The sequence below is a fragment of the Anoxybacillus sp. CHMUD genome, assembly GCF_013096965.1.
GTDB lineage: Bacteria > Bacillota > Bacilli > Bacillales > Anoxybacillaceae > Anoxybacillus > Anoxybacillus kestanbolensis_A.
Window position 1 is genome coordinate 114,652 of record NZ_SDLG01000003.1, and the last position, 100,349, is coordinate 215,000.

General features: G+C 41.3%; 108 protein-coding genes, 14 tRNA genes, 2 rRNA genes, 4 pseudogenes and 1 riboswitch (1 of these 129 running past the window's edge). Of the genes and pseudogenes, 30 read left to right on the plus strand and 98 right to left on the minus strand.

Features of this window, described 5'->3' with window-relative positions; genetic code table 11:
* From addB to ETB99_RS03010, 5 genes are all read right to left on the minus strand, one after another.
* On the minus strand, positions 1 to 2,609 hold the 5' portion of the coding sequence (addB, locus tag ETB99_RS02990; RefSeq protein WP_171699875.1) for a helicase-exonuclease AddAB subunit AddB. 856 nt of this gene lie to the left of the window's left edge; 2,609 of the gene's 3,465 nt are visible here — the first part of the coding sequence; the start codon lies at positions 2,607 to 2,609; its stop codon lies off the left edge, out of view.
* 16 nt (positions 2,610 to 2,625) lie between these two features.
* Complete coding sequence (locus tag ETB99_RS02995; protein WP_012575767.1) at positions 2,626 to 3,228, minus strand: TVP38/TMEM64 family protein; 603 nt, start codon at positions 3,226 to 3,228, stop codon at positions 2,626 to 2,628.
* Positions 3,229 to 3,293: 65 nt separating this feature from the next.
* The gene (locus tag ETB99_RS03000) at positions 3,294 to 3,812 is read right to left on the minus strand and encodes a competence protein ComK (protein ID WP_035019777.1); all 519 of its coding nucleotides are present in this window, start codon (positions 3,810 to 3,812) and stop codon (positions 3,294 to 3,296) included.
* Between the two features lie 99 nt (positions 3,813 to 3,911).
* On the minus strand, positions 3,912 to 5,192 hold the full coding sequence (aceA, locus tag ETB99_RS03005) for an isocitrate lyase (protein WP_077427734.1): 1,281 nt from the start codon (positions 5,190 to 5,192) through the stop codon (positions 3,912 to 3,914).
* A gap of 218 nt (positions 5,193 to 5,410) precedes the next feature.
* A complete protein-coding gene (locus tag ETB99_RS03010) occupies positions 5,411 to 6,658 on the minus strand; it encodes a M48 family metallopeptidase (protein WP_128999823.1) in 1,248 nt (415 codons plus the stop codon).
* Positions 6,659 to 6,801: 143 nt separating this feature from the next.
* Between ETB99_RS03010 and ETB99_RS03015 the strand changes: the two genes are divergently transcribed.
* The 3 genes and pseudogenes from ETB99_RS03015 to ETB99_RS14910 form a co-directional block, all read left to right on the plus strand.
* Positions 6,802 to 7,392, plus strand: a complete 591-nt coding sequence (locus ETB99_RS03015; protein WP_077427738.1) for an SCO family protein — start codon at positions 6,802 to 6,804, stop codon at positions 7,390 to 7,392.
* 131 nt (positions 7,393 to 7,523) lie between these two features.
* On the plus strand, positions 7,524 to 7,646 hold the full coding sequence (locus ETB99_RS15150; RefSeq protein WP_256368117.1) for a hypothetical protein: 123 nt from the start codon (positions 7,524 to 7,526) through the stop codon (positions 7,644 to 7,646).
* Positions 7,647 to 7,809: 163 nt separating this feature from the next.
* A pseudogene (locus ETB99_RS14910) lies at positions 7,810 to 8,346 on the plus strand (methyl-accepting chemotaxis protein); the annotation flags it as partial.
* Positions 8,347 to 8,379: 33 nt separating this feature from the next.
* On the opposite strand, the gene ETB99_RS03025 reads toward ETB99_RS14910, so the two are convergent.
* Positions 8,380 to 8,724, minus strand: coding sequence for a helix-turn-helix domain-containing protein (locus ETB99_RS03025; RefSeq protein WP_309138129.1), 345 nt, complete (start codon positions 8,722 to 8,724; stop codon positions 8,380 to 8,382).
* 477 nt (positions 8,725 to 9,201) lie between these two features.
* Between ETB99_RS03025 and ETB99_RS03030 the strand changes: the two genes are divergently transcribed.
* The 3 genes from ETB99_RS03030 (at position 9,202) to ETB99_RS03040 (ending at position 11,279) form a co-directional block, all read left to right on the plus strand.
* Positions 9,202 to 9,483: an HD-GYP domain-containing protein gene (locus tag ETB99_RS03030; RefSeq protein WP_216366055.1), complete on the plus strand. Its 282-nt coding sequence runs from the start codon at positions 9,202 to 9,204 to the stop codon at positions 9,481 to 9,483.
* A gap of 163 nt (positions 9,484 to 9,646) precedes the next feature.
* Positions 9,647 to 10,036, plus strand: a complete 390-nt coding sequence (locus ETB99_RS03035) for a response regulator transcription factor (RefSeq protein ID WP_253263528.1) — start codon at positions 9,647 to 9,649, stop codon at positions 10,034 to 10,036.
* A gap of 22 nt (positions 10,037 to 10,058) precedes the next feature.
* Entirely contained in the window at positions 10,059 to 11,279 is a 1,221-nt protein-coding gene (locus ETB99_RS03040; RefSeq protein ID WP_171699878.1) for an EAL and HDOD domain-containing protein, read from the plus strand.
* Between the two features lie 260 nt (positions 11,280 to 11,539).
* Here the strand turns inward: ETB99_RS03040 and ETB99_RS03045 are convergent, their stop codons facing one another.
* From ETB99_RS03045 to ETB99_RS03090, 10 genes are all read right to left on the minus strand, one after another.
* Positions 11,540 to 12,334 carry an ABC transporter ATP-binding protein gene (locus tag ETB99_RS03045; protein WP_035019732.1) on the minus strand — a complete coding sequence of 265 codons (795 nt, stop codon included), beginning with the start codon at positions 12,332 to 12,334 and terminating at the stop codon, positions 11,540 to 11,542.
* Positions 12,300 to 13,274 (minus strand): ABC transporter permease, encoded by a 975-nt coding sequence (locus tag ETB99_RS03050; RefSeq protein WP_171699879.1) that lies wholly within the window; start codon positions 13,272 to 13,274, stop codon positions 12,300 to 12,302. Before ETB99_RS03050 ends, ETB99_RS03045 begins: the two co-directional genes overlap by 35 nt.
* 14 nt (positions 13,275 to 13,288) lie before the next feature.
* Positions 13,289 to 14,275 carry an ABC transporter substrate-binding protein gene (locus ETB99_RS03055; RefSeq protein ID WP_077427750.1) on the minus strand — a complete coding sequence of 329 codons (987 nt, stop codon included), beginning with the start codon at positions 14,273 to 14,275 and terminating at the stop codon, positions 13,289 to 13,291.
* A 108-nt stretch (positions 14,276 to 14,383) separates the two neighbouring features.
* Positions 14,384 to 15,934 (minus strand): fatty acid--CoA ligase family protein, encoded by a 1,551-nt coding sequence (locus tag ETB99_RS03060; RefSeq protein ID WP_171699880.1) that lies wholly within the window; start codon positions 15,932 to 15,934, stop codon positions 14,384 to 14,386.
* A 167-nt stretch (positions 15,935 to 16,101) separates the two neighbouring features.
* Complete coding sequence (locus tag ETB99_RS03065; RefSeq protein WP_077427754.1) at positions 16,102 to 16,764, minus strand: 3'-5' exonuclease; 663 nt, start codon at positions 16,762 to 16,764, stop codon at positions 16,102 to 16,104.
* Between the two features lie 11 nt (positions 16,765 to 16,775).
* The gene (locus tag ETB99_RS03070; protein ID WP_077427756.1) at positions 16,776 to 18,611 is read right to left on the minus strand and encodes a DUF294 nucleotidyltransferase-like domain-containing protein; all 1,836 of its coding nucleotides are present in this window, start codon (positions 18,609 to 18,611) and stop codon (positions 16,776 to 16,778) included.
* A gap of 53 nt (positions 18,612 to 18,664) precedes the next feature.
* Positions 18,665 to 20,314 (minus strand): sodium:solute symporter family protein, encoded by a 1,650-nt coding sequence (locus tag ETB99_RS03075; protein WP_171699881.1) that lies wholly within the window; start codon positions 20,312 to 20,314, stop codon positions 18,665 to 18,667.
* A 26-nt stretch (positions 20,315 to 20,340) separates the two neighbouring features.
* Complete coding sequence (locus ETB99_RS03080) at positions 20,341 to 20,643, minus strand: DUF4212 domain-containing protein (RefSeq protein WP_077427760.1); 303 nt, start codon at positions 20,641 to 20,643, stop codon at positions 20,341 to 20,343.
* Positions 20,630 to 20,833: a hypothetical protein gene (locus ETB99_RS03085; RefSeq protein ID WP_171699882.1), complete on the minus strand. Its 204-nt coding sequence runs from the start codon at positions 20,831 to 20,833 to the stop codon at positions 20,630 to 20,632. The genes ETB99_RS03080 and ETB99_RS03085 overlap by 14 nt, the downstream gene beginning before the upstream one ends.
* Before the next feature lie 191 nt (positions 20,834 to 21,024).
* Positions 21,025 to 21,759 (minus strand): MBL fold metallo-hydrolase, encoded by a 735-nt coding sequence (locus ETB99_RS03090; protein WP_171699883.1) that lies wholly within the window; start codon positions 21,757 to 21,759, stop codon positions 21,025 to 21,027.
* Between the two features lie 153 nt (positions 21,760 to 21,912).
* Between ETB99_RS03090 and yhfH the strand changes: the two genes are divergently transcribed.
* The gene (gene yhfH / locus ETB99_RS03095; RefSeq protein WP_077427766.1) at positions 21,913 to 22,044 is read left to right on the plus strand and encodes a protein YhfH; all 132 of its coding nucleotides are present in this window, start codon (positions 21,913 to 21,915) and stop codon (positions 22,042 to 22,044) included.
* Between the two features lie 30 nt (positions 22,045 to 22,074).
* Here yhfH and ETB99_RS03100 read toward each other — a convergent pair whose 3' ends face one another.
* The 10 genes from ETB99_RS03100 to hemE all read right to left on the minus strand — a co-directional run bounded on the left by ETB99_RS03100 (position 22,075) and on the right by hemE (position 34,642).
* Positions 22,075 to 23,760, minus strand: a complete 1,686-nt coding sequence (locus ETB99_RS03100) for a glycoside hydrolase family 13 protein (protein WP_171699884.1) — start codon at positions 23,758 to 23,760, stop codon at positions 22,075 to 22,077.
* 17 nt (positions 23,761 to 23,777) lie between these two features.
* Complete coding sequence (locus tag ETB99_RS03105) at positions 23,778 to 24,605, minus strand: carbohydrate ABC transporter permease (RefSeq protein ID WP_171699885.1); 828 nt, start codon at positions 24,603 to 24,605, stop codon at positions 23,778 to 23,780.
* Positions 24,606 to 24,616: 11 nt separating this feature from the next.
* A complete protein-coding gene (locus ETB99_RS03110; RefSeq protein WP_171699886.1) occupies positions 24,617 to 25,912 on the minus strand; it encodes an ABC transporter permease subunit in 1,296 nt (431 codons plus the stop codon).
* Between the two features lie 69 nt (positions 25,913 to 25,981).
* A complete protein-coding gene (locus tag ETB99_RS03115) occupies positions 25,982 to 27,289 on the minus strand; it encodes an ABC transporter substrate-binding protein (RefSeq protein WP_171699887.1) in 1,308 nt (435 codons plus the stop codon).
* A gap of 35 nt (positions 27,290 to 27,324) precedes the next feature.
* Positions 27,325 to 28,344, minus strand: coding sequence for a LacI family DNA-binding transcriptional regulator (locus ETB99_RS03120; protein WP_171699888.1), 1,020 nt, complete (start codon positions 28,342 to 28,344; stop codon positions 27,325 to 27,327).
* A gap of 136 nt (positions 28,345 to 28,480) precedes the next feature.
* Positions 28,481 to 30,523: a YhgE/Pip domain-containing protein gene (locus ETB99_RS03125; protein WP_171699889.1), complete on the minus strand. Its 2,043-nt coding sequence runs from the start codon at positions 30,521 to 30,523 to the stop codon at positions 28,481 to 28,483.
* A gap of 32 nt (positions 30,524 to 30,555) precedes the next feature.
* Positions 30,556 to 31,125: a TetR/AcrR family transcriptional regulator gene (locus ETB99_RS03130; protein WP_171699890.1), complete on the minus strand. Its 570-nt coding sequence runs from the start codon at positions 31,123 to 31,125 to the stop codon at positions 30,556 to 30,558.
* 97 nt (positions 31,126 to 31,222) lie between these two features.
* Positions 31,223 to 32,641 carry a protoporphyrinogen oxidase gene (gene hemY, locus ETB99_RS03135; RefSeq protein WP_171699891.1) on the minus strand — a complete coding sequence of 473 codons (1,419 nt, stop codon included), beginning with the start codon at positions 32,639 to 32,641 and terminating at the stop codon, positions 31,223 to 31,225.
* Positions 32,638 to 33,585, minus strand: coding sequence for a ferrochelatase (gene hemH, locus ETB99_RS03140; protein ID WP_171699892.1), 948 nt, complete (start codon positions 33,583 to 33,585; stop codon positions 32,638 to 32,640). Before hemH ends, hemY begins: the two co-directional genes overlap by 4 nt.
* Before the next feature lie 7 nt (positions 33,586 to 33,592).
* Entirely contained in the window at positions 33,593 to 34,642 is a 1,050-nt protein-coding gene (gene hemE, locus ETB99_RS03145) for a uroporphyrinogen decarboxylase (RefSeq protein WP_128999807.1), read from the minus strand.
* Between the two features lie 180 nt (positions 34,643 to 34,822).
* On the opposite strand from hemE, the gene ETB99_RS03150 reads away from it, so the two are divergent.
* Positions 34,823 to 35,329 (plus strand): antibiotic biosynthesis monooxygenase family protein, encoded by a 507-nt coding sequence (locus ETB99_RS03150; protein ID WP_077427786.1) that lies wholly within the window; start codon positions 34,823 to 34,825, stop codon positions 35,327 to 35,329.
* 13 nt (positions 35,330 to 35,342) lie between these two features.
* Here ETB99_RS03150 and ETB99_RS03155 read toward each other — a convergent pair whose 3' ends face one another.
* Entirely contained in the window at positions 35,343 to 35,711 is a 369-nt protein-coding gene (locus tag ETB99_RS03155) for a rhodanese-like domain-containing protein (RefSeq protein ID WP_077427788.1), read from the minus strand.
* A gap of 96 nt (positions 35,712 to 35,807) precedes the next feature.
* Here ETB99_RS03155 and ETB99_RS03160 point away from each other — a divergent pair, with 96 nt between their 5' ends.
* Positions 35,808 to 36,983, plus strand: coding sequence for a M20 family metallopeptidase (locus ETB99_RS03160; protein ID WP_275531839.1), 1,176 nt, complete (start codon positions 35,808 to 35,810; stop codon positions 36,981 to 36,983).
* 10 nt (positions 36,984 to 36,993) lie between these two features.
* On the opposite strand, the gene ETB99_RS03165 is transcribed toward ETB99_RS03160, so the two are convergent.
* Both ETB99_RS03165 and ETB99_RS03170 read right to left on the minus strand, forming a co-directional pair.
* Complete coding sequence (locus ETB99_RS03165; RefSeq protein ID WP_171699893.1) at positions 36,994 to 38,178, minus strand: ABC transporter permease; 1,185 nt, start codon at positions 38,176 to 38,178, stop codon at positions 36,994 to 36,996.
* Complete coding sequence (locus tag ETB99_RS03170) at positions 38,171 to 38,917, minus strand: ABC transporter ATP-binding protein (RefSeq protein WP_171699894.1); 747 nt, start codon at positions 38,915 to 38,917, stop codon at positions 38,171 to 38,173. Before ETB99_RS03170 ends, ETB99_RS03165 begins: the two co-directional genes overlap by 8 nt.
* A 402-nt stretch (positions 38,918 to 39,319) precedes the next feature.
* On the opposite strand from ETB99_RS03170, the gene ETB99_RS03175 reads away from it, so the two are divergent.
* A complete protein-coding gene (locus tag ETB99_RS03175; protein WP_077427794.1) occupies positions 39,320 to 39,739 on the plus strand; it encodes an HIT family protein in 420 nt (139 codons plus the stop codon).
* Positions 39,740 to 39,778: 39 nt separating this feature from the next.
* On the opposite strand, the gene ETB99_RS03180 is transcribed toward ETB99_RS03175, so the two are convergent.
* Positions 39,779 to 40,612, minus strand: coding sequence for a peptidylprolyl isomerase (locus tag ETB99_RS03180; RefSeq protein ID WP_171699895.1), 834 nt, complete (start codon positions 40,610 to 40,612; stop codon positions 39,779 to 39,781).
* A gap of 165 nt (positions 40,613 to 40,777) precedes the next feature.
* Here ETB99_RS03180 and ETB99_RS03185 point away from each other — a divergent pair, with 165 nt between their 5' ends.
* Entirely contained in the window at positions 40,778 to 40,870 is a 93-nt protein-coding gene (locus tag ETB99_RS03185) for a YjcZ family sporulation protein (protein ID WP_009362001.1), read from the plus strand.
* Between the two features lie 34 nt (positions 40,871 to 40,904).
* Here ETB99_RS03185 and ETB99_RS03190 read toward each other — a convergent pair whose 3' ends face one another.
* Positions 40,905 to 41,084 carry a hypothetical protein gene (locus ETB99_RS03190; protein ID WP_077427798.1) on the minus strand — a complete coding sequence of 60 codons (180 nt, stop codon included), beginning with the start codon at positions 41,082 to 41,084 and terminating at the stop codon, positions 40,905 to 40,907.
* A gap of 136 nt (positions 41,085 to 41,220) precedes the next feature.
* Between ETB99_RS03190 and ETB99_RS03195 the strand changes: the two genes are divergently transcribed.
* Positions 41,221 to 41,562: a YhaI family protein gene (locus ETB99_RS03195; protein WP_128999803.1), complete on the plus strand. Its 342-nt coding sequence runs from the start codon at positions 41,221 to 41,223 to the stop codon at positions 41,560 to 41,562.
* Here ETB99_RS03195 and ETB99_RS03200 read toward each other — a convergent pair.
* Positions 41,542 to 42,141, minus strand: a complete 600-nt coding sequence (locus ETB99_RS03200) for an HTH-type transcriptional regulator Hpr (protein ID WP_171699896.1) — start codon at positions 42,139 to 42,141, stop codon at positions 41,542 to 41,544. The two genes, ETB99_RS03195 and ETB99_RS03200, sit on opposite strands and share 21 nt — an antisense overlap.
* Positions 42,142 to 42,275: 134 nt before the next feature.
* Between ETB99_RS03200 and yhzF the strand changes: the two genes are divergently transcribed.
* Positions 42,276 to 42,458 carry a membrane protein YhzF gene (yhzF, locus tag ETB99_RS03205; protein WP_077427804.1) on the plus strand — a complete coding sequence of 61 codons (183 nt, stop codon included), beginning with the start codon at positions 42,276 to 42,278 and terminating at the stop codon, positions 42,456 to 42,458.
* Positions 42,459 to 42,505: 47 nt separating this feature from the next.
* On the opposite strand, the gene ETB99_RS03210 is transcribed toward yhzF, so the two are convergent.
* The 3 genes from ETB99_RS03210 to ETB99_RS03220 all read right to left on the minus strand — a co-directional run bounded on the left by ETB99_RS03210 (position 42,506) and on the right by ETB99_RS03220 (position 44,472).
* Entirely contained in the window at positions 42,506 to 43,027 is a 522-nt protein-coding gene (locus tag ETB99_RS03210; protein ID WP_171699897.1) for a tryptophan transporter, read from the minus strand.
* 98 nt (positions 43,028 to 43,125) lie between these two features.
* On the minus strand, positions 43,126 to 44,202 hold the full coding sequence (gene serC, locus ETB99_RS03215; protein WP_077427808.1) for a 3-phosphoserine/phosphohydroxythreonine transaminase: 1,077 nt from the start codon (positions 44,200 to 44,202) through the stop codon (positions 43,126 to 43,128).
* A gap of 102 nt (positions 44,203 to 44,304) precedes the next feature.
* The gene (locus ETB99_RS03220) at positions 44,305 to 44,472 is read right to left on the minus strand and encodes a sporulation YhaL family protein (protein ID WP_035019753.1); all 168 of its coding nucleotides are present in this window, start codon (positions 44,470 to 44,472) and stop codon (positions 44,305 to 44,307) included.
* A 120-nt stretch (positions 44,473 to 44,592) separates the two neighbouring features.
* On the opposite strand from ETB99_RS03220, the gene ETB99_RS03225 reads away from it, so the two are divergent.
* Positions 44,593 to 44,778 (plus strand): YhzD family protein, encoded by a 186-nt coding sequence (locus ETB99_RS03225; RefSeq protein ID WP_012575827.1) that lies wholly within the window; start codon positions 44,593 to 44,595, stop codon positions 44,776 to 44,778.
* Between the two features lie 19 nt (positions 44,779 to 44,797).
* On the opposite strand, the gene ETB99_RS03230 is transcribed toward ETB99_RS03225, so the two are convergent.
* The 5 genes from ETB99_RS03230 to ETB99_RS03250 form a co-directional block, all read right to left on the minus strand.
* Positions 44,798 to 46,297: a coproporphyrinogen III oxidase gene (locus ETB99_RS03230; protein ID WP_171699898.1), complete on the minus strand. Its 1,500-nt coding sequence runs from the start codon at positions 46,295 to 46,297 to the stop codon at positions 44,798 to 44,800.
* Positions 46,298 to 46,366: 69 nt separating this feature from the next.
* Complete coding sequence (locus tag ETB99_RS03235; protein WP_077427812.1) at positions 46,367 to 47,227, minus strand: Cof-type HAD-IIB family hydrolase; 861 nt, start codon at positions 47,225 to 47,227, stop codon at positions 46,367 to 46,369.
* 71 nt (positions 47,228 to 47,298) lie between these two features.
* On the minus strand, positions 47,299 to 47,643 hold the full coding sequence (locus ETB99_RS03240; RefSeq protein WP_077427814.1) for a YlbF/YmcA family competence regulator: 345 nt from the start codon (positions 47,641 to 47,643) through the stop codon (positions 47,299 to 47,301).
* A gap of 62 nt (positions 47,644 to 47,705) precedes the next feature.
* Positions 47,706 to 48,815, minus strand: coding sequence for a DUF445 domain-containing protein (locus ETB99_RS03245; RefSeq protein ID WP_077427816.1), 1,110 nt, complete (start codon positions 48,813 to 48,815; stop codon positions 47,706 to 47,708).
* 40 nt (positions 48,816 to 48,855) lie between these two features.
* Complete coding sequence (locus ETB99_RS03250; RefSeq protein WP_194947784.1) at positions 48,856 to 49,149, minus strand: hypothetical protein; 294 nt, start codon at positions 49,147 to 49,149, stop codon at positions 48,856 to 48,858.
* Positions 49,150 to 49,246: 97 nt separating this feature from the next.
* On the opposite strand from ETB99_RS03250, the gene ETB99_RS03255 reads away from it, so the two are divergent.
* The 3 genes from ETB99_RS03255 to ETB99_RS03265 all read left to right on the plus strand — a co-directional run bounded on the left by ETB99_RS03255 (position 49,247) and on the right by ETB99_RS03265 (position 51,570).
* Positions 49,247 to 49,396 (plus strand): hypothetical protein, encoded by a 150-nt coding sequence (locus tag ETB99_RS03255; RefSeq protein ID WP_162471116.1) that lies wholly within the window; start codon positions 49,247 to 49,249, stop codon positions 49,394 to 49,396.
* A gap of 68 nt (positions 49,397 to 49,464) precedes the next feature.
* A complete protein-coding gene (locus ETB99_RS03260; RefSeq protein WP_077427818.1) occupies positions 49,465 to 50,346 on the plus strand; it encodes a PucR family transcriptional regulator in 882 nt (293 codons plus the stop codon).
* Between the two features lie 111 nt (positions 50,347 to 50,457).
* Positions 50,458 to 51,570: an ABC transporter ATP-binding protein gene (locus ETB99_RS03265; RefSeq protein WP_006319106.1), complete on the plus strand. Its 1,113-nt coding sequence runs from the start codon at positions 50,458 to 50,460 to the stop codon at positions 51,568 to 51,570.
* Positions 51,571 to 51,599: 29 nt separating this feature from the next.
* Here the strand turns inward: ETB99_RS03265 and ETB99_RS03270 are convergent, their stop codons facing one another.
* Positions 51,600 to 51,842, minus strand: coding sequence for a hypothetical protein (locus ETB99_RS03270; protein WP_077427822.1), 243 nt, complete (start codon positions 51,840 to 51,842; stop codon positions 51,600 to 51,602).
* Positions 51,843 to 52,067: 225 nt separating this feature from the next.
* On the opposite strand from ETB99_RS03270, the gene ETB99_RS03275 reads away from it, so the two are divergent.
* Positions 52,068 to 52,268 carry an alpha/beta-type small acid-soluble spore protein gene (locus tag ETB99_RS03275; protein WP_003395655.1) on the plus strand — a complete coding sequence of 67 codons (201 nt, stop codon included), beginning with the start codon at positions 52,068 to 52,070 and terminating at the stop codon, positions 52,266 to 52,268.
* Between the two features lie 72 nt (positions 52,269 to 52,340).
* Here the strand turns inward: ETB99_RS03275 and ETB99_RS03280 are convergent.
* The 12 genes and pseudogenes from ETB99_RS03280 to tenA all read right to left on the minus strand — a co-directional run.
* A pseudogene (locus ETB99_RS03280) lies at positions 52,341 to 52,745 on the minus strand (transporter substrate-binding domain-containing protein); the annotation flags it as partial.
* 102 nt (positions 52,746 to 52,847) lie between these two features.
* The gene (locus ETB99_RS03285; RefSeq protein WP_077427830.1) at positions 52,848 to 54,113 is read right to left on the minus strand and encodes a hemolysin family protein; all 1,266 of its coding nucleotides are present in this window, start codon (positions 54,111 to 54,113) and stop codon (positions 52,848 to 52,850) included.
* Positions 54,114 to 54,391: 278 nt separating this feature from the next.
* Positions 54,392 to 55,180 carry a bifunctional hydroxymethylpyrimidine kinase/phosphomethylpyrimidine kinase gene (thiD, locus tag ETB99_RS03290; protein ID WP_171699899.1) on the minus strand — a complete coding sequence of 263 codons (789 nt, stop codon included), beginning with the start codon at positions 55,178 to 55,180 and terminating at the stop codon, positions 54,392 to 54,394.
* A 5-nt stretch (positions 55,181 to 55,185) separates the two neighbouring features.
* Complete coding sequence (locus ETB99_RS03295) at positions 55,186 to 56,205, minus strand: thiazole biosynthesis adenylyltransferase ThiF (protein ID WP_171699900.1); 1,020 nt, start codon at positions 56,203 to 56,205, stop codon at positions 55,186 to 55,188.
* Positions 56,205 to 56,972, minus strand: a complete 768-nt coding sequence (locus ETB99_RS03300) for a thiazole synthase (protein ID WP_077427836.1) — start codon at positions 56,970 to 56,972, stop codon at positions 56,205 to 56,207. The genes ETB99_RS03295 and ETB99_RS03300 overlap by 1 nt, the downstream gene beginning before the upstream one ends.
* Before the next feature lies 1 nt (position 56,973).
* Positions 56,974 to 57,177: a sulfur carrier protein ThiS gene (gene thiS / locus ETB99_RS03305; protein ID WP_077427838.1), complete on the minus strand. Its 204-nt coding sequence runs from the start codon at positions 57,175 to 57,177 to the stop codon at positions 56,974 to 56,976.
* Complete coding sequence (thiO, locus tag ETB99_RS03310) at positions 57,161 to 58,282, minus strand: glycine oxidase ThiO (RefSeq protein WP_171699901.1); 1,122 nt, start codon at positions 58,280 to 58,282, stop codon at positions 57,161 to 57,163. Before thiO ends, thiS begins: the two co-directional genes overlap by 17 nt.
* Complete coding sequence (tenI, locus tag ETB99_RS03315; RefSeq protein ID WP_077427842.1) at positions 58,270 to 58,884, minus strand: thiazole tautomerase TenI; 615 nt, start codon at positions 58,882 to 58,884, stop codon at positions 58,270 to 58,272. The genes thiO and tenI overlap by 13 nt, the downstream gene beginning before the upstream one ends.
* 2 nt (positions 58,885 to 58,886) lie before the next feature.
* Positions 58,887 to 59,681 carry an energy-coupling factor transporter transmembrane component T family protein gene (locus ETB99_RS03320; protein WP_077427844.1) on the minus strand — a complete coding sequence of 265 codons (795 nt, stop codon included), beginning with the start codon at positions 59,679 to 59,681 and terminating at the stop codon, positions 58,887 to 58,889.
* Positions 59,678 to 61,129, minus strand: coding sequence for an ABC transporter ATP-binding protein (locus ETB99_RS03325; RefSeq protein WP_077427846.1), 1,452 nt, complete (start codon positions 61,127 to 61,129; stop codon positions 59,678 to 59,680). The genes ETB99_RS03320 and ETB99_RS03325 overlap by 4 nt, the downstream gene beginning before the upstream one ends.
* Positions 61,130 to 61,132: 3 nt before the next feature.
* Positions 61,133 to 61,723: an ECF transporter S component gene (locus ETB99_RS03330; protein ID WP_012575849.1), complete on the minus strand. Its 591-nt coding sequence runs from the start codon at positions 61,721 to 61,723 to the stop codon at positions 61,133 to 61,135.
* Positions 61,698 to 62,393 carry a thiaminase II gene (gene tenA / locus ETB99_RS03335; protein WP_077427848.1) on the minus strand — a complete coding sequence of 232 codons (696 nt, stop codon included), beginning with the start codon at positions 62,391 to 62,393 and terminating at the stop codon, positions 61,698 to 61,700. Before tenA ends, ETB99_RS03330 begins: the two co-directional genes overlap by 26 nt.
* Positions 62,394 to 62,480: 87 nt before the next feature.
* Positions 62,481 to 62,588: riboswitch (TPP riboswitch) on the minus strand.
* A 132-nt stretch (positions 62,589 to 62,720) separates the two neighbouring features.
* Between tenA and ETB99_RS03340 the strand changes: the two genes are divergently transcribed.
* Entirely contained in the window at positions 62,721 to 63,905 is a 1,185-nt protein-coding gene (locus ETB99_RS03340) for a class I SAM-dependent rRNA methyltransferase (protein WP_077427850.1), read from the plus strand.
* A 42-nt stretch (positions 63,906 to 63,947) separates the two neighbouring features.
* Here the strand turns inward: ETB99_RS03340 and ETB99_RS03345 are convergent, their stop codons facing one another.
* The 3 genes from ETB99_RS03345 to ETB99_RS03355 all read right to left on the minus strand — a co-directional run bounded on the left by ETB99_RS03345 (position 63,948) and on the right by ETB99_RS03355 (position 67,886).
* Positions 63,948 to 65,612 (minus strand): glycoside hydrolase family 13 protein, encoded by a 1,665-nt coding sequence (locus ETB99_RS03345; RefSeq protein ID WP_077427854.1) that lies wholly within the window; start codon positions 65,610 to 65,612, stop codon positions 63,948 to 63,950.
* A 196-nt stretch (positions 65,613 to 65,808) separates the two neighbouring features.
* Positions 65,809 to 67,437 (minus strand): MDR family MFS transporter, encoded by a 1,629-nt coding sequence (locus tag ETB99_RS03350; protein ID WP_171699902.1) that lies wholly within the window; start codon positions 67,435 to 67,437, stop codon positions 65,809 to 65,811.
* A gap of 5 nt (positions 67,438 to 67,442) precedes the next feature.
* Positions 67,443 to 67,886 carry a MarR family winged helix-turn-helix transcriptional regulator gene (locus tag ETB99_RS03355; protein ID WP_171699903.1) on the minus strand — a complete coding sequence of 148 codons (444 nt, stop codon included), beginning with the start codon at positions 67,884 to 67,886 and terminating at the stop codon, positions 67,443 to 67,445.
* A gap of 135 nt (positions 67,887 to 68,021) precedes the next feature.
* Here ETB99_RS03355 and ETB99_RS03360 point away from each other — a divergent pair, with 135 nt between their 5' ends.
* From ETB99_RS03360 to hflC, 3 genes are all read left to right on the plus strand, one after another.
* Positions 68,022 to 69,440: a SpoVR family protein gene (locus ETB99_RS03360; protein WP_171699904.1), complete on the plus strand. Its 1,419-nt coding sequence runs from the start codon at positions 68,022 to 68,024 to the stop codon at positions 69,438 to 69,440.
* Between the two features lie 87 nt (positions 69,441 to 69,527).
* On the plus strand, positions 69,528 to 70,493 hold the full coding sequence (hflK, locus tag ETB99_RS03365) for an FtsH protease activity modulator HflK (protein ID WP_171699905.1): 966 nt from the start codon (positions 69,528 to 69,530) through the stop codon (positions 70,491 to 70,493).
* Positions 70,490 to 71,422, plus strand: coding sequence for a protease modulator HflC (hflC, locus tag ETB99_RS03370; protein ID WP_077427864.1), 933 nt, complete (start codon positions 70,490 to 70,492; stop codon positions 71,420 to 71,422). The genes hflK and hflC overlap by 4 nt, the downstream gene beginning before the upstream one ends.
* 4 nt (positions 71,423 to 71,426) lie before the next feature.
* Here hflC and ETB99_RS03375 read toward each other — a convergent pair whose 3' ends face one another.
* Positions 71,427 to 71,885 carry a methylated-DNA--[protein]-cysteine S-methyltransferase gene (locus tag ETB99_RS03375; protein ID WP_171699906.1) on the minus strand — a complete coding sequence of 153 codons (459 nt, stop codon included), beginning with the start codon at positions 71,883 to 71,885 and terminating at the stop codon, positions 71,427 to 71,429.
* 100 nt (positions 71,886 to 71,985) lie between these two features.
* On the opposite strand from ETB99_RS03375, the gene ETB99_RS03380 reads away from it, so the two are divergent.
* Positions 71,986 to 72,237, plus strand: coding sequence for a YhdB family protein (locus ETB99_RS03380; protein WP_004892205.1), 252 nt, complete (start codon positions 71,986 to 71,988; stop codon positions 72,235 to 72,237).
* A 28-nt stretch (positions 72,238 to 72,265) separates the two neighbouring features.
* On the opposite strand, the gene ETB99_RS03385 is transcribed toward ETB99_RS03380, so the two are convergent.
* The 3 genes from ETB99_RS03385 to ETB99_RS03395 all read right to left on the minus strand — a co-directional run bounded on the left by ETB99_RS03385 (position 72,266) and on the right by ETB99_RS03395 (position 75,325).
* The gene (locus ETB99_RS03385; RefSeq protein ID WP_077427868.1) at positions 72,266 to 72,973 is read right to left on the minus strand and encodes an SDR family oxidoreductase; all 708 of its coding nucleotides are present in this window, start codon (positions 72,971 to 72,973) and stop codon (positions 72,266 to 72,268) included.
* 72 nt (positions 72,974 to 73,045) lie between these two features.
* Positions 73,046 to 74,785, minus strand: a complete 1,740-nt coding sequence (locus tag ETB99_RS03390) for a phospho-sugar mutase (RefSeq protein WP_077427870.1) — start codon at positions 74,783 to 74,785, stop codon at positions 73,046 to 73,048.
* Positions 74,786 to 74,893: 108 nt separating this feature from the next.
* Positions 74,894 to 75,325, minus strand: coding sequence for a CBS domain-containing protein (locus tag ETB99_RS03395; RefSeq protein ID WP_006319170.1), 432 nt, complete (start codon positions 75,323 to 75,325; stop codon positions 74,894 to 74,896).
* Positions 75,326 to 75,452: 127 nt separating this feature from the next.
* Here ETB99_RS03395 and ETB99_RS03400 point away from each other — a divergent pair, with 127 nt between their 5' ends.
* A complete protein-coding gene (locus ETB99_RS03400; protein ID WP_077427874.1) occupies positions 75,453 to 75,881 on the plus strand; it encodes a disulfide formation protein C in 429 nt (142 codons plus the stop codon).
* Positions 75,878 to 76,342, plus strand: a complete 465-nt coding sequence (locus ETB99_RS03405) for a thioredoxin family protein (protein ID WP_006319172.1) — start codon at positions 75,878 to 75,880, stop codon at positions 76,340 to 76,342. Before ETB99_RS03400 ends, ETB99_RS03405 begins: the two co-directional genes overlap by 4 nt.
* Before the next feature lie 24 nt (positions 76,343 to 76,366).
* Here the strand turns inward: ETB99_RS03405 and ETB99_RS03410 are convergent, their stop codons facing one another.
* Positions 76,367 to 76,768: a YhcU family protein gene (locus tag ETB99_RS03410; RefSeq protein ID WP_012575867.1), complete on the minus strand. Its 402-nt coding sequence runs from the start codon at positions 76,766 to 76,768 to the stop codon at positions 76,367 to 76,369.
* Positions 76,769 to 76,864: 96 nt separating this feature from the next.
* On the opposite strand from ETB99_RS03410, the gene ETB99_RS03415 reads away from it, so the two are divergent.
* A complete protein-coding gene (locus ETB99_RS03415) occupies positions 76,865 to 77,776 on the plus strand; it encodes an RluA family pseudouridine synthase (RefSeq protein WP_171699907.1) in 912 nt (303 codons plus the stop codon).
* Here the strand turns inward: ETB99_RS03415 and ETB99_RS03420 are convergent.
* The 15 genes from ETB99_RS03420 to queG all read right to left on the minus strand — a co-directional run bounded on the left by ETB99_RS03420 (position 77,771) and on the right by queG (position 90,608).
* Positions 77,771 to 79,108, minus strand: a complete 1,338-nt coding sequence (locus ETB99_RS03420) for a hemolysin family protein (protein ID WP_171699908.1) — start codon at positions 79,106 to 79,108, stop codon at positions 77,771 to 77,773. The two genes, ETB99_RS03415 and ETB99_RS03420, sit on opposite strands and share 6 nt — an antisense overlap.
* Before the next feature lie 45 nt (positions 79,109 to 79,153).
* Positions 79,154 to 79,840 carry a zinc metallopeptidase gene (locus ETB99_RS03425; RefSeq protein ID WP_003398996.1) on the minus strand — a complete coding sequence of 229 codons (687 nt, stop codon included), beginning with the start codon at positions 79,838 to 79,840 and terminating at the stop codon, positions 79,154 to 79,156.
* Positions 79,841 to 79,977: 137 nt separating this feature from the next.
* Entirely contained in the window at positions 79,978 to 80,457 is a 480-nt protein-coding gene (locus tag ETB99_RS03430) for a DsrE/DsrF/DrsH-like family protein (RefSeq protein WP_003399194.1), read from the minus strand.
* A 58-nt stretch (positions 80,458 to 80,515) separates the two neighbouring features.
* The gene (locus tag ETB99_RS03435; RefSeq protein ID WP_171699909.1) at positions 80,516 to 81,649 is read right to left on the minus strand and encodes an MBL fold metallo-hydrolase; all 1,134 of its coding nucleotides are present in this window, start codon (positions 81,647 to 81,649) and stop codon (positions 80,516 to 80,518) included.
* Positions 81,650 to 81,702: 53 nt separating this feature from the next.
* The gene (locus ETB99_RS03440; RefSeq protein ID WP_003399184.1) at positions 81,703 to 81,936 is read right to left on the minus strand and encodes a glutaredoxin family protein; all 234 of its coding nucleotides are present in this window, start codon (positions 81,934 to 81,936) and stop codon (positions 81,703 to 81,705) included.
* Positions 81,937 to 82,018: 82 nt separating this feature from the next.
* Positions 82,019 to 82,795: a sulfite exporter TauE/SafE family protein gene (locus ETB99_RS03445; protein WP_171699910.1), complete on the minus strand. Its 777-nt coding sequence runs from the start codon at positions 82,793 to 82,795 to the stop codon at positions 82,019 to 82,021.
* A gap of 48 nt (positions 82,796 to 82,843) precedes the next feature.
* On the minus strand, positions 82,844 to 83,071 hold the full coding sequence (locus ETB99_RS03450; protein WP_003399180.1) for a sulfurtransferase TusA family protein: 228 nt from the start codon (positions 83,069 to 83,071) through the stop codon (positions 82,844 to 82,846).
* 12 nt (positions 83,072 to 83,083) lie between these two features.
* Positions 83,084 to 83,479, minus strand: coding sequence for a DsrE/DsrF/DrsH-like family protein (locus ETB99_RS03455; RefSeq protein ID WP_003399177.1), 396 nt, complete (start codon positions 83,477 to 83,479; stop codon positions 83,084 to 83,086).
* Entirely contained in the window at positions 83,479 to 84,057 is a 579-nt protein-coding gene (locus tag ETB99_RS03460; protein ID WP_171699911.1) for a sulfurtransferase TusA family protein, read from the minus strand. Before ETB99_RS03460 ends, ETB99_RS03455 begins: the two co-directional genes overlap by 1 nt.
* Positions 84,054 to 84,368 (minus strand): rhodanese-like domain-containing protein, encoded by a 315-nt coding sequence (locus ETB99_RS03465; RefSeq protein ID WP_003399172.1) that lies wholly within the window; start codon positions 84,366 to 84,368, stop codon positions 84,054 to 84,056. The genes ETB99_RS03460 and ETB99_RS03465 overlap by 4 nt, the downstream gene beginning before the upstream one ends.
* A 145-nt stretch (positions 84,369 to 84,513) precedes the next feature.
* Positions 84,514 to 85,674, minus strand: a complete 1,161-nt coding sequence (gene yhbH, locus ETB99_RS03470; RefSeq protein ID WP_171699912.1) for a sporulation protein YhbH — start codon at positions 85,672 to 85,674, stop codon at positions 84,514 to 84,516.
* Between the two features lie 220 nt (positions 85,675 to 85,894).
* Positions 85,895 to 87,790 (minus strand): PrkA family serine protein kinase, encoded by a 1,896-nt coding sequence (locus ETB99_RS03475; protein ID WP_077427888.1) that lies wholly within the window; start codon positions 87,788 to 87,790, stop codon positions 85,895 to 85,897.
* 281 nt (positions 87,791 to 88,071) lie between these two features.
* Positions 88,072 to 88,545 (minus strand): tRNA (uridine(34)/cytosine(34)/5-carboxymethylaminomethyluridine(34)-2'-O)-methyltransferase TrmL, encoded by a 474-nt coding sequence (gene trmL, locus ETB99_RS03480; RefSeq protein ID WP_041638913.1) that lies wholly within the window; start codon positions 88,543 to 88,545, stop codon positions 88,072 to 88,074.
* A gap of 11 nt (positions 88,546 to 88,556) precedes the next feature.
* The gene (locus ETB99_RS03485; protein WP_171699913.1) at positions 88,557 to 89,414 is read right to left on the minus strand and encodes an amidase domain-containing protein; all 858 of its coding nucleotides are present in this window, start codon (positions 89,412 to 89,414) and stop codon (positions 88,557 to 88,559) included.
* A 57-nt stretch (positions 89,415 to 89,471) separates the two neighbouring features.
* Entirely contained in the window at positions 89,472 to 90,608 is a 1,137-nt protein-coding gene (queG, locus tag ETB99_RS03490; RefSeq protein WP_171699914.1) for a tRNA epoxyqueuosine(34) reductase QueG, read from the minus strand.
* Between the two features lie 61 nt (positions 90,609 to 90,669).
* On the opposite strand from queG, the gene ETB99_RS03495 reads away from it, so the two are divergent.
* Entirely contained in the window at positions 90,670 to 91,332 is a 663-nt protein-coding gene (locus tag ETB99_RS03495) for a B3/B4 domain-containing protein (protein ID WP_164970086.1), read from the plus strand.
* Between the two features lie 81 nt (positions 91,333 to 91,413).
* Here the strand turns inward: ETB99_RS03495 and ETB99_RS03500 are convergent.
* The 3 genes and pseudogenes from ETB99_RS03500 to ETB99_RS14915 all read right to left on the minus strand — a co-directional run.
* Positions 91,414 to 91,487, minus strand: a tRNA-Gly gene (locus ETB99_RS03500).
* A gap of 1,145 nt (positions 91,488 to 92,632) precedes the next feature.
* The gene (locus ETB99_RS03505; protein WP_128999774.1) at positions 92,633 to 93,241 is read right to left on the minus strand and encodes a transglutaminase-like domain-containing protein; all 609 of its coding nucleotides are present in this window, start codon (positions 93,239 to 93,241) and stop codon (positions 92,633 to 92,635) included.
* 253 nt (positions 93,242 to 93,494) lie between these two features.
* A pseudogene (locus ETB99_RS14915) lies at positions 93,495 to 93,578 on the minus strand (MOSC domain-containing protein); the annotation flags it as partial.
* Positions 93,579 to 93,752: 174 nt separating this feature from the next.
* Between ETB99_RS14915 and ETB99_RS14920 the strand changes: the two are divergent.
* From ETB99_RS14920 to ETB99_RS03520, 3 genes and pseudogenes are all read left to right on the plus strand, one after another.
* On the plus strand, positions 93,753 to 93,986 hold the full coding sequence (locus ETB99_RS14920) for a sigma factor-like helix-turn-helix DNA-binding protein (protein ID WP_171699811.1): 234 nt from the start codon (positions 93,753 to 93,755) through the stop codon (positions 93,984 to 93,986).
* Positions 93,987 to 94,539: 553 nt separating this feature from the next.
* Entirely contained in the window at positions 94,540 to 95,256 is a 717-nt protein-coding gene (gene istB / locus ETB99_RS03515) for an IS21-like element helper ATPase IstB (protein ID WP_253263532.1), read from the plus strand.
* A 143-nt stretch (positions 95,257 to 95,399) separates the two neighbouring features.
* Positions 95,400 to 95,687, plus strand: a pseudogene (locus tag ETB99_RS03520) (transposase); the annotation flags it as partial.
* A 418-nt stretch (positions 95,688 to 96,105) separates the two neighbouring features.
* Here ETB99_RS03520 and ETB99_RS03525 read toward each other — a convergent pair.
* The 19 genes from ETB99_RS03525 to ETB99_RS03615 all read right to left on the minus strand — a co-directional run.
* Complete coding sequence (locus ETB99_RS03525; protein WP_035067856.1) at positions 96,106 to 96,441, minus strand: DUF3147 family protein; 336 nt, start codon at positions 96,439 to 96,441, stop codon at positions 96,106 to 96,108.
* Complete coding sequence (locus ETB99_RS03530) at positions 96,429 to 96,854, minus strand: MarR family winged helix-turn-helix transcriptional regulator (protein ID WP_064214044.1); 426 nt, start codon at positions 96,852 to 96,854, stop codon at positions 96,429 to 96,431. Before ETB99_RS03530 ends, ETB99_RS03525 begins: the two co-directional genes overlap by 13 nt.
* A gap of 270 nt (positions 96,855 to 97,124) precedes the next feature.
* Complete coding sequence (locus tag ETB99_RS03535) at positions 97,125 to 97,988, minus strand: aminoglycoside phosphotransferase family protein (protein ID WP_171699915.1); 864 nt, start codon at positions 97,986 to 97,988, stop codon at positions 97,125 to 97,127.
* Positions 97,989 to 98,276: 288 nt separating this feature from the next.
* Complete coding sequence (locus ETB99_RS03540; protein WP_375153706.1) at positions 98,277 to 98,606, minus strand: hypothetical protein; 330 nt, start codon at positions 98,604 to 98,606, stop codon at positions 98,277 to 98,279.
* A gap of 44 nt (positions 98,607 to 98,650) precedes the next feature.
* Positions 98,651 to 98,733, minus strand: a tRNA-Leu gene (locus tag ETB99_RS03545).
* Positions 98,734 to 98,791: 58 nt separating this feature from the next.
* Positions 98,792 to 98,877: transfer RNA gene (locus ETB99_RS03550), tRNA-Leu, on the minus strand.
* A gap of 11 nt (positions 98,878 to 98,888) precedes the next feature.
* A tRNA-Cys gene (locus ETB99_RS03555) sits at positions 98,889 to 98,962 on the minus strand.
* Positions 98,963 to 98,973: 11 nt separating this feature from the next.
* A tRNA-Gly gene (locus tag ETB99_RS03560) sits at positions 98,974 to 99,045 on the minus strand.
* A 5-nt stretch (positions 99,046 to 99,050) separates the two neighbouring features.
* Positions 99,051 to 99,125: transfer RNA gene (locus ETB99_RS03565), tRNA-Gln, on the minus strand.
* 17 nt (positions 99,126 to 99,142) lie between these two features.
* Positions 99,143 to 99,218, minus strand: a tRNA-His gene (locus tag ETB99_RS03570).
* Positions 99,219 to 99,226: 8 nt separating this feature from the next.
* Positions 99,227 to 99,300, minus strand: a tRNA-Trp gene (locus ETB99_RS03575).
* Between the two features lie 4 nt (positions 99,301 to 99,304).
* Positions 99,305 to 99,389, minus strand: a tRNA-Tyr gene (locus ETB99_RS03580).
* A gap of 5 nt (positions 99,390 to 99,394) precedes the next feature.
* Positions 99,395 to 99,470: transfer RNA gene (locus ETB99_RS03585), tRNA-Thr, on the minus strand.
* Between the two features lie 39 nt (positions 99,471 to 99,509).
* Positions 99,510 to 99,585 (minus strand) — tRNA-Phe (locus ETB99_RS03590).
* Between the two features lie 5 nt (positions 99,586 to 99,590).
* A tRNA-Asp gene (locus tag ETB99_RS03595) sits at positions 99,591 to 99,666 on the minus strand.
* Between the two features lie 5 nt (positions 99,667 to 99,671).
* Positions 99,672 to 99,748 (minus strand) — tRNA-Met (locus ETB99_RS03600).
* 28 nt (positions 99,749 to 99,776) lie between these two features.
* Positions 99,777 to 99,852: transfer RNA gene (locus tag ETB99_RS03605), tRNA-Val, on the minus strand.
* A 10-nt stretch (positions 99,853 to 99,862) separates the two neighbouring features.
* Positions 99,863 to 99,979, minus strand: a 5S ribosomal RNA gene (gene rrf / locus ETB99_RS03610).
* A 248-nt stretch (positions 99,980 to 100,227) separates the two neighbouring features.
* Positions 100,228 to 100,349 (minus strand): 23S ribosomal RNA (locus ETB99_RS03615); the annotation flags it as partial.

Here is a 100,349-nt window from a genome sequence, read left to right on the forward strand (position 1 = left end):
TGAATGTACGGAGCAATTTGCTCCACCGCCTCGTACGACAACTGTTCACATTGCTGTTTTGATAATTGACTCCACGGAAGTTGCTCTTGACGCAAACGATCGGCGATCACTTTTAACGCCTGATGAAACAACTGTCCCATGTCTGGCGCCTTCAATTGAAAGACCGTCCGTTCTTTTAACTTTAAGCCGTGCGCCGCAAAATGAGCGAACGGACAACGGTTAAACGTCTCCATACGCGAAATGCTCGCTTTCACTTTTTTTCCATATAACGCTTTCGCAAGCTGCTTATTTAAACGTTTCGCGCGATTTTCATAAAATAATGCACGTACAACGACCGCCATTCGTTCTTTCCATTGTTCATGTTGTACATAGGCATTGTATACATCCCACCACATCGGCTCAATGGCATATTGTCGCTTCCACGCTTCAAGTTGTTGCACGAGCGGACCGAGCGTTGCCACATCGTTTGTCACATACGATAGCTGTTGTTGTAGTGGGAGTAAAAACGGATCCGTCCCCCATTGCATTTTTGTCACGTTCGGGAACATATCGGTCAGCCGTTTTATGAACATCGATGGCAACAACGTTTTTTCTTGCTCGTCAGAAAGCGCATACGTCACATATAAACGTTCAGACGGACTAACAAGCGCTAAATAAAGCAAAAACGGCTCATCAAGCAACCGCTCACGGCTTGCCGGAGCAACATGTAAAGAATAATGATGCAACAATTCTCGATCCGTTTCCGACAACATGCCGTCATCATTTTTACGCATCGGAATGACGCCTTCATTTACCCCTACAAGAAACGTACAACGAATATTCGAAAGGCGCGAACGATCGAAATGCGCAATTAATACTTGATCCGTTGCCGGTGGCACGAGAGAAAACTGCAAACTTTCAAATCCCGTTTCGATAATCGTTAAAAATGTTTCAAGCGAAAGCGTTTCATCCCCTAATATTTCAACGTATTGATCGAGCAAGTCAATAAACGCTTGCCACACTTGTTCGTGGTGGCGGGCTGCGGACAGATCACCTCTTTCTTCCGCTTCATCGCGCAACCGTTCTAATTTTTGCGGAATTTGAAGCTGTTCTGCATATGCATATAGCGCTTCACATTGCTCGCGCCCCGTTTTCGCTTGTTTTAACCGCTTTTGTAAAACCAATAATGGCGAAATGACAAGTTTACGCCATTCGTTTAATTGTTGTTCATATCGTTTTTCTTCATCAGTTTGAGGTGCATGCACACCTTCTAGTCCTTTATATTTACGATACGTCCAATGCTCCGTCCACTTATCTCCTTGGATCCCAGAAGCAAGCACATAGTTTTCAAGTTGATCCATCGCCATGCGCATATCATGTACAGATTGGTCGAGGTGAAAAAAGAAATCTGTTTTCACTGCACGAAACACCGCTTCATAACGAAAATTTGTCCGCACTGCTTCCATACTTGCGCGCAACCATTCAATAAACGGATGATCGAGCATCGGTTCTTTTTCGTCAATAAAATACGGAATGCGATAGTCGGCAAACACCGTTTTTAACACGTTGCGATAATCTCCTACGTTACGAATCAATAAAGCGATGTCACGATAGCGATACTTTTCATCTCGTACAAGTCGAATGATTTCACGTGCAATGCCTTCCATTTCCGCTCGGCGTGTGGTCGCTTCCCCAATGATGATCGCTTCCGTTTGTTTTTCCCACTTACAGACAGGTCGATCATCGTAATGCGCTTCAAGATGACGGAGTTCTTCATGTTTATGGCGGACGTTGTGACGAAGTTGTTCTACTTTTTCAATCGGTACCCCATTTTGCAACGCGATGTCGCGCAATTGCGCATACGTCCGCCACGTATTGCGAAAGACATGCAAATCATCCGGCAGTTGCTCATACGGGGCATCTAACGTGAGTGCAACGGTCACATGCGGGCAATGAATAAATAATTGTTCGATGACCATATATTCTTGCGGCGTAAATTCATAAAAACCGTCCATGTAAATGTGCGCGCGTTTCATATAAGAAGAATGGCGAATTTTTTCGGCAAGCAACCGTAAATAATCTTCCGAATCGACGTAATGATGCGCCATCTGTTGTTCAAATTGCTCAAAAATCATCGCTGTATCTTTTAATTTATCGGCAAGCACGGTTTCATTTGCGGTCGCATGGCGGCGCAGCTGCTCTTCCGTTTGTTTTAACGTCGCTGGCGTCACGCAATACCGTTTATATTCTGTCAACATTTGTTCAAGTTGTTCAATAAAGCCACGTTTATCCGCCGCTTTCCGAAACAACGTTAACTGCTCTTTTTGCTGTTCAACAATTTTCCTTAGCAACATATGTACGCCTGTTTGCGTTAAATGATGGCGGCTCATGCCGCCTGTCTCTTGCAAAATACGCCAAGCAAGGCGCGTGAAACTAAATACTTGTGCTCGAATCATTCCTTTGAGGCTACCGTTTATTAACGCGTACTCCGATTGAAACGTCATTTGTTCAGGAACGAGGTAAATAATCGGATCGCCATCTGGTTTTTGTGCGAGTTGATCGATCATTTCTTTTAAACACATTGTCGTTTTTCCGCTTCCTGAGCGCCCGATGATGAAACGTACAGACATATTTGTCCATCCTTTCTTATTTTCCGTCGTGCAATGCAAAACGTTGCTCGACTTTTTTTCCGATGTACCATAAAAGAAAAATGACAACAGCGACAAACACCGTGCGCATCGGCTGACGAATAAGCGCTACAACGTCGTAACCGATAAAGCTAATCATAAATACCATCACCATTTTTCCAAACAATACCGCTAACATATATTGTTGCATCGCAATGCCGGATAACCCCGCCACAACATTGACTGCTGCCGATGGTGTAAACGGAAAACAAAGCAGTAAAAAGAGCGGACCAAAACCGCGGCGCTCCACCCAATGCATCATGCGGCGAATCGTCGGGTGGCGATGTAAAAAAGAAAAAAAGCGCTGCCTCCCGATTTTTCGAACAAGGAGGAACACGAGGAGTGAACCGACACTTGTCCCAATCCATGAAATAAGAAATCCTTTCCAAAGGCCAAACGCTGCCGCATTTGCCATGACAAATACGAAGAGCGGCAAAAACGGTAAAAATGCTTCCGCCATTGGCAAGACGATGCCAGGAATCACACCAAATGAACGATATTCCGCTAACATGTCAAGCATATGTTTTATCGTAAACCATTGTTTTAATTCCTCTAAACTCATACAGTAACCCCTTTGCTACGTGCTCATGATTATATTGTACAAGTTTAGAGGAAAAGAGAAAACTGTTACGACCATTCCTTTTCCCTTAAGTATAGTAAATACATCATTTTTCGTTCGCGCGCTTCGATGCGCTCGTTCATTTTTGTCCGTAGCTGTGCAGTGCGATGTAGCTGATTGATGAATGAATGATGTGAAATACATAGCTCGACGATCGTTCCGTTTGAAAACGTAATGCGTGTTTTTCCACCTTGAACATGCTCATGATGACGAATATGTAAATGCGATAGCCATACACATTGAGGATTCATTGGGGAGATCGTTGGAAAAAAGAAAATTTCGTTCGTTGGTTCAACTGCAATCGGTGCTTTATGCGAAGTGCCAATAATATGTCTCGCTCCATCTTTTCTTCCTCTTAAACTTGCGCCATAATACAAACAACTTTGCTCAATAATTTCCATCGGCTTTTGTTTGACGATAATTTCTCCATCTTCCTCTAACACTTTCGTCCACATTTGCTTATCGTGAAAAAACGGAAAAAGCCCCATCGTATAGCGCGTCAAATATAGATGCTCGACGATGAGCATACCGCTCCCTCCCTTATATACACATTTCGACAATATTATACCATAAATATACGAAATTTTCATGAAAAATCCCCTCGTTTTTTTCGAGGGGATGTTATTTTATGCACCTGTAAATTGTTCTTCTTCTGTCGAGCCTTTTAGCGCCACAGTTGATGCTTGACCGCCCGTAATGACAAGCGATACTTCGTCAAAGTAACCTGTTCCGACTTCACGTTGATGGCGTGTAGCTGTGTAGCCATATTTTTCTGCCTCAAACTCCGCTTGTTGCAATTCGGAGTAAGCCGCCATGCCGCGATCGCGATAGCCGTGCGCTAACATAAACATGCTGTAGTTGAGGGCGTGGAAACCAGCCAACGTAACGAATTGGAATTTGTAGCCCATTTTTCCGAGCTCCACTTGGAAGTTGGCGATCGTTTCGTCGTCCAACTTTTTCTTCCAGTTGAAGGAAGGCGAGCAGTTGTATGCAAGCAATTTGCCCGGGAATTTTTCATGAATCGCTTCCGCAAAACGACGCGCTTCTTCTAAGTTCGGTTCGCTCGTTTCGCACCAAATTAAATCAGCATACGGTGCATATGCCAATCCGCGCGCAATCGCTTGGTCTAAGCCGGCACGCGTACGGAAGAAGCCTTCTGGCGTACGCTCACCTGTAATAAACTGTTGATCACGCGGGTCGATGTCGCTTGTAATTAAATCAGCTGCATTCGCGTCTGTGCGCGCAATTAATACGGTTGGGACACCCATGACATCTGCCGCAAGTCGCGCCGCAATTAAGTTACGAATCGCTGTTTGCGTTGGAAGCAACACTTTTCCGCCTAAATGGCCGCATTTTTTCTCTGAAGACAATTGATCTTCAAAGTGGACGCCAGCTGCTCCTGCTTCAATCATCGCTTTCATCAGTTCGAAGACGTTCAATTGGCCGCCAAATCCTGCTTCCGCATCGGCAACGATCGGCAAGAAATAGTCGATATCTTCTTTTCCTTCCACATATTGAATTTGATCAGCCCGTTGAAGCGCTTGATTAATGCGCTTTACAACGTGCGGCACGCTGTTTGCTGGATATAAGCTTTGGTCCGGATACATATGACCGGCTAAGTTCGCATCTGCCGCCACTTGCCAACCGCTTAAATAAATCGCTTTTAAACCAGCCTTTGCTTGTTGCACCGCTTGATTTCCTGTTAACGCCCCAAGCGCATGTACGTAATCTTCCGTATTTAATAAGTTCCAAAGCTTTTCCGCTCCGCGACGCGCTAGCGTATATTCAATATCAAGCGAACCGCGCAACTTAATGACATCCTCTGCGCTATACGGGCGCGTAATGCCCTTCCACCGTTCATCCAATTGCCAACTTTCTTCTAATTGTTTCACACGTTCTTCAAACATGCTCTCTCCCCCTTAATTTTTTTATCGTAACCCCTCTGTTTCCGTACATATGACCCCCAAAAAAGTTGTGACGCTCTTTTCTCTATGTACGAGCTTTGATACATCTCCCACCCTTCTTGTTATAATACACATTTTCCTTTCGACGTTTTTATTATATAACACAATTTTCAGAAAAGAAAGTATTTTTATGAATTTTTTTCAAAAAAATTTCACCTTTCCTACTTTTGTTCTAAAAAAATAATGCGCTCTAAAATGGTCGGATGACTGTAACGAAACAGTTTGACAAGATAAGGTGGATGCACTTGGCTTAAACTAGAGCGAGTCAACTGTTGAAACGTCGAGATCGCTGCTTCTTTATTTTTCGTCAGTTCAATCGCATACTTGTCCGCCGCATGCTCTTCATAACGGGAAATAGCATTCATCGCAGGGCTTGCCGCAAAACTTAATAGCGAAATCAATAGTAAAAACATCGGTAAAGAAGCAAGGTCATTCCATTTTTCAATGCGGCAAAGTGTCCCAAATCGTTTCATCATACGCTTCATCCATCGATTCGTCAACAGCAATCCGACAAATGTCACAACAATATATAACCCAATTCCCCAATAAATATGTTTCATGACGTAATGCGCCATTTCATGCGCCATAATAAATAAAATTTCATCTTCGCTTAACCGCTCAAGCGTCGTGTCCCATAACACGATGCGCGAATTGCCGCCAATGCCCGTTACATAAGCATTTAACGCATTCGTTTTTTCCGACATGTTCACTTCAAATACGTGGTCGGCTGGAATGTTTGCCTTCTCAGCTAACGCTAAAATTTTTGCTTCTAACTGTTTATTTTTTAATGGATAAAAATCGTTATAAAGCGGATCGATAAAAACTGGCTGAATAAACGTTAAAAAAAGCGTAAACGGAATGGAACAAAGCCACGCATACACCCACCATCGCTTTTCGAATTTTTGCATAAGCGTATATAATACATACACAATGACAACCATGATCGCATAGTTCACCCAAAAATCAATCAGTTCATCACGCATCCAACTCGAAAACGTTTGGGTTGAAATATGATACATTTTCGCCATGTAGTAACTTGCATAGCTAAGCGGAAACGTCACGACTTGTACAAGAAGCGATAACCAAAAGACGTAAATCGCCGTTTGCATAAACCTCCGTTTCGTCGTCGCCTCCGCCCACTGTTGAAAACGGGCTGACAAACCAAACAACAACACAAAAATATAAATGACCCACTCATATGGAACAGATAAAAAAAATAAAAAGTTTTTTACTTCCGAAAACTGTTCAGCAAGCATTAATTCTTTCTTCGTTAAAAACGTCGCAGGATCAGCGCTCGTTCCTTTATATTGTGCTGGAATGGATGAGTCCGTCCATTGAAATAAATAAAACGCAAAAAAGAGCGCATACGTTGCGTAAAGGAACAACGTCCAAAAAGCGATTTTTCTCATTGCCCTTCCCCCTTGTCCATGATTACTATTAGTTTAGTTTTTCATTTGCCATTTAGAACAACGAAAAAATTCAAATAATTGTCACGTCCCATTCTCCTCATTGACACGTTGATTATGTATGATGAAAGTGGGAGGGATACACGTTGAGAAAACTATATATCGGCTTTTTTAGTTTACTTGCGATTTGTATTGGTATAGGCATCTTTTATTTTTCTTACTACCGCCAAGATCAAATGGAGTTTCCAAAAGACGTGACGATGGAAACCGCGTGGGGAAAACCGTATTCATTCAATAACATGGAACCGAAAGTACGTCTACTCGAGTTTGTGTACACAAACTGCCCAGACATTTGTCCAAGTACGTCATTTCAAATGAAACAATTAAAAGAACAGCTCGAAAAAGACGGTTTGTTTAAAACGAAAGTTGAATTTATTACGATTACGATCGATCCGAAACGCGACACCCAACAAGTGATGCAAACATATGCGAACATGTTCGGAGTAAAAAGCGATGACGAAGGATGGATTTTTTTACGTGGGAATGAAGAAGATACAAAAAAAGTAGCTGACGCGTTTAACTTCTTATACCGCGATCCCGGCAACGGCATGCTTATTCATACAACGCTCACATACTTTTTAGACGAAAACAACCGCGTCATTGACACATTCGGCATGGGCGAAAAAGGGTTTGATAAAGAGAAAGTGTATAAACGTATTCTCAAAGAGGCGAAATAGCCTCTTTTTTCGTTCCCTTTGTATGATGAATAAGAATGAGTCTTTTTTTCTAATTCAGAAGAAATGAGCAGTTATTAGGCATTTATACGCTATGGGAACCAAACGCACTCGATGGAAAAGATGAAAACTACGTGAACAAAGAAGCGCACGACGGGACAGGCCGCTTCGTTCCGTACGTCGTCCGCAGCGATGGAAAAATTATCGTTGAAGCGAGCCGTGACTACGATAAAGAAGGGAACGGAGATTATATTTAGTACCAAAACAAACGAAAAAGCCCATTTTATTTGAGCCATACACGTATGCAATTGACGGCAAAGACGTGCTGCTTACGCGCTCACCTTGCCGCTCATCGATCCGACAACAAATGAATTTTAGGGATCGTCGGCGTTGATTTTGAAGTAGCGTTTTTGCAACAGCTCGTCGCAAACGAATTTACTCGCATCAAATGCAGCGATTGAAGCAGCACGTACTGGAGAAGCAGGAAAAGGCTTTGCTGTTGTCGCCGAAGAAGTGTGAAAGTTAGCTGAACAAGCAGATGAAGCGACGAAACAAGTAAACGAGCTCATCGGGCATGTCCAACATCAAGTAAAAGAAGTGTCAGAAGTCACAAAACAAGGAGCGGAAGATATAAAAGAAGGCAGCGCAATCATTACGAACACTGCGCAAGCTTTCGAACGAATTGTCCAAAAAACAGATGTCGTATCGGAAGAAATTCAAGAAATATCAGCGGCAACAGAACAAATGTCAGCTGGCGTGGAACAAGTGACTGCTTCGCTTGAAAACATTGTTGAAACGGCTAAAGATGTACAAGCTGAAATCGTTCAGGCGACGCATTCAGTCGATGAACAAACGAATATTTCTAAACAGCTTGATGCATCCGCCAAACAGCTTGCTCGCATCGCTGTGCAGCTGCAACAATTAATCGAGCGCTTTACTTTGGAGTCCCAAAAATAACGGGACCCCTTTTCAACTATCCGCATCACTTTACTATTTTTTTTTATCATTTAGCAATACTAAAATATACAAAATAATAAAATAAGTACGTACTTTTTTCTTTTCATCCACTTGTCGCAACATATTTATAATTTCCTCTTCCATTTTCCCTCCATGTTCCACTTCCTTTTCATTTGCAACGAGCCAATCGATAGATACATCTAGCACTCTACTGATCGGAATAAGCAAATCTACACGCGGGGTTACCGTCCCATTCACAATTTTATTAATCGTGCTCTTAGACTGACCTGTTTGTTCTACTAAATCTTTTTGCTTTAAATTGAGTTGTTTTAAACGTTGCTTAATTCTCTCGCTAATGATCGCTTTTATATCATTCACATTCACCACTCCCTTCATGTTTTGTTTCTTTTTTGGATTTTTTTATTGAAAAGTTCCTAAAAAGAAACTATAATGGTAGTCAAATAAACCTTTCTTCGTTTTACGTAACCACAACAAGACGGTGGATTCGTGGACGTTTATGCTCGTGCAAAACGTACCATCAGCGCGCGGGTCATATGTTGTTATACGTCGATCATGTGCTTTTTAATATAAACAAATGTTTCTAAAACTTTTTACATCGTCATCTCTTGGCTGATCGTTATTCTTCTATTCCTTTCTGTATTCTTAAAATACACTAGGAAAATCGTGTCCTAATAAAAAGAAAAAAATGAGCATGACGTATATGACTTTTTATCATTAGGTATACCTATCTATATTTTATTAAAAAAAGAACCTTTATCTAAAGATGAATTTTAACAATATCCAAACATTAGCTACTTTATAGCCAAAACGACATTAAGAACGGAAAATGAAGAATTGTTAAACGCCATTCGATTTCATAAAGAACATGTAGACGGAACAGGATATCCTAACCGTTTGAAACAAGATGAGATCCCTTTGCTAGCAAAAATCATCTCAGCCGTAGATGCATTCGATGCTATGACCTCATCTAGACCGTATCGAAAAAGTAAAAGTAAAATGGAAGCAATTGAAACTTTATTAAAAGAAAGCGGGACAAAGTGGGATGCCAAAATTGTGAATGTGATGAATTTATTGTTAACAAAAAACAAATATGTTAATGTAGCGATAAGAAGCTAAACACTTCGGATCGCTTTTTTCTTATCTATATAGAAAGGAGACGCTCCATTGGACTGTACAAACTTATTTAAAACGACTCGTTCATTTTCTCGAGCTGCTCATCAGAAGATGTCAAATATTTTTTTATAAAAACGAATCTATGATTAAGCGGCATATTTTTAGTATGTCAGAGACGACTATAGTACATTACAATTCAACGTCATGGGTCGTTTATCCTATTCAAACAGGCACAAACGATAGTTCTGTTCGTTTGCTTATTTCCCATCCATACCATCCAGACAATCATATGTACGTCGAATGCTTAATTGAAATACTCACGCTTATCATTCAAAAAAAATATAGCGAGCAACAACTCTCCCAAGAAGTTGAACAACTATTAGAAAGGGAGAGGCAAATATTTTTCCTTTTACTAAAAGGGTACAGCAATCAAGAAATCGCGGACGAATTCGTTTTGAGCAAACATACGATTAAAAATCATATTAACCATGTGTTTCAAAAACTGGATGTCAAACGTCGTTCACAGTTAATTGCAAAGTTCAGTCATCTTTTATAATTTTATCATTCGGGGGAACATCATGGATATTTTTGTAGGAAGACAACCTATCTTTAACAAAAATTACGAGGTCGTTGCTTATGAATTGTTTTACCGAAGCGGAGAAAAAAACTTTTATGACGCGTTAGACGGAAATAAAGCGACAATGGACGTGCTAATCAATAGCTTTATGAACATTGGAATTGACAAACTAACGAACGGAACTCGGTGTTTCATTAACTTCACAGAAACGTTATTAAAAAAGCGAATCCCGTTTCATTTCCCAAAAAATTTAATCGTTGTTGAAATACTTGAAACGATTCCATATTCATATGAGCTCTTACAAATTTGCAAAGAGTTAAAGAAAGAAGGATATATGATTGCGTTAGATGATTTCATCTTTTTAGACCAATACATTCCTTTATTTCCTTATATCGATATTATTAAGATCGATTTTTCTCAACCCAATAATTATAAGCTATACGATTCTGTCATTAAATCTCACCATATTCATTTACTTGCAGAGAAAATTGAAACGAGCGAACAATTAGACGAGGCAATGCGAAACGGGTTCGTATATTTCCAAGGATATTTTTTTAGTAAGCCAATTGTCGTGAGAGAGAAATCTCTTCCAAAAATGTCGCACAATTCCTATTTCTCTTTGTTAAAACAATTAAATAAAAACGAATTAAATTTTGAAGAACTTGTTGAAACGATTGAACACGATCCTTCATTAACTTATCGTTTACTCAAAACAGTAAATTCTTTTTTCTTATCTTCTTCCCCAAAAATTAAATCGATTCGTCATGCGGCGATTTTGCTTGGAACAAATCATTTAAAAAGCTGGTTGACCGTTCTCGCATTTCAACAGCCGAACGAGCCGTTCAAAAATGAGGTCATTGTCAACAGCTTATTAAGAGCGAAAACACTTGAACAACTTGCTCATTTCATTGGTTTAAGTGATGAAAAAGAGATGCTGTTTTTTATGGGCATCTGTTCTTCTTTCCATCTACTATTGGATCGGTCTTTGCATGACGTATTGGAAGAGCTGCATGTCGATGAAATTATTCAACAAGCATTAGAGGGGCGTCATCCACTGTATTCCTCTTTATTTGAGCTCGTTCTCTCACTCGAAACAAACGATAACGAGCAAACGAAACAATTAGCGAAGGCACTAAACATCCCTACACCTGAAGCATTCGCCACTTATCAAAAAAGCATCGAATGGATCGTGCAAATCCAAAGTGGATGGGTAAACTTATAAGTATTGAAAAACCAACATCTTTCGACAATAATAGACATATATTCTATTTTTCTATATAAAAGGAGGAGCTCGAAGTGGAGAACCATCCGCCTACGTCACGAATCTACATTAAGCGCAATTTTTAATCGAAAAACAGTGCGAACAGCTACAAGGTTTTTACTTTAGCCGACCGATATCGCTTGAACAACTACCAAACACGATCGCATCATTACGACAAATCGTTCACACATTAAAATCCCCGATGTAACTCGGGGATTTTTTTATACAAGCACAGCGCGATCGCTCGCAAATTGGCTACCGCGAATGCGCTGAAACTCTTGGAGAAGCACTTCAACAGTCAACTTTTTCTTTTCTTCTCCACTTGCTTCAAAAATAATTTGCCCACCATCCATCATAATGAGCCGATTTCCTAATTGGACGGCTTGCTCCATATTATGCGTCACCATTAATGTCGTTAGGTGATTTGTTTCAACAATTTGTTTTGTTAAATCGGTAATTAATTGAGCACGTGCAGGGTCTAATGCTGCCGTATGCTCGTCAAGCAGGAGCACATGCGGTTGCGTAAACGTCGCCATTAAAAGTGATAACGCTTGCCGTTCTCCACCAGATAATAACCCCACTTTCGCATGCAGACGATTTTCTAGCCCAAGCTGAAGTGTTGCAAGCGCTTCTTTAAAAAATTCACGCCGCTTTTTCGTCACGCCGAAACGAAGCGTCCGCTTTGTTGTTCGGTTATAGGCTATCGCTAAATTTTCTTCAATCGTCATATTCGGTGCAGTTCCTGCCATCGGATCTTGAAAGACCCGACCGATGTAACGGGCGCGATCATGTTCGCTCATCGTCGTCACATCTTTCCCGTCAATCATCACTTCACCGGTATCAGGGACAAGTCTTCCTGAAATAATATTCATCAACGTCGATTTTCCTGCCCCATTGCTTCCGATGATGGTGACAAAATCGCCTGGCTGAAGCGAGAGATCAATATGTTTTAATGCCACTTTCTCATCGAGCGTTCCTTCGTTAAACACTTTCGTAATCTGCTTGAGTTGAAGCAACCGCTGCACCCCGCTTTCTCGCTTTTCGTTGTTTTTCAGCACGCGCCGCGATCATTTGCGGAACGACGAGCGCTAAAATGACGATGAAGGCAGTAATGAGCTTTACATCACCTGTTTCTAAAAATTGGACACGCAACGCAAGCGTAATGACTATGCGATATACGATCGCCCCTAAAATGACAGCAAGCGTCGCCCGTACAATCGTTTTCGCCCCAAATAGCGCTTCCCCAATAATGACCGACGCTAAACCGATGACGATCATGCCGATCCCCATGCCGATATCGCTAAAACCGCTATATTGTGCAATCAACGCCCCTGAAAATGCGACAAGTGCGTTTGACAAGCCAAGCCCGATGATAGTTAAACGATCGGTATTGCCTGAAAAACTAGCAATCATTTTTTTATTGTCACCAACTGCGCGAAGCGCCAAGCCGACTTCTGTTTTTAAAAATAAGTCAATAACAACTTTCACTATAACAACTAACAACATCCCAAAAACGACAATTCCCCACGTTTTCGGAACGAAAGGAATAACCGTTGCCAACGCTTGGTCGAAACGTTGAAACGCTTTCGTAATGATCGTCATGACCGTTTCTTGTTGCAAAAGCGGGACGTTCGGTTTATCCATAATGCGCAAATTAATCGAATATAAAGCGATCATCATTAAAATGCCTGACAATAACGGATTAATTTTCCCTTTCGTATGCAAAAGACCTGTCATACATCCTGCGAAAAAACCCACCCCAAGCGCTGCAAGCGAAGCAATAAACGGATTGACGCCAGCGACGATAAGGACGGAAGCAACGGCCGCTCCCGTCACAAAACTTCCGTCCACCGTCAAGTCAGGAAAATCTAAAATGCGAAACGATATATACACACCAAGCGCCATAAGCGCATATAACAATCCTGCTTCGACAGAACTAAACAATGCTGTAATCATACGATCCATCCTTTTTATTCAATAAATTCCGCCATGCTATCCCATTCACTACGCCACGTGATCCCCATCTCTTCTGCCGCTTTTTTATTAATGACAAGTTTTAATTTTTGTGGATATTGCACCGGAAGTTCCGATGGCTTTTTCTTCCCTTCTAAAATGTCAGCTGCCATCACACCCGCTTCGTAGCCAATATCATAATAGTCAAATCCGTATGCCGCAAAACCACCACGTTTGACCGAATCTAACTCCCCAACAAAAAGCGGGATGTCTTGATCGTTTGCAACTTGAATGACGGATTCAAGTGCAGAAACAACAGTATTGTCTGTAATAACATAAAAACAATCTACTTTGCCGACTAACGATTCCGCTGCTTGCTTCACTTCCGACGACGTCGACACCGACACAGGTACGATCGTTAAATCGGTTCCCTCCATCGCTTTTTTCACCGCATCCACTTGCGCGACGGAGTTTTGTTCACCAGCGTTATAAATCATCCCGACGCGATTCCCATCGACAAATTGATCAATAAATTGCACCGTTTTTGGAATCGCATCTGGATGTGTGTCTGTCGTTCCTGTCACGTTTCCGCCCGGCTGTTCCATCGACTGTACAAGTTTCGCGCCAACCGGATCCGTCACAGACGTAAAAACGATCGGAATATCTTTCGTTGCATTTAATGCACCAAGCGCACTCGGCGTTGAATTGGCGAAAATTAAATCGACGCCATCTGCCACAAAGTTGTTGGCGATCGTTTGGTTATTGTTCATATCTCCTTGCGCAATTTGCACATCGTATTCGACTTTTAATCCTTTCTCTTCAAGCGCCTTTTTAAATCCGTTAAACGCCGCATCAAGCGATGGATGTTCAACAATTTGCGTCACGCCGACTTTATATGTTTTTTCTTTTTCCCCACTCGTTTCTTTCGTCGTTTTCTCTCCAGCGCATCCTGCTAGCACACCACCGGCAAGCAGCAGCGCTCCACACGTTTTCAACCACTTCATTCGTATCCCCCTTACTTTTTTGCTGTTATGCTTTTATGCGTTAAATTATACAAATATATTTTCTAAATATCAAGTAAATTATAAAAAAATAAATAAAAAAAACGGTGCTTACATCGCACCGCTTTGAGAAATGACTTGCTCTTTTAACGCGCGTCTTAAAATTTTTCCTGTCGTATTTTTTGGTAACTCGTCTAAAAATTCGATTGAACTTGGCACTTTATATTTTGCCAAATGTTCGCTACAATAAGCAATCAGCTGTTGTTCTGTCAATTGTTTATTTTTACTTACGACATAACATTTTACCGCTTCACCAAAATTCGGATCAGGCACACCAATGACCGCAGCTTCAACAACGTCCGGATGGCTATACAGCACTTCTTCCACTTCGCGCGGATATACGTTGTATCCCCCAACAATAATCATATCTTTTTTTCGATCAACAATGTAAAAATATCCTTCTTCGTCCATTTTCGCTAAATCGCCTGTATACAGCCATCCATCTCGAATCGTATGCGCCGTTTCTTCCGGCATTTTATAATATCCTTTCATCACATTCGGACCGCGTACGATCAGTTCACCTACTTCGCCGACCGGCACTTCCTCTCCTAATTCGTTCACAATTTTATTTTCCACGTTCATAATGCTCGTCCCAATCGATCCCGGTTTACGCGGACGATCGAGCGGATTAAAACAAGTCACCGGTGATGCTTCCGATAAACCGTACCCTTCGGAAACGATGACATGAAATTTTTTCTCAAAGTTTTTCAATAATGCAACAGGCATTGACGCACCGCCTGAAATGCATAGACGCATATGTGCAAAGTCTTCCGCTTTTCCGTCTGGATACTGATATAAAAAGTTATACATCGTCGGTACGCCTGCAAACACCGTCGCTTTTTGTTCACGCGCTACTTTAAACACTTCCGCTGGGCTAAATTTCGGGAGAATCAGCACCGTTCCGCCGTTCATAAGCGGCGCATTGAGCGCAACCGTTAAACAAAATACATGAAACATTGGCAACGTTGCAATGACGCGATCATCTTCATTAATTTTTAAGTAGTCCGCGACATCTTGGGCATTACGGTATAAATTTTTATGCGTTAACATCGCTCCTTTTGGTTTTCCAGTCGTTCCTGATGTATATAAAATGACCGCCACATCATCATCGTGAAGCTCTGGCCCGAAGAACGGAACATCACCTATCGCCAGCACATTTGTAAACGATTTCATTTTTTCAGGCAAAACGATTCCATGTTCTTTTCCTTGCGGTGTTTCACAAATGATCATGTGCTCGACATTTGGCAAGCGTCCGTCAAGCTTCATAAGCGTCGGAATGACAAGATCAAGCGCAATGACAACTTTTACATCGCCGTTCGCTAAAATGTAATGAATTTCATCCGCCGTATAAATTGGGTTAATCGGAATGACTGTCGCCCCTGCACGCATGGCACCATACAAACTGACGATAAAATACGGTGAATTGCCTAGCAAAAGCGCCACATGATCCCCTTTGTTTACTCCAAGCTTTGCGAGCCCGCTCGCAAACTTCATAATCGCTCCGTTTAATTCACCGTACGTTGCAGACGTTTGCTCAAACATATACGCCTGCTTATTTGGCTTCTCCGTAGCAATTTGCTGTAACCGTGAAACTAAATTCATCTTCCCCACCCCTTTAGTGAATGAATGATCATTCATTTTAAAATTAAAAAAATTCTAAATGTATTATATTTTAAAATAAAAAAACAAGCAAGTAGGACATTGTCATGCAAACGATCACGTCTTGCCTCTCCTAGGTGGGTAAAAAAAGAAAACGGGGGCTCTCCCCGTTAAAATGACAACGACCGCATTTGGCTATCTGTGGCGCGCAACAGTTCTCCCCACGTTCGATAACCGCGCAGGCGAAATTGTTCTAATAGCTCCACAAATAAATACGCAGTCGTAAGCGCATCACCGATCGCCGAATGACGTTCATACATACGTGTGCCAAACGCTTGGGCATATCGCTCTAAATCGCGCATATCATATGACGGTGCAATAAAGCCGATTAAATCGAGCGTATCAATAAATGTCGGCTTGTGAAATTTCATTTTTTCACGGCGCAATTCGTGTTTCATCACAAATAAATCAAATGAAATGTAATGACCGACAAAGCATACACTTTGTTTTTGTTCAACAAACTGGAAAAATTGTTGCAATGCTTCAATTGCCATCGGCGCATGCTGAACTTTTTCCTTTGTAATATTCGTCAGTTCAACAATAACGGGTGGAATATCACGATTTGGGTTCACATACGTATGAAACGTCTCGTTCTCCAGCACGTTCGTTCCTTTTACTTGCACCGCACCGATTTCGATTAACCGATCCGTTGTCGCCACATGAAATCCCGTCGTTTCTGTATCAAAAACTGTAAAAACAACGTCATCAATTGGTGTCGATAACGGAATATTGTCGTTTAACTTATAATCAATCGCCTTGCGTAAAAAAAACATCATCATCCCCCTTAAAAATAAGAAAATAATTGCGCTTGTAGTTGCTTTAACGTTTTTAAACTTAAAATGAGTTCATCTTTTTCACGCGTCGTCATCGTCGTAAACGATAAAACAGACGAAGACGGTTGATTTGCTTTGTAGTGATTCCATTTATGGCGAATGTAAATGGCTAGCACGTTTTCTGCCGCTTTTTGCACATCTTTTGCAAACGATGGGGACAACACGTGTTTCTCCTTTAGCTTCTCAATTCGCTCAAACGGCGTGCCAGATACAATGCCATGAATTAATCCTAAAATTTGCACGCTATGGTGGTACGGAAATAGCACTTCTTTTTTCATATCAATCGTTTTCCGCTCAAGTCCAAAAATCGAACGAATCGGGCGGTCAAGCGTCGGAATTTCATTTTGCTTTTCCATCTCCACAAGCCGAAAAAAGAAAATTTTCGCTCGGTTTAACTGCTCGCGAATTTGTTGTTCAAACGTGCGATGCAAATCCATATCCCCATATACAAATCGATATGAAAAAAAGTTTTGTGCCAACAACAAATTGTCGTTTGTCGCATGAATCATCCATTCACGCAATCGGTCTTTCCACGTCTCTAATGAACCGCGCCATGCCTCTTCGCTCGCCATCATTTTTCCTTTGCATCGCTCATATCCCGCTTTCTCCATCATGTGCACAATCGCCTTGCCAAGGTTCGCAAAATACGAACGATGCTCCTCGCTTTCATACACGAGAAAATGATCTTGATCCGTCAGTAAAAACTGCTCTCCTCGGCCACTTGATCCCATTTGATAAAAAGCGAATCGGCATGGAGGCTCCCCTACTCTGTCCAACGCTAATGACAAACAACGCAATACGAGTCGATCATACAGTTTCGTAATCATATGTAAACATTGGGCAATCGGCACTTGATCGCGCAACATCGTTGCTAACAACTCGTAAATTGCCGTTTTCACTTTTGGCAACGTTTGTTCATCTGCATGATCGATTTGTTGAATGGTCCGCATCATGCTTTCGTTTTTCTTTCGCATTAAATCAGAAAACGTCACGATACCTTGCACTTTTCCGTCATCTACAACAGGCAAATGTTTCACCCCACGTTCAATCATTAGCGCAAGCGCATCGTAATAATACGCAAATCGCGAAATCGTCGCGACATCTTTTGTCATCACCCGTTCAACAACCGTATCGTACGGAAGCGATTGTCCTAGCACACGCTCGACAAGATCCGTTTCCGTTAAAATTCCACATAACGTTTGTTCATCTGTCACGACGATCGAACTAATATGAGCCGCCGCCATTTTTTTCGCCGCCTCTTGTACGGTTGCCGTCAACGGAAGGGTCACAACGTCGCGAATCATAACATCTTGCACAGGAACAACAAACGATGTAGCGTCCCCGAATTTACGCGCTTGCTTAATTTGCTCAGCAAGCGACACATATACATCTTTTAAACGAACACACACCTGCGCAAGTAAATAGTCATGTACGTTCGGATCATCCCATAACCGTGTTAACACGGAAAACGGCATGACAAGCACTTCACATCGTTCCGCCGCCCGTACCGCAACGAGCTCTTCTTTTCCATCGCTTTTCGATACACCTAAAAAATGGGCTAAGCTTGAAAATCCGATAATTCCTCCTTTTTGCACCACTTCAAGCACTTCGTCATATCCTTCATGCTCAACATATACTTCCGCCACCCCATCAAGCAACAACACAAGCCCTTTACGCTGCTCATTTTTCCCTAAAATCATCTCATCTTGTTCAAACGTTTTTCGTTCACATTCAGCGATAAGCTGTTCGATTTCGGATTGTGGCAATCCCTGAAATAATGGATGCATCAATATCCCCTCCCTTACAAAAACGGCATCTGTATATACAGATGCCGAACACATTATCTCATCCACACTTGACCGTCTTTGTATGTCATTTGCTCTGGATAACGAAGATCATACACTTCTTCTTGAACAGACTGTGAAGGTTCTTTCGTCATTAATGAAACAACGACATTCGCTAACATGGCCGCAACTGCTCCAAAAATTCCTGCCCCTGTATCAACAATTCCTGCAACTGAAAAGCCACCATACTTCGCTGCTAAAATGTAGCCTAGTGAAACGGCTAAACCGACAAGCATTCCTGCAATGGCACCAGCAGCGTTTGAACGTTTCCACCATACACCAAGGACAAGCGCCGGGAAGAACGTGCTTGCCGCAATGGCAAACGCCCATGCAACAATTTGTGTAATAACGCCCGGTGGATCTAATGCAACTAAACCTGCTAACACTGTCGCAGCAACAATTGAAATGCGCGCAACAAGTAACCGATTTTGCTCTGACGCATTCGGACGTAAAATACGATAGTAAATGTCATGGGCAAATGAAGACGAGATCGCAATCATTAGGCCGCCTGCTGTTGATAATGCTGCCGCCATCGCTCCAGCTGCGACTAAGCCGATAACAAACATGCCAAGATTTGCGATTTCTGGCGTCGCCATAACGACGATGTCGTTGCTAATGACCATCTCTTGCCATTGTAAAATACCGTCGCCATTTGCATCCGCAATTTGCAACTTCCCTGTGTTAATCCATTTTTCTGTCCATGCTGGCAATTCGCTAATCTTTTGACCGACGACATTTTTAATTAGGATGAAGCGTGAAAATGCGGCATACGCAGGCGCTGATAAGTAAAGCAACCCGATGAATAAAAGTGCCCATGCCCCTGACCAACGGGCTGCTTTCATCGTTGATACCGTATAGAAACGAACGATGACGTGCGGTAGACCCGCTGTTCCAGCCATTAATGTAAACATAAGAGCGAGAAACTGCCATTTGCTACCATTCAAAAATGGTTCTGCATACTGTGAAATGCCTAATTGCTGATCCAACTCTTGAAACTGACCGACAATTTTTCCGTAAGAAAGCCACGGAATCGGGTTTCCTGTCAATTGAAGCGACATGAAAACGACCGGAATTAAGTAAGCGATAATTAAAATGACGTATTGCGCTACTTGCGTCCATGTAATTCCTTTCATTCCGCCAAACGCCGCATAAAACGCAATTAATACAACACCGATCATCGTACCGACTTTTGCATCTACCTCAAGCAAACGTCCGATAACGACGCCCGAGCCGGATAGCTGACCGATCGAATAAACGAATGAAATAATGATCGTACAGAGCGCTGCAATTACGCGAGCCGTATGACTTTCAAAACGATCGCCGATAAACTCCGGTACCGTATAACGACCGTATTTGCGAAGTTGTGGGGCAAGTAAAAATGTCAATAATAAGTATCCACCTGTCCACCCCATAATGTATGCAAGACCGTCATAGCCTAACAACATAATCGTACCGGCCATACCGATAAAGGATGCCGCACTCATCCAGTCCGCCGCAATCGCCATACCGTTTGAAAATGGAGAAATACCGCGTCCTGCGACGTAGAAATCAGATGTTTCTTTCGCTTTATTGTAAATGGCAATCCCAATATATAACGCAAATGAAGCGATAATGATAGATAAAGACACGAGAAATTGTGTATCCATCGTGCTCCCCCTTCCCCTTTGTTCTCTTAATGATCAAGTGTTTTCCCTGCGCTTAATTGTTCGTTTTTCTCTTCGCTAATGCCGTACTTTTTATCAATGTTGTCACTTACTTTTGCGTTAATAAACAATAAGATGATAAACGTCGCAACGGCTCCTTGTGCTCCCATAAAGTAATGGAATGGGAAACCGTTAAACGTCATATTTTTAAATGACTCCGCGAACATAACGACGCCAAACGACACAATAAACCAAATAATCAAAAAAATAACAATTAACCACACACGCTCACGGAAGTACGCATCCGCCACTTTTTTGTCAATTTGTTTCAAACAAACACACCCCCAAGTTAAAAATAAATTTGACCGTTTCTAAAAATGGTGCTGGGAACGTTATGACTTCAAATAAAAAGTAAGCGAAGACTGACAAGAATGGAATGAGTAAAAAGAAAGGCTTTTGTTTACGAAAAGCAACGTACAAACTCGCAACTGTAATGGCTAAGATGAGGTAAAATGCAATCAAACAACTCCCCCCTATTTTGTAAGCGTTATCATTTTCTTTTAGCCCTCCCCACCTCCTAGTATGTACTGCTAAATTTTAAGAAAATTCTAACACAATCATATTATCTCCACTTTTCATTTCATCGTCAAGCATCTGTTCAAAAAATTTTCAAAATTTTTTATTCTGTATTATAACAAAAGGGTAGCCGATCGCTACCCCTCCCACGTCCATCTTGTTGTTGCTAGTTGTACATCGCCATGGAAAATCGTTTTTGCTTCGTCGACAAGTTGTTCAACGTTGCCGAAATGAGGTAAGTGCGTCAGTAGCAATGTTTTAACGCCAGCGTCGCGCGCGATCGTTGCCGCTTCCTCGCTCGTCATATGCCCTGCTTGTTTCGCATGTTGCCCGGCATAAAAGTTGCATTCGCAAATCAGTACGTCCGCATGTTTTGCAAAAGGAACAAACTCAGGCAAATAGCTTGAATCAGCAGTATACACGACCGTCTTTTCTCCTGCACAAATGCGCATCGCATAACAAACAGCTGGATGTTCTGTCGGCATAAACGTAATCGTAAACGGACCGATATGAAGCTCATCGTTCGGATCGTACGCGACCGCTTTTGTCACCCCTTTATGCGCAAGGCGTGCAAATCCATCACGATCGAGGGAATGACCGTAAATCGGTAACTCCGGCAAATCCACACCTAAATTTTTCTTAATAAGTCGAGCATATTGAAGCGGACCGATGTCTGCTACGTGATCATGATGGTAATGCGATACGATCACTGCATCAATTTGTTCAATGTCAATGACGTTTTGGAGCTGGGCTAACGCTCCGCTTCCGCAGTCAACTAACAGATGAAACCCGTCATGTTCAACTAAATAACATGACGTTGCTTCATTTTTTTTCGGAAATGCTCCCCAATAGCCGATCACTGTCACTTTCATATGTATTCACCTTCCTTGCAAAAATGTGTACAACTAAACGATACCAAATTTCTGAACAAATTTCACATACGCAAATGTTATAAAACAACTATTGACAAATATATATCTGTTATAATACAATAAAGTCAACAAAAGCGAAGGGGATGGGGAGTTATGTTAGAAAAAATGTCTGAATTTTATAAAAAGCTGCCACCGAAAACATGTTGCGAGTGCGGCGAAGAAATGGAAGAACAACATGAATGTTACGGCAACGTTTGCGTGCAATGTTTAAACGTTTCTTGTTAAAGTAAAAAGCAGCCACGTTTGGCTGCTTTTTTACTTTAATTTATAAACGCGTGCTTCATACGGTTTTAGCACGATCGTGTCAATCGATTCGTTTTCATCGACCGCATAGTTGCTAATGAGCAGTTGTTTTTCCGTAAACGTGATGTGGGACGGCAGCGTAAATGTTGGCTGCTCGCTGCTAAAGTTTGTGATGACAAGCAGCTGCTCATCGTTCAACTTGCGTACGTACGCATAAATTTGTTCATCATCTTCAAGCAACAGTTCATATGATCCGTATACGATAATTGGATGCTCTTTTCGGAGACGAATGAGTTTTTTATAATAATGGAACACCGAGTTTTCATCTTTCAACGCTTGTTCGACGTTAATGTCGCGATAATTCGGATTTACATTAATCCACGGAGTGCCTGTCGTAAAGCCTGCATGTTCTGTCGCATCCCATTGCATCGGTGTGCGCGCATTATCGCGACCGCGGTAATGAATCGCCTTTAATATTTTGTCTGGATCATACCCTTTGTTTACTACAACATCGTTCCATAAGTTAATCGTTTCCACGTCACGATAATATTCAATGGACGGGAAAGAAACGTTCGTCATACCGATTTCTTGTCCTTGATAAATGTATGGCGTTCCTTGCATCATATGTAGCCATGTCGCTAACATTTTTGCGCTTTCTACACGATACGTTTTGTCGTCACCAAAACGCGAAACAGAACGCGGTTGATCGTGATTTTCTAAATAAAGAGAGTTCCAACCTTTCCCGTGCAGTTCAACTTGCCATTTGCTCATAATTTTTTTCAAATCGGTTAATTTCCACGGTTGAATGTCCCACTTGCCGAGATGGCTACCCGGTTTCGAATCGACGTCCATATGCTCAAATTGAAACAACATATTCATTACGCCATCTTGCTCGTTCGTAAACCGAATGGCATCGTCTGTTGTGACCATTGGTGTTTCGCCGACTGTCATAATGTCGTATTTGCTTAATACTTTTTCTTTCATTTCACGCAAATAGTCCATTAATTTCGGACCGTTCACAAAATATTGACCGCCCCATTGATAACGATCGTTTGGATTTGTCACCGGCGCATCTGGCAAACCTTCTACTTTTGATAATAAGTTGATAACATCCATCCGGAATCCGTCAATGCCACGATCTAACCACCATGTCATCATGTTGAAAATTTCTTCGCGCACCTTTTCGTTTTCCCAGTTTAAATCTGGTTGTTTTTTCGAAAATAAATGTAAGTAATATTCCCCTGTCGCTTCATCATATTGCCAAGCTGAACCGCTGAAAAACGATTGCCAATTGTTCGGCTCTTTTCCGTCTTTCCCTGGTCGCCAAATGTAATAGTCGCGATACGGATTGTCTTTTGACTTGCGCGATTCAATAAACCAATGATGTTCATCTGACGTATGGTTGACGACTAAATCCATCACTAATTTCATGCCGCGTGCATGCATTTCGTGAAGCAGTTCGTCCCAGTCAGCGAGCGTACCAAACTCGTCCATAATGTCTTGATAGTCGCTAATGTCATAGCCGTTATCGTCGTTTGGCGACTTATATACAGGCGATAACCAAACGACATCGACGCCAAGCTCTTGTAAATAATCTAATTTTTCGATGATGCCGCGCAAATCGCCAATTCCGTCCCCATTTGAATCTTTAAAACTGCGCGGATAAATTTGATATACAACTGCTTCTTTCCACCACATGTTTATTCCTCTCCCCTCTATTCTTTTACAGAACCAGATGTTAAACCTGATACGATGCGACGTTGGAATAATAATACCATAATAACGAGCGGAATCGTAACGATAACTGTTGCAGCTGAAATTTCGCCCCATGGAATCGTATATTGCCCTTGGAACATTGCGATCCCAACCGGTACCGTTTTATAATTTTCTGCTGTGTTAATTGTTAACGCGAATAAAAATTCGTTCCATGCCGCAATAAACACGAGAATGGACGTTGTGAAAATGCCTGGTACAGCTAACGGCAAAATGACTTTAAAATACGTCTGCAACGGTGTTGCGCCGTCCATTTTCGCCGCTTCTTCTAAATCAAACGGAATTTTACGGAAAAACGTCACTAATAGCCAAATCGAAAGCGGCAACGCAAACGTCGTATATGGAATAATTAATCCTAAATAACTATTCGTTAGCCCAAACTTTTTCACAAACATGTAAATCGGTGAAATCGTCGCAATTTGTGGAAACATCGACACCGATAACACGATGCCAAGAATGACCGATTTTCCTTTGAAATCTAGGCGCGCAATCGCATACGCGGCAAACGCGGCAACAAACACAGTGTACACCGTTGTAATTGTCGCGATCACCGTACTGTTCCATAAATATTTTAAAAACGGATAATTGACAAAAACGGAAACGTAACTTTTTAACGTCGGATGGCTCGTAAACCAATTAAACGCTTCTTCTCCAAATAGTTCACTCAATGGCTTAATCGAACTTAATAAAATCCACAAAAATGGAAACATGACTAAAAAAACAAAAATAAATAAAAACACGTAAAACAATGGCCCGGCTTTCTTTTGCATCGTCGCACCTCCTATTTTCGATCAGAAATGAGGTCAGCACCTAAAATCTTAATGTAAATCGTCGAAATAATCGCTACGCAAATAAAGACGATTACCGCTAACGCTGAACCGCCACCGAAGTTTGTTTGTGAGAACATGACTTTATATGCTAAAATCGAAATCGTTTCTGTCGAGTTCGCTGGTCCGCCGCCTGTCAATACGAAAATTAAGTCAAATACACGAAACGCATCAAGCGTACGGAACAAGAGTGCAACAAGAATGCTTGACTTTAAAAGAGGTAGCGTAATTTTGACGAACTGTTGCCACTTTGTCGCTCCGTCAATCGATGCCGCCTCGTATAGTGAGCTTGGGATCGTCTGCAAACCTGCTAGCAGCAATAATGCCATGTATGGAGTCGTTTTCCACACGTCAGCGAAAATGACGGCAAACATTGCTCCTGTTCCTGTCGTGAGTAGCTCACTCATATCATTAATAATTCCGATATCCGCGAAGTATTTTGCAACAATTCCGTTTTGTCCATCATATAAAAATTTCCACATTAACGCGGATACGGCTGTCGGAATTGCCCACGGAATTAAAATCGTTGCTCTGACAAGTCCGCGTCCAAAAAACGCTTTATTAATCAACAGCGCGATCGCTAAACCGAGCACTAATTCAATGGATACAGAAATAACCGTAAATACAGTTGTATTCCAAAGCGCTTTCCATAAACGGGAGTCGCTCAAATAGTTTTTGTAATGTGCTAAACCGACAAAGTTCGGTTCAATAACCGCCCCGCTTAATCCGTTTGCAAGCCCTGTTAATTTGTCCCCTTGTTTTAATTGTCCGTTTTCGTTTAATGTCTTTAATGTTTGTTTAGCATCTTGCATCGTTTCCATTAAATCTTTTGCCGCTTGTTCATCGATTGGGACAATTTTTATTTCTTCACTCGGTACTTCAAAATTATTTAAAATTTCATCTACTTGTTCATATCGTTTTGCTACTTCTTTATCCGCGCGAATTTCCTCATCGACTTGTTGCAATTTTTCTTGCAACGATTCCAGCTGTTCTTTTTCCGCACCCGTTGCTTGGGCTATCTCTTGCTTTAATGCGCTCATTAAAAATGGATAATTTTCTAAATATCGCTCTAAGTTTAAGCTGTAATCAAGATGGAGAGAGGACTTCGCTGGGTTGTTGAGACGATAGTCAAATAAACTGAAATAAAATGACTGAATGACTGGCCAAATGGCGACAGCTAAAATAAGCAAAAGCGACGGAGCAACAAGAATATACGCTAAACGGCGCTCCGATTTTTTTTCGTTTTTCACTCGTTGTTCCCCCTTTATGCAAAGGATTTAGCCTTCAGCGCTCAAAAGAGGCTGAAGGCTAACGTGTCATTACTGCATAACAGCTTTAATTTCTTTTTCCATGTTCGCAACTGCTTCTTCAACTGTAATTTGTCCTGCAATCGCTTTTGATACGTTAATTTGAATAATTTCAGACACTTCTGGATAGTTCGGTACAACTGGACGTGGTACCGCTGCGTTTAATCCGTTAACAAATCCTTCTTCTGCGAAGAATGGATTCGCTTTTAACACTTCTTCATCTTTAAATAGTTCTGGAAGCGTTGGTGCTAAACCGCCGTAAATCGCAGAAATTTTTTGACCTTCTGGACCAGTCATAAATTTCACAAATTCCCAAGCTGCTTCTTTATTTTTCGAATATGCGTTAATTGCTGTCATCCATCCACCTAATGCAGCAGCTGACCCTTTATCACCAGCAGGAAGTGGCGCAACGCCGACTTTGTCAACGATTTTTGATTGTTCTGGATCGTTTGCTAACGCGTATTGATATGGCCAGTTGCGAATAAATGGAGATTGACCTTCAATAAACGCTGTATGAGATTCTGGTTCTGTAAATGTTGTAATGTTGCTTGGCACAACGTCAGATGTTGCAATCTCAACCATTTTCTTTAATCCTTTAATTGTTTCAGGGCTATTGACAACAACATTATTGTTTTCGTCTACAATTTTTCCACCGTATGCCGCAATAAATTCAATCGCGTTACATACTAACCCTTCATATTGTTTCGCCTGCATTAAGTAGCCGAATTGTGTACCACCTTGCCCTTTAAACTCACGTGCAGCTGTCAACAACTCATCCCAAGTTTTTGGTACTTTCTCCTCTGGTACGATATCTTTACGATAAAATAATAGTCCTGTGTCAATAAATTTCGGCATCGCCCATTGTTTTCCGTCGAAGTTTCCAGCTGCGAGTGCACCTTGGTTATATGCATTTAAATCAATGCCGTCTTTTTCGATGAAACGATCAAGCGGAAGAACGTATCCAGCTTGTGCAAACTCTGCTGGCCAAATAACGTCCAAATCCATGACGTCAATTTCAGACGATTTAGCGTTTAACATAGTGACGTATGCATCGTGCTGAGCCCCTGTGTCTGAAGGCATTTCGCGGAACTCTACTTTAATGTTTGGATATTTTGCTTCAAACGCTTTGACAATTTCTTCAGTTGCTTTTGTCGCATCTTTACCACGAGCATAAACGATTTTTACAACTTCTTCCGATTTTTTTGTATCATCGTTTTTGTCCGTTGTTTCTTTCGTCCCTGTGTCTTGACCGCTAGAGCATGCTGTCAATCCGAGCGTAAGTGCTAGCAATGCAGAAGAAAATTTCGTTACCTTCTTCATGAAAAATCCCCCTTATATTTAAATTGGAATGTATGTCAAGCTTCACGTTGATGAAGCTTGCTACCAAGCGTTGATGCGCGCACAATAAGCTGAAGTGGAAACTCGTAAATTTCCTTTGTTTCATATTTTTTTGTTTGAATTTTTTCAACGATCACATCCACTGCTTTTTGCGCCATTTGTTTCACCGGTTGATGCACCGTCGTAATTGTCGGATTCGTTAACTCTGTAATAGCTTGATTATCGAAACCGACGACTGCTAAGTCTTCAGGGATACGATAGCCGCATTTCACCGCTTCCGATATAATGCCAGCGGCCACTTCATCGCTTCCAGTAAATACGGCGGTCGGCCGCTCTGAAAGCGCCATCATTTTTTGGAATACACGCTTCCCGTCTGCGATATGAAACGCATCGCGAAAAGCATACTGCTCATGAAATGAAACTTTATACTCCGCCAGCGCTTTTTTAAAACCGATTTCCCGCGATTTTGCGACATTGCTTCGATAGCCACCAGAACAATAGGCGATTTTCGTATGACCTTGTTCGAGTAAATGTTTCGTTGCTATGTATCCCCCATATACTTGATCGAGCCGAACAGTTGGAACGTTTGCACAGTCATCAAACTCGTTACAAAGAACAATCGGCCCGTACTGTAAAAAGGGCTTTAGCTTTTTCCATTCATTTTGAATGGAAGCTAAAATGACTCCGTCGACTTGTTTTGTTTTTAATAAATTCATATAGTTTAATTCTTTTTCCGGCGAATAGCGCGTTTGACAAATAATGAGCTGATAGCCATGCTCCGCTGCCGCCATTTCTGTCGCTTCTACAAGTTCGCTGAAAAAAGGATTTGTAATGCGCGGAATAAATAGCGCTAAAATGCTCGTTTTTTGATTCCGCAAACTTCTCGCCGATGAATTAGGCACATATCCTAATTTCTCCATCGCTTCAAGCACGAGCTTTCGTTTCTCTTCTGACACGTACGGGTGATTGTTTATGACGCGCGAAATCGTCGTCCGTGAAAGCCCTGTTAGCTTGGCGACATCTTCAATCGTCGCCATCCTCCCATTCCCCCTTGCTTCAATCGAAAAGAAACGAATGAAATCGTTTTCATATCCATATTATACGCACATCATCTTGTATATGCAAGTTAATTTTTTAAAAATTTTTTCATAGAAAAAAAGCTTCTGAAGCCTATTACGCTTCAGAAGCTTGCTCAACGATCGTTGTAAATTGGCGACGATGTTGGATCGTAAAATACGTCATCGTTCCCGCCATCATAACGACGATAAACATAAGTAATTTGCCGACGTTTTCCCACATAAACGCAAAATCACCGCTTGAAATGACCGCTTTAAATCCGAAAACAGAATATGTCATCGGCAGCCATGCGTTAAAATGTTGCAATGCACGTGGAATTAACTCAAGCGGGAACGTACCTGCGCTTGTCGTTAATTGTAAAATTAAGATGACAATTCCGATAAATCGTCCTGGATCTCCAAAAACTGTCACGAGAAATTGAATGACTGATAAAAAGGTAATGCTTGTCACCACGCTAAACAAAAGGAACAACGGAACGCTTTTCACCTGTAAATCAAGCCCGAAAAGCAATACGCTGTCCGCAAGAAGCGCTTGTAACACCCCCACGCCAATGAGTACACCAAACTTCGCAAAAAACCATTGAAATGGTGAACGTGGCACTCCAGCCGGTTCGCGAAGTGGAAAAACGATCGAAAGTAAAAGCGCACCAACAAACAATCCTAACGACAAGAAATATGGTGTAAACCCTGTTCCGTAGTTTGGCACTTCATTGATTTTTTTATCTTTTACTTTCACCGGTTCGGCAAACATGTTATATACGTCTTCGTTTGCTTTGACGTTGCTTGCTTTTTCAGCACCTTCTTTCAATTTATCTGCTAGTTCTCCTGAGCCGTCCACAAGTTGATTCATTCCAGCTTGCAATGTTTCGGTTCCGTTTGTTAGTTCATTCATTCCGTTCGCTAATTGTTGTGCACCATCCGCTAACCGATGTGCACCATCTTGCAGTTGATTCATCCCCCCGACAAGTTGCTGTTGTCCAGCAAGCAGTTCGTTTACGCCGCTATCGAGAGCCACATGCCCCTCATGTAGTTGCTTTGCCCCTTCGCTTAAAGACGTCGCACCTACTTGTAACGCTTTAGCTCCATCGTTTAACTGTACAACGCCTGTTTCTACTTGTTTGCTCCCTAGTGATAATTGCTCAACATGTTGTTTTAATTGCTCGTATACCGCTTTTTGTACTGGATCTGACGCTTGCGCAACAAGCGTATTAAGTTGCGAAACGAGTTGCTCTAACCCGCTTGTCACTTGCGTGGCACCCGTTTGAACTTGCGTAGCTCCTTGTTGCCACTCGGCAAGCGATGTAACTAGTTGTTCCGTCCCACCACTTAATTGCTCTGAGCCTTGTAAAAGTAGTGGCATGCGAGCATCGAGCGCTTTCATTCCTTCCAGTAGATCACGTGCACCAGAGACAAGCTCCGAAGTTCCTTCTTCTGCTTGTTTAGTGCCCTCAAGCAACTGCTTCTGTCCATCAACGATGCGCGTCATCCCATCATATAGCCTGTTCGTTCCGTCTTTCGCCTCCACCAGTCCATCATGCAATTTGTTTGCCCCATCGCTCGCTTTTGTTAATCCGTCCGCCAACGTTTTTACGTTTTCAAACATGTTTTCGGCGTACGTTTCGGTTAATGTTTTTGCTACCTCTGTTTTAATTCTTTCTACTGCTGTTCCACCGATTTGGGCAGATAAAAAGTTAAACCCTTCATTTGGCTTGTAAATAAGTTGAAGCTTTTTCGGGTGATCATCTTGTAACGTCGTTGCGTTTTTAGAAAAATCTTCAGGAATTTCAATCAGCATATAATACCGTTGCTCTTTTAATCCTTTTTCCCCTTCACTTTGGCTTACAAAATGCCAATCAAACTGTTTCTTTTCTTTTAGCTTGTCGACGAGATCATCACCAATATGGAGCTCTTCTCCTTCAAATGTCGCGCCTTTGTCATTATTAACAACAGCGACAGGCAAATCGTCTAAATGATCATACGGATCCCAAAACGCCCATAAAAACATACCACTATATAAAAGCGGAATAAATAAAACAGCGATAATCGGAATAAGCACTTTCCGATTGGACGTGACCGCTTTTATTTCTTTTATAAACAATTTGCTCAACCCCCTTTTTAAAATATTGACCAATTTGTTCATTTAGTCATTTTACGCAAAAAAGAGAAGGATCATCATCGAGATAATCCTTTTAATAAATACGAATCAAACAGTTCGGCAATTTTTTGTTGCGACAACGGCTCATGCTCTTTTTCCCAATCAACATGTAACGCGATATACATCTTGAACATTAAAAACGCCGTTAGCTCTGCATCGCACAAACGAATTTCCCCTTTTGCCATCGCCTCTTCAATTTTCTCACGAATAAAAGCAATCATTTCGCGATCGAGCCGATTCATCACATCGCGCACAGCTGGTGTACCGATATCGCGCACTTCTTGTAACAGCTTAATCGTCAACTCATGTTCTTTGCGAAACGTAAAAATACGTTGCAAAGCACGTTGCACGTTTTCGTTAAACGATAAGCGTTGATCGATTGCCGCGTCTGCCTCATGCTTAATTTCAGAAATGATCGAAGAAACGATGTCTTCAAGCAGCTCTTCTTTACTTTTAAAAAACGTGTAAATCGTCCCTTTTCCGACATTCGCCATTTTCGCTACTTGGTCCATCGTCGTTGCTTTATAGCCAAAAAGCGAAAATGACTTCGCTGCCGCTTCAATAATTTGTTTTCTTTTATCTGACATAGGCGTTCATCCTTTATTTTGACTAAATGAACATTTTGGTCATTTTGTTTTATATCGTAACACATATGATCTGTAGTTGCAAGAAAAAAGGTGCCTTTTATAGCGACACCTTTTCTTTCGTATAAGCTAAATAATGCAATACTTTTTTAACTGCCTCTTCCCCTTGATCGATGCAATCCGGGAGCCCAAGCCCTTCATACGAACTTCCTGCCAAAAAGATGCCTGGAAGATGTTGTTGCATATGTTGTTTCACCCGTTCCATCCGTTCACGATGACCGACCGTATATTGCGGCATCGATTGTTTCCAACGTGTCACAATCGAAAACATCGGATTCATCGTAATGTTCATCACTTTATTTAAATCGTCCATCACGACTTGAACGATATCTTCGTCTGTTTGATCAACAATCGCCTCATCCCCAGGACGTCCGACATAACAACGCAACAAAACATAACCTTCTGGTGTCGTATGTGGCCATTTTTTATGCGTCCACGTACATGCGGTAATCGTATAATCGCTATCGCGCGAAACAACAAATCCCGTTCCATTCATATCCTTCGCGACCGCTTCTTTCGGAAACGCTAATGCGACCGTTGCAACAGACGTCGATGGCATCGTTTCAAAAGAAGAAAACGTTGTTTCATTCGGAAAAAGCGATGGCAATGATTGATGCGGAACAGCGACTACAACGCTATCCGCTTCTTTTTTCTCCCCGTTGCTTAACGTTAACACATATCGTTCCTCAACCTTCTCAATCCGCTCAACACGGACTCCTTTATGCACCGTTCCTTTTTCCAACCTTTGCTCAATCGCATCGACAAGCGAAGCCAACCCCGTTTTTAACGTTTGAAAAATGCCTTTGTCGCTTTTTTGTTTCGTTTTTTGTTTCGGCATCGACCGCTTCATGCCGAGCACGAGACTTCCGTGTTTTTGCTCTAAGTGGAAATATTGAGGAAACGTTGCCATTAAGCTAAGTTGGTCAATATCGCCTGCATAAATGCCTGATAATAAAGGTTCAATGAGGCGATCCACCACTTCATTTCCGAGACGACGGCGGAAAAATTGCCCGAGCGATACGTCCCCCTTCGTTTTTAACGGTGGCAAAACAAAGTCAGCTGCAGCTCGCAACTTTCCAAATGGCGAAAACAGTCGCGTTACAACAAACGGTGCAAGCTTCGTCGGAATGCCCATCACCGCTCCGCCTGGAATCGGATGAAGCGTTCGATTAACGAGAATGTACGATTGACCTGCCGTATTATGCACGAGCTCTTTCTCAAGCCCGACTTCGTGAATGAGGCGTGAGGCGCTCATTTTTCGTGCCAAAAAAGAATCCGGTCCGCGCTCAATGACAAAACCATCGCGATACACCGTTTGCACTTTTCCGCCAAGTCGATGACTCGCTTCAATTAATTCACACGAAATGGGCAACTGTTTTTCGCGCGCTTCTTTTTGCAAGTAATACGCTGCCGCAAGTCCCGTCATCCCACCGCCAATAATGACGACTTTCTTTTTCATGACACTTCCCCTTCTTTTCGCAAATGGTTTAACACAACAGTTGCAAGGGCGTCAATAAACTGCGGATGGGCGTTTGGCATCGGCGGGCGATAGTAACTGACGCCAAGTTCATCTGTTACTTGTTTACATTCAATGTCGTTATCGTACAACACTTCTAAATGATCGGACACAAATCCTGCTGGAACGTATACGAATGCCTCGTACCCTTTTTCTTCATATAGTTGTCGCGTTAAATCTTGCACATCAGGACCTAGCCAAGGCTCTGGCGTATTGCCTGCACTTTGCCAACCAATGACGTATTCCGAAACACCTGCTTCTTTCGCAATGAAATCGGCTGTTTCTTGTAGTTGTTTTGGATACGGATCTCCCATTGCAATAATTTTTTCAGGCAAGCTGTGGGCGGAAACGATCAACACCGCTTTTTCCCGCTCTCGTTCAAACATCGAAGCATACGTTTCTTTTACTCGTTCTGCCCAATATTGAATAAATTTCGGTTCAGTATACCAACTTTCCACACACGTCAACTTCGGTCCACCTAAACGGGCCGCTTCTTCTTTTGCTCGTTCGTTATATGATTTGACACTAAATGTCGAAAAATGCGGCGCTAATACGATCGAAACCGCTTCTTCTATTCCGTCTTCATGCATTTGCCGAACGGCATCTTCAACGAACGGCTCAATATGCTTTAATCCTAAATACATGCGAAATTCAATCTCATCTTGTACTTCATTAAGTCGCTCGGCAAGTTTTTCCGCCTGTTGTTTTGTAATAGCTGCAAGCGGTGAGATGCCTCCGATCGCTTCGTAACGCTCGCGAAGATCCGCTAGCATCTCTTCCGACGGTTTGCGACCATGACGAATGTGCGTGTAATATCGCTCTAAATCCTCTTCTTTATACGGCGTGCCGTACGCCATGACAAGCAATCCCATTACTTTTTTTGACATCGTTTATTCATCCTTTTCTTTTTGCTGAATAATCGTGGATAAACGCTGTAAGTCGTTTTAACGTTTCTGGCTTGATTTGTGGGAAAATGCCATGCCCTAAGTTAAATACGTACCCACCTTCATGCGCCATGCCTTCATCTAAAATTTGTTTGACGCGCGCTTCGATAACTTCCCATGGGGCAAGCAATACGGCTGGATCTAAATTGCCTTGTAACGCTTTTGTCAGCCCCATCTCGCGCGCTTCACGAATCGATAAGCGCCAATCTAAACCGACGACATCAAGCGGCAAATCGTGCCATTCTTTCGCTAAATGGCTTGCGCCAACCCCAAACATAATAAGCGGAACATGTTCGTCACGAAGCGCGGTAAAAATACGCTCCATCGTCGGTTTAATAAATTGACGATAATCAGAAACATTGACTGCACCAACCCAAGAATCGAAAATTTGAATGGCGCTTGCCCCGGCACGAATTTGCGCTTTCACGTAACGAATTGTCATATCCGCTAGCTTATCCATAAGGGCAAACCATGCTTTCGGTTCCGCATACATAAACGCTTTCGTTTTATTATAGTTTTTCGAAGGGCCACCTTCAATCATATAGCTCGCTAATGTAAACGGCGCACCAGCAAAACCGATGAGCGGAACAGTCAGTTGCTCTTTCGTCAATAGGCGAATCGTTTCAAGCACGTATGGCACGTCGTTTTCTGGATCAATTTCACCGAGACGTTCGACATCGGCAAGCGAACGAATCGGATTGTCGATAACTGGTCCGATACCCGCTTTAATATCGACATCGACACCGATCGATGGAAGCGGTGACATAATATCTTTATATAAGATGGCCGCATCGACGTTATATTGTTCAACAGGCAAACGCGTCACATAGGCGCATAGCTCTGGTTGGTGTGTAATTTCAAAAAGCGAATATTTTTCTTTCAACGCGCGGTATTCCGGTTGCGAACGCCCTGCTTGTCTCATATACCAAACAGGAACGTATTCCGTCGCTTCTCCGCGACAGGCACGTAAAAATGTATCGTTTTTAATCATCATGTCCATCCTTTCATGTTATGTAATCGCTTATATTATAGTGTAGCGAAATTGTTTATTTGTTTCCACTAACACAACTATACCGATTTTTTCACCGTCTGGGTAGTAATAATGTGCAACGTTCATGAAATCGCCAAGAAGAAAAGAAAGTGGTAAAATATGAGCAAGAAAAGGAAGGGGATGATATCGGTGTACGTATTTATGACAAATGGAACAATCGACTACTTAAAACGATTACGCGATCAGCATCCAAATGAGCGCATGTTGCTCGCATGTAATGAGGACAATGGTATGCTCATTCATGAGACAGAAGGAAACTCTTTATTTCATGAGCCTCGTCCATATGAAGTGCTAGATGCTGTTGGATTGCTCGGAGGGGAGTTTATCGTTTGTAATAACATTCCTGTCACAGATGAAGGTAGACCACTATTTGAACATCGCTTCAATCAGCGAGCGCGTTTAATTGAAAAAGAACCTGGCTTTGTCGCTATTCGCGTGTTACGTCCGTTAAAAAGCGATACATATGTCATTATGACGATGTGGGAAAATGAAAGTGCCTTTCGTCGTTGGCAACAGTCCAAAGCTTACGAAAAAGCGCACCAAAAACGTGGCACAGAAAAAGGAATCGATCAACAACGGTCCATTTTTCCGCGTCCATCCTATGTGACAACATATGCAGTTGTAAAAGAAGGCTGACACATCGTCAGCCTTATCCATTCCAAGCGTTCATGCCGCCGCGCACGTTCACGACGCGCTTAAATCCATTTTTCGCTAATATTTTTGTCGCTTGATTGCTACGCATACCACTTTGACAAATCACAATCGTCTCTTTCTCGCGATCGAGCTCATGTAGTTGATCAGCCAACTGATGAAGCGGGATATTTTTAAATTGACGAATGTTGCGCGCACGATATTCCGCAGGTGTGCGTACATCAATAAATTGGCGGTCTTTCGTTTGTTTTAATTTTTCTTTTAACTCATCTGGTGTAATATGCTCCACACCTTTTGTCGGCAACATTTTTGCCGCAACAAAATAAATAAGCAAAATGATGAGAACGACATTAATCCATGTACCCATATATGTCCCTCCTAAATACGTATATGGGTATATTAATCCGTTTTCGATCATTTGTCAACGATGGTATAATGGAAAAAAACAGAAGGAGCGGTTCACGTGAAAACATTACTATTTGCTAAGCTTCGTGAATATTACGACGAAATGGTTACGATTCGCCGTTATTTGCATCAACATCCCGAACTATCGTTTCAAGAGTATAAAACAGCCGCATATATTGCCAATTACTATAAACAACTTGGCATTCCTGTGCGAACAAATATTGGAGGAAACGGGATCGTCGCAACTATTCATGGCCAACAAGGCGGAAAAACAGTAGCGCTTCGGGCGGATTTTGACGCCCTTCCGATTCAAGATGAAAAAGATGTACCATATAAATCAACCGTTCCAGGTGTCATGCACGCATGTGGGCACGATGGGCATACGGCCACGCTTCTCGTTCTTGCCAAAGCGCTATATGAATTACGTGAACATTGGAGAGGTACGATTGTTTGCATCCATCAACATGCAGAGGAATACGCACCAGGCGGGGCAAAGGCGATGATTGAAGACGGCTGTTTAGAAGGAGTAGATGCCATTTTCGGCACACATATATGGGCGACAGCGCCAACAGGTGTCATTCAATATCGGACAGGACCGATTATGGCAGCGGCAGACCGATTCCAAGTCGTCATCCGAGGTTCTGGCGGTCACGGAGCAGAGCCGCACAAAACAAAAGATGCAATCGTTACCGCCTCGCAACTCGTACTACATTTGCAGCAAATCGTTAGCCGTCGCGTCAATCCGCTTGAACCTGCTGTCGTCTCTATCGGCTCTTTCGTTTCTGACAACGCATTTAACGTCATCGCCGATCGCGCCACATTAATCGGAACAGTGCGAACATTTTCTGAGCAGGTACGTGACGATATTGAACGAGAAATTGAGCAAATTGTTAAAGGTACATGCATCGCCAACGGTTGTACGTATGAATACACGTACACCCGCGGTTATCCGCCTGTTGTGAACCATGAAGAAGAAACGAAATTTCTCGCCTCTATCGCCCATGAAATAGATGAAGTCACCGACGTCGTCGAAATTCCTCCGCATATGGGCGGAGAAGATTTCGCCTATTATTTACAACGTGTAAAAGGAACGTTTTTCTTTACAGGGGCAAAAGCCGAAACAACAACAATCGCTTATCCGCATCATCATCCGAAATTTGACTTTGATGAACGCGCGATGCTTATTGCGGCGAAAACACTCGGTCTTGCAGCCATTCAATATACGGAAAAGTAAAAGAAGCGGTTCAAGCCGCTTCCCGTTTTTTTCTCATATAAACAATAATCGTACCGTAGCATATGAAAACAATAAAAAACGTCGATAACATAGTGAAAACGCCATGAGCGATATATGCAACCATACCAAAAATAAACGCTTGATTCACCCCAATAGTCAATAACACACTCATAAACGATCGATGCGCCTCAACAGACGAGATCGGATAAAGGGAGAGAAGCGGATGCCCGCGATGGTGCAAGCGAAGCGAAAGCAATTGTACCGCTGTTGCATACGAACATAAAAGAGCAAACCACTCCACACCGCGAGGCAATGTAAAAATAAAGACGCTACCGATCGCAGTCAAGCGAACGAACAAACCGAAATAATCGCCCGCACGGAAAAATGTACGTACATACAAATACGTATACGGGCGCATATGCAAACGAGCGAGCAAACGGAAAAGGAAACGAAGTGACGTCCGTTTTTTTACCGTATGTTTCATGTGAGGAACATCAACAAATGCATGCGCAATCCGATAAAACGCTTGCATTCGTCGCCGTTCATCAGCAAGCAATTGCTCCCATTGAAGCCCGCTTTTGCGTCCTTTTTGCTCCACATATCGCGCAAGGATAACCATAAACAGCAAAGGGACAAACATCCACACATATTGTTGGAGAAATAAAAAATAAAAAAACGTTGCATTCGTTAAAAAGCGAACAAACGTATGAAAATGATCTCGCCCAATTCTTGCCTCCTCTTGCCATTGAACGAACATATTCCATCCTGTTAAAAACACAATCGCCATCAAGACGATAAACAACGGCTGCGATGAAAATTGAAAATGCAAAGGCAAAAGGACGACAAATACAATAAACGAAACGTACAAATGCAGAAAGAAGCTGTACACCGCAGCACGCCAAAAATACGGACGAAGCCGTCGCTCGATCGGAAGAAAAAATACCGCATCTGCTTCTTTAACAAACGTCCGCACTCCACCTTGCGTCACCGCAAAAGCGAGCAAAAGCGAAGCAACAACAGCATAAGGAAAAGACACCAGTTCATCAACTGCTCGCTTATAAAATACCGCACTTGCCCCAATGCCGATAAATAAGACAAGCAACAAATGATCGTTGAACATATAACGACCGTACCGTCTCACCTCGGCGAGATGAGCAATCATCCGCTTTTTCCATAACTGTTGTCCATCAATCATCGTTCGTCTCTTCCTTCGTTAATTCGATATATATATCATCAAGTGTGGCATGAGGCATATGTAACTGCTCTTGAAGCATTGGCAATGATCCGCTTGCTTTCACTTGCCCATCATGTAAAATGATAAACGAATCACAATATCGCTCGGCTGTCGCTAAAATGTGCGTCGACAACAGCACACCCGCTCCCTCCTTTTTTCTTTCCTCAATAAGCTGAAGTAGCGCTTGAATGGCGAGCGGATCTAATCCAACAAATGGTTCATCAATAATATAAAGCGGCACATCGACTAAAAAAGCGCACATAATCATTACTTTTTGTTTCATTCCTTTTGAAAAAAATGCAGGAAACGAACTTAACTTTTTCTCAAGGCGAAACGCCTTCAACAACTGTGGCACGCGCTGTTCGTATGCTCGATCCGTCACACCATACGCCATGGCGGTGAGACGTAAATGTTCTTCAAGCGTCAATTCTTCGTATAGCGCAGGCATTTCCGGAATGTATGTAAATTGTGTGCGATATGCTTGTGGATCATCTTGAAACGTCATACCATTTATTGTAATTGTTCCTTTACGCGGTTGCATCAATCCGATAATATGTTTAATTGTCGTGCTTTTTCCTGCTCCATTTAACCCGATCAGCGCGACAACTTCCCCTTTTTGCACGGTAAACGATACGTCATCTAAAATATTTTGGTTCGTATAGCCACCGAATATATGCTGAACTTGTAATAGTGCCATCATCGCTTTCCTTTCTTCCGTCATTATTTTTTATTTTAACAAATGAATAATAAAAAGAAAAACGGGTTATGATAAGTAGCGAAGAGGGACAAACAAGTAGCAAGTCGCAGTGAGCAACAAAGCAAGTTCAAGAACATGATGAAATGAGGTGTCTACGGGCCGCACATTAGCTAGCCTGTAACAACGAAAACACTCCCTTGAAAAGGGGATGGTCATCTTGAACAATGTCGCACTCACAAACGCGTAACTGATTCTACTCGTAAATGAGGTGTTCCCAAAAGACACGTAATCATGAAGATCCCTCTTCAATGGGCAGGATGCGATACGCATCCTGCTCTTTCCGTTTTTCGAAACGACGATCGTGTGGTAAAATAAAGACAAAATGGAAAGAAAGGTGGCATCAACATGAGCGACTGTATTTTTTGTAAAATTATAAACGGAGACATTCCTGCCGCAAAAGTATTTGAAAATGAACATGTCATCGCCTTTTTAGACATTAGTCAAGTGACAAAGGGGCATACGCTCGTTGTACCGAAAATACATAAAGAAAACATTTACGAGCTAACACCTGAACTTGCGCAACGTGTATTTGAAGTTGTTCCTACAATCGCCAACGCGATTCGTGAACAGTTTTCCCCAGAAGGCATCAATATTTTAAACAACAACGGAGAAATTGCAGGCCAAACCGTTTTCCATTATCATATGCATATCATTCCGCGGTACGGTAAAGGAGACGGATTTGGAGCTGTGTGGAAATCCAATCAAAGCAACTATACGTTTGATGAGTTACAGCACATCGCTGCACAAATCAAACAAGCTTTATGAAAAGAAGGTGTCCCGCGCGGACACCTTCTTTCGTCATTATTACTCGCTTTTTAATGCGTCTTTTAACGATTTGTCTTTAATGTCGACATTTGCTTCTTTCATCAGCTCATCAAGCTTCGATTGTACTTTCGATGTATCGAGCTTGCTTTTTTTCACTTCGAATTCAATTTCTTCTTTCATTTCATCAAATGACTTTTTCTTTTCTTTATCCGTTACTTTAATGATATGGTAGCCAAATTGTGTTTTCACTGGATCACTAATTTCACCGACTTTTAACGCATACGCTGCCTTTTCAAACTCTTCCACCATTTTCCCAGGTCCAAACCAGCCTAAATCGCCGCCATTTTGTGCTGAACCTGTATCTTTTGAATATTCTTTTGCCAATTCCGCAAAGTCTTCACCTTTTTCTAACTTTGCTTTAATGTCTTTTGCTGTTTTTTCATCGTCGACTAAAATGTGACTTGCTTTCACTTTCGGCTTATATTCATTGTAGTATTTTTTCAATTCTTCATCGGTTACTTTCATGTCTTCCATCGCTGCTTTTTGGCGCAACAAATCAAGCTTTACCATATCGCGAATCGCTTCTTCGCCATTTTGTTGCACCGCTAAATCATATTGAACACCATACATTTCTTTTAAATTTTCGATTTCCTTATTTAGCTCTTCGTCCGTTACTTTAAACTTTTTACTTAACACTTTCTCATGTACGAGATCGCGTAACACGTCTTTGCCGTAACGTTCTTTCATTTCGTTGTACAATTCTTCTTTTGTAATGTTGCCTTCCTTCGTTTCGACAACAACATCCGATCCGTTATTGCAAGCCGAAAGCGCAAGCATCGCTGCCGCCGACATGGCAACTGTCCATTTTTTCATGTTCTCACAACTCCTATCTTTAAATATACACAAAACATACTATACCATATTTTTTCCGAAAGCTAAAATAAAGCAAAGCTGCGCCCATACCTTTTTGCTCCTTTTGACATACAATACATTGTCAAAGCGTCGCAACGCCTTCATATACGAAAGGAGGTGTCGTCTATGGGTGCAGGAGTAGGATATGCAAACGGATTTGCGTTAATCGTTGTGTTGTTTATTTTATTAATTATCGTTGGTGCCGCTTGGTTATACTAAATGAAAGAAGCTGACAGGGACACTGTCAGCTTTTTTACGTAAACAACACTCCGATGTAGGAAGAAATAAGTAAAATGGTAATAAGGACATTAATGGTACGAAATACTTTTGGTTGTTTCTCTTCTGGAATTTCTTTTTGAATACAAAGCGTATTTGTTAGCTGATTAATGATAAAAAGAATAACTGTCGCAAGGGGTATAAAATAAAGCGCCAAACGAGTCCCCTCCTGTTTTTATGTATTTACTCCCCTACTTTACAACGATTTTTTCGATAAATCAATAATAGCATTTCATTTATGCAACAAATCCTGTAAAATAATACACACAAGTAGAGAAAAGGAGTTTCGAAAGATGAGCATTGAACATCGCATTGAAAAATTAGAATATTATTGTTCGCTCATGCTAGACATGATCTCACCAGAAAAAAAGCCTTTTTATGCGCTCGTCATCCGCTATGGCTTAACGAAAAAAGAAGTCGAAGACACGCTGCGACTGTGCGAACAATTAACTGAACAATATAAACAACAAAAAGAGGAAGGATTCGTGATTTTCACCTCGCTCTTTACTGAATTTGCGAGTGCGCTTCATCCGAACCTTCCCCTTGCTGAGACGATTGATGCGTTAAAACAACAACAGCTATTCGTTCCGCTTATGACAGAGTTTCAACGTTTATTACATACGCTCAACAAATGAAGCGACTTCTTCTTTTGGCTCATCTTTCTTTTTCAACTTCCCGTTCTCTTCCACGAAATCCTGTTCAATATTTTGAAAAGAACGCTCAAAAATTTCCATAAAATCGTCCCCGTACACATTTCGGATCACACACATCATTTCTAACATTTCTGGAAATTTACCGTACAATTCATACAACGGCTGAATGCCTTGAAGCACAGACGTCCGTTTCGGATCGTACGACTCCATTAATTTTAATAAAACTTCTTCTCCTTTTTCCGTCAGTTCAATGTACGTATTTCGTTTGTCGTCTTCTTTTTTCGAAAACGACAACAATCCCCGCTCCTCTAATTTTTTCGAAAAGTTAAATGCGGTCGATACGTGCATAACACCAAACTTTGCAATTTCAGAAATGGAAGCCCCTTTCAAATGGTAGGCAATCCACAAAATATGATGCTCGTTAATGTTTAAATCAAACGGTTTGATCCATTGTTGCCAATCTTTTTCGATCGACTTCCATAGCGCTTTACTTAATTGGGCAACTCTTTGACTAAATAACATCGCCTCTTTGACAGAATAATGTCGTTCCGTGCTTTTCATCTCTCCACCCACTTTTTCGTATTTCCTTTGTTTTATCTTTTATTATGCCAGTAAAACAATAAATAATAAAGTATTAAATATTAGAATTTTTTAATAAATTTTAATATACACTTTTTGAACTAGGAGGAACAAGCATGGTCATCGCGACGGCGACAATTGGTCTCATCTTTTTGTATTTCACGATTGCTACGTTTTCTATATTGAATAAAGCGTGCATGTATCCCCCGAAAAAAGTATTAAAGCAACGCATAAGCGTATTCGGAACCCTCGCCCTTTTTTTTATCGCCCTCACTCTTTTACTCGTTCGTATGCAGTAAGAATGATATAAGGAAAACCCGACCAGAAACGATCGGGTTCTTTTTTATTACTGTTGTGAAACGGTATATGTTCGTCTCATAAGCGACTGAACGATCGGATAAATGACGATCATCGCAATCGTATTGACAAACGCCGTTGGAATGACGACAGCAACGAATAGACCACCAAACGTCGCTCCCCCTGGTAAGCCAACGATGGCTAATGCGACAGCTAAAAACGTCGCCCCAGAAATGAATGTGCCGACAGCAGTAAGCAATGCCGCCTTTACTGGCGTCGCTTTCGCCTTTAGTAACGTAAACAAGCCGAAAAAGATCGCAGCCGTCACCACTTTATCAACGATGTTCGGGATAAACCCTCCTGGGAAACTTGTCGTTACTCCAGAAATGATCCCTGTGGCAATAGCTAGTAAACTGACAGCCGTTTTGTTCGGAAAAAGCATAATGCCTAAAAACATCATCGTCAACATCATATCCGGCTTCATTCCGAAGAAAAAGCCTGGAATGACCGTGTGAAGCACAGCACCGATCCCAACAAAAAGCGATAACAACACTAACGTTCTCGTATTCATTTCTCATCTCTCCTCATCTCATTCTTTTCTCTTCTCAGCTTGTAAGCAACTTTAACAATATTATAGCACTTTAAAGTGTCGAGGTAAAATAAAAATTTTCAAAAAATATTTTTTCGGAATGTTTCCATAAACTGCACCAGCGCCTCGCACGCTTCTATATCAACAGCGTTATAAATAGATGCCCGGCATCCACCGACAGATCGATGACCAGCTAATCCAATGAATCCTCTTTCTTTTGCTTCCGATAAAAACTTCTTTGTAAGCTCCTCATTCGGCAACGTAAATGTGACATTCATATGCGAGCGGCTTTCTTTTTTTGCATGCCCTTTGTAAAAACCTTCACTTTCATCAATACAACGGTACAATATCGCAGCTTTTTCCGCATTTTTCTTTTCAATCGCTTGAACACCACCTTGTTCCTCTACCCATTCAAGAACGAGCGATAACATATAAATCGCAAACGTTGGTGGCGTGTTATATAACGAACGGCTTTCGCTATATGTGCGATAGTTTAACATTGTCGGCAAATGATCGTCTCCTTTTGCGAGCAAATCTTTCCGAATGATGACAACCGTCACGCCTGAAGGACCTAAATTTTTCTGCGCCCCCGCATAAATAAGAGCAAAACGACTCACATCAATATTGCGGCTTAAAATATCGCTCGACATATCCGCAATTAAATCGACAGCTACATTAGGAAATTCACGCCATTGTGTCCCTGCAATCGTGTTGTTTGATGTAATGTGCAAATACGCAGCGCGTTCAGACAATTCGATATTCGTCGGAATATATGTATATTGTTCTTCTTTCGACGAAGCTGCCACGTGCGTTGTCCCTACTTTTTTCGCTTCTTTCATCGCTTTATCCGACCATGAGTCCGTCAGTACATAGTTTCCAACTTCCCCTTCTTTTAACAAGTTCATCGGCACCATCGAAAATTGTAAACTAGCTCCTCCTTGTAAAAAAAGCACATCATGCGTATCAGGAATGTTCATCAGTTTGCGCAACAACGTTTCTGCGCGCTCATGCACAGCATCATATTCTTTGCTTCGATGGCTTAACTCCATAATAGACATACCTGTTTGTTGAAAGTTGAGCAACTCTTTTTGCGCTCGCTCTAACACAGCAAGCGGCAAAGCAGATGGTCCTGCGTTAAAATTGTACGCTCGCTTCACGCCTTTCTCCCCCTCATATATGTAATAATATATATCCTAACATGAAACATAAAAAAATGAAGAAAAATTTTTATGAATTTTTTAAAAAATAAAAGACCTTGTTTATTCCAAGGCCTTCTGACGTTGCTCGCGCGCTTGCCGAATGCGCTCCATATACACTTCTCCTTCTTTTTCTAACAACTTTTCATCTATTTTCTTTTCTTCTCTTGCTGTGCGGATGGCCATATATCCGCTAATGATAATGCCTGCAAGAAGCAATGTAATAAGCATGTGCATCCTCCTTTAAGCTTGTCTTACTTTACACATATGCAAACAACTAGAAAAATAGACGTATAAAGAAGGAAATAAGCGTGAATGAGCGAATACATGCAAAGGAAAGGGGTGGGGAAGATGAAGACATATACGCTTACTGTTTTTGAAAAAACAGGAGAAAAACTGCTTGATGAAACATTTACTGCTGCAAACGATGACGAAGCAAAACGAATCGGCGAGCAAAAATTAAAAGAAAAACAATTTGAACATAAAACGCATCGCTGTACAACATCGAGCGGCAAATTGATTTTATTTCATCGATAAAGCCCCGATCATCTCGGGGCTAAAATAATTGTGCCATCATTTTTAATTTTTCGTTTGTGTAATGTTCGTAATTTTCATTATACGCTTTCGGCTCTTTCGGATTGGCAAAATGCGTAATCGCTTTTGTTTTTGGATGCACGAATTTGCTTGACGCTCCACATCCCAGCCCGATGATCGACTGTTGCTCTTCCATAATCATAATGTTATAAATGCTTTCTTGACCCGGTAAAGCGTAACCGACGTTTTCTAAATTGCCGAGAATATTTTTTTGGCGATATAAATAATACGGCACATACCCTTTTTCTTTCGTCCATCGTTCCGCACGTTTCATCATTTCATTAATTTCATCACGATCCGCTACTTTATACTTTTCCTTATTTTTCGTCATTTCCGACGCACGCTTAAACGACAACGTATGCACCGTCAACGACTCCGGCATGAGCTTTTCTGTTTGGGCAAGTGTAAAATCAAACTGTTTTACACCTTCTCCTGGCAAACCGATAATTAAATCCATATTAATATTGTTCATCCCTGCCTCGCGGGCAAGATGAAATTTCTCAATCGTCTCTTCCACCGTATGATGACGCCCAATTGCTCGCAACGTTTCTTGAATATATGATTGCGGATTAATGCTAATGCGGTCGATGTTCCATTTTTTTAACACCGCAAGCTTCTCCGATGTAATTGTATCTGGTCTTCCAGCTTCAACTGTAATTTCACGTACGCGTTCAACGTTTGGAAACACACGATACATGTGCGCATATAGTGCATCCATTTCCTCTGCCGTAATGCTTGTTGGCGTGCCGCCACCGTAATAAATAGTCGTAATCGGAATGTTGCGCTCTTTTAAAAATTTCCCGATTTGTTCCATTTCGTAATGCAATCCGAATAAAAAGGAATCAACAGATCCTTGTTTTCCTTGAATTGCGTAGGCTGGGAATGTACAATATGCGCATTTCGTCGGACAAAACGGAATGCCAATATAAATGCTTACTTCATTCGATAAATCGTAAAGATCTGGAACAACTGTAAACTGACGATCAACAATTTGTTGCATAAGCTGAATTTTTTCATCCGTCACTAAATAATCTTCGCGCAACTCGCGATGTGCTTCTTCTCTCGTTAAGCCAGAGCGCAATTTTTGATGCAATAATTTCACTGGACGAACACCTGTTAAAATACCCCATTGTTGCACAAAGTCTGTATATTGCTGCATAAGAGATAAATATATATAGGAAACCGCATGTTTCACTTGTTTCATGCGCCCTTTTTCTTCTTCTGTCTTCCACGATCGTGCGTAATAAGCCTCATACGTGCGACCATGTTCATGTTGCAACGTACCGCTAACAACGAGCCGGTCTCCTTGTTGTATATCCATCGTCACACGTACTTCCGCTTCTTCTGTCGCCATAAAAGAGAGCGTTGCCTCTTCAAAAAATAAACCGGTAATGACCTCAAGGGAACGTTGAAAACGATCCACCGGCTCAAGTCCGCAAATATGAATACGCAATGAAATCACCTTTCGCTTCGAAGTATTAAACCCATTTAAGTGTACAGAAGAAGCGAAAAGCTCGTCAAGAAACGGAAATTATTTTTTCTCTATTGTACGAATTTGACGTAAAAACTGAGGACGATGTTGTTTCCGAAAATGTTCTTTAATCATATATGCGACACCAAGTTGGTCGTTTGAACGCGTCACCCAGTCAGCAACAGCTTTGACTTCTTTTGAAGCATTTCCCATCGCAACGCCAAGACCGGCCGCTTCAATGGCTGGCATATCGTCCAAATGGTCACCGATGACGACCATTTCTTTTAACGAAATGCCGAGCTCGTTTCCAAGCCGAATTAACCCATTTAGTTTTGAAACGTTTGTTGGCAACAATTCAATTTTTCCATCGCTCACGCTGAGAGAAATGTCTGGAAATGCATGTGTGATCGTTTCAACAATTTCATCACATTCATCTTCTTTCGAGTAAAACACATCGATTTTCATTACATCAATCGGATCGTCGCGCAACACGTCACTTAACGAGTCAACAAATTGTGCCGGATAAAAAAATGGATCTCCTAAAATTGTCTTCGCAATCATGTTGTTTTTTATTTTTTTTCGATTTCCGATCGAATACCGTTCGTGAAGCAAGCGTACGTTGCAATTGAAATGCTCAAGCACGTGTACAATATCGAACGTTTTTTGTGCTGGAATGACAGAGGCGTGTAGCTTTTCTTCTAACGACTTTGCAACAAGCGCCCCTTGAAACGTCACTAAATACGAATCTAGCTTCAACGCCTTCGCTACTTTTTTCGCTGATAAAAAGTTTCTTGACGTCATCAAAGTCACATACACATCTTTTTTCTTCACAAAATCGATCGCTTCTTTCGTTTTTTTCTCCAACTTGCCATTCGATTTTAATAATGTTCCGTCAATATTTAGCGCAAGTAATTTATACATGAACGTCCCCCCTCGATGTCTTGGCTTCATTCATACGTATGACAAGGGGGTAAAAAAAAGAACACCCATTTTTATGAGTGTCCGTCATATAGTTCGTCAATTGGCTGAATCATCGCATTCATCGCTTTGGCAAACAACTCGTTTAAACGTTCTTCGGCATGAATGAGCCGTGCAATGTTTTCATTCATTTCAATAACATGTAAATGTTGTTGCAACAATTCGACATCTGCATCGCTGACCGGGAATCCGCTCATTTGTTTTTGTTGGAGCTGTTTTTGTAGCGCACGAAATTTCGTGAATAATTGGTGCGCAGTCGGATCGCGCTGCACTTGCTCGTAGGCGCGGCGAAGCTCGGCAAATGGCTCACTTGTACGAATCGCTATCGAAAGCTCGTGAATGGCTTGAAGGACGTCCATGCGGCACACTCCTCTCATTTTCCTTTTCTTTTTACCCTATGATCGAAGCGGCCGCTGTATGTCTACATTTGAACGAAAAACGTGATACAACCTTGAATGAGCCCGATGATCCCACCTAGCAAAGCCCCTAAATACGTAATCATTTTAAATTCACGGCGCGAAATTGTTAAAATCATTTCTTCTAGCCGTTCAACAGAAAACGATGCGACTTCTTCACGAACGATATCTTGCAAATGAAGCTGTTTCATCCATCGTCCGATGCGTTCGGAAGCAAATTGTAAAAGGAAGCGAACGAGCGTCGGTAATGAATGCCGCACATAAGGTGCAACGAGTGCGCCAAGCGGTTTTTGGAGCGGCTCTTGTACAATGAATGCGGTGAGACGTTTCACCCATACAACGATTTTTTCTTGATCGATTATTTGCTCCACCTCATGTATACGTATCTCCTTCACTTTTTCCCATTCGTTTATGAATAGTTGCACAAGCAGCTGTTTTGCTCCTTCACTTTGTAAAAATTTCACGATTTCCGGGCGAATTTTTTCCGCCAAACTAACGTTGCCAAGAAACATTTGAAGCATATTGCCAAACATGCCGCGGCTTTGTAAAAATTCATTGATCATATGCTCAATTTGACGCTCTCCTTGCTCACTCTCAACATACGTGCGCAAACGGAGCAATAAGCGATCGACAATCGAAGGGATAGCATGATCTATTTTTTGTAATACCTCAATTGGAATGATTTCATGAAGCGGACGTTGACGATATTGCGACATGAACGTTTTATATTTCGTTTCTATCCATGTTTCTGCCGCTTGTTTCGGATCTGGCATCCCGAATTGCTTCAGCCATTGTTCAACAGTTCGATCTGATTGTAGCCATTTTTCTACTTCTTCTTGCACGTAGTTCGTCATATCTTGAACGAACGATGGATCGTTTAATTTTCGACGCAATCCTTCCGCTGTTAATAAATGTTCCACAACCATACGTCCAAGTTGTTCCGCTAATTCCTCTCTCCGTTTCGGAATAAGTCCAGGTGTGAATGGTAGTCTTTTTCCTGCAATATATATCGGACGATACGGTCGAAAAAGCATTTTAATCGCAAGGGAATTTGTCATTCCCCCAATAAATGCTCCAACCACGATCATAAATAATAAATAAAGAAAAAGCCCCATAACGATCTCCCTTCTGCCAATAAACTATTCTAACCATTCATTATAGGGCTTGTCCGCTATGAGCGCAAATGTGCGATAACTGCTTATGCAACTGTTTCAAACATTTACATAACAATAGTCGGAATACTTCTCGTTCTGTCGCATGTTCTGATGCACACCATGCTTCTTTATATATATTCATTTTCTCAAATTGTTGTCGCCAATCATCTTTTTTCTCTTTCTTTTCTCTATCCCATTCTTTTCCGATGTGCAGTACATATAAATAACGAATAAGCGCTTCTTCCTCTTCATCTAAATCGTAATTCGTCAATGCATGTAAAAGCTGAACAATCATCATTTTCACCTCTCGTCATGAATATATGTGCGTACAACGTGAATGATGTATACTTTTTTTCCGTTCATACAGAATAATGAATAAGGGGGCATGTATGATGAAAGAACGCGATAATTATGAATGGGACATCGATCGTATGATCAATGAAGGCATGGCGGGAGGCTATGTATATTCATGCCATCGCGCCACAAATATTGAAGAAGCGCGTGATGTACAAACGGAACAACCACCACATGAAGTAAAATGAGGCGGCGAGCATTTTCTCGCCGCTTTTTGTATAATAGTCGTGAGGGGAGACGAAAGGAATGGACATACATGTTAGAAAAATTACGAGCATATTATCGAGATGCGCTTGTTGAATATGGACAAGTGAATGAACGACATGCGTACGAGTGGTTTTCTACAGAACATGGTGAGCTTTTCGGTATCAAAAAAGAAATGCTTACACAAAAAGAACGTGCGCTATTAGCTACATTGTTTACACCGTATGAAGCCGTAACTACTCAGATGAACAAACAACAACAAGCATGGTATCGTTTTTTAATTCATGGTGCGGAACATGCTTTTGAACAATTACCTCCCTCGACACATACACGATTTATTTACTTTTACATACAAAAAGGAACAGTTGACACACGCGATTTTACGGAGGCGATCCAGTCGCTTTTCCCTTACGATGTGACGATTATTTCAGAAACAGAACAACAATGGATCGTGATTGAACAACAAGAAGAAAGCGTTGCCTCTACCCTTCACGAATGGATCGACACGCTATGCAGTGATTTTTACATTCAATTGCGAGCATATATTGGACAAAAATGCCTCCATTCCGTTGAACTTGCTCGTATATTCGCAGCGGAAAAACGATATTTTCATGTCGGGCTGAAACACAATCCCGCTCAACGTGTTTACTGTATTGAAGACATCTTTCCTCTTCTGCTTATTAGCGGTGAGGAGATGACATATGCGACGATGTTTTTACAGGCGGTAAAACGAGAGCACGACATGTTGAAAACAATAAAGACGTTTTTTGAATGCAATTTAAACGTTTCGCTCGCAGCGAAAAAACTTCATATGCATCGCAATAGTTTGCAATATCGTATCGATAAGTTTATCGAAAAAACAAGTATTGATATCAAACAGTTTAAAGGGGCACTGACTGTATATTTAGCGATTTTGCTTCACGAACACCATTAGGCACATTGCCCGAAAACGTTTTCCTTTTTTGTGCACGTTGTCCATTTACGCTTCGTTCGTTTTTCTATATGCTTAAATCAAATGAAATCGATTGCATAAGGAGGCATACATATGGCTGAGCTTCGTTTAGAACATGTGTATAAAATTTATGACAACAACGTCACAGCTGTAAAAGACTTTAACTTACACATTCAAGATAAAGAATTTATCGTATTCGTCGGTCCGTCCGGTTGCGGAAAATCAACAACGCTTCGGATGATTGCGGGACTTGAGGAAATTTCAAAAGGTGATTTTTACATCGATGGAAAACGGATGAACGATGTAGCACCAAAAGATCGTGACATCGCGATGGTATTCCAAAACTATGCGCTTTATCCGCATATGAGCGTATATGACAACATGGCGTTTGGATTAAAATTACGCAAGTTCCCAAAAGATGAAATCGATCGTCGCGTTCGCGAAGCTGCACGCATTCTCGGTCTTGAGCAATATTTAGACCGCAAGCCGAAAGCGTTATCTGGCGGTCAGCGCCAACGCGTGGCATTAGGACGTGCGATTGTACGTGATGCGAAAGTATTTTTAATGGACGAACCTCTCTCTAACTTAGATGCAAAATTGCGTGTACAAATGCGCGCAGAAATCGCAAAACTTCATCAACGTTTAGGCACAACGACTATTTATGTCACACACGACCAAACAGAAGCGATGACGATGGCGACGCGCCTTGTCGTTATGAAAGATGGCGTCATTCAACAAGTCGGTACACCAAAAGAAGTGTATGAAAAGCCGGAAAATATTTTCGTCGGCGGATTTATCGGCTCACCAGCGATGAACTTCTTGCGTGGCGTCCTACAAGACGGCGTATTCGTGATCGGTGACGTAAAAATTGCCGTACCAGAAGGAAAAATGAAAGTGCTTCGTGAGCAAGGTTACGTTGGCAAAGAAGTCATTTTAGGTATTCGTCCAGAAGACTTCCATGATGAGCCTGTATTTCTTGAAGCATCACAAAACACAAAAGTAAGCGCTCATGTCGAAGTCGCAGAATTGCTTGGCGCAGAAATTATGGTATATTCACAAATTAGCGGCCAAGAGTTCGTTGCACGCGTTGATGCGCGCACAGACGTCAAAGCAGGGCAAACAATTGACCTTGCGTTAGATATGAATAAAGCACATTTCTTCGATGTCAACACAGAGTTGCGCATCCGTTCGAACAATGAAAAATAATCGATAAGCCCGTTCGTTTGAGCGGGCTTTTACTCTTGAATGAATTGAACGATATCGTCATCACAATGCGAGCAATGAAACAAATGAACGCAGACGTGCCGCTTTCTCGTATCGGCATATCCATCAACCATCTTCATCGTATCCATATCCATATACGGACTGTAGTCATCAAAATAATCTGTTAATTTCCCTTCGTCTTTTAATTTTTCCCCACATTGATCACAATAAAAAACGATTGTCCGTAAACCGTTGCATAACGGACAAATATGCATGCTCATCCCTCGCTTTATTATTTTCCATTATCTTTCCCACTTCACAAAAAATTACCACAAAAAAAAAAGAATAATAACATGTTTTTTCCCCAAAATAGTAGTACAAGCAAGCAAACATCAGTCGATGGGTTAAGCCAAGTTTGGCAGCGTGAAAAACATCACGCGTTGCTGGTGCAAATCCAGCTAACCCAACCATAAAAAAATGTAACGAGGAGATGATTGAACATGGCAAACACAAATCAATTATTAGTATACGGTGCACAACAAGCAATTGATCAAATGAAGTACGAAATCGCTCAAGAATTTGGTGTAAACCTTGGACCAGATGCAACATCACGCGCAAACGGTTCAGTTGGTGGCGAAATTACAAAACGTCTTGTTGCAATGGCGCAACAACAATTAGGTGGATCTTACACAACTAAATAACATGGCTGAAAACCCCCAAGCGACAATCGCTTGGGGGTTTTACTGAATACGTCGCAAAAACTGTCGTGTCCGTTGTTGATTTTCTTTATGAACGACAAGAACAGCTGCTGACGTAATATACGGATCGGAAAAATCGTATTTTTCTTGACGATCTGGACGAATACCGACTTGGTTTGCAATCATATCAAAACGTTTCGCATCTAAGCCAGCAAACATCGCATCCCATTGGGTTTCAACAAACACAGGTTTCACTCCGAGACGCTTCGCTACTTCTTTAGCAATTTCTACATCAAATCCTGTTAACTCACCTGTTTCATCGTGAAACGTGAATGGTGGATACGTGCCTTCCGTTCCAATTTTTAATTCTCCCTTTTCTTTTATTTGAGCAAATAAATCATTTTCTTTTTCATTTTGACCGCAACCTGTAAGCAATGCCCCAAACATAAACAGCGCGATCAACAATAGCCACTTTTTCATTATACTAACCCCCATTATTCTTATCGTTTTTTATGCTTATTCATCGTAATAAAAGTTGAAGAAGATTGTCAATAAAAAAAGGAGCAAAACGCCCCTTCCTTTTTATACATTTTCTACAATTGGCTCGCGAATACGAACAAGTACTTTACGAATGCGCCGATTTTCAACTTGACGGACGGTAACTGTTAGCGTTTCGTATTCAAACGACTCCCCAACGGTCGGAATGCGCTCAAACATTTCAAACACCCAGCCACCGAGCGTATGAGAGGAGCTTTCTAGCTCTTCGATACCTAAAATGTCACAAAACTCATCAAGCGGCAATTCCGCATTAAATTCGTACTCATAATCATTAATTTTTTGAAACGTTTTTACCGCTTCATCGTGTTCGTCCCATATTTCGCCGACAATTTGTTCCAAAATGTCTTCTAACGTAATGAGTCCGGACGTACCGCCAAACTCGTCGATAACGATCGCCATATGCACTTTACTTTTTTGCAATTCCGGCAACAAAGTGGAAATGCGCATCGACTCCACGACAAATAGCGGTGTGCGCAACAATTGGCGCACGTTTACTTCTTTTCCTTGTACGAGTTGACTGAAAAAGTCGCTTTCCGATAAAATTCCGATGACGTTATCAATGTCTCCTTCATATACAGGAACGCGCGAATATCGTTCGCGTAAAAAAATATCGCGAATTTCTTCAACTGGTTGATTCACTTCTACTGCAACCATATCGATACGTGGCGTGAAAATTTCGCCAACTAAAATGTCGTTAAAATCGAGCGAACGATGAACAAGTTCTTTCTCTTTATTATCGATTACTCCTTCTTCTTCACTTAAGTTCACCATCACTTTAATTTCTTCTTCTGTCACAGAAGGTACATCTGCTCGCTGACCAACAAGTTTCGATACAACTTTTTTCAACATGACAAGTAGCGCTGTAACGGGAGTAAACAGTTGGATTAACATATACAGCACGTCGGAAATAAGAAGCGAAAACGACTCGGCATGTTCTTTCGCCAATGACTTTGGCAACACTTCCCCGAAAATTAAAATTAAAATCGTCATACCAACCGTGCTAATGACAAGTCCTGTGCTGCCACCAAACAAATCGGTTGCCACTTTAGCTGAGATAGATGCTGCGGCAATGTTCACGATATTGTTCCCGACTAAAATAGTAGAGAGCGCTTGATCGAAGTTTTCTGCAATATATAGTGCTTTTTTACTGCCGCGTCGTTTTTCATCCACATAATTTTTCAGACGAATTTTATTGACGCTCGAAAACGCTGTCTCGGAGGCTGAGAAAAAGGCAGATAATAAAATTAAAGCGATAAGTAAAAACGTTAAACTCAGAGGTAAATCTCCCAATGAACATTCACACTCCTAATAAAAAATAGTGGTCATCATTAATATATATACGTCAATCATACCAAATTTAACTGAAAAAGAAAACGACTGCACATATGCGCAGTCGCTTTTACGATTCGATCAACGTTGTACCGATAAAAAATGTTAACAGCAACACGTACGTAATATTTAGCGTAATTGAAAGCTCTTCCACTCGTTCGTCCCCTCCATGAATATATTCCCCATTTTCATTTTAACAATGGTGAGAACGAATGTGTTTGTCAATGATGTGAACATTTTTATTCATGAAACGCCCAATGGTTTGTCGGTCCATGCCCACTTCCGATTTGAAGCGTTTGTTCAATCGCCTTTTGAATAAATCGTTTGGCTATGTCAACAGCTTCGTATGCCGTTTTTCCTTTTGCAAGTTGCGCCGTTATGGCTGCAGCGAACGTACATCCTGTACCGTGCGTATGTTTCGTATAGATCTTTTGACTCGTCCATTCGTAAAATTGTTCTCCGTCGTATAACAAGTCGACAAGTTCATCCCCTTTTCCATGTCCCCCTTTCATGACAACGTATTGAACACCCATATCGTGAAGTTTTTTAGCAGCTTCTTTTCGTTGTTCCAACGTTTCAATGCGCATATTCGTCAACACTTCCGCTTCTGGAATGTTCGGTGTTAATACGTGAGCAAGCGGCAACATATGATGTTGTAGCGCTTTTACCGCTTCTTGTTTTAACAATGGAGCCCCACCTTTTGCAATCATCACCGGATCGACAACGACACGAACCCAGCCATACTGTTTTATTTTACGAGCAACTAGCTCAATAATTTCTTCATTAAATAACATCCCCGTCTTCACCGCATCTGGCGGCAAGTCAACTGCAATCGAGTCGATTTGTTTTTCAATCGCTTCGATTGGAAGGGGGTACACTCCTTGTACACCGAGCGTATTTTGCGCCGTTACAGCTGTGATGGCTGACATGCCAAACACACGGAACTGGTGAAACGTTTTTAAATCCGCTTGAATGCCAGCCCCTCCACCGCTATCTGAACCAGCAATCGTCAATGCTTTATATACCATATCCCTCACCCCAAATATTGATAATATAGTCTCTTCGCTTCCTGAATATCATTTGTCCCATGAATGAATACACGCCCATCGGAAAAGACGACAAAACGATAAGGATGAATGGTAAACGCAAGTAAATATTCATTTTCTTCAATGCGAATGCCTTGTTGTTGTAAAAAAGAAATGAGCGTTGTCCATTCACGCTCCCCTCGTTGCGCAGGACGAATTTGTACAGTATCACGTCCGCACAATACAGCAAATTTCGTTTCGTTTTCATATTGAAGCGCTGGGTACGTTCGTTTACCGCCGCACGATTGGCAATCGTCTTTTTTTATACGTTTGACGTCAATCATGCGATATTGTCCGCGCCATATATCAAACGAGACGAGTTTTCGATTGATGCGCTCATCATTCACTAAAATTTTCAATGCTTCTGCCGTTTGATGGGCAACAACCATATGAACGACAGGACTAATGATGCCGGCTGTATCGCACGTCGCAACACCGAGCGGCACTTCTTCAAGAAGACATCGTAAGCACGGCGTTTCATGTGGGATAATGACGTAGCTTAATCCATAACTACCTACACACGCCCCATAAATCCATGGCACAGCATACTTTTGCGAAACATCGTTAATGATCATCCGCACATCAAAATTATCGGTACTATCGATGATGACATGAGGGCGATCGTGTGCCACAAGATACTCAAGCAACCGCGCATCTGCATCCGCCACGATCGGCTCGATAACAACGTCGCTATTTATCGCGCGCAAATGCGTAGCGGCCGCCATCGCTTTTGGCAGGCGTTTGATTGCATCTTCTTCCGTATATAGCTGCTGACGCTGTAAATTGCTCCACTCGACATAGTCGCGATCGACAATCGTTATTTTTCCAACTCCAGCTCTCACAAGCGTTTCAGCATTTGCTGCTCCAAGCGCGCCTACCCCAACGACGAGCACACGTTTTTCACGAATGCGTTGCTGACCTGTTGCACCAATTGGAGCAAACCGTTGTTGCCGCGAGTAACGATCCATTAGACGATGCTCATCCCTTCGAGCGGGCTACTTGCTGTCGCATATCGCCTTTTCGGAATTCTTCCAGCTTCATAGCCGAGTCTCCCTGCCTCAATCGCAAGTTTCATCGCTTTCGCCATTTTTACTGGGTCTTTCGCACAAGCAACAGCTGTATTTAACAACACTCCGTCAGCCCCAAGTTCCATTGCCAACGCTGCATCCGCTGGTCCACCAATGCCTGCGTCAATAATGACAGGCACAGTTGCTTGTTCAATAATGAATTGAATGTTTAATGGATTGATAATTCCTTGTCCTGATCCGATCGGTGAGGCGCCGGGCATGATCGCATGGCAACCGAGTTGTTGCAGTCGCTTCGCCAACACGACGTCATCTGACGTGTAAGGTAAAACGATAAATCCTTCCTCTAACAGCATTTCTGTCGCTTTTAACGTCTCTACTGGATCAGGAAGCAACGTTCGGTCGCATCCGATCACTTCAACTTTCACCATATCACAAAGCCCAGAAGCTTTCGCTAAACGGGCGATACGCACCGCTTCCTCTGCTGTTTTTGCTCCTGCCGTATTCGGTAGCAGTTTATATTTCGTTACATCTATTTTTTCTAAAAAATTCGGTTGATCGGGTGCGAAAATGTTCATCCGTCTTACCGCAAACGTTAAAATTTCTGCCCCCGACGCTTCCACAGCTTCTTTTTGAATGTCGATGTTCGGATATTTCCCTGTACCAAGCAATAAGCGAGATTGAAATGTATACGGACCGATTTGTAACATATTATCCTCCCCCTACAAAGTGAACAATTTCAATGCGATCGCCGTCAGCAATCTGTTTATGTTCATAGTTCTTTTTCGGAATAATCTCCATATTGATTTCAACGATTGCGATTTTTTCATGAATATGAAAATGATGCAACAATTGAGCAACTGTACGAATGTGAGCTGGCAAGTCCATCATTTCACCATTAATGATGCAACGCATGCCCCTCCCCCTTTCTTGTTGGCGAAAACGGTGTCATATCAAATGGTACTTCTTTTCCTTCAAGCATATCGCTCACACATCGACCTGTAATCGCACTTAATAAAATGCCGTTGCGATAATGTCCTGTTACAATAAACACGTTTGCGTATTGTGGATGAGCCCCGATGTAAGGCAGACCGTCTTTTGTCTGTGGACGAATGCCTGCCCAAGTTTTCTCGAATGTACAATGAGCAATAGCCGGAACGATTTGCATTGCGCGTGTTAACAATTGATGCACGCTACATGTTTGCACGTTTTTCGTAAATGAATGTGCAATCGCACTAGCTCCGATGACAAGTCGATTATTCGCTTTCGGCACGATGTAGCAGCCGTTTTTCGCAAATACAGTAGCTTGTAAAAGAGGGGTTTCTGTCATCACCGAAACACATTCTCCTTTGACCGGATACATATGTAGCGATAACCGCAACTTTTCAGCTAACATTGGCGTCCATGCCCCGCACGCAATAATGATACGCTTTGCATATAGCGAACCACTCGTTGTTTTTACCCCTACAACACGTTCTTGTTCAACAATAAAATCGTACGCTTCCGTATACGGTAAAAACTTTGTCCCTTTTGCCATCGCTGCCCGAGCGAAAGCAAGCGAAAGCTGTTTAGCATCCACTTGTTGATCGATCGTATACATCGCACCGTACTCATTTCGTACGTGCGGTTCGATTTGCGCCACTTCATCAGCCGTTAACCAACGGACGTGTGTTGATTGAATACGCCTCCAAAATTCATAATGTTCCGTTAATTTTTCGTACTCTTCCATCGTTGTTGCCAGTTTTAACATTCCTGTTTCATTCCAATGGACGACTATATGCGTTAACTCATACAATTCGGCGAGGACGTCTGGAAATATCGCTTGACTCTTTAAAGCAAGCGGAATGAGAGGATGATCTGTCGCAAACTCAGAGTGCGCACCGAGCATTCCGGCTGCGGCCGATGATGCTTCTTGTGCGAGCGCACCACGTTCAATAACGACAACTGACGCTCCTCTTTTCGTTAACTCAAAAGCGATGCTGCTGCCAATAATGCCTCCCCCAATAATTAAAACGTCCATGTATTCGCCCCCATTTGTTTCCGATATAGTTGAACCATATACAGCGGATCATCCGCGTCAAATACAGTAGACATCACCGCAATCCCTTTTGCCCCCGCCATGAACACATCACGAACATGATAAGGTTTAATGCCTCCAATGGCAACGATAGGAATGCATATGTAACTCGCCAACTGCTGCAACGATGAAAGCCCGCGCGGCTTCAAGCCTTCTTTACAATTCGTTTCGTATATATGTCCGAAAACGACGTAGTCCGCTCCTTCGTCTTCCGCTTGTTTTGCTTCTTCCAATGTATGAACAGATCGGCCGACACGCAAAAATGGAAACTTCTCTTTTATTCGTTTAGGCGCCAAACTATGATGAGCGAGCTGAACGCCGCCAACGCCATAAACGACTGCGACGTCCACTCGATCATTGACGATAATTTTTTGTGTTGGCACATTTGCTTCAAGCAACTTTTCCACAATCATGCTAATTTCTTTCGCTGAGCGATGCTTTTCACGAATATGAATGTAATCGACATATGAATGGACGAGCGATGAAATATGAACAAACGTGTCCATCGACTGATTGCCTGTTGAGATGAGATGGAACTCTTTCATACTTACCGCACATCCTTTATCGCCACGTATGGGAACACGTCCGCGACGTAATATCCAGCTGCAACGATAACGCATATGACGATAAGTAAATAAATGTCATATTTCCCCATCGTCACTTCATAATAAAACGTCCGTGTTCGTTCATTTGTAAATCCTTTTGCTTCCATCGCCACCGCAATGCGCTGAGCGCGGCGAATACTTTGTGATAAAAGCGGGATCGCATATCGTTTCACCAATTCAAGTTTGCCACGAAATCCTTTCGCTTTGGCAGCCCGTCGCACCTTTAGCGCTTGATGAACCGTTTGAAATTCTTCTAACATGATCGGCAATAAACGAATAGCTGCTAAAAAACTATACGCATATTTCGGTTTCACTTTCGCTTGTTGCATAAGCGAGTAAAATAAAAGCACCGGCTTTGTCGTGAGCGCAAACATTAATCCGAAAATCGCAAACAAAAGCGTACGAAAGCCGAGGTGAACGCCGCGGTAAAAACTTTCTTCGGTAATATGAATCAGCCCCCAATGAAACCACGTCGTCTCCCCTTTTCCAAACAAAATCATCGACGACGACGTAGAAATGAAAATGAACAAAAACGGAGCAAAAAACAAAAGCATATGCTTCATCCGATAACCGCTAAACAACATAAATAAGGCGGTAAATCCGATTGTCCAGTTGATGAGTACGTTCGGATTATGGACAAAAACAATCACAACAAACATCGGCAAAAAGAAAAGCAATTTCGCTGTCGGATTCGTTTGATGCAACCATGTTTCGCGATGGTCAATGCTCCATCTCATCCTATTTCACCTCGTACAAGCATTCGCGGTGCAATCATTTCATCAGCGACAATCTTTCCGCTTTCAATGACCCATCGTCTTGTCGCGAATTCAGACACGATACGTTCATCGTGTGTTACCATGACAATTGCCTTTCCTTGTTGTCGATACGCTTCAAGCCATTCGAGCAGCGCAAACGTATTTTTTGCATCTTGTCCGAACGTCGGTTCATCAAGAAGCAATAGGCGATGTTGCTCCGTCACCGACGCAGCAACACTTAGTCGCCGCTTTTGCCCGATCGACAATTGGTATGGATGTAAATGCCGTTGCGCGCTTAAATGAAACCGTTCGAGCAGTCGATCCACTTCCTTGGCTATTTCATGCTCCGGGTGTTTTTCAAGACGGAAAGAGTACGCTAACTCATCATCTACACGATTTGTAACAAATTGAAACTCGGGGTTTTGGAACACAAAAGCAATGTTGTCATATAACAATCCTTCATGTTTGACAAGCTCTCCTTGCCAATACATATCGCCTTCTGTTCGAATAAGTTTCATTAAGCTTTGCAACAACGTACTTTTCCCTGCACCGTTTTCCCCTGTAACCGCAATCCATTCACCCGCATGAATCACTAACTCGTCGACCGCTATTTTTTCTTCTTTTTGTCGAAAGCCGCGAAGCGACTGTACATGTAAAAGAACATCCCCATGTGCATACGGTTGTTGCGCTGTTTTTGGCTTTTTATACGTTTCCCACACGTCTGGATGCCAAATCCCTTGTTCTGTAATAAACGAACGATACGTTGAAAAAATTTCATTCGTTCCGCCGTCAGCGATGATCTCACCATGTTCGTTAAATAAAATGATGCGCTCGACAAAATCAACAATGTGTTCAATTTTATGTTCAACAATGACAACGGTTCGATCCTCCGCCACTTCTTTTAACGTTTCCCACACCGCTTTTGTTCCTTCTTCATCAAGAAGTGCTGTCGGTTCGTCTAAACATAACACATCAGGTTCAAGCGCTAAAACTGACGCAATCGCTAACCGCTGTTTCATTCCTCCAGATAATGTTTGAATCGGTACATGAACGTGCGGGAGACGGAGGCGCACAAGACGAAGCATGTGCGCTATTTTTTCTTCCATCTCTGCACGTGGCACACCGAGATTTTCGAGAACAAAAGCCATTTCTTCATCAACATACGGCATACAAAACTGGGCATCGGGATCTTGAAACACATAGCCTACACGATTTGGAATGTGCAGTTTACTCGCTTTCATCGGCACATCGATCGAGCGCGGAATAATGCCCGCCATCACTTGCAAAAGCGTGGATTTTCCGCATCCCGATGGGCCTAAAAGCAACACTTTTTCTCCTTTTTTAATCGAAAGCGATACATCGGTAAATAACCGCTTTTCTGCCCCCGGAAATTTTAAGCGCAATTGTTCGATATGGATCAATGATGTCACCTTCTATTTATCAAGCGAGTCGTAATCTTCTTTTGTCGTCGGACGCAACAATTGCGTCACACCTGTCGCTTCGAGCGCTTTCACAAGCGAATAAGCAAATACACCAGCAATGATGATCGCTCCAATGAAACGCGCACCGATAAATAACGTTAAATTCCACCATGCCAATTGGTCGATATATCCTTTGTAAAAATCAAGCACTAATGAAGCGATCGTTGAACCAACCGCTGCAAGCGACACAACCGCCACATCAAAACGTTTATAGCGGAAAGCAGCGAAAACAAGTTCAGCGAGCAACCCTTGCACAAAGCCGTAAAATAGCACCTCAAGCCCCCATTCAGAACCAGCTAAAAACTCTCCTGATGCCGCAGCCACTTCTGCAAGCAGCGCCACTCCTGGTTTACGAATTAATAAATAGGCAACAGTTGCCGCAATAAACCACATGCCATAAATAAGTTGATCAAGATGAAGTCCAAGCGGTTTTACCGCATAGTAAAGCGGTCCCCACACTTTATACACAATCCCAAACACAATCGCCACCACAACGGTCGTTAATACGTCTGTTAATTTAAGCCCTTTCGTTTGCATAAACATCCTCCTCTTCAATTGGCCAACGTTCTAATTTGTACGCCATGTCCCAAAATAAATATTCATATTGACTGCTGATCACAAAGTGTTGCTTCATCCGCTCTAACTCTTTTTCGCTAGCTGTTTTTGCGATGTCGTTTAAACGCGCAATTTGTTGTTCGACAAGCTGTTTGAACCAGTCAGAGCCGTACGCTTCAATCCATTGTGCATAAATTGGATGATTCGGCTTACAATGTTTTAACCGCTCACCAATTTCGTAATACAACCAATAGCACGGTAAAATGGCAGCTAATACATCGCCAAAACGTCCTGCAAACGACGCGCGATACATGTGGGACGTGTACGCATACGCAGTTGGAGCAGGAACAAACGACGCCTTTTCTTCTTCTGTAATACCGAGCTCTTTCATAAACGTTTCATGTAAACGAAGCTCAGCTTCATACGTACTTTGCGCATGATGCGCCATGCTTGCGGTCGTTTGTAAATCATCAGCCATCGCCCCGCCAAGCGCTTGCACTTTTGCAAAGTGTGTCAAATAATATGAATCTTGTAATACATAATAGCGAAAACAACGTAAATCAAGTGTTCCTTCCCCGAGCTCCTTCACGAACGGATGATGAAAGCTCGCTTCCCAAATCGGATCGACAGCCTTGCGCAACTGCTCTGAAAACAACATAACCTCTCCCCCTTAAGAAAAATAAAAAACCACTTTCTTTGCGCAAAGAAAGTGGTTGTAAACGATGGAAATTAATAAGAGACACACTTCGCACCGTTTCCACTTCCCTACGCTGGTATGAGCCAGATCAGGTTCTAAGGGTCTCAAAGGCACACTTTGATCTCAGCCTATCTAAAGGCCCCCCTAGTGGAATACATTTGCATCATTCACTTTGTCACTAATATTAGCATATTTCATGGAATTGTCAAATATTTTTCTCCACCATTTGCGCGCATCGTGTTCTTCCTGTATGCTAAAGTAGCGAATATATAGTCAGGAGTGGGATGTATGGCAAATGTATTTTTAAAACGAAAAAGAAAAAAACGGCTCGAGCTTGGACATCCGTGGGTGTTTCAAAGCGAAGTCGATTATATTGAAGGAGATTTTGAACCGGGGGATTTCGTCAACGTATATAACCATCAACGTCACTTTTTAGCGAAAGGATATATTAATCCAAAATCACAAATGATCGTGCGCGTGTTAACGCAAAATCCAAACGACGAATTAAATGCGCAATTTTTTATGAACCGTATTCGTCAAGCATGGGCGTATCGCGAACGGATGATTCCGGGCGTTCGTTCATGTCGCGCCGTTTATGGAGAAGCCGATTTTTTACCTGGGCTCATCGTTGATAAGTACGAAGATGTGCTCGTTGTGCAAATTTTATCGCTCGGCATGGAAAAAAGAAAAGAATGGATTTTACAAGCGCTTCTTGACGTTTTTCAACCGAAAGCGATTTATTTGCGCAACGACGTTCACGTGCGCGAATTAGAAGGATTAAAACAAGAAAAAGGATTTTGGTACGGCACGTGCGATACGAACGTACAAATTGAAGAAAACGGCGTGAAATACATTGTCGATATCGAAAACGGACAAAAAACAGGATTTTTCTTCGATCAACGTCAAAATCGTGCTGCCATCAAGCCGCTGATTACAAGCGAATCAACCGTGCTCGATTGTTTTACGCATACAGGTTCATTTATGTTAAACGCCTGCTTATACGGAGCAAAACATGTGACCGCTGTCGATATTTCTGAACATGCGATTGAAACAGCAAAGCGAAACGCAGAGTTAAACGGATTTACAAATGTGGATTTCGTCGTTGCGAACGCGTTTGACTACTTACGCGAATGCGTACAACAGGGGAAAAAATGGGATGTCGTCATTATTGACCCACCAGCGTTTGCAAAATCCGCTCATGCGGTGCCAAAGGCGCTTGCCGGCTATAAAGATATTAATTTAAACGGCTTAAAGTTAGTGAAAGACGGCGGCTTTTTCGTGACAGCAAGTTGTTCGTATCATGTGCATCCATATATGTTTCAAGCGATGGTTACGGAAGCAGCGTTTGATGCGAAGAAAATTTTACGTCAAATTCATTGGAGCGGTGCAGGATATGACCATCCAAAACTACTTGCCGCCGATGAAGGCGATTATTTGAAATTTGCCATTTACGAAGTGCATTCACGCAAATAAATGTGAAAATCCCCTTTTCCATGTCGGAAAAGGGGATTTTCATTATTTCACCAAATATACACGCGCTTCATACGGACGCAATGTAAAGCGTGTCGCATGTTTATGCGGTTTTACATCGTAGTTTGCTAACACCAATTGCTCGCTATTTAATTTCAATGAATCGTAACGATACATTGTTTTTCGGTCTGTTAAGTTCACGATGACGATCGCTTTTTCATCACCTAACGTGCGCGTATATGCGTAAATTGCTTTATGGTTTTCTAATATTAAATCGTATGTTCCGTAAACAAATACGTCATGCTGTTTTCTTAGTTGAATCATGCGTTTGTAAAAGTTTAACACAGAGTTCGGGTCGTGCAACTGTTTTTTGACATTAATTTGTTTATAATTTTCATTCACACCAATCCAAGGTGTTCCTGTTGTAAATCCGGCGTTTTCATCATCAGACCATTGCATCGGCGTGCGTGAATTGTCACGACCGTTTTTCCAAATCCATTGCATCACTTCTTCATGAGAACGCCCTTTAGCACGTTCAATACGATAATAATTTTTGATGGCGACATCGTCATATTCATCAATCGTTTCAAATCGGACGTTCGTCATGCCAATTTCTTGCCCTTGATAAATAAACGGCGTTCCTTGCATAAGGAAATATAATGCCCCTAATGCTTTGGCACTTTCAACAAGATATTGTTCGTCATTTCCCCACGTCGACACGGAACGAGGCTGGTCATGGTTTTCAAGGAATAGTGCGTTCCAGCCAACACCCTCTAATCCTTTTTGCCATTTCGTTAATACACGTTTTAATTTCCGAACATCGACACCGCCATCTGTTCCTTTTTGCCAAAGTCCAAGATGCTCAAACTGAAAAATCATATTAAAAATGCCGTTTTCTTCACCGACCCAATCTTCTGCCTCCTCGACCGTTACTCCGTTCGCTTCTCCAACTGTCATGATGTCATAACGCGCAAACGTTTGCATTTTCAACTCACGAAGATAGTCCATAATCCCTTCTTGATTCATATGTCCGTCAAATGAAGGGACATAATCAAGTCCTTTTGGATTTGGTAAATCAGGGAGACCTTCTTTTTTCTTAATGTGTGAAATCGCATCAACACGGAACCCATCAATGCCTTTATCGAGCCACCAATTAATCATGTCATATAACGCACGACGAACATCTTCATTTTCCCAATTTAAATCCGGTTGCTTCGTTGCAAACACATGCAAATAATATTGATCCGTCGCCTCGTCATATTCCCATGCCGAGCCACCAAAAATGCTTTCCCAATTGTTCGGTTCTTTGCCGTTTTTTCCATCGCGCCAAATGTACCAATCGCGCTTTGGATTGTCCCGTGATGAGCGCGATTCAATAAACCAAGGATGTTCATCACTCGTATGGTTAATGACGAGATCTAAAATAACTTTCATGTCGCGCTTATGAATTTCTCGAAGCAATTGATCGAAATCTTCCATCGTCCCGAACTGCTCCATGATGTCTTGATAATCACTAATGTCATAGCCATTGTCAGCATTCGGTGATTTATAAATCGGACAAATCCATATGACATCGATTCCAAGGTCTTTTAAATAGTCAAGCTTTTGGATAATTCCCTGTAAATCACCGATGCCGTCTCCGTTTGAGTCCATAAAGCTTCTTGGATATATTTGATATGCAATCGCTTCTTTCCACCAAGCTTTTTTCACGCCAAATCCTCCTCAATCCATTCAGCATAAATCGCTTTCAATATTCTTTACTCTTTCATGTTAATATACAAACAGCTTTGTTGAAAGAGGAAGTTGCACTTTTTCATAAAAAATTTCGTTTTTATTGCGCAAACGGTTTAACTGCGAACAAAAATAAGCAACGATTCATCATCGTTGCCTATTTTATACTTATATTTTATTCCATTTCATTCACTTTATTCGTTCGATTAGAAATCGTAATGCGACCAATAAACATTGCAAAAATAAAGCCGATGCCAACGAAAATCAATCCATACAAAAATACATCGCTTAACGCATCAACAAGCGTTTGTTTTAATACAGGCACAAACATTTGTTGCATTTGTTCAGGAATTTTTTTCAACGTATCCGGATTTAAAATGACGGAATATACGCTTTGCGGGTTCGATTCAACAAGTTGCTTAAATGAATCTGTCATCGCTTGCGCTTGCGCTGGCAATTCTTGCGCTTGCGCTGGCAATTGTTCTAACAACGGAAGAAACTTCGCTTCTAATAAATCTTTCGAACGATGATTCATAATCGCCCCTAACAACGTCGCCCCAAACGTTCCTCCAATTTGCCGGAAAAACTGGCTCGATGATGTTACAATGCCGAGCTGCGACTTCGGAAATACTTCTTGCAACGCGAGCGTAATAACTGGGTTGACGAATCCTAGCCCAAAACCGAGCGTCGCCATAAATGACATCGCTGTCCATTTATTCGTATCGACATCCATCGTTGACAATAAGAAAAAGCCAAGCGCCACAAGCACCATCCCAACAATCACTTGCGGGCGAACACCAATTTTTTGTACAAGTCGTCCACCGATCATACTTGCGATAATAAGCGCAAACATCATCGGAAACATCATCGTTCCTGATTCTGATGGGCTCATGCCAATAATGCCTTGCATAAAGAGCGGTACAAACATAATCGCTCCAAACATGCCGACAGACATAAAAAACCCGACGCTATTAAGCACAACAAACGTTTTATTTTTTAATAAATGAATCGGCATAATCGGCTCTTCTGCTTTTCGCTCTACAAATACAAATAAACTAAAGAAAACGACCGAGCTAGCTAGTAAAGAAATAATTTGCCACGATAGCCAATCGTATTTATCGCCACCGAACGTTAAGGCAAGCAACAACGAAACAACAGCTACAACCATCGTAAACATGCCTGCCAAATCAAGCTTTACTCGCTCAGCGACGCGATGATTATGCAAACCGAGCGAAATGAGAACAATGGCTAATATACCAACAGGAAGATTAATGTAAAATACCCAGCGCCAATTTAACGAATCCACAATCCATCCACCAACTTGTGGACCGAGAATAGACGCTAATCCAAATACGCCACCAAATACACCTTGCCATTTTGCCCGCTCTGCTCCCGTAAATAAATCACCAATGACGATCATCGCCATCGGCATCATAATACCTCCACCAATGCCTTGAATGGCTCGGAAAATAATAAGCTGATTCATTGTTTCCGCCATGCCACATAGCGCTGAGCCGATAATAAAAATTGCTAACCCTGTAACATAAATCGACTTTCGTCCAAATAAATCAGCGAGCTTCCCTGCAATCGGAACGATCGTTGTCGATGTGAGCATATAAGCGGTTGTCAGCCAAGCCATCATACTCAACCCACCAAGTTCGCCAACAATGCGTGGCAACGCTGTCCCAACAATCGTGCCATCTAACGCCCCAAACAACATCGCAACAAGAAGCCCCGTAATTAAAATACCTCGTTTTTGTTGTATATTCGCAATACTTGTTTGTATCGCTGCTTGTTCTTTCATACGTCTCACTTCTCCTCTTTTTCGTTTATCGCAGCAATTTTTTCGATAATATAGACAAACTGTTCAAGCTCATCAAATTGTAATTGGCTTAAATAACGCTCAATAATTTTTCTTCGCTCCGCTCGTGCATGCTGAAGCATTTCTTTCCCCTTTTCAGACAATTGCACATACACGACACGCCGGTCCTCTTCATCTCGATCACGCAATACAAACCCACTTTTATATAAGCGATCGATCATCGTAGTAATGGCGCTCGGTTTAACAAACATTTCGTCCGCCAATTCACTTACTGTACATTTCCCACGCTTCGACAACAAGTTTAAAATAAAAAACTGCGGTTTCGTTAAGCCGATTTCCTCCTTAGCTAAGTCAGCTGCCAATTTACGAACGGCCAATGAAAACGCATGCTCTAATCGCTCAACAAGCGCGGTGAACGGCGTCTGCTCCATACACACCCCACCTTTTTAACGATATAAATATTTAACATAGTTAAATATAAACGAAAGAAAATATAAAGTCAATCAATGATTCCTGACGTATCAAATGATGCACTCGCTCATACATTGTCATAAGGAGGGAATGCGATGAAACGTGATGAGCAAAATGCATTAGAAAAAGCGATTGCGGAAATTACAGAAATTGCTGAAGGATTTGGGCTTGATTTTTATGAAATGCGCTATGAAATTTGCCCAGCTGATATTATTTACACGTTCGGAGCGTACGGCATGCCGACACGCTTTTCCCATTGGAGTTTTGGGAAACAATTTCATAAAATGAAACTTCATTATGATCTCGGATTAAGTAAAATTTACGAGCTTGTCATTAACTCCGATCCGTGCTATGCCTTTTTATTAAACACAAACACCCTTATTCAAAATAAATTAATTGTCGCACACGTCCTTGCCCATAGCGACTTTTTTAAAAACAACGTTCGCTTTAGCAACACAAAACGGGACATGGTCGAAAGCATGGCGGCAACAGCCGAACGAATTAAACATTACGAACATGAATATGGGAAACAAGAAGTTGAAAAATTTTTAGATGCTGTTTTAGCTATTCAAGAACATATTGATCCTTCACTTCTTCGTCCAAAGCTAGCGTGGACGTTAGCGGATACAGAAGTATACGAAGAAGATGATGAAGCACCGAAACCGTCCCCATATGACGATTTATGGTCGCTTGATGAAAAAAGGAAAACACCATCGAATCGAAAAAAAAGAAGAAAATTTCCTCCTCAACCTGAAAAAGATTTGTTGCTTTTTATTGAGGAATATAGCCGCGAGCTTGATGAATGGCAACGCGACATTTTAACGATGATGCGTGAAGAGATGCTTTATTTTTGGCCTCAACTTGAAACGAAAATTATGAATGAGGGCTGGGCAACGTATTGGCATCAACGCATTTTACGCGAAATGGATTTAACGAGTGATGAAGCGATCGAATTTGCCAAATTAAATGCAGGTGTTGTCCAACCTTCTCGCACCAGCATTAATCCATATTACTTAGGATTGAAAATTTTTGAAGATATTGAAAAACGGTGGGACAATCCGACGGAAGAAATGAAAAAGCTCGGAGTCAAACCAGGTTCAGGGCGTGCAAAAATATTTGAAGTACGTGAATTAGAATCCGATATTTCCTTTTTGCGCAACTATTTAACGAAGGAACTCGTTATGCGTGAAGATATGTATTTATTCCAAAAACAAGGAAAAGACTATAAAATTGTTGATAAACATTGGGAACATGTGCGCGATCAACTTGTGAACATGCGCGTCAACGGTGGCTTTCCATATATTACGGTCAACGATGGCGATTACATGCGCAACGGGGAGTTGTATTTAAAACATTGGTTCGAAGGCATTGAACTTGACGTCAAATATTTAGAAAAAGTGCTTCCGTACATTTATCAACTTTGGGGCCGAGCGGTTCACATCGAAACGATCATCGAAAACAAAACGACGTTATTCACATACGACGGACGAAACGTACAGCGAAAATATATATGAGCTACTGAGGGATCAGTAGCTTTTTTATTGAAACTTTTTTCTGTTTTTTCCGTACATACATATAAATAACAAGAAAGGTGGATTTATATGGGTAAGCGCTCTATTACAGGCATCGTCATCGGGTCGATTGCTGGCATTTTTCTTCTTGTTGCTGCACTAACATCATGGTACACCGTCGATGAGTCAGAACAAGCCATTATTTTAACATTTGGTAAAATCGATGAAGAAGTGACAACACCCGGACTACATTTTAAACTTCCTTGGCCGATTCAAACGGTCGAAACGTTGTCGCGAGAAACGTTTAGTTTACAGTTTGGCTACAAAGAAGAAAACGGAAAAGTTGTCGCTACAAACCAAGGCGATACGAAAATGATTACAGGTGATGAAAATATTGTTCTTGCCGATATGGTTGTTCAATGGAAAATTACTGATCCTGCAAAATTTCTTTATCGCTCATACGAACCGGAACAAATTTTATATAATGCGACGTCTGCTTCTTTGCGTAGCGTCATCGGCAGTTCAAAAATTGATGATGCGTTAACATCAGGTAAAGCAAAAATTGAAGCGGATGTGCGCGAATTGCTCACCGCATTAATGAAAAAATATGATATCGGCATTTCCATTTTAGCTGTGAAATTACAGGACGTTGACTTACCGAACGACGAAGTGCGCAAAGCATTTACAAATGTCACAGATGCGCGCGAAACAATGAACACAAAAATTAACGAAGCGAATAAATATCGCAACAAACGAACGAAAGAAGCCGAAGGGGAAAAAGACGCTCTCATCTCCCAAGCGGAAGCTGACAAAGTGGCACGCATCGAAAAAGCGTATGGAGATGTCGCTAAATTTAATGCCTTATACGAAGAATATAAAAACGCAAAAGACATTACAAAACAGAGGTTAATGATTGAAACGCTTGAACAAGTCCTACCGTACACACGCATTTACATTATGAACGACGATGGCAATACGTTAAAATATTTACCAATCCAACCGATCGAAAAACAAACGACAGAGAAAAAGAAAGAGCAAGGGAGTGGTAACGAATGACAAACTTTCAAGATGATCAAAACGTCATTAGCTTGAAAGATAAACTGCCAACGAAATGGTTTCGTTTTTTTATCGGGGGAGTCATCGGACTTGTTTTACTCGTTATCGCTTTAACAAACGTCTACATTGTTCATGAAAATGAATATAAAGTTGTACGTCAATTTGGTGAAATTGTTCGCATTGATCAAACGCCAGGATTACGCTTTAAAATTCCTTTTATTCAAAGCGTAACATCGTTGCCAAAAGCCCAAATTTTTTATGACGTCGCCGAAGCAGAAATTAATACAAAAGATAAAAAACGCATTCTCGTCAACCATTACGCCATTTGGGAAATTACAAACCCAAAAGAGATGATTCAAAACGCGCGCACGTTAGAAAATGCAGAATCGAAAATGGACGAATTTATTTTCTCCATTGTCCGCACCGAGCTTGGACAGTTAAATTACGATGAAATTATTAACGACGAAAAATCATCACGCGGTAGTTTAAATGACGAAGTAACAGCGAAAGTAAACGACCTACTACAAAAAGACAGCTACGGCATTCGCGTTGTAGATGTGCGCTTAAAACGTATTGACTTACCGGAAGAAAACGAACAGTCCGTTTATAAACGTATGATTTCTGAGCGTGAATCAAAAGCACAAGAATATTTATCAATGGGGGATGCCCAAAAACAACGTATTATCGCGCAAACAGATCGCGAAGTGAAAGAAATGCTCGCTAAAGCGCAAGCAGATGCGGAGCGCATTCGCGCAGCAGGTGAACAAGAAGCAGCACGAATTTATAACGAAACATTCGCAAAAGATCCTGAATTTTACTCATTTTACCGTACGCTCGAATCGTATAAGACAACGATCGGCGAAGATACGGTTGTCATTTTACCAGCCAACTCACCGTATGCGAAATGGCTATTAGGACAAACGCGCTGAGCTTTCAGCGCGTTTCATGCGTAAGTAACCATTTTTTTCTTTCGATTCCCCACGCATATCCACCAAGTCCCCCACCCGTACGAACGACGCGATGACAAGGAACAACGATCGTTATGGGATTGTTGCCGACAGCGTTGCCAACCGCCCGTACCGCTTTCGGTTGCCCAATTTGTTTGGCAATATCGGCATATGAAACCGTTTGTCCATAAGGAATCGTTTGTAATGCTTCCCATACACGCAGTTGAAACGGAGTGCCCACGAGCTTTAAGGGCATCGAAAACGACGTCCGTTTCTTTTGGAAGTATTGTTCAAGTTCTTCTAGCGATTGCATGAGAGGCTCCGCCACTTTTTCGTTCTGATCTTCACCTCGTTCAACGACATCAATCCGCTCGATTCCTTCATTCGTTCCAACGATTTGTAACCAACCGATCGGTGATTCATAATACACAACGTGTTTCTTCATGTCCAACTCTCCTCTGCCAAATCGCACAACATTTACAGCGAGAAAAATGACCGTTTTTTCATAAACTACATATAGCTCCTCACGATAAGGAGGGTTTGCGGTGCATACAGCCGATTACGACAAAGCGCTTTACTATACGTACCGATCGGAATGGGATCATTTACTCATTCTTATGGTACGCACAAAAGACGATTTACTTTCAAAAAAAATTGAACAGTTTCTTCATGCATACAACTTCGAAAAAGATTATACCGTCGTCCAAAAGCGATTAAATGCATTGTTGCGTTACATCGACCACGCGTTGGATGTGTACGAACAAGAGCCAACACTTACGATGCAATATGATTATTAGAGCGAAAGGAACGATCTCCTTTCGCTTTTTATACGACCGGATACGTTTGAATAAGCGGATGTAATACGATTTCATCGACCAACATATGTTTCGGTGCGCTTGCCATATAGACAACGGCTTCGGCGACGTCTTCTGCCTTTAACCATTCTGCTTTTTCAGGCAATCCTTGCGTCGAGTTAGCAAAGTATGTATCAACCATCCCTGGATTGATCGTACCGACACGAATGCCGTATGGGCGCACTTCTTGAGCCACACTTCCTGAAAATCCTTGAACCGCATATTTCGTCGCTGTATATGCCGAACCGTTTGCGATGGTGTATCGTCCAACGTCCGATGAAACGGTAATAATCGTACCAGAACGTTGCTTTTTCATTTGTGGGAGAACGGCTTTCGTCCCGATAAATACACCTTGTACATTTACTTCAAACAACCGCTTCCATTCTTCGACAGTCGTTTCTTCAACCGATTTGAATACACCAATACCTGCATTATTCACAAGCAAATCAATGCGACCGAATGCAGCTATGGTCGCTTCAACCACTTCATTCATTTGTTGTTCATTTGATACATCTGCTTGAAACGTTTTTACATCTTTTAATTGCTCACCTACACGGTGAATATCCGACGAACTACCGATTAATACGAGCTGCATCCCTTGTTCCGCTAATTTATGTGCAATCGCTAAACCGATGCCACGAGATGCCCCCGTCACAATTGCTACTTGTCCTCGTAACATGCTGAACTCACCCTTTCTACATCATCGCCTTCATATTACTTGTTCTACATTCAAAAAACAACTGATAAAGCATTACACCTTATCAGCTGTTAACGTATATACCCGCTCCATCACCGCTGTTTCTAATTGTCCCAATTGTTGTTTTGCTTCTGCAAGTGTCTGCCCTTTTACACCAAAATAAAATTTCATTTTCGGCTCTGTGCCAGACGGACGCGCACAAAACCACGAGCCATCTTCTAACGTATATTTCAACACGTTCGATTTTGGTAAATCGATTGCTTCTTTTTCGCCTGTTTCCACATACACCCTCTCACTCGTCTTATAGTCTTCACGAGTCACGACGCGCTGATTAGCAACAAACGTCGGCGGCTCATTTCGGAACGTGGCGAGTAACGCCTCGATTCGCTCCGCCCCCTCTTTTCCTTTTAGTGTGAGCGAACGCAACCCTTCCTGATAATATCCATATTGTTCAAATAATCGCATAAGTGCCTCGTATAAAGATAAGCCCTGCTTTTTATAAAACGCGCACACTTCAACAGCTAACACAGCAGCTTGAATCGCGTCTTTATCACGGGCAAAATCACCAATTAAATAGCCGTAGCTTTCTTCGTATCCAAATTGGAATACATACTCTCCTGTTTGTTCATATTGTTTAATTTTTTCACCGATAAATTTAAACCCTGTCAATGTATCCATCGTTTCGATTCCAAACGACTTAGCAATCGCACGCCCAAATTCAGATGTGACGATCGTTTTAAATACAATCCCGTTTGGTGGCAATATCCCTTTTTCTTTCTTTTGTGAAAGAATGTAATGAAGTAACAATCCACCTGTTTGATTGCCTGTTAAAACGATGTATTCTCCTTGTTCATTTTTTACCGCAATGCCTAAACGATCCGCATCCGGGTCTGTTGCAATTAACACGTCTGCATCGACTTGTTTTCCAAGCTGAATCGCTAATTCAAACGCAGCATGTTCTTCTGGATTTGGCGATTTTACCGTTGAAAAATTCGGGTCCGGTTGTTCTTGTTCCTTTACAACAAACACGTGTTTATAGCCGAATTCCTTTAATCCACGTTGAACGAGCTTATTTGCTGTGCCATGAAGCGGTGTAAATACGACTTTGACATCAACTTCGTGAGAGAGTTCTGGATGTAGCGAAATCGTTTTTAATTTTTGTATGTATGCATCGTCAATCTCTGTGCCAATCATTTGAATAAGTCCTTTTTCTTTTAATACCTCTTCTCGTTCAACCACGAGTTCCCATTCGTTTTCAATCGCATTGACATATGCAATAACAACATCGGCAATGTGTGGTGGCAATTGCGCCCCGTCTTCTCCGTATACTTTATACCCGTTGTACTCTGGTGGGTTGTGGCTTGCGGTAATGACAATACCCGAAAAAGCACGTAAATGACGGACCGCAAATGAAAGCTCCGGTGTCGGGCGAAGCTCATCGAATACGTACGTCTGAATACCATGGGTGGCAAGCGTTTTGGCTGCTTCCATCGCAAACTGTTGCGACTTGTGACGCGAGTCGTATGCGATCACAACTCCCCGTTTCTTCGCCTCCTCCCCAAACGACGCGATGTATCGTGCTAATCCTGCCGATGCTTTTCGCACCGTATATATGTTCATGCGGTTCGTTCCCGGTCCGATTTCGCCGCGCATACCTCCTGTACCGAACTCTAACGTTTTGTAAAAGCAGTCTTCTAGCAATTTTTCATCTTGCTCTAGTTGCTCCAAATGCGCGCGTAGCTCTTCATCTAATTGCGCTTCTTTCCAACGTTCGTATACTGTTTTCCAAGTCACGTTTATCCCTCCATATCCGTTGCTCATTGTAACTTATTCTCGCTTCTTTATACAAATTCCTTTTTCATAGCGAAAAAGGAGCTCCTTCAAAAGAAGCCCCTTTCTTGTTTAATGATATGAAGGTTCGGAAATCTCAGATAATGCTTGTTCTGCCGCCTCATCATATGCTTGGTTTGTTGCGATATCACCAAGTGCAACGATACCACAAAGCTCATTATTTTGTACGATCGGCAAACGACGAATTTGATTTTTCGCCATCACTTTCGCTGCTTCATTCACGCTCATGTTTGGCGTACCTGTGACAACATCGCTTGTCATCACTTGTGAAACAGGTGTCGAAGGGGTTAACCCTTGTGCTGTTGTACGAAGAGTGATGTCACGGTCAGTAATCATTCCTTTTACTTTTCCGTTTTCAACAACAGGAATGGCACCGATATTATGTTCGTTCATTAACTGTGCTGCCTCTTGAACGGACTGATCTGGTGTGACCGTTGCCACTTGGCGTGTCATAATCGATTCAACTGTATGATTCAATATCATCCTCCCCTTTCGCTTTTTATTGTTTGCGTTCATTCGTTCATTATGTAAGTAAAATATCGTCGCAATTTACATTATTTCTTTTGATGTACTATAATGAACAAAGAGTAAAAAATAAGAAGGTGGAATCATGGCGCAGAAAGAAAATCATTTATTAACTGCGTGGAGCGTTGCGCTAATCGCTACACTTGGCAGCCTTTATTTTTCCGAAATAATGAAGTTTATTCCATGTGAACTTTGCTGGTATCAGCGCATTTTTATGTATCCGCAAGTATTTTTACTTGGCATGGCTTTTGTGCGCAAAGATTTTAAAATCGCCCGTTATACACTAATGTTATCTATTATCGGTGGCACGATTTCTTCTTATCATTATCTCATTCAAAAAATAACATTTTTCCGTGATACAGCTCCATCGTGCGGCATTGTACCATGTACAGGACAGTACATCAACTGGTTCGGATTTATTACCATTCCGTTTTTAGCACTTATTGCTTTTATTTTCATTAGCATCATAAGCTATCGTCTTATAAAAATGGAGAAAGAAGGGAAAGACGAATGAAAAAATTGCTTATTTTCGGTGGGATCATTATCATTTTATTCGGGGCGCTCGCTTGGATTACGTCTTATACGCAAAAACAAAAAGCAGAAGGAAATCCATTCGGAAAAGAAGAGTTGCACCCAGCGACGATCGATCTTCTCGATGACCCGAACTATCAAAACATTATTTTACCTAACGAATTAAGAGAAGCATTAAACAAGAAAGAAACGATAACCGTTTACTTTTACAGTTCCACATGTGAATTTTGTAAAAAAACGACACCAATCGTTGCTCCACTCGCGCAGAAGATGGGCATTGACTTAAAACAATTTAACCTGCTTGAATTTGAAGAAGGTTGGGATGAGTATCATATCGAGGCAACACCGACCATTGTTCACTTTAAAAATGGACAAGAAGTCGCGCGTATTGAAGGATATTACGAGGAAGACGTATTTCGAAAATGGTTTGAACAAATGGAATAAAAAGCCTTCATCACGAAGGCTTTTTTACATCACCCAAGCATGAATAGGCTTCATATACATGCTTACATACTCATCTCTTTGATGCAAAAAATGTTCAAGAGTGAGTGGAAAACTAATACCATGCTGTTCTAGCTGCTCAATATTTCGCTGAAATAGCTGTTCATAATGAGCGGAACGATGATGGAACGAAACAAACTCAATGATGGCTTGTAGTGATTGCAATGCAGAAATAATCGTAAATGCCTCTTTCAACGTTCCGTCATATGTGGACGCTTCAAATTGTAATACACCGAGCGATTGAAACGTTTCAATTTCATCGTCTGTAAAATATTTTGGAAAAATACATGTATAAAACTGTTCAATAAGCGAATGAATATATTGCTTTTGTTCTTCCGTAGCAACGTAAACGGTTTTCAATTGCCTCACCTTTTTTCCATTTTATTTCCTAATGTATAACGAAATTGTAACATATCAACGCACTTTATGGTGTTGGTAATTTATTGTACAGAAAGAGTGAGACGAATGAATGTGCAAAAGAAAGGAAACTGGCTTCTGTTTGAAGCGCCAAAATCATGGAGCGGTTTATCGCTCGAACAAGCATTCCAAACGAAATGGTTCGTTCCTAAAAAAATGTTACACGAATGGCGAATGACAAAAGGTGTAGCCATCAACGACAACATCGTTCCTTTTCATACAATCATTTCACCGAACGATCGCATTCGTGTTCGTATAAAAGAAGAACAAATCGAACCAACTCCGACATACGCACCGCTTCATATTGTATTTGAAGACGATCATGTGCTCGTCGTTAACAAACGAGCGCATATAGACGTCCATCCGACGCAGCCGAGTCAAACAAATACGGTAGCAAACGCTGTAGCCTTCCACTTTCAATGTGAAGGCATTTATAGTAAAGTTCGTCATATTCATCGGCTCGATCGCGATACAAGCGGCGTTATTTTATTCGCCAAGCATGCACTGGCTGGGGCTATTCTGGATCAATATTTAGCGAAACGAACGATTCATCGCACATATATTGCACTTGTTCACGGATATGTCAAACAAAAAAAGGGAACGATCGAAGCACCGATCGGCCGTGATCGCCATCATCCAACAAGACGCCGCGTATCAAAAACAGGAGATACAGCTATCACGCACTATGAACGTCTCCAATATGACAAACAAAAGCACGTATCACTTGTTCGTCTCACGCTTGATACAGGACGAACGCACCAAATTCGTGTCCACATGAGCTATATTGGCCATCCATTAGTTGGTGATACGTTATATGGAGGAAAACCGTGGATCGATCGACAAGCGTTACATGCGTTCTCTTTATCGTTCCTACATCCGTTTACTGGGGAGCGTATCACTTGTTCCGCTTTGCCTGATGAAACCATTTTCGGTCACATAAAAAGAGGCACGTTATTATAACGCTGCCTCTTCATTCATATCTGTGACTACATCTACGTTATGGGGAAGACGTGTCACTTCAATTTTTTTCACATGATGACCGTCCAATTGCAAGACTTTAAAAACGTAACCACCAAACTCAATTTGTTCTCCAGGACGAATATTATAACGCTCTGTTAACATCCATCCACCAATCGTGTCGACATCGGTGTCATCAATTTCTAAGCCGAACAAATCATTAATTTCATGAATGAGCACTTTTCCATCTACAATTGTACGGTCCTCATCTACTTTTTGAATCAGCGGCGTCTCATCGATGTCGAATTCATCACGAATTTCCCCGACGATTTCTTCTAATATGTCTTCTACCGTCACTAAACCAGACGTTCCGCCATACTCATCAACTAAAATGGCCATATGAATACGCTCTTTTTGCATTTTCACAAGCAAATCTTGAATCGGGATCGTTTCAATTACTTGAATAACTGGGCGAATATATTCACGCAACTGTTTTCGCTCTTGACAGTTCGCAACGAGATCAGTAAACAACTCTTTCACATTGATTAAACCGAGTATATGGTCTTTGTCCCCATCAATGACAGGATAACGCGTATACTTTTCTTCACGAATCGTTTGTAACACATGTTCCATCGAATCGTTCACATCTAGCGCAACAATCTCTTTTCGTGGAACCATAATTTCTTTTGCGACTCGGTCATCAAATCGGAAAATGTTATTCACATATTTATATTCCGTATGATTAATTTCTCCGTTTTTATAGCTTGCTGATAACAAAAGACGCAGTTCTTCTTCGGAGTGAGCCAATTCTTGTTCATTAGATAGCTGAAAACCAAATAAACGAACGACTAAACGCGCAGACCCATTTAACAACCAAATAAACGGATACATGACACGATAAAACAACATAAGTGGGCGCGCTGTCCATAGCGTAATGGTTTCCGCCTTTTGAATCGCAATCGTCTTCGGTGCTAATTCACCAACAACGACATGAATAAACGTAATTATCGCAAATGCAACAATAAAAGAAGCACCATGGGCAAATGATGGCGATACATCAAACTCATCAAAAAGCGGCCGAAGCGCTCGTTCCACCGTTGGTTCTCCAAGCCAACCGAGACCGAGTGATGTCATTGTAATCCCTAGTTGATTGGCGGATAAATACTCATCTAAATGAGTAATAACATGTTTGGCTGCCACTGCTTTTTTGTTTCCTTCCTCAATGAGTTGATCGATACGTGACGGGCGCACTTTCACAATCGCAAATTCCGAAGCGACAAAAAAACCAGTAAGCGCAATAAGAAAAACGATCATCCATAAACTAAATATGTCCAACGAACGTCCGCACGCATAATGCGTGCGGATGCCACCTCCTATTGATTAATCTTCATTGTTTCCTTGTACAAAAATAAGCACGTACTTAATTAATTCTAACACCGAAATAAGCGCTGCAGCAACATACGTTAGTGCCGCGGCATTTAATACTTTATTGACTCCGCGTTCTTCCTCATTGCGAATAATACCTTCCGCAATCATATAGTCTTTTGCACGCGAACTTGCATTAAACTCAACTGGCAACGTAATAACTTGGAATGCTACCGCAAATGAGAATAAAATGATCCCTAGACCAATTAAAGAAAATTGTTGTAATAAAAACCCACCTAAGAGAAGGAAAGGAGCAATTCCAGACGTAAAATTCACTAACGGGAACATGCGATGACGTAATACGAGCGCACCGTATGCTTCTTGATGTTGCACCGCATGACCAACTTCATGAGCCGCTACCGAAACTGCAGCGATCGAACGACCATAGTACACAGGCTCTGATAAGCGAACAGCGCGAGCAATCGGATCGTAATGATCTGTAAGTGTTCCTGGCACAAGCTCTACTGGCACATCATATAAACCGTGACGGTCAAGAATAAGACGTGCCACTTCTGCCCCTGTTAAACCAGCTGAAGCAGGTACATCTGACCATTTGTTAAAGTTTCCTTTTACTTTAAACTGCGCCCAAATAGATACGGCAAAGGCGATCAAAATAAGAAAATCCATTGGATGAAAAAACATTACATCATCCCTCCTTCATTTTATATTGTAATGAAAAATGAACGAAAATAAAAGAGAATACTTTCACATACATTGTATACGACTATTGTGTCCAAAAAGTTTCATAAAACCGAAAAAAACCTCGCTATAAGCGAGGCTTAAATAAATAAATTTACTTTTCCTTCTGTCGCATCTCCTAAATAAGCAGCGACCCCTCCAAGTTCAACACCATCAATTAATTCTTCTTTCTTAATGCCTAATAAATCCATTGTCATCGTACAAGCGACAAGTTTCACTCCTTGCTCTTGTGCCATTTCAATTAATTGCGGGAGCGTCATCGCGTTATGTTTTTTCATCACATGTTTAATCATTTTTGGACCGAGTCCGCCCATGTTCATTTTCGATAATCCTAGTCGATTCGCTCCTTTTGGCATCATCCAGCCAAACATTTTTTCAAGCCATCCTTTTTTCACAGACACGCTTTCTTCTTTTCGTAACGTATTTAATCCCCAAAAGGTAAAGAAAATCGTCACATCATGATCATAAGCCGCAGCACCGTTGGCAATAATAAACGCTGCCATCGCTTTATCTAAATCACCACTAAATAAAATAATTGTTGTTTTCTCCTTCTTTTCCATTTGTTCATCTCCTTTCATTCTAGAAACAAAATACCCCAACAAATTGGGGTATTTTGTTTTAATGTGTATGGTGAACAGCGCAACGGTTCGGACCAATTTCTAGTTCTTGTTGTTGCTCTGGCGTTGCTTCTTTGACACCACGGTTAATCGCAATAATGTCTTCAAAGTTCGGTGGTGTTTCAGAAGCTGCTGACTGCGCCACATGTTCAACGAACTCCTCTTTCGTTTTCCCTTGCATAATTTCATTCATTTGACGAATATTGCCTAACGTATTACCGATATATCCTTGCTCATTCACTTCTTGATCAAAGTTTGCGTAGTGCGCAGGGAGAACGATGACGTCATCGGCAATTTGTGCAACTTTGTTATACACTGTGTCATACAAGTCTTTTGCCCACTCGCGCGCTTTTCCACCAAGGTCTGGTCGACCAAGGCCGCTGACGAAAATGGTATCGCCCGAGAATAACAATTTATTGTTTACGAAGAACGATACACTTCCCGGAGTATGACCTGGTGTTTTAATCGCTAATACTTCTAAGCTGACTTTTTCAAATTCAATGCGATCATGGTTTTCAAGCGGCTCGAATTCAAATACGGCTCCTTCACTTTTCATTAAGTAGTACTTTGCTCCTGTTTGTTTCGCCAATTCATATCCGCCTGAAATATGGTCTGCATGCAAATGCGAGTCAACGATATGAGTAATCGTTACATTTTCTTTTTCTGACACTTGTTTATACACATCGATAAAACGAGAAGGGTCAATGATAAGAGCTTCTTTTCCTGATACGACCATGTAAGAAAGACAACCTTTACCGACACGAATAAATTGATATACTTTTATGTCGTTATCTTGGTAAACAACAACTGGATATAAATATTCGCTCCAAGCTTTCATGCCGCCTTTTAAATAAAATACTTCTAATCCTTTTTCGGCGAGCATTTCCGCAACCATCATAGAAGACCCTTCTTTTGCGCAAACGACGACGATTTTTTTATCTTTTGGCAAACGCTCTAATACTGGCTCAACACCATCAATTAATTCAAAATAAGGGATATTTAAATATTCAATTTGTTCCCCTTCAATTTTCCAATCCGCAAAGTCTGACTCATTGCGAACATCAAATAAGAAAAACGGTTCTTTATTTACAATCATCTCGTTTATTTGTTGTGCTGTTAACGCATATACTGACATATGTCATCCACCTCTCCTTTATACCTTATATGGTATTAATATAGATAAAAAAATTATTGTTGCAACAATTGCATAATTCGTTGAGGATCAAATCCAATCACCCAACGCCCATTAATTTCTGTTTGTGGCACTCCCATTTGCCCTGTCGAACGAACAACATAATCAACAGCTTCAGGATGTTGATGCAAGTTCACTTCTTTAAACGGAATGCCTCGTTCAACTAGAAAATTTTTTAACAATGTACAATATGGACATGTTGTTGTTGTATATACAGTTACTTGTTTCATCTCACTACTCCTCCTTTATGTTCCGATATTTTATATACCCCTACTAGTATTATAACATAAAGGATGAACATTTCAACATTTTTTACAAAATATCCAACCAAATTTTGATTGCCGTAGCTACAATAAGTGCTGCTAAAATAAACTGTAATATTTTCGTATTTACTTTTTTACCAACATTCGCTCCAATCGGGGAAGCAATTAAACTTGCAACAACCATAATGAACGCCGTCCAAAAATCAAATTGACCTGTCGTAATTTTTCCTACTGTTGCCCCAATCGATGAAATAAACGTAATAGCTAACGAACTCGCAATTGTCATGCGCGTTGGAATTTTTAATACGACGAGCATAATTGGTACGAGAATAAACGCACCAGCAGCACCAACAATTCCAGCGCTCACACCGACAATGAATGCTAATAACGCAGCAAGCCATTTGTTGAATGTTACTTGATCAAGTGGAATGTTGTCAATTCCTTTTTTCGGAACGAACATCATCATTGCCGCGATAGTAGCTAACACCGCATAAACGATATTGATGCCGCCTTCGCTCATTAATTTCGAGCCGTAACCGCCAATGAAACTACCGATCAAAATGCTCGTTCCCATGTAAATAATTAACGTCTTGTTTAAATACCCACCTTTACGGTACGCCCAAACACCGCCAATCGTCGCAAATAATACTTGAATGGCGCTAATGCCTGATACTTCATGCGCGCTGAATGCCGCATAGCCTAACAATGGAGGGATATATAGCAACATCGGATATTTAATAATTGAACCACCAATCCCAACCATGCCGGAAATGAACGAACCGATGAAGCCGATGAGAAAAATCGTCACGATAAAGCCTATGCTCATGCTAGCTCACTCCTTATATTGAACATCGGGACGCATTCCCGATGTTCACTACGCTTTACGAACCCAAAATTTTAGTACATCGCCTTCTTCAATCATGTCGATCATTTCATGACCAGCCGATTTCGCCCATGCAGATAAATCGTTTTTTGCTCCTTTATCCGTAACATGAATTTCTAGCACTTGACCTGATTGTAACGTATCCATCGCTTTTTTTGTCCGAACAATCGGCATTGGACACGCTAACCCCTTTGCATCAACAACAAGATCCGCTTTCATGTTTTTCCCTCCTTAAAATGTTAACGTAATGTCAGCGTCTTTCGCAAAATCAAGGAATGTAACGGCTCCACCAACATCAATGCCGTCTACAAAATGTTCTTTTGTTAATCCCATGACATCCATCGTCATTTGGCATGCGATAAACTTCACGCCCATTTCTTGCGCCATCCCCACAAGTTCTGGAATGGATGGGACGTTCGCTTGTGCAAATCCTTGTTGAATTTGTTCTTTTCCTTCTGGTAACGGCAGTTGTTTATACGCTTCCTTATGAATTAAATTCAATCCTTCAAACGTAAAGAAAATCGCTACTTCCGCTTCTGTTGCTGCAGCTGCTGTTGCAATGTTAAATACTTTATATGCATCAAATAAACCGCCGTTTGCTGCAATAATTGCTACACGTTTTTTCATTATTCATTTCCCCCTTTAACCATTGTTCCTTTCCATTCTGTCATACCTGGAATGACGTTAAATACATGCGCAAATCCTTTTTCAGCTAATTGTTGGGCTGCAAGGTCACTGCGATTGCCTGTTCGACAAATGACGTAAATCGTCTCATTTTTGTTTAATTCATTCATACGTGTTTCTAATTGTCCAAGCGGGATATGATACGCCCCTGGTATATGACCAAACGCATATTCTGCTTCTTCACGCACATCTAAAATAAACGGTTGTTCATTGTTTTCTACTTTTCTTTGCAATTCGTCTAAAGCGACGACATGAGGGTATTTTGTTTCTTCTTTCACTTCGGTAGGATTCGCCTTACGAAGGTAATGCTTCAATACCTCCCCTTCTTCGATCGTTCCGATGTATTGGTGTCCTGTACTTTTTGCCCAACCTTGAATATCAGCAAGCGATCCTTTATCCGTTGCTTGCACCTCAAGCACTTGACCAGGTTGTAATTGCTCCATCGCCTTTTTCGTACGAACAATCGGCATCGGACACGCTAGTCCGCGCGCATCAACGACATAATCTACGTGAATTGTCACTTTACTCCCTCCCCTTTTTCAACTTCTCCTGTCCATTCGAGCATCCCGCCCGTCATATTTACGACGCGGTATCCGTAACTTTCTAACAATTGGCAAGCCATACCACTTCGATTTCCTGAGCGGCAGACAAGAATATGTTCTTGATCTTTATCCACTTCGTTCATCCGCTCAAGTAGTTGACCGAGCGGGATGTGACGAGCACCGGGAATTTTCCCTTGAGCCACTTCTTCATCCTCGCGCACATCAATAATGCTTAGCGCACGACCTTCTTTTAATTGTTGTTCGACTTCTTGTGGCAATATATGCTTCATTTCTCTCACCTCTCTATACTCATAAGGGTATTTTTGATTTCAAAAAATAATTTATTACCATTACCTCTATGAGTATATTACAAAACCCCCACCCGTTTGTCAACTGTTTTTTCTCCAAAAAAAAAACCTTGTGTAACACAAGGAGTTAAACAAGCGTTTTATGTTCTTCTTTTCTAAAAAAGCTTCTCATCGCTTGCAGTACATCAGACTTTTGTTTCAAAATGTAGTAGCGAAACTTTTCATCTTTAATATGTTTATATGCTGACATGAGAGTCGAGTGGCGATTGTACTGATTCACTTCCCCGTATCCGAACATATTTGAAACTTTCATTAACTCTTGCACAAGCTTGACACAGCGGGCGTTATCGGACGTTAAATTATCGCCATCGGAAAAATGGAACGGATAAATATTATATTTTGTCGGCGAGTATTTTGTTTCGATTACTTCAAGTGCCTTTCGATACGCTGATGAACATATCGTCCCTCCACTTTCCCCTTTTGTAAAAAATTCTTCTTCTGTTACAACTTTTGCTTCGGTATGATGAGCGATAAAAACGATATCTACCGTTTCATATTTTGTTCGTAAAAAACGCGTCATCCAAAAGAAAAAGCTTCTAGCCATATATTTTTCCCATACGCCCATTGAGCCGCTCGTATCCATCATCGCAATAACAACCGCTTTTGAATCAGGCTTAATGACTTCATTCCACGTTTTAAACTTTAAATCTTCCGGATAAATAGGATAAAAGCCTGGATTGCCGCTTAACGCATTTCGTTTAAATGCAGCCATCATCGTTTTTTTCTTATCAATATTCCCCATGAGCCCTGTTTTACGAATATCATTAAATTCAATATGCTGGACAACATGATCAGCGTGTTGTTTTTTCTTTAAGTCTGGAAGTTCTAATTGACTGAATAACGCTTCTTCAAGCTCCATAAGCGACACTTCCGCTTCATAATAGTCTTGCCCTGCCATATCGCCAGCTCCTTGACCTTTCCCCGGTCCTTTTTGACCGTCACCAGAACCGTCGCGCGCAATAACATCACCAACTTGACTGTCCCCATCGCCTTGGCCGACATGTTTATTTTTATCATAGTTGTAACGAATTTTATATTCATCTAACGAACGAATCGGTATTTTAATGACGTCGCGACCGTTGGACATAATGATACTTTCTTCTGTAATTAAGTCACCGAGATTATTTTTAATTGCCTCTTTCACTTTTTCTTCGTGCCGTTTTTGATCATCGTGGCCTTTTCGATGGAGGGACCAATCTTCCTTTGACACAATGAAGTTTCTACTCATTTTTTCCCCTCCTACATATGAAATAATCATGCACAAATTCTTTTTCCTCGCATACACTATGTTGGCTAATAAAAAATCATAAATGAATGGTTGGTTACTTTATCCTATGCGACGACCGAAAAAAATTGACAAATGATTTCGAAAATTGTTCAAATCCCTTTCTGAAGGACAAGCCTGTTTTATACGATGATAAAACAAAGCATGCCAAGTGCGGCATGCTTTATCGGTTTAACAAACTTCCGACATAACGAAGCAACTCATTTGCTGAAGTGGAGTTATAACCATACTCATCAATTAACCGCGCAACAACTTCATTAATTTTCTTGAGTTGTTGTTCATCAGGTGTTTTTGTAGACGTCGTAATTTTGACAATATCTTTTAAGTCTGCAAACAACTTTTTCTGGATCGCTTCACGCAACCGTTCGTGCGAATTGTAATCGAATCGTTGACCTTTGCGGGCATATGCTGAGATACGAATTAAAATTTCTTCACGAAATGCTTTTTTCGCATTCTCCGAAATGCCAATTTGCTCTTCAATCGAACGCATCAGTTTTTCATCTGGATTCATTTCTTCTCCTGTGAGCGGGTCCCGAATTTTCGCTTTGTTACAATACGCTTCTACATTATCTAAATAGTTATCCATTAACGTTTTTGCTGATTCTTCATACGAATAAACGAACGCTTTTTGTACTTCACGTTTTGCAATTTCATCGTATTCTTTTCTTGCAATCGAAATGAAATTTAAATAACGTTCCCGATCTTCTTTTGAAATAGACGGATGATGCTCTAGCCCTTCTTTTAATGCTCGCAATACATCTAATGCATTAATGGACGGCACTTCTTTTCGAATGATACAAGACGAAATACGATTAATAACATAACGTGGATCAATACCACTCATTCCTTCGTCTGGATATTCTTTTTTCAGCTCTTCGACATCCACTTCATTAAATCCTTCGATTAACTCTCCATCATATAAACGCATTTTTTTCACAAGGTCGATATCACCGCGCTTCGGCTCTTTCAATCGCGTTAAAATGGTAAACATCGCAGCAACTCGTAGCGTATGCGGGGCAATATGCACATCTGCCACATCGCTTTCACGAATCATTTTTTCATAAATGCGCTCTTCTTCCGACACTTTTAAGTTGTATGGAACGGGCATGACGATAATACGCGAATGAAGCGCCTCATTTTTCTTATTAGCAATAAACGAACGATACTCTGTTTCATTCGTATGAGCAACAATCAATTCATCAGCACTAATAAGCGCAAAACGTCCCGCTTTAAAATTTCCTTCTTGCGTCAAGGAAAGTAAATGCCATAAAAATTTTTCATCACATTTCAGCATCTCTTGAAATTCCATAATACCACGATTCGCTTTGTTTAACTCCCCATCAAAGCGATATGCGCGCGGATCTGATTCCGATCCATATTGAGCAATCGTCGAAAAATCGATGCTTCCTGTTAAATCAGCAATATCTTGCGACTTCGGATCGGATGGGCTGAACGTCCCAATCCCAACACGTTTATCTTCCGAGAAAAAGATGCGTTCGACCATTACATCCTCAATGCGTCCACCATATTCCTTTTCAAGTCTCATCATATTTAACGGCGACAAGTTTCCTTCAATACGAATACCGTACTCTTTATAAAACTCATCACGCAAATGATGCGGAATTAAATGGAGCGGGTCTTCATGCATCGGACACCCTTTAATGGCATATACAGCACCGCGATCAGTATATGAGTAAGCTTCAAGCCCTCGCTTTAGCATCGTCACAAGCGTTGATTTTCCTCCGCTTACCGGCCCCATCAACAACAAAATACGCTTTCGAACATCTAATCGCTTAGCAGCTGGATGAAAATATTCTTCCACAAGCCGCTCTAGCGCTTCCTCAAGCCCGAACAATTGCCCGCTAAAAAAGTTGTATTTTTTCTTTCCGTCTACTTCTTCTATGCCCGCATCTTTGATCATATTGTAAACGCGAGAATGAGCAGACTGAGCTACCCATGGCTTTTCTTTTACAATTTCCAAATACTCCGCGAACGTCCCTTCCCACTTTAATTTTTGTTCTTCTTCTCTATATTTTTGTATTTTTTTCAAAATGTCCATACACGGACCTCCTCCACCTTTGATGTCTAGCGTCATGATTAATACCATATGTATGCAAGGATGTCCGTAATCATTCGTGAAAGTATGACTTTCATCTTGGTATACAATTAAGCTATAATGAAAGCGCGGACATTTTCTTGTCACTTCATAAGGGAGGAGATTTCGTATGAAAACGCTTCTTGTGCTTGGCGTCATTTTCGCCTTCTTAGCTGCTATTTTTACAGCAGGATATAACGATAAGCCAGAAGTAAAAAATTAAGCGACTTTCAAATGAAAGTCGCTTAAAATACATTCGGAAAGTTTTGTTGTCTTAACGCCTCATATACGAGAATGGCTGCGGTATTCGATAAGTTGAGCGAACGAACATATTCGTTCATCGGAATGCGCAAACAACGTTCCATATTGTTTTCAATTAAGTCTTTTGGTAATCCGCTCGTCTCACGACCGAAAACGAAAAAGTAATCTTTCGTTTGATCACTATAATCAAATGACGTGTAATATGTTTTTCCAAACTTCGTAATAAAGAAAAATTCTCCCTCTTTATATTTATCAAAAAGCTCCTGCAATGAATCGTAATAATGCACATCAACGTAGTCCCAATAATCTAATCCGGCACGTTTTAACATTTTGTCGTCCGTCGAAAATCCAAGTGGACGGATTAAATGTAACGATGTGCCTGTTGCCGCGCACGTACGCGCGATATTTCCTGTATTTGCCGGAATTTCTGGTTGATATAAAACGACATGTAAAGCCACATTCTTCACTCCTATATTCGATCAATAATATGAAAAAACTTATATTGAATATTCGGCGTATAAGCGGTTGAATCCTCGTATGACCAATAACGCATACGGCTGTTGGACGTATGAGCGTTTACAAGCGGCATCCCTTGTTTATCTTTCGCGACAACGATCGTCGTATGATCGAATCGTCCGTCCCCTTGAAAATCATAACAAATGACATCACCGGGAGACAACTGTTCCGGCGATTTTTTTTCGACCGCTTGAATGCCTGTTTTCGATCCGCTTAAATACCAGCGAAACGCGTTCGCGACTGTCCACGTATAACTCCAATCGTTTTTCCTCATCCACCATCCTTTTGTTTTATTGGGATAGCCCATCATCGGAATGCCCCCCGCATGCAAGCATTGTGAAATAAAATTTGTACAATCTACAGAGAATTTTTGGAACGCTGGATTATAATCATTCCACCATATTTCAGCATATCGTACTGCGGCTAGTCGATCATACGTATAGCGAACGCGTTCATCGTCATCTCGTTCTTGTGTTTTTTCTATTTGTCCCGCCTCAACATGTGGCAAAACAAGACGATCATCTACAAGTTCATTTTTCTCAAATGTTGCTTCACGCACCTCTTGTTGTTCCTCCACATACAACCACCCATTTTGCGAAATAACAAAACGAAAATGAACGATATAGCGCACAAATGTGTGTAGCCCGATATGTTTTTTTTCGATGATCGCTCCTTTTCCTTCACATTTCACAAGTTTCGCATTCCGCTTCGCCAACAGCTTTCGTTTTCTTTCCACTTCTTCGTCTATCACATCGCTAACAAAAAAATGACGAATGCGTTCATCGAGAAGATCGTGTAGCTGTTTTCTCATCTCGCTCACCACTTTTTCGTTTTTTAATACGTTATGTCAGAGATGAAAGAAAAACAACTACACATTTTCAAGCATTGCTAACGCTTTTTCAATTTCACGAATGACATCTTCATCTTGTTCCCGCTCTTTTGCTTTCTTTAACATTGGTATTACTTCATAATTTCCGATTTTTCCAAGCGCCCACGCCGCTGTTCCACGAATGACTGGACGCGAATCTTTTTGAAGCAATATCAATAAATCATCGATAGCACTTTCATCTTTATAATGAGCCAATGCAATAATAGCATTTCGTTGAATCGGTTTTTTTCCACGCCATGCTCCAGATAGATGTCCAAACGTTTCTTTAAACTGGCGATTCGTCATATGAAGAATTGGTTTTAATAAAGGTTTCACCACTTCTGGATCCGGCTCCATCTCTGGATGTAGATGAAAGTCTTTTCCTTTATTTTTCGGACAAACAAGCTGGCACGTATCACATCCATACAATCGGTTTCCTAGTTTATCGCGAAACTCATCAGGAATAAACGTTTTCGTTTGCGTTAAAAAAGCGATACATCGTTTCGCATTCAACTGTCCCCCTTGCACAAGTGCGCCTGTCGGACAAGCATCAATGCAGCGCGTGCACGTCCCGCATTGATCCTCAATTGGCGCATCCGGAGGAAACGGGATATTTGTAATCATTTCTCCTAAATATACGTACGATCCAAACTCTGGCGTAATAATTGAGCAGTTTTTCCCACTCCACCCGATACCTGCACGCTCGGCTACCGCCCGATCCGATAACTCCCCGGTATCGACCATCGATTTTACTTTTGCATCTGGTACACGGGTGAGAATAAATTGCTCTAGCTTTTGCAGCCGCTCGCGTAAAATGATGTGATAATCTTGTCCCCAAGATGCGCGACAAAAAATGCCTCGACGTTCTTTTTTTGTACTTCGTGGAGCGTTTTTCAATTTTGATGGGTAGGCAAGGGCGATCGCAATAATAGAACGTGCTTCTGGAAGCAATAAAGACGGATTCGTCCGCTTTTCAATGTCAGGCTCTTCAAATCCCGATTCATACCCGAGTTGTTGTTGTTGACGCAATCGCTCTTTTAGTTCAAAAAACGGATCCGCATGAGCAAAACCAATTTTATCAATACCGATCGTTCGGCTATACTGAATGATTTCTTCTTTTAGCGCTTCAACGTCCATCCCTGAATCCCTCCTTTCTTCGTTGTTTATGTTACAATGTAAAGAAAAAGGAGTGAACGATATGTTAACCATTTGTGACACAATAAAACAGCGCATATCCCATTTTAAAATCGGTGTCCTTACATACGATCAAATCGTCGTCGGTCCGTCCCCCAACATGTTGAAAGGGAAACTTCGACAATTTCAAGAGTTGCTATATTTTGATATGGAACAAACTCCGTTAGCTGAATGGCCAGAAGTAAAAGAATGGCGGTCTGTATTTAAACAAATTGGCACAGATCCGAGCCGATATCGTCCTTCATCGGAAAGTTTGCTTCGTCGCGTACAGAAGCAAAGTTTTATTCCATCCATTCACTCGGCGGCCGATGTGAATAACTTTTTTTCCTTATATTATAAACTACCGATCGGCATTTATGATCGAGATCATCTAACAGGAGATATAGCCGTCACGATCGGTACACAAGCAGATGAATATATCGGCATCAATGATCGGACGACAAATTTTGATCGAAAACTCGTCACAAAAGACGCTCAAGGCCCGTTCGGCAGTCCAATCGTTGATTCGAAACGAACAATGGTTACAGAGCAAACAACAAATGCAATTCAAATCGTATATTTTCTGCCCTCATTTACAGAAACGCAATGTGAACAAATATTGCAAGCGATGAAAGAGATGTTTATTCAAATCCATGGGGGTACAGCTCATACACAACTCATCATATAACAAATACGGGGCGAAGCGAAATAAAAAAACGCAATGCCCCGTTCATCTTCGAAACGAAACACTGCGTTGTCCCCGTATGTATGGAGCGGGTGATGGGAATCGAACCCACGACATCAGCTTGGAAGGCTGAGGTTTTACCACTAAACTACACCCGCGCATTTAAATCGACTATGTCTATCATCATTCAGCACGCCCTGTCATGCCTCTTCCTCTACTCGCATACTCAATGAAGATGGATGCGTCGAGGCAACTCGCCGCTTTCTCGACGATGCATCGCTCGTGGCTGAGGTTTTACCACTAAACTACATCCGCGCATGCAGAAAAAGTAGAAATTTGTCGAATAAAATATAAAAATAAAAAACAGGTGTCCCTGTCTCGCAATTACGTTTTACATTATATCGACTCCTCCTAGGCAAGTCAATACCTTGTTCACAACTTTTTTGAAGCATGCAGTTGAAAATGAGGAAGAGCAAGATAAGCAAAAATAATCGAGGGGAAACGAATAAGAGGAAATAAAAAAGGATTCCTGCGATTAACAGGAATCCCTCTAGTGCCGATGGTGGGAGTCGAACCCACACGGGGGCTGCCCCACACGATTTTGAGTCGATTATGAAATCGTGCATTCCTCTCAATTAAAACAAACCCATATATAACAAGGGGTACTTTCATTTTCTCATTTTTAGTTGATTATTACCGAATACGACTCGAACCTTCGTGCTGTTTGCAGATATTATATAAATTATCTCATTTTTGGTCAATACTTTTTTCTTGCTTTTTTTCTGCATTATTAAGATTCGTAAATTTTTCTGCACTGAGGTAGTTAACTAAAAATGAGATTCGATTTTGGAGCACAAAAATCTCAAATAACACCATAAAACAATAATCATTTCATTGACCATTTAGTATAAGATTGAAAACACACTAAGCAAAGACGCTTGGATAATTTTTTAAAAACCAAACGTTTTCTTTTTGTCACTCAACTATTGCCAACCGTTCGTAAAATTAATGGAATGTTCAACTATGTTACATAACCTTATTAAAATACTGGAAAGAGAAATTTTCAGTATAGACCCCCATGTCGTGCTTACGGCACCAGCAAATGATGAAAATACTAATTTTCGGGATAGTTAAATAAGAAAAGAATAAAAAGTTTTCGAAAGATAAATTTTACCTATCACGTTTTTTAAATCTTCGGCTTTGTTAAATTTCAGTGTTGATTTTTATACCACAGAAAAAGACCGAAGTAAATCGGTCCTTTTTGTATGCCTTGTTCAACTATCGCCACCTTTATCTTAAACAACTATAAATATTCTGGCAAATGATTTTTATACATTTCTAATGCATCTGTATGTTCTTCTAAAACAGCAATTGTTTTTAGATGTGGCTTCGCATAAATTATTGGATAATCTCTTTCATCAAATTCTTTTTGAGGAGTAAAAGCTAACTTTTCTTCGTCAATTGAAAATTGAGCATCAATTCCCTTTTTATTACCACGAGCATCTAATCGAATCCATTTATTAAGTGTTTTCAGAAAAATTGCATTTAGAGCATGAATACAATAACCTTTTTCTGGCGTATCAAACAACATCAATCGTTGATAACAAAAACCAGTTGGTATCCCCTGCGAACGTAGTAGTGCAGCTAATAAATTTGATTTTGCATAACAAATTCCTTCTTTATAGTAAAGAACCTCAGAAGCTTTACATGTAACTCTTGTGCTTTGTATATCCCACGAATGAGAAATCTCATCTCTTACAAATTCAAATGCTATTTTAGCCTTTTCCATTTCTGACTGTCCTTCATGAAACAATTCATTCATTTTTTTCTGAATTAAATAATGGGAAAAATTTACAACATCCAATTCTTCCAGATAATCCATTAAATTAGTGGACTCAGGAATTAGTTCCACTTTAGTTCCCCCTTATCAAATATGATTTTACATAATTATACATATATTTAAATAAAAATACAATAATAGTTTACTTAGGCAACTTCAACTATACTACCCGTTAGTCCAACAAGAAAAACGATACTCCTTCTGAAGTATCGTACCCGTTAGCCAACCATGAAGCGAGTTTCACCACAGATTATGCAAGAAGTTCTGTCCTTCCATGGGAGCTTAGTAGAGTTGACATTTGGTTTGATGGTGATTTGGCAAAATATCATTCAAGAAGAAAGACTTCATCACCTACATGAATTTCACCTGTTTTTATAACAGAAGCATAAACGCCAAAATGATTATTTCGCGGAATGAATTCGCTCGGCATTATAAAAATGTATTTGATAATTTAAAATTGAGCCACTTTTGAAGGGTTCGATCACATAAAAAATGAGCCACCTGATTTCCAATTTTCATTACCTCCCTTATGATTGAAAGTGCCTAAACTTTTCATCAGAGGGAGAGAAAAAGGGTGATCAAGATGGCTCAATTTCATCATATCAAATTCTTGCATGAGGTAGAAGGGCTATCCCAACGACAAATTGCTCAAAAATTAGGGATTTCAAGAAATACCGTAAGCAAATATCTAAAACAGAATGAGGCTCCAACCACCATTCATCGGCAGAAAAACTATCATGGAAAGGAGTATTCCGATGAAACAAAGCGAGTCTTACCCATTATTGATCAATGGCTCGAAGACGATCTAAAACGTTGAGGAAAACAACGCCATACCGCTGCCAGAATTTATCGAAGATTGGTCGATGAGTATAATTTCAAAGGATCTGAGTCCAACATCCGTAAGGTTGTAGCCAAACGTAAGAAAAAGCTGCAGGAAGTCTTTATTCCCCTTGACTTTCAACTCGGCCACCAATTCCAATTCGACTGGGGAGAGGCGGATATTATTCTATAGGGTCGAACACAACGAATTTACCTCTTTTGTATGCAACTTTCAGCAAGTCGAATGCGATTTGTACGAGCATACCTGCATGAGAAACAGGAGGCTTTCTTAGATGGCTTTGTCCATGCGTTTGAATTCTTTGGAGGAGTACCTACCGAAGGGGTATTTGATAATTTAAAAACGGCTGTAGTAAAAAATACTCCAAGGGAGAGATCGTCTCGAACAGGATGCTTTTCTAGCCTTACAAGCCCACTATTCGTTTAAGGCAGAGTTTTGTAATATTCGTTCCGGGAATGAAAAAGGACGAGTGGAAGGGACGGTCGAATACGTAAGAAGAAACGCCTTCGTTCCGCTTCCGGACGTACAATCGCTGGAGGAATTAAACGCTTATCTATTGGACTGGTGTTTGAGAGAAGCGGAAGAAAGAAATCTACGGTATGAAGAATACTTATTGGCACTATTAGAAGCAGAAGTGCAGGCAAGAGAGGAAAATCAAAGACAGCGAAGGCTCAAACAAGCTGCCTTTCCCATCCACAAAACTTTAGACACCTATGATTTTACTTTCATGCCGAGCTTAAATCGAAATCGATTTCTCACACTCGCAAAAGGTGAGTTTGCAGAGAGAAAAGAGAATATTATTTTTCTAAGGAATAGTGGCACAGGGAAAACCCATTTGGCCATTGGGCTTGGAATCGCCATGATCCAAAATGGCTACAAAACAAAATTCATTACTGCTTCCGAATTAGTGGAAGAGTTGCTTATTGCTAAAGAAGAGCACAAACTTGGTGCGTTTGAGAAGAAGTGGCTCAAATATGATGTGATCATCGTAGATGAACTGGGATATATCCCCTTTTCCAAAACAGGAGCAGAGCTATTATTTCAGTTCTTTTCCAATCGCTATGAACGTGCAAGTGTCATCATTACAACAAATCTTGAATTTGTAGAATGGACGAACATTTTTGGGGATGAAAAGATGACAGCAGCGTTGCTTGATCGGCTCACTCACCGTTCGCACATTCTTCTTCTAAACGGAGAATCTTATCGATTCCGTCAAAGTATGAAACAGAGGGAAAATGGGGAGTGGTAGCCAGATGCGCGAAGTTTTTGGATGACTTGCCCCTAGGGGCAAGTCATCCAAAAACCCACCCTCTCCCATTTATTGGAACTCTGATTCTAAAGGTGGCTCACTTTTGAAGTGATCGCTCTGGCTCAATTTATTATTGACAAAAACAAGAAGTTCAATCTTGGGCCAATGAGTTGGATGTCCTCCTTACATTTATGGATTATCCAAGCAGTATTCGAAGTGTGATTTACACGACGAATGCCATCGAACGAACGATCAAGGAGATTCGGAAACGTCTCAAGGCGATGAACAGTTTGAGCAGTTTAGAAGCCGCTGAAAAAGTCGTGTATTTGACCATCCAAGATTTTAATGAGAAATGGGCAGGACGAAAGTTACGAGGATTTGCCGAAGCGCATGAAGCCCTTCAACGAATGTTTGAAGAACGTTATTGTTAACCAAATACTGTAAATAAACAAAATAAGGGGATTCTCCCTTTCCACACATAAGACTGAATATTCAGTCTTATGTGTGGAGGAAATATCCCCCCCTCTATTCTAAATCCATTTCAGAGATACCCTATCTATCTTACATTACACAAAATTCTTGACGGTACCGGATAGTTGTTTTAACTTTGTTATACTTTAAAACGAAAGTTATTTTATGTTTCTTGATAGCTATACTGAAGGAGGTTACAAATTATGAAGTTTAAAACAGTATTACGAAATATGACACAAGCAGTTTTTGCCAACCATGAAGCGAGTTTCACCACAGATAGTGGAAGTTAATTCATTTTTCCATAGGAGACCTCCATGCCAAGTTGCATCACCAGCAAAGGATAAAAAATACTAATTTTCAGGATAGTTTAATTTCATTTTATATGTTCTTAAATACAATATTCTGCATGGCTAAAAATACTCCCCAACCACCTAATCCTAATCCAATCGATAAAATTAATGAAAATGAAGCCTTTAAGGAAAAAGCCACAATTAATAATAAAAAGGCGGTTGCTGGAAATCCCCATAAAACACCAAATACAAATTTACTTAAATTTTGTGTTTGTTCTCCCTGAAAATAAAGCCAAAATAAACTCAATAAACTGACCAATGGTAATGCTGCTATAATTCCTCCAAAGGTCGGATATCTCTTTGCCACTTCTGTTACAATTCCAATTATTATTGCTGATACTATTATTTTTACTAACGTAAACATTTTTTTGCCCCCTCATTAAGAATAGAAAAAGCCTTTTGTATTATCTCTAAATCAGATGTACGAAGATTTTCTAAAACTTTCCTTAATTTATCTTTATCCAATCGAGTATGTCGATACAACACGTTCCTTCCTTCTTCAGTTAAAGTTACAAAAACTTTTCTTTCATCTATGCTACTTCTTCGTTTAGTAACAAGCCCTTTTTTTATTAGTCTTTTTGTATGTTCAGAAGCAGTATTATGGGATACATTTAAATGTTTGGCTAAATCTCCTATGGTTGTTTCTTTGTTTTTTTCAATATGTTGCAACAAACGAATGGCTTGATGAGTAATATTATCGTCGTGAACATAATGTAATAGGTAATAGATGTCCGTCCATTGCTCGTTGATAGTCTCAATCATATTATCCAATTGCATAAGGTTACCTCCTTTCTGTATTTATATCTTAATATAAGATATATTCTTATTACAAGATAAATAATAAAAGTTTATCAAAACCTTCTAACGCGAATTTAATCCTTCTTCAACTATCGTTTCCCGCTAATCAATCATGAAGCGAGCTTCACCACAGGTGATGAAAAAATTTTATTCTTCCATGGGAGACAACCATTCGGCATCTATACGGCACCATCAGAAGGATGAAAATACTAATTTTCAGGATAGCTGAGTAAGCAATAAAAACTAAAATCATGTGTCTTTGATTATGTTCTTCCAGTAGTTCCAAGCTTTTAGATAGTCCTCTAAATCATTTGGATGATGTCTAATACATGTTGCTAATCTGAGATATAAACCAATAAGCACTTCTTCATATAATAGTTGTTCACTTTTGTTCCCTTTAATTATCAAATGACTTGCTGCTGAATTTATCGTTTCTTTAGTTAAATCATCTGGTGAAGAACAAAACGCATAGATTAAATCATAAAGGGGTTCTCCAAAAACAGGAGTTGGATCAATCACCCCACATAACTGTCCCTCATTAAAAATAAAATTATGTACACCACAATCCCCATGTAATAAAAATGGTTCTCTGTTAAAACTATTTCTATTTGGACTTTTCACAAGTTCAAGTACAAAATTTAAATCATCTTTTTCTAAGTGTGAATCTAAAATCTTATTTGCTTCAATAACCCTATTCAAAAGAAAACCTTGCCACGAATCTGTTGGTTCATTTGCCCATCCCCAGCCAACGGAATGAGGAACGGTCTTATAATTATTTATAAGGCGTTGCACAAGCACCTTAAGTATTTCCTTTTTATTTTTTCTAACATAGTTTGTAGAACCAGAAATGAATGAATAAACTATGTAATTATATGATTGCCCAACATACAGAAGTTTAGGTAATAGATTTACGTCCTTATAAAAATCAAGAAAATATGCCTCTGATTCAAGAACTTGCGGTTCATTCAACTTAACGACATATTTGGCGTTATCACTGTTACCAAGAAGGTATAAATTACTTATAGTTCCTCCGTTTAACTGTTTATACTCAATGGTATTTGAATGAATGATTTTTTTATTGACTAATTCTTTAATTATCTCTTGAATGTCCATAATTTCTCCGCCTTCCATCAAATAATGATGTAAATGTCAAAATAAGAATGCACAATTTTGATTGTATAGTGATGTACAAAAATGATTTTATGGATAATTATGTTATTAAGTGGTGGATAGTAATAACTTGACATGGAGCCTCTACGGGCATGACTTACGAGCCAAGAAACCAGCAATATCAATAGCTGGCTCCGCCTAACAAGGCTATCATGCCCGCCTCTCCATGTAAAGTTGCCCTAAGGCAATGAGAGAAACTATATAGCTTTAAACAATCATTTTTGTACATAGTTAAATTAGCATTTCCAATTTTATAAATGCGTTTAACTCGCTGCGATAATATTTAATCGTATGTTCCCTTAAATTCCTCAATTCGCAATCCTCAATAAATATCTCTAACAATTCCTCAAATGTGTATTCAATTTCTCCAATGTCGTCAGATATTAACAACAACTCTTCACGACTCAGCTCTCCTCTTCTTCCTCTCTTGCTCTTTCTCTGCAATTCTCTCTCATTTTCCATTCTTCCCACTTTCCATTTCACCTCACCGAACACGATTGTACGCACACGATTTTCTTTTCTCGAATCGTATTCGGTAAATAAAAAAACAAGGGATTTCACTTACGTGAAACCCCTTGTCCCTAAAGCCTTTCCCCTATTTTCGATGCCGATGGTGGGAGTCGAACCCACACGGGCAAAGCCCACACGATTTTGAGTCGTGCGCGTCTGCCAGTTCCGCCACATCGGCATGTCAAATACAACGATTCAATTATACCACGACACCTAGCTTTGTCAAGCCTTTTCAGTGCCGAGAGCCGGACTCGAACCGGCACGGTAGTCACCTACCGCAGGATTTTAAGTCCTGTGCGTCTGCCAATTCCGCCACCCCGGCGCATAAAAAAATGGAGGCGGCAACCGGATTCGAACCGGTGGTAAAGGTTTTGCAGACCTCTGCCTTACCACTTGGCTATGCCGCCGTGAAACAAAGAGCGGAAGACGGGACTCGAACCCGCGACCCCCACCTTGGCAAGGTGGTGTTCTACCACTGAACTACTTCCGCATATATGGCTGGGGTAGCTGGATTCGAACCAACGCATCACGGAGTCAAAGTCCGTTGCCTTACCGCTTGGCTATACCCCAATGTTTTAAAACGGATATGGGGCGACTAGTGGGAATCGAACCCACGAATGCCAGAGCCACAATCTGGTGCGTTAACCACTTCGCCATAGCCGCCATGTTTTTGGCAGGGGCAGTAGGAATCGAACCCACACCGGAGGTTTTGGAGACCTCTGTTCTACCATTAAACTATGCCCCTAAGATGGTGGAGGGGGACGGATTCGAACCGCCGAACCCAAAGGGAGCGGATTTACAGTCCGCCGCGTTTAGCCACTTCGCTACCCCTCCGCAGATGGTGCCGGCTGCAGGACTTGAACCCGCAACCTACTGATTACAAGTCAGTTGCTCTACCAATTGAGCTAAGCCGGCACATTATATATATTTATACGAAGCCGACATGATTCAAAATGGTGGCTCGGGACGGAATCGAACCGCCGACACAAGGATTTTCAGTCCTTTGCTCTACCGACTGAGCTACCGAGCCGTACATGGCGGTCCCGACGGGACTCGAACCCGCGATCTCCTGCGTGACAGGCAGGCATGTTAACCACTACACTACGGGACCAACTTTGGTTGCGGGGGCAGGATTTGAACCTGCGACCTTCGGGTTATGAGCCCGACGAGCTACCTGGCTGCTCCACCCCGCGATGATAAAAGTAAACCAATGTTCATATATGGTGGAGGATGACGGGATCGAACCGCCGACCCCTTGCTTGTAAGGCAAGTGCTCTCCCAGCTGAGCTAATCCTCCATTTCATCTTGCCCGGCAACGTCCTACTCTTGCAGGCGGTGTCCCGCCAACTACCATCGGCGCTGGAGAGCTTAACTTCCGTGTTCGGGATGGGAACGGGTGTGACCTCCCCGCCATCGTCACCGAGCAATAATGCTTTAGACAAATGTTATTATAACGGAATATTTTTTGTTGTCAAGCATTTTTTTATTCCTTGAAAACTAGATAACAGAACAGTCGCCTTCGCTTTTCGTGATGTCTAGCTTCGAACTAACATCCTCCTACGCCTTTCGCTTTTTCCGTTCGACGTGCGTGCACGTCTTCGTCAAAAGCTTTCGGCTCCGTCGGACGTTTCCTTGGCTTCACCAAGGACCGTTCTCCGCTTTTCTTGTGTGTTTAGTTAAGTCCTCGATCGATTAGTATCCGTCAGCTGCACGTGTCGCCACGCTTCCACCTCGGACCTATCTACCTTGTCATCTTCAAGGGATCTTACTCGCTTGACGCGATGGGAAATCTCA

Excerpts from the sequence above, each read along its gene's own strand:
- ETB99_RS03220 (WP_035019753.1), bottom strand. The coding sequence starts at position 44,472 with ATGCTTATTACATTGCTTCTTGCAGGCATTATCATTAGCGGATATATG.
- ETB99_RS03065 (WP_077427754.1), bottom strand. The coding sequence starts at position 16,764 with ATGTTTTTTTTACGCAAGGCGATTGATTATAAGTTAAACGACAATATT.
- ETB99_RS03060 (WP_171699880.1), bottom strand. The coding sequence starts at position 15,934 with ATGAATTTAGTTTCACGGTTACAGCAAATTGCTACGGAGAAGCCAAAT.
- hemH (WP_171699892.1), bottom strand. The coding sequence starts at position 33,585 with ATGTCAAAAAAAGTAATGGGATTGCTTGTCATGGCGTACGGCACGCCG.
- ETB99_RS03165 (WP_171699893.1), bottom strand. The coding sequence starts at position 38,178 with ATGATTGATGGACAACAGTTATGGAAAAAGCGGATGATTGCTCATCTC.
- ETB99_RS03125 (WP_171699889.1), bottom strand. The coding sequence starts at position 30,523 with ATGAACAAATTGGTCAATATTTTAAAAAGGGGGTTGAGCAAATTGTTT.
- ETB99_RS03405 (WP_006319172.1), top strand. The coding sequence starts at position 75,878 with ATGAAAAAATTGCTTATTTTCGGTGGGATCATTATCATTTTATTCGGG.
- hflK (WP_171699905.1), top strand. The coding sequence starts at position 69,528 with ATGGGTAAGCGCTCTATTACAGGCATCGTCATCGGGTCGATTGCTGGC.
- ETB99_RS03115 (WP_171699887.1), bottom strand. The coding sequence starts at position 27,289 with ATGAAGAAGGTAACGAAATTTTCTTCTGCATTGCTAGCACTTACGCTC.
- ETB99_RS03535 (WP_171699915.1), bottom strand. The coding sequence starts at position 97,988 with ATGGACATTCAAGAGATAATTAAAGAATTAGTCAATAAAAAAATCATT.
- ETB99_RS03340 (WP_077427850.1), top strand. The coding sequence starts at position 62,721 with ATGGCAAATGTATTTTTAAAACGAAAAAGAAAAAAACGGCTCGAGCTT.
- ETB99_RS03180 (WP_171699895.1), bottom strand. The coding sequence starts at position 40,612 with ATGAAAAAATGGACAGTTGCCATGTCGGCGGCAGCGATGCTTGCGCTT.
- ETB99_RS03075 (WP_171699881.1), bottom strand. The coding sequence starts at position 20,314 with ATGGATACACAATTTCTCGTGTCTTTATCTATCATTATCGCTTCATTT.
- ETB99_RS03120 (WP_171699888.1), bottom strand. The coding sequence starts at position 28,344 with ATGGCGACGATTGAAGATGTCGCCAAGCTAACAGGGCTTTCACGGACG.
- ETB99_RS03450 (WP_003399180.1), bottom strand. The coding sequence starts at position 83,071 with ATGAAAGCGGATCTTGTTGTTGATGCAAAGGGGTTAGCGTGTCCAATG.
- ETB99_RS03270 (WP_077427822.1), bottom strand. The coding sequence starts at position 51,842 with ATGCATATTTGTCCGTTATGCAACGGTTTACGGACAATCGTTTTTTAT.
- yhfH (WP_077427766.1), top strand. The coding sequence starts at position 21,913 with ATGTTAGAAAAAATGTCTGAATTTTATAAAAAGCTGCCACCGAAAACA.
- ETB99_RS03040 (WP_171699878.1), top strand. The coding sequence starts at position 10,059 with ATGGATATTTTTGTAGGAAGACAACCTATCTTTAACAAAAATTACGAG.
- ETB99_RS03185 (WP_009362001.1), top strand. The coding sequence starts at position 40,778 with ATGGGTGCAGGAGTAGGATATGCAAACGGATTTGCGTTAATCGTTGTG.
- ETB99_RS03440 (WP_003399184.1), bottom strand. The coding sequence starts at position 81,936 with ATGAAACAAGTAACTGTATATACAACAACAACATGTCCATATTGTACA.
- ETB99_RS03320 (WP_077427844.1), bottom strand. The coding sequence starts at position 59,681 with ATGAGATGGAGCATTGACCATCGCGAAACATGGTTGCATCAAACGAAT.
- ETB99_RS14920 (WP_171699811.1), top strand. The coding sequence starts at position 93,753 with ATGGCTCAATTTCATCATATCAAATTCTTGCATGAGGTAGAAGGGCTA.
- ETB99_RS03485 (WP_171699913.1), bottom strand. The coding sequence starts at position 89,414 with ATGAGAAAACAGCTACACGATCTTCTCGATGAACGCATTCGTCATTTT.
- ETB99_RS02995 (WP_012575767.1), bottom strand. The coding sequence starts at position 3,228 with ATGAGTTTAGAGGAATTAAAACAATGGTTTACGATAAAACATATGCTT.
- hemY (WP_171699891.1), bottom strand. The coding sequence starts at position 32,641 with ATGAAAAAGAAAGTCGTCATTATTGGCGGTGGGATGACGGGACTTGCG.
- ETB99_RS03055 (WP_077427750.1), bottom strand. The coding sequence starts at position 14,275 with ATGAAGTGGTTGAAAACGTGTGGAGCGCTGCTGCTTGCCGGTGGTGTG.
- ETB99_RS03465 (WP_003399172.1), bottom strand. The coding sequence starts at position 84,368 with ATGAAGCATATATTGCCACAAGAAGTCGAACAACAATTAAAAGAAGGT.
- ETB99_RS03240 (WP_077427814.1), bottom strand. The coding sequence starts at position 47,643 with ATGGACGTCCTTCAAGCCATTCACGAGCTTTCGATAGCGATTCGTACA.
- thiD (WP_171699899.1), bottom strand. The coding sequence starts at position 55,180 with ATGGTATATAAAGCATTGACGATTGCTGGTTCAGATAGCGGTGGAGGG.
- ETB99_RS03175 (WP_077427794.1), top strand. The coding sequence starts at position 39,320 with ATGAGCGACTGTATTTTTTGTAAAATTATAAACGGAGACATTCCTGCC.
- ETB99_RS03170 (WP_171699894.1), bottom strand. The coding sequence starts at position 38,917 with ATGATGGCACTATTACAAGTTCAGCATATATTCGGTGGCTATACGAAC.
- tenI (WP_077427842.1), bottom strand. The coding sequence starts at position 58,884 with ATGAAAGAGTTCCATCTCATCTCAACAGGCAATCAGTCGATGGACACG.
- ETB99_RS03000 (WP_035019777.1), bottom strand. The coding sequence starts at position 3,812 with ATGCTCATCGTCGAGCATCTATATTTGACGCGCTATACGATGGGGCTT.
- ETB99_RS03155 (WP_077427788.1), bottom strand. The coding sequence starts at position 35,711 with ATGGGTACATGGATTAATGTCGTTCTCATCATTTTGCTTATTTATTTT.
- ETB99_RS03455 (WP_003399177.1), bottom strand. The coding sequence starts at position 83,479 with ATGAAAAAACGTGTAGCAATTATTGCAGCAAACGGCGGTTTATTTGAT.
- yhbH (WP_171699912.1), bottom strand. The coding sequence starts at position 85,674 with ATGAGTAGAAACTTCATTGTGTCAAAGGAAGATTGGTCCCTCCATCGA.
- ETB99_RS03355 (WP_171699903.1), bottom strand. The coding sequence starts at position 67,886 with ATGGAGCAGACGCCGTTCACCGCGCTTGTTGAGCGATTAGAGCATGCG.
- thiS (WP_077427838.1), bottom strand. The coding sequence starts at position 57,177 with ATGCGTTGCATCATTAATGGTGAAATGATGGACTTGCCAGCTCACATT.
- aceA (WP_077427734.1), bottom strand. The coding sequence starts at position 5,192 with ATGTTTGAAGAACGTGTGAAACAATTAGAAGAAAGTTGGCAATTGGAT.
- ETB99_RS03130 (WP_171699890.1), bottom strand. The coding sequence starts at position 31,125 with ATGTCAGATAAAAGAAAACAAATTATTGAAGCGGCAGCGAAGTCATTT.
- ETB99_RS03425 (WP_003398996.1), bottom strand. The coding sequence starts at position 79,840 with ATGTTTTTTCATCCAATGGATTTTCTTATTTTGATCGCCTTTGCCGTA.
- ETB99_RS03260 (WP_077427818.1), top strand. The coding sequence starts at position 49,465 with ATGTTAGAAAAATTACGAGCATATTATCGAGATGCGCTTGTTGAATAT.
- hemE (WP_128999807.1), bottom strand. The coding sequence starts at position 34,642 with ATGGACATGATGATTAAAAACGATACATTTTTACGTGCCTGTCGCGGA.
- ETB99_RS03090 (WP_171699883.1), bottom strand. The coding sequence starts at position 21,759 with ATGAAAGTGACAGTGATCGGCTATTGGGGAGCATTTCCGAAAAAAAAT.
- ETB99_RS03445 (WP_171699910.1), bottom strand. The coding sequence starts at position 82,795 with ATGAGCATAGGCTTTATCGTGACGATTTTTCTCATCGGCTTCATCGGT.
- thiO (WP_171699901.1), bottom strand. The coding sequence starts at position 58,282 with ATGGACGTTTTAATTATTGGGGGAGGCATTATTGGCAGCAGCATCGCT.
- ETB99_RS03360 (WP_171699904.1), top strand. The coding sequence starts at position 68,022 with ATGAAACGTGATGAGCAAAATGCATTAGAAAAAGCGATTGCGGAAATT.
- ETB99_RS03375 (WP_171699906.1), bottom strand. The coding sequence starts at position 71,885 with ATGAAGAAACACGTTGTGTATTATGAATCACCGATCGGTTGGTTACAA.
- ETB99_RS03275 (WP_003395655.1), top strand. The coding sequence starts at position 52,068 with ATGGCAAACACAAATCAATTATTAGTATACGGTGCACAACAAGCAATT.
- ETB99_RS03300 (WP_077427836.1), bottom strand. The coding sequence starts at position 56,972 with ATGTTACAAATCGGTCCGTATACATTTCAATCTCGCTTATTGCTTGGT.
- ETB99_RS03330 (WP_012575849.1), bottom strand. The coding sequence starts at position 61,723 with ATGTTTATGCAAACGAAAGGGCTTAAATTAACAGACGTATTAACGACC.
- queG (WP_171699914.1), bottom strand. The coding sequence starts at position 90,608 with ATGGACGTTGAAGCGCTAAAAGAAGAAATCATTCAGTATAGCCGAACG.
- ETB99_RS03495 (WP_164970086.1), top strand. The coding sequence starts at position 90,670 with ATGTTAACCATTTGTGACACAATAAAACAGCGCATATCCCATTTTAAA.
- ETB99_RS03210 (WP_171699897.1), bottom strand. The coding sequence starts at position 43,027 with ATGAATACGAGAACGTTAGTGTTGTTATCGCTTTTTGTTGGGATCGGT.
- ETB99_RS03200 (WP_171699896.1), bottom strand. The coding sequence starts at position 42,141 with ATGAAAAGCACGGAACGACATTATTCTGTCAAAGAGGCGATGTTATTT.
- yhzF (WP_077427804.1), top strand. The coding sequence starts at position 42,276 with ATGGTCATCGCGACGGCGACAATTGGTCTCATCTTTTTGTATTTCACG.
- ETB99_RS03100 (WP_171699884.1), bottom strand. The coding sequence starts at position 23,760 with ATGTGGTGGAAAGAAGCAGTTGTATATCAAATTTATCCGCGCAGTTTT.
- tenA (WP_077427848.1), bottom strand. The coding sequence starts at position 62,393 with ATGTTGTTTTCAGAGCAGTTGCGCAAGGCTGTCGATCCGATTTGGGAA.
- ETB99_RS03395 (WP_006319170.1), bottom strand. The coding sequence starts at position 75,325 with ATGATATTGAATCATACAGTTGAATCGATTATGACACGCCAAGTGGCA.
- ETB99_RS03245 (WP_077427816.1), bottom strand. The coding sequence starts at position 48,815 with ATGGGGCTTTTTCTTTATTTATTATTTATGATCGTGGTTGGAGCATTT.
- ETB99_RS03235 (WP_077427812.1), bottom strand. The coding sequence starts at position 47,227 with ATGTATAAATTACTTGCGCTAAATATTGACGGAACATTATTAAAATCG.
- ETB99_RS03435 (WP_171699909.1), bottom strand. The coding sequence starts at position 81,649 with ATGTCAGTATATGCGTTAACAGCACAACAAATAAACGAGATGATTGTA.
- ETB99_RS03250 (WP_194947784.1), bottom strand. The coding sequence starts at position 49,149 with ATGATTGTTCAGCTTTTACATGCATTGACGAATTACGATTTAGATGAA.
- ETB99_RS03070 (WP_077427756.1), bottom strand. The coding sequence starts at position 18,611 with ATGCATCCATTATTTCAGGGATTGCCACAATCCGAAATCGAACAGCTT.
- hflC (WP_077427864.1), top strand. The coding sequence starts at position 70,490 with ATGACAAACTTTCAAGATGATCAAAACGTCATTAGCTTGAAAGATAAA.
- ETB99_RS03525 (WP_035067856.1), bottom strand. The coding sequence starts at position 96,441 with ATGTTTACGTTAGTAAAAATAATAGTATCAGCAATAATAATTGGAATT.
- ETB99_RS03295 (WP_171699900.1), bottom strand. The coding sequence starts at position 56,205 with ATGGATCGTTACTCGCGGCAACAACGGTTTGCTCCAATTGGTGCAACA.
- ETB99_RS03350 (WP_171699902.1), bottom strand. The coding sequence starts at position 67,437 with ATGAAAGAACAAGCAGCGATACAAACAAGTATTGCGAATATACAACAA.
- ETB99_RS03195 (WP_128999803.1), top strand. The coding sequence starts at position 41,221 with ATGAGCATTGAACATCGCATTGAAAAATTAGAATATTATTGTTCGCTC.
- ETB99_RS03530 (WP_064214044.1), bottom strand. The coding sequence starts at position 96,854 with ATGCAATTGGATAATATGATTGAGACTATCAACGAGCAATGGACGGAC.
- ETB99_RS03265 (WP_006319106.1), top strand. The coding sequence starts at position 50,458 with ATGGCTGAGCTTCGTTTAGAACATGTGTATAAAATTTATGACAACAAC.
- ETB99_RS03415 (WP_171699907.1), top strand. The coding sequence starts at position 76,865 with ATGAATGTGCAAAAGAAAGGAAACTGGCTTCTGTTTGAAGCGCCAAAA.
- ETB99_RS03050 (WP_171699879.1), bottom strand. The coding sequence starts at position 13,274 with ATGATTACAGCATTGTTTAGTTCTGTCGAAGCAGGATTGTTATATGCG.
- ETB99_RS03430 (WP_003399194.1), bottom strand. The coding sequence starts at position 80,457 with ATGGAAAAGAAGGAGAAAACAACAATTATTTTATTTAGTGGTGATTTA.
- ETB99_RS03385 (WP_077427868.1), bottom strand. The coding sequence starts at position 72,973 with ATGTTACGAGGACAAGTAGCAATTGTGACGGGGGCATCTCGTGGCATC.
- ETB99_RS03010 (WP_128999823.1), bottom strand. The coding sequence starts at position 6,658 with ATGAGAAAAATCGCTTTTTGGACGTTGTTCCTTTACGCAACGTATGCG.
- ETB99_RS03475 (WP_077427888.1), bottom strand. The coding sequence starts at position 87,790 with ATGGACATTTTGAAAAAAATACAAAAATATAGAGAAGAAGAACAAAAA.
- ETB99_RS03225 (WP_012575827.1), top strand. The coding sequence starts at position 44,593 with ATGAAGACATATACGCTTACTGTTTTTGAAAAAACAGGAGAAAAACTG.
- ETB99_RS03105 (WP_171699885.1), bottom strand. The coding sequence starts at position 24,605 with ATGCAAAAGAAAGCCGGGCCATTGTTTTACGTGTTTTTATTTATTTTT.
- ETB99_RS03400 (WP_077427874.1), top strand. The coding sequence starts at position 75,453 with ATGGCGCAGAAAGAAAATCATTTATTAACTGCGTGGAGCGTTGCGCTA.
- ETB99_RS03035 (WP_253263528.1), top strand. The coding sequence starts at position 9,647 with ATGTCAGAGACGACTATAGTACATTACAATTCAACGTCATGGGTCGTT.
- ETB99_RS03255 (WP_162471116.1), top strand. The coding sequence starts at position 49,247 with ATGAAAGAACGCGATAATTATGAATGGGACATCGATCGTATGATCAAT.